The following is a 114,658-nucleotide window of genomic DNA, read 5'->3' as shown; positions in this document are numbered from 1 at the left end:
CAGCCAGTCCGACAGCACGCGGGTGCCGCCCGTGACGGCGGAAAAGTCGCCGCCCGATTCGCGGATGACGGGCGCCGATTCGCCCGTGATGGCGCTTTCGTCGACGGAGGCCACGCCGGCCGTCACTTCGCCGTCGGCGGGAATCACGTCGCCCGCCTCGACCAGCACCGTCATGCCCTTGCGCAGGTCGGTGGCCGGCGTGGGTAGCCAGGAAGTGCCGTATTTCGGCGTCTGCATTTTCTTTGCCATCACCGTTTGCTTGAGGGCGCGCAGCGAGGCCGCCTGCGCCTTGCTGCGGCCTTCGGCCAGCGCTTCGGCGAAATTCGCGAACAGCACGGTAAACCACAGCCACACGGCGACGGCGAGGATGAAGCCGAACGGCGCTTCACCTTGGCCATTCAGGGCCTGGATGGCCAGCAGGGTCGTGATGATGCTGCCTACATAGACGACGAACATCACGGGGCTGCGCCACTGCGTGCGGGGATCGAGTTTTTTGAACGCATCGACGACAGCGGGGCCGATCAGTGCGGAATCGAACAAAGTCAGGCTTGTGCGTGACATGGTAGCCTCTTATTTGATGAAAAGTTGCAGGTGTTCGACGATCGGGCCCAGGGCCAGCGCGGGAACGTAATTCAATACGCCGACCAGCACGACAACGCCGATCAGCAAGCCGATGAACATGGGGCCGTGCGTGGGCATGGTGCCGGCATTGGCCGACAGGCGCTGCTTGGCCGCCAGCGACCCGGCCACCGCCAGCACGGGCACGATCACGCCGAAGCGGCCGAACCACATGGCGATCGCCAGCATCACGTTGTAGAACGGTGTGTTGGCGGACAAGCCGGCAAACGCGCTGCCGTTGTTGTTGGCTGCCGACGTGAAGGCGTAGAGGATTTCCGAGAAGCCGTGCGCGCCCGGATTGGCCACGCCGATCTTGCCCGGTTCGACCATCACGGCGATCGCCGTGCCCGTCAATACGAGGGCTGGCGTAATCAGGATGGCCAGCGAGACCATCTTCATTTCATAGGCCTGGATTTTCTTGCCCAGGTACTCGGGTGTGCGGCCTATCATCAGGCCGGCGATGAAGACGGCCAGGATGGCGAACATCAGCATGCCGTACAGACCCGTGCCCACGCCGCCGAAGATCACTTCGCCGAACTGCATCAGCAGCAGCGGCACCATGCCGCCCAGGGGCATGTAGGAATCGTGCATGGAATTGACGGCGCCGCACGATGCCGCCGTCGTCACCGCCGCGAACAGGGTCGAGGAGCTGATGCCGAAACGCGTTTCCTTGCCTTCCATATTGCCGCCCGATTGCAGGCTGCTGGCCTGCTGGTCCACGCCCAGTGCCTGCAAGGCGGGATTGGCTTGCTGCTCGGCGCTCATCACGCCGGCCGTCATGACGACGAAGATCAGGGTCATGGCGGCCAGTACGGCCCAGCCCTGGCGCAGGTCGCCCACCATGCGGCCAAACGTGAAGCACAGGCCGGCGGGAATGATGAAAATGGCCAGCATCTGCAGGAAGTTCGACAGCACGGTCGGATTTTCATACGGGTGCGAGGAATTGGCATTGAAGAAGCCGCCGCCATTCGTGCCCAGCAGCTTGATCGATTCCTGCGACGCGACGGGACCCATGGCGATCGTCTGCGTGGTCGCCACTTGCGCTTCCATCACGGGCTTGCCGGCCGTATCGAGCACGGGCTGGCCGTCGGCCGTCACCTTCGGCGTTTCATAGGCCACGTGGTCGAGCAGGGTCACTTCCTTGTAGGCGGAAAAATTCTGGATCATGCCTTCGCCCATGAAGACGACGGACAGGGCCAGGGACAGCGGCAACAGGATGTACAGGGTGGAGCGCACCAGGTCGACCCAGAAATTGCCGATCGATTTGCCCGAGCGCGAGGCAAAGCCGCGCACCAGCGCGAAGATCACGGCGATGCCGGTGGCAGCCGAGAAGAAGTTCTGGCACGCCATGCCCAGCATCTGGGTCAGATAGCTCATGGTCTGTTCGCCGCCATAGCCTTGCCAGTTGGTATTGGCGACGAAGCTGACGGTGGTATTGAACGAGGAATCGGGGCTGACGGCGCCCAGGCCCTGTGGATTCAACGGTAAAAAGCCCTGCAGGCGCTGCAGGCCGTAGACGAAGACGGCGCCCACGGTATTGAAAACGATCAGGGCGATGGCATAGCTTTTCCAGCCCATGGCCTTGTCGGCGGGCAGGCCGGACCAGCGGTACAGCAGGTTTTCCAGCTTTTGCAGCCAGCCCAGGCCGCGCACGGGGGCATCGCCGGCCACTTTGGCCATGTACAGGCCCAGCGGATAGCCGGCGGCCAGCAGCACGGCCAGGAAGGCCACCAACAACAGTATCGATTGCGTCGTCATCACAGTTCCTCCGCCTTCAGCAGCGCCACCAGCAGGTACACGAGCAGGCCAGCCGAGACGACGGCGCCCAGCACATAAAACGCGTTCATTTGACGCTCCCTAATTTGTCGCAGGCGACGGCAAAGCCGGCCGCCAGGACGAAAAACACGGCAATCAAGCCGAGATACACGAGATCCATTCCCACCCTCATTCAGGTTTGTTTTGATAGTGAGCAGATTAGCCAAAAGGGTCTAAAAAATTCGTAAAGACTGGGGAGGCAGCTGTAAACAAGATGTAAAAACGGGCGCTTTACCGCATAAAATCCTTCACAATGGGCGCCAAACCACGCGCGCGGCGCACTGTTGTTGCCTTGGAGTAGCGCTATTGCTCGCGGGACAAGATAGAATGCGCGAGCGTCCGCACAAGGACGCCAAGCCTGCCGCACTGCCCTCCCACAGTGACGCTGGACGGAATATACTGTATATTCATACAGTTATCGCCGCCGCTGTCATTGCGCCCCGCAGTGCCCTGGCCTGGCGTTCCAACCACTGTCTTTACTTAGCTTGAACACGTATGGCCACTAAAAAACCAGCATCCGACTACAGCGAATCATCCATCCGTGTCCTGAAAGGACTGGAACCCGTCAAGCAGCGCCCGGGGATGTATACCCGCACTGAAAATCCGCTGCACATCATTCAGGAAGTGATCGACAATGCCTCCGACGAGGCGCTGGGCGGTCATTGCACGCATATCGCCGTCACGCAAAACACGGATGGCAGCATCACCGTCGAAGACAATGGCCGCGGCATTCCTGTCGGCCTGCACCCGGAAGAAGGCGTGCCGACGGTGGAAATCGTGTTTACACGGCTGCACGCGGGCGGCAAGTTCGACAAGGGTTCTGGCGGCGCCTATGCATTCTCGGGCGGCTTGCATGGCGTCGGCGTATCCGTCACCAATGCACTATCGACGCGCCTGGAAATCACCGTCTGGCGCAAGGAAAGCGACGGCAATGGCCTGCACCACATGGTGTTTGCGAATGGCGATGTGATCGAGCCCTTGACTTCCCGCCCTGCCCCGCGCGACGGCAAGAAATCGGGCACACGCGTCACCGCCTGGCCCGATGCGAAATATTTTGATTCGCCGAATATCTCGCAAACGGAGCTGCAACGCCTGCTGCGCTCGAAAGCCGTGCTGCTGCCAGGCGTCACCGTCACCCTCACCAACGCGAAAACCGGCGACACGCAGACGTGGCAGTATGCGGAAGGCTTGCGCGGCTACCTGACCGAAACGCTGGCGCAGGTATCGAATGGCGAAACCCTGATTCCCCTGTTCGAAGGCGCGCAGTACGCTGGCCCGGATTCGGAAGGCTTTGCCGAAGGCGAAGGCGCGGCCTGGGTGGTCGCGTGGACGGAAGAAGGCGCCATCGTGCGCGAATCGTATGTCAACCTGATCCCCACCTCGAATGGCGGCACGCACGAATCGGGTTTGCGCGACGGCCTGTTCGGCGCCGTGAAAAACTTCGTCGAAATGCACTCGCTGCTGCCGAAAGGCGTGAAGCTGCTGCCGGAAGACGTGTTCGCGCGCGCCTCGTTCGTGCTGTCGGCCAAGGTGCTGGACCCGCAATTCCAGGGCCAGATCAAGGAACGCCTGAATTCGCGCGACGCCGTGCGCCTCGTCTCCACGTTCACCAAGCCGCCGCTGGAACTGTGGCTGAACCAGCACGTCGATTACGGCAAGAAGCTGGCCGATCTCGTGATCAAGCAGGCGCAGTCGCGCCAGCGTTCACTGCAAAAAGTGGAAAAGAAAAAATCCTCGGGCGTCGCCGTCCTTCCCGGCAAGCTGACCGACTGCGAATCGTCGGACATTACCCGCAATGAACTGTTCCTCGTCGAGGGTGACTCGGCGGGCGGTTCGGCCAAGATGGGCCGCGACAAGGAATTCCAGGCGATCCTGCCCCTGCGCGGCAAGGTCTTGAATTCGTGGGAAACGGACCGCGACCGCCTGTTCGCCAATAACGAGATCCACGACATCGCCGTGGCCATCGGCGTCGATCCGCACAGCGTGGGCGATACACCCGACCTGTCGGGCCTACGCTACGGCAAAATCTGCATCCTGTCCGATGCAGACGTGGACGGCTCGCACATCCAGGTACTGCTGCTGACCTTATTCTTCAAGCACTTCCCGGTCCTGATCAACAAGGGCCACATCTGCATCGCCCGCCCGCCCTTGTACCGCGTGGATGCACCGGCGCGCGGCAAGAAGCCGATGCAGAAAATCTATGCGCTCGACGACGGCGAACTGGTCGCCATCGAGGACAAGCTGCGCAAGGAAGGCGTGAAACAGGGCGCCTGGTCGATCTCGCGCTTCAAGGGTCTGGGCGAGATGAACGCCGAGCAGCTGTGGGAAACGACGATGAACCCGGACACGCGCCGTTTGCTGCCCGTCACGCTCGGGGAAATCGACCACATGGCCTCGGCCTCGCGCTTCAATATGTTGATGGGCAAGGGCGAAGCGGCCGGACGCCGCGCCTGGATCGAAGAACACGGCAATGAGGCGGAGGCAGATATCTGATGATCATCGGCATCGACCTGGGCACCACCAACAGCCTGGTCGCCATCTGGCGCGACGGCAAGGCTTCCATCATCCCGAATGCGCTCGGTGAACACCTGACGCCATCGTGCGTCAGCATCGATGACGACGGCACCGTGCTGGTGGGCCGCGCCGCGCGCGAGCGCCTGCAGACGCACCCGCAGCTGACGGCCGCCGTCTTCAAACGCTACATGGGCAGTGAAAAAAAGATCACCCTCGGCACGCAGCAATTCCGTCCGGAAGAGCTGTCGTCGATGGTGCTGCGCGCGCTGAAGGAAGATGCCGAAGCCTACCTCGGCCACAAGATCGAGGAAGCCATCATCACCGTGCCCGCGTATTTCAGCGATGCGCAGCGCAAGGCCACGCGCATCGCCGGCCAGCTGGCGGGCTTGCGCGTGGAGCGCCTGCTCAACGAGCCGACGGCCGCCGCGCTGGCCTACGGCATCCGCGACAAGGAACAGGAAAGCAAATTCCTCGTCTTCGACCTGGGCGGTGGCACGTTCGACGTGTCGATCCTGGAATTGTTCGAAGGCGTGATGGAAGTGCGCGCCTCGGCCGGCGACAATTTTTTGGGCGGCGAAGACTTCGTCACCGTGCTGGTCGACGCCTTCCTGGAAGGCAGCGGCTTGCGCGATGCGGCCGGCAGCCGCCTGTTCGACCCACGCCAGCAGCAGTTGCTGCGCGATGAAGCCGAACGCGTCAAGCGCTTGCTGTCGGACCAGCCGTCCGTGCGCATGGCCACGCGCTACCAGGACAAGGAATACAGCTGGGAGATCAGCGAAGACAAACTGGCGCAGCTGTGCGAGCCCCTGCTGGCCCGCTTGCGCCTGCCCGTGGAGCGGGCACTGCGCGACGCCACCATCCGCGCTGCGGAACTCAATGAAGTAGTGCTGGCCGGCGGCGCCACGCGCATGCCGCTGGTGCGCAAACTCGTCTCGCGCATGTTCGGCCGCTTCCCCGCCATCCACCTCGACCCGGATGAAGCCGTGGCGCTGGGCGCCGCCGTGCAGGCGGGCCTCAAGATGCGCGACGCGGCCCTCGACGAAGTGGTCATGACGGACGTGGCGCCGTACTCGCTGGGTATTTCGATTTCGCGCCAGGTTGGCGCGAACCAGTATGAAGGCGGGCATTACCTGCCCATCATCGAGCGCAATTCCGTGGTACCCGTCTCGCGCACGGAAAACATCACCACCATCCACGACAACCAGAAGGAAATCAACGTGGCGATCTTCCAGGGCGAGTCGCGCCTGGTGGCCGACAATGTCTTCCTCGGCAAGATCAGCTTCCCGATCCCCGCGAAAAAGGCGGGCGAGATCGGCATCGACGTGCGCTTCACCTACGACGTCAGCGGCGTGCTGGAAGCGGAAGTGACGGTGCTGGCCACGCAGGAACGCCACAAGATGATTATCAGCGACAACGCGGGCGTGATGACGCCGGAACAGATCGAGCAGCGCTTTGCGGAACTGGCCGACCTGAAGATCCATCCGCGCGAGCAGATGGAAAATCGTACCCTGGTCACCCGCGCCGACCGGCTGTACGAACAGTCGCTGGGCGACGTGCGCCAGTACCTGGCCGCGCACACGGCCAATTTCCAGGCCGCGCTGGAAACGCAGGACCCGAATACCATCCGCAAGGCGCGCCAGGCATTGGATGACGTGCTGCGCCAGGTCGAGAGCGAGAGCTTCCTGTAGATGGACGGCGGCATGGACAACGGACAGCGCAGCCTGTGGGCAATCCTGGGCACGGAGCCGACGGGCGACGAGCGCGCCCTCAAGCGCGCGTACGCGAAGCGCCTGAAGGTGACGCGTCCAGAAGACGATCCGGCCGCCTTCCAGGAGCTGCGCGAAGCGTATGAATACGCGCTGCGCCATGCGCACCTGTTTGCCGCCGAATTTCCGGAACCGCAAGCGGCAGCGGTAGAAACGCCGCCCATGGAAACGGCCGAGCTGTGGGGCGTCATTGACGAACCCGCGCGGGAGGCGCAGGAACCGCAGGAACCGCCTGCGGAACTGTGGGGCATCATTGCCCGGGAACCCGCACCGCCACCGGAACTATGGGGCGTGGTCGCCATCGATCCGGCGCAGGAAGCGGCCAACCTGTGGCAAGGCTGCCTGGCGCTGACGCGGCACGCGGATGCCGGCGACGTGCTGGCCCGCATACTGCAGGACGACGCCATGCTCAACCTCGATGTGCGCGAGGAATTCGACTTGTGCGCGCTGCGCTACTGTGCCAGCGCCGGGTATGACCTGGTGCTGCGCCAGGCCCTGTTCGAGCAGCTGGGCTGGGACCGTGATTTTTCCTACCTGGCGCGCAGCCATGGGGACCTGGTGCGCACTGCCGTGCAGCGCTACCGGGCCGACCGTTCGTTCGCCCATTTCAGCGACAACCGCGACAGCTACCCGGGCCTGGACTGCATCATGTCGCAGCAACCGCCATCGGCCTATGCGCGCCAGCTGTTCGACCAAAAATTCACGCTGCAGTTGCGCGAGCTGCTGCACGCGATACGCTGGCAGCACGGCGAGATGCTGGCCTGGAAGCTCGATACGGACCTGTTCGAACGATGGGAACAGGCCGTCCATGCCAAGCGCTACTTCAAGCAAACGGCGCTGGCCTCGGGCGGCCTCGGTTTCGTGCTGCACTTCATGCTCGCGGGCGTGCTCGATGCTGCCGGCTTCAAGCTCGGCGACACAGCGGCCTATGCCAGCCTGCTGGGCTTTCAGGCCCTCGCCTTTTCCCTGCTGGCCATGCATGCCTTGCGCTGGCCAATGCCGCTGTTCGCGCGCCTGGAATCGCTGCAAGAAGCGCTGCAGGACCGCCTGCCCATTCTGTGGCAGCGGCCCGGCTTGCGGCAACTGGGCTGGATCGCACCCTACCTCGTGCTGGCACTGCTGCTGTTCCTGCCCGAGCGCAGCGAGACCATGCGCCTCGTCACCGCCGCCGGCTTGTGCGCGTCGGCCCTGCTCGCGTATGCGATGAACCGCCAGCTGCTGCATGGCATGCTGCTGCTCCTGTGTCTGGGCCTGTCGCTGTTCGCCGCCATGTTCATGAGCGGCAAAGGCCCGTCGGCGCTGGCCATCGGCGAGGCCATGCCATTGATATTTTGCCTGGCGGCGCTGGCTCTGCGCTGCGCCACCGGCCTGTATGGAGATGGCGGCTTCCCCGAGGCGCTCTTGCCCCGCCTGCGCGCGGCATGGCTGATCGGCTGCGCGGGCTTGCTGTCGCTACTGTATGTGCAGCAGCTGCCGGCCGCCCTCATCGGCGCCGCGCTGTATGCCTGGTCGTGCGCCGGCTTGCTGTTTTCCCCCACCGATTTCAAATGGAAGACGATCTGGCCGGTGGTGCTGGTGCCGTCCCTTGCCAGCGTCGTGCTGGCCGGCCACGCCCCGGCCATCCGCGCCATGCCGATGATGCATCACAGCGTCGAGCTGGCCCTGGCTGTGCTGTATTTCACCCTGCGCTATATGTATCTGACATACGGCAAGTCCTTTTCCAAATCACGGCTGTCATAATCAGCCCCACGAATTCAACCGCAACCACTTAACACCGAAACAAGCGCCATGTCCACACAAACCAATTTATTTGACGATGCCCAGCCTGAGCCGATCGAGCCGGATGAACCGGTATTCGACGGCGAAGCGCTGACCCTGTCCACCTTTGCCGAGCGCGCCTATCTCGATTACGCCATCTCCGTCGTCAAGGGCCGCGCCCTGCCCGACGTGTGCGACGGCCAGAAACCCGTGCAGCGCCGCATCCTGTATGCGATGAACGAGCTGGGACTCAACTCCACGGCGAAGCCCCGCAAATCGGCGGCCGTGGTCGGCGACGTGCTCGGTAAATTGCATCCGCACGGCGACCAGTCCGTGTACGACGCGCTGGTGCGCATGGCGCAGGATTTCTCGCTGCGCTACCCGCTGATCGATGGCCAGGGCAACTTCGGCTCGCGCGACGGCGATGGCGCGGCGGCCATGCGTTACACGGAAGCGCGCCTGACCCCGATCGCCAAGCTGCTGATGGACGAAATCGGCATGGGCACGGTGGACTTCCAGCCCAACTACGACGGTTCGACGGAAGAACCGAAGCTGCTGCCGGCGCGCCTGCCGATGGTGCTGCTCAATGGCGCCTCCGGCATCGCCGTGGGCCTGGCAACGGAAATCCCGTCGCACAACCTGGCGGAAGTGGCGAAAGCGGCTGTCGCCATGATCCGCGATCCGAAGATGACGCACGCGGAGCTGATGGCCATCATTCCCGGCCCCGACTTCCCCGGCGGCGGCCAGATCATCACCCCATCGTCGCAAATCCAGGACATGTATGCGAGCGGTCGTGGCAGCATGAAGGTACGCGCACGCTGGAAGATCGAGGAACTGGCGCGCGGCCAGTGGCAAGCCGTCGTGACGGAACTGCCGCCGGGCACCTCATCGCAAAAAGTGCTGGAAGAAATCGAGGAACTGACGAATCCGAAGATCAAGCTGGGCAAGAAGGCGCTGTCGCCGGACCAGGTGGCCCTGAAGGCGCTGATCCTCAATTCGCTCGACACCATCCGTGACGAATCGGGCCGTGCAGCACCCGTGCGTCTCGTATTCGAACCGAAGTCGAAGAACCAGGACCAGACGGAATTCATGCTGATGCTGCTGGCGCATACATCGCTGGAATCATCGACCTCGATCAACCTGGTGATGATCGGCGGCGATGGCCGTCCGCGCCAAAAAGGGCTAGGCGACATCCTGCGCGAGTGGATCGACTTCCGCTTCGAGACCGTCACGCGCCGCACCGGCTACAAACTGGGCAAGGTCAAGGACCGCATCCATATCCTGGAAGGGCGCGAAGCGATCCTGCTCAATATCGACAAGGTGATCCAGATCATCCGCAATTCGGATGAGCCGAAAGCGGCCCTGATCGAAGCGTTCAAACTGTCCGAACGCCAGGCCGACGACATCCTGGAAATCCGCTTGCGTCAGCTGGCGCGCCTGGAAACGATCAAGATCCAGCAAGAGCTGGCCGAACTGCGCAAGGAAGAAAAGTCCCTGCAAGACCTGCTCGACAACCCGGGCTCGATGAAGCGCGCCGTCATCCGCGAAATCGAAGCGGATGCCAAGCAGTTCGGCGACGCGCGACGCACCCTGATCGAAGAAGCGCAAAAAGCCGTGGCGGAACAGAAGGTGGTCGATGAACCGGTCACCGTCATCATTTCGGAAAAAGGCTGGGTGCGCGCACGTACCGGCATCGGCCACGATGCGGCGCAGTTCACGTTCAAGGCGGGCGACTCCCTGCATGGCGCCTTCGAGTGCCGCACGGTCGACACCCTGCTGGGCTTTGGCAACAACGGCAAGATTTACTCGGTTCCCGTCTCCGCGCTGCCCAACGCGCGCGGCGACGGCGTGCCGATCACGACCTTGTGCGACCTGAGCGGCGGTACGCCCGGCAACGCCGTACGCATCCTGCATTACTTTGCGGGCAATGGCGCCACCAATTTGCTGCTGGCGTCGAGCGCAGGCTACGGCTTCATCGCCAAGGCGGGCGACATGACGAGCCGTCTGAAAGGCGGCAAGGCCTTCATCACCCTGGACGATGGCGACGTGCCTTTGGCGCCGAAAGTCATCCCCGAGGCGGCCAGCGCCCTGGCCTGCCTGACGGAAGGCGCGCGCCTGCTGGTGTTCGGTCTCGATGAAATGAAAACCCTGTCCAAGGGCGGCACCGGCGTCAAGCTGATCGACCTCGATGCGAAAGACAAGCTGCTGGCCGTGCAGCCGATCACCCAGCGCGGCGTGGTGGTCTCGGGCATCGGCCGGGCCTCGAAACCGCAGGATGCGTCGCTGGGCGCCACGGCCCTGGCCGAGCACTTCGGCAAGCGCGCGAAAAAGGGCAAGGCGCTGGCGGCCAAGCTGAAACCGGTGTCGATGGCGGCCATTGGCTGACCGGCATCGCGCCACACGAAAAGACAGGTTCGCCTGTCTTTTTTTTCGCCTGTCGCAGCGGACAAAATAGTTTTACAGATAGTTTTGCAGATACGCGCCGCGTTTTCGTTATCCCTGCAGGCATGCCACCGGCGTGCCGCCCACAGACAGGAGAGCAACGATGACAAACAAGGTTTCAGGCAGGCTGCCATGCAGCGCCTGACCCCGGCCGAGCGGCTGGTGGCGGCCATGGCGGCCGAAGGCTTGCCGTATAAAAGCATCGCCAGGGAACTGGGCAAGTCGCCGGCCACCGTACGCAATCAGCTGCATGCGATTTACCAGAAACTGGGCGTGGGCAACCGCACGGCGCTCGCATACAAACTGCGCGGTCACCCTTGATGCCGCGACAGGCGCAGCACGTCGGGCGTCGCTTCGACGATATCGATCACGTCCTGCGCTCCTGCGCCATCACCGAGCGCATAGCGGCCCATGCCCAGGGGCCGCAGCCGGGTGACGGGGCCGGCACGGGGACGGTCGTCGGGGCCGGGCGCCATGGACGTCAAGGTCGCCTCCCCTTGCGCCGTGGCGCCGGCGGGCGCGCCGAACTCCAGCACCTTGCGCCCCTTGCGGCTGGGCGGAAAGGTGAACGTGGCCGTGGGCCGGTACACCTCGATACCGTCCGCATCCTCCTCGAACGAGTGCGTCCAGCTGCCGCTGGGCAGTGCCGTTGTCATGCCGTGCATGCCGCCTCCCGTTGAACCATTGACGTCAGAAACACGATACCACGCCGCCCAGGTTTTCATAGCCAGTCACGGACGGTGACCAGGCCGTGCCGTTCCACGCCTTGTGGAACAGGGCGCCATTCGTGCCCGTGACAAACACGTCGAGGCGGTTCGGCGCCCAGGCCGTGGTGCGCGGACGCGAGGTGCAGATACCGCCCAGGTTTTCAAAGCCCGTCACGGAGGGCGACCAGGCAGATCCATTCCACGCCTTATGGTACAGGGCGCTGTCCGTGCCAATGACGAACAGGTCGAGCCGGTTCGGTCCCCACGACACGGCTTCCACCTCGCCCACGCAAACGCCGCCCAGACGCTCGAAGCCGTCGATGGACGGCCCCCATTTCGAGCCATCCCACCACTTGTGGTACAGCGCGCCATCGGTGCCCGTGACGAAGACGTCGAGCCGGTTCGGTCCCCACGCCACGGCTTTCGGAGACGAGGTGCAGATGCCGCCCAAACGCTCGTAGCCCGTCAGCGACGGTCCCCAGGCCGTGCCGTTCCACCACTTGTGGTACAGGGCCCGGTCCGTGCCGACGACGAAGACATCGAGGCGGTTCGGTCCCCACGCCACGGCTTCCGGCTGGCCCAGGCAAATACCGCCCATGGCTTCATACCCCGTCAGCGACGGCCCCCAGGCGGCCCCGTTCCACCACTTGTGATACAGGCCGCGGTCCGTGCCGACGACAAACACGTCGAGGCGGTTCGGTCCCCAGGCCACAGCGCGCGGGTCGCCCACGCACAAGCCGCCCATGGCTTCGTAACCGGTCAGGGACGGTCCCCAGGCCGTGCCGTTCCACCATTTGTGGAACAAGCCGCTGTCGGTGCCCGTGACGAATACGTCGAGCCGGTTCGGCGCCCACGACACCACTTGTGGCGCGCTGGTACAGATGCCGCCCTGCCCCTCGTAGCCGGTGACGGATGGCGCCCAGGCCGTGCCATTCCAGGCCTTGTGGTACAGCGCGCGATCCGTGCCCACCACGAAGACGTCGAGGCGGTTCGCGCCCCAGGCCACGACGGGAGAGGAGCTCTGGCGCGGCGTGGCGCCTGCGCCCGTGCCTCCCGTGCCGATGCTGGCGCGCGGGCCATCAAGGCAAGCCTGCATGCGCGCCACCTGGCCGGCCGTGAACATGAACATGGCGGGATCGTCGACGTAATCCATGTAGTTCATGAACATGTCGCCATTCGGCCCGTTATTGCACGACACCTGGGGAAACGAGGGCTGGCCCGTGTTCGGCCCGCCCTGGTTCGGCGTGTCGGCCACGTTGTCCGTGCCCGAGCACCCGGTGCCGTCGTCGCCCCAGATATGGTTCAGATTCAGCCAGTGGCCAATTTCATGCGTGGCCGTGCGCCCCAGGTGAAACGGCGGCGCCGCCGTGCCTGTCGTGCCAAAGGCCGATTGCAGGATCACCACGCCGTCGGTCGCGGCCGGGCCGCCGGGAAACTGCGCATAACCCAGCAAGCCGCCACCGAGCTGGCAGACCCAGATATTCAGGTAGCTGTCGGCCGGCCAGGCATCCATGCCGCCCGTCGCCTGCGACTTGACGGCATCGTCCGCGCCAAAGGACGTCACCGTCGTCTGGCGTCGCTCGACGCCGCTGGTGGCCGCGCCATGCGGATCGGTCGTGGCCAGCGCGAACTCCACGCGCGCATCGGCCGTCAGCGGCAGGAACGGCGCCGGCGTGCTGTTGACGTCCGGGTTGACGCGGCGGAAGTCACGGTTCAGCACATCGATCTGGCTGGCGATCTGCGCATCCGAAATATTCTGCGCAGCCGTATTCCACACCACGTGCACGACCACCGGGATGTGCGTCACGCCGGCACGGCCGGCACTGCTGGCATCGCCCTCGTACAACCCGGCCAGGTTTTCGATATCGGCGCGCACGTTCGCATACGATGGGTCTTCGGTCAGCAGGCGCCGATGCACGTCCATCGTGGCGCAGGTGCGCGTCCGCGGCGTGCCGCCGCCCTGCCCCCCATCACCGCCATTGCCTCCGCTACCATCGCCGCCCATGCCGCCACCACCGATCTGCATGCAACTGGCGCCCGCCATGCCTTGCGGCGTCTGCTGCATGCCGCCACCACCCGGCATGGCGCCGGTATCCGCGACGGCCACGCCCTGGGTGAGCGCCGCCTGGTCGGCATATGACACGCCCAGGCGCAGCCCCGGCATCGCGTCGCCGCCCGCCGCATCGGCGCCAGCCTGCATGTCGCCCTCGACCGGCATGGACTGCGTGGCGGACATGGCTGGCGCGCCTTCCGCCGAACCGGTGGCCGGTGTTTTTTTCGTTTTAGCGGTGCTCATGATGTCTCCTTCGTCTGTTTGCCAGTTCACTATGGCACGGCGAAAAGAGGAGCATTTGCGCCAGATCAAGACTGGCAAGCGTCGCCAGGGAAAAGTGCTGGACGAAAAAAAAGACAGCCGAAGCTGTCTTTTGGGCTTGCAGGCCGTGGCCCGCAAACAGGGAATTACTTGGCGGCGGCGGCCTTGACTTCAGCGTCGGCCTTGGCCTTGGCTTCTTCCGTCTTGGTGGCGGCGATGGCTTTATCGGCGTTCGCTTCCACTTTTTCCTTGGCGACCTTGGCGTCCGCTTTCACGGCGGTTTTGCCCGCTTTCGCATCGGCCTTGGCGGCAGCCTTGTCAGCCTTTGCTTGTACCTTCATCTTGTCTTCCGGATCGGCATCGACCACTTTGTCGTGGGCCTTGGCCTTGGTTTTATTCGCCTTGTGCTGGGCATCGGCTTTCTTTTCGTCAGCCTTCATTTCAGCCTTGGCGACATTGGCGTCAGCCTTGGCATCGACTTTGGCTTCCTTGTTGGCAGCCTTGTTGATGTCATGCTGCGCAGACGCCTGGGCGCTGGCAACGGCTGGGGTAACTGGCGTTTGCGCGATGGCAGCGGTGGCAAACAGGGTAGCGATCAGGGCGGCGAGTAATTTGTTCATGATGAGACCTTTCAATATGGTTTAATTTTATTCTTACTAAAGGCGGGCAAAATGTTCAAAATTTGCCAGGCATCGCGCTGTTTCTTGATGTAGCGCAATGGCATGACTTCATAGTAAAGATAACGGGCAAACCACACAGTGCGTTAGCGCACTCAACGGGAAATATATGCATTTCGGCAAACTTCCCATCGAGCGCTGCCGTAAGCGTCAGGACCTCATGCACCCACGGCCAGCGCCGCATGGCGGGCAGCCACCCACTCCTCGTTGGCCGGCTCCACGCCCACCACGATACGGCTGCTGTCGCTGGAAATACGGCTGGCATTGCGCGCATTCGCCTCCCCGTCGAGCGCGGGGCCGATGAATCCCAGCTCGGCGCAGATGCGCTGGCGCAGCTCAGCGCTGTGCTCGCCGATACCGGCCGTAAACACCAGCATGTCCAGTCCACCCAGCACAGCCGTCAGGGCGCCGATCTCGCGCACGATGCGGCGGATATACAAGGCCAGCGCGGCGCGGATGCGCTCACCCGTGGCGTCCTGCCGGTCCTGCTGCGCCAGCAAGACGGGTGGGTCGGCCGACACGCCCGACACGCCCAGCAAGCCCGACTCGTGGTACAGCACATGCGCCACTTTTTCCAGCGACAGCTTTTCGATTTCCATCAGGTAGATGACGGCGCCCGGATCGAGCGAACCGCAGCGCGTGCCCATCATCAGGCCATCGAGCGCGGAAAAGCCCATGGTGGTGGCCACGCTGTGCAAATTCTCCATGGCGCACAGGCTGGCGCCGCTACCCAGGTGAGCCACGATGACCTTGCCGCGCGCGACCGCGCCAAAACGCTGCTCCAGCACCAGCGACTGGTATTCATACGACAGGCCGTGGAAGCCGTAGCGGCGCAAGCCCCGCTCCCACGCATCGTAAGGCAGGGCCAGCATCTGCTCGACCTGCGGCACCGTGTGGTGGAAGGCCGTGTCGAAGCACGCCACCTGGGCGATGTCGGGCCGCGATTCGAGCAGCACCTCGATCGCTTCCAGCGCGAACGGCTGGTGCAGGGGCGCCAGCGGCACATAACTTTTCAGGTCGGCCAGCACCTTGAAATCGATGCGTACGGGGGCGAAATACTTGCTGCCGCCATGCACCACGCGGTGCGCCACGGCGCGCAGCGGACGCCCGGCCAGCTGCGCCACCACTTGCGCGCGGATGTATTCGAGCGCCGCATGATGGGGTTGCGCCGGATCGAGCTGCAAGGCGATTGCCGGCAGGCCGCCGGCGCGGTAGGTGGCGTTTTCGCGGCCGATGCCTTCGACCTTGCCGCTCCATTGCGCCTGCTGCGGCAGCACGCCGCCCGCCTGCTCAAACAGGGCGAACTTGATGCTCGACGAGCCGCAATTGAGCACCAGGATCAGGGTGCCATCGGCATGTTGGACTGCTGCGTTCATGGCGGCGTGCTCCGGTAATGGTTGGCCAGCATCACGGCGATGGCGCACGAGGCGATGCGGCTGGCGCGCGAGTCCGCGCGGCTGGTGAGAATGACGGGGATTTTCGCGCCCAGCACGATGCCGGCGCTGTCCGCGTCGCCCATGTATTCGAGCTGCTTGGCCAGCATGTTGCCGCTTTCCAGATCGGGCACGAGCAAGATGTCGGCGCGGCCCGCCACTTCCGAGACGATGCCCTTGACGGTGGCGGCGGCGATCGACACGGCATTGTCAAAAGCCAGCGGGCCGTCGAGAATCGCCCCCGTGATCTGGCCGCGGTCGGCCATCTTGCACAGCGCGGCCGCGTCCAGCGTGGCCGGCATGTCGGCGTTCACCGTTTCCACGGCGGCCAGGATGGCCACGCGCGGGCAGGCCACGCCGATCACGTGCGCCAGGTCGATGGCGTTGCGCACGATGTCGGCCTTCATGGCCAGGTTGGGCGCGATATTGATGGCCGCGTCCGTAATGATGAAGGGGCGCGGATACGCGGGTGTCTGCATCAGGAAGCAGTGGCTGATGCGGCGCTTGGTGCGCAGGCCGGCGCTGGCGGCAAGCACGGCCGACATCAGTTCATCCGTGTGCAGGCTGCCCTTCATCAAGGCTTCCACTTCGCCCTTGCCTGCCAGTTCGGCGCCGCGCGCGGCGGCGGCATGGCTATGCTCGACGTCCTCGATGGCGATGCCTTCCAGGCTCAGGCCCGCTTCCAGCGCCACGGCTTCCAGGCGCGCGCGCGGCGCCACCAGCACGGGCGTGATCAGGCCGGCCGCATGCGCGTCGAGCGCGCCCGACAGGCTCAGTTCATCGCAGGGGTGGATCACGGCCACCCTGATCGGACCCAGGGTGCGCGCATGTTCCAGCAGGCGGCGCGTGCCGTCGCCGTTATGCAGGCGTACTTCGGGGAGGGTGGCGCGCTTGCGTTCGATCTGCTCGGCGGGCGCGATCACCTGCGCCTCGCCATCGAGCACCACGGCGCCGTGCTGGTTGACGCAGCGGCAAGCCAGGGTCACGTGGCGGCTGCGCGGCTCGAGCGCCGTCACGGTGACGCTGATGGCCAGCGTATCGCCCACGCGCACTGGCTGCAAAAAGCGCAGGGTCTGGCCCGTGTAGACGGTGCCTGCGCCGGGCAGGCGCGTGCCCAGCACGGCGGAAATGAGGGCCGCGCCCCACATGCCGTGCGCGATCACGCCCTCGTAACGGGTGGCGGCGGCAAATTCCGTATCGAGGTGCTGCGGGTTGTCGTCGCCCGACATCACCGCGAACAGGGCGATGTCGTCCATGCTCAGGGTGCGCGTGATGCTGGCGGTGTCGCCGATGGCGATCTGGTCGAAGGTGCGGTTGCGTACGATATTCAGATCATCGTCTTGGGTAGTAGTCATCGTGGTCTTCTAGGCAGGGGTAATGTGTTTGGCCGGTTTGGCTTTCGGTTCAGTCCTGGATGCGCGCACAACCGATTGCTGCTCCTTGACCGCCCGGTCAAAGACGTCCAGCATCTGCTGCAGGCTCGCGTCCTCGTCCGGCGTCGGCGCCTCGGGCACTTGCAGCACTTGCTGCAGCCATTCGGACAGCGCGCCGATGTCGTCCGGGTCGGCGCGCGACAGCAAGGCCGGCAAGGCGGCGATGGCGGTATCGAAATCATGCAGCATCAAGCGCGCCTGCTGGCGCACGATACCGCGGAACTCCTCCATGCCGACATCCTGCCGGTATTGCGGCTTGATCAGTTTGAGGGCCAGGTTGACCCTGCGCTCGTCGGCGATCATGCGGAAGCGGTAGATGTAGAACAGCGCGCGCACGGCCGCCTCCACCAGGCCGCCCCGCTGCATGTCCTCGTCCATCTTGCGCGTTTCGCAGCGCACGTATTCGCAATGCTCGGGCGAAATGCCGGGATGCGGGCGCGGCGGCGTCGTGTCGCCGATGGCTTGTCCCGTCAGCGCCTGCACCAGGGGTGAACCGTACACCAGGTCGAAGGTGGTTTCCTGCACGCTGTCGCGCCAGTCGCGCCAGCCGTTCAAGCCAGCCGTGATGGCGCCGGAGATGGCTTCCTGCATGGCCAGCAGCGGGTTGTCGGGCGATACGGGCTGGCGCTGGGCGCGCACTTTTTCCGCCTCCTTGGCCACCAGCCTGGCCAGCGGATTGTGGTCCGTCCAGCGCTCGTACGACACGCGCAGCGGATGCGCGAGCTGCAAAAACCGCGCCGTCTGCGGCGTGACCATGGCGCGCACCCACGGCTGCGAAAACGTGCGGTACAGGGCCAGGTTCACCTCGGACACGCGCGCAGCGGCGGCGAACTTGCGGTCGTTTTCCACGCTCGGCTGCACGATGGCGCGCACGTCGTCGATGCCGCGGTGCTCGACCTGCAGCACATAGTCGCCGCTGGCCAGGTCCGCGTTGGGCGTATCGGGCGTCTTGTCGACGATCCTCGCTTCGTAGATGCCGGCCGGCAGCAGGTTGATCAGGTCGATATTGCTGGCGAATTTCTGGTGTTCCTTGTGCCCCACCTTGGCCGACACAAAAATGCCCAGGTGGCCGATGCTGTCATGCACGGCGTAGACGATGGTCTGGTCGTGCAGCAGCACGTCCTTGTCGTCGCGGTACAGGTCCGTGATCCAGCCCAGGGCCTGCGGCGGCGGCGTGATGTTGTCGCCGTTCGAGCAGAACACGACGATGGGTGAGCGGATGTTGCGCAAGTCCAGGCGCACGCCGTCCGAGGTGATCAATTCGGCCGTGGCCAGGCGGTTGCCGATGAACAGATTGTCGACGATGTATTGCATCTCGACGTCGTTGAGGAAGACGTGGCCGCCCCAGTATTTTTCAAATTCCAGGTAACGCGGTGCTTCCGTATCGATGTTCGCATACAGGTTGTACTGCTTGCTCCACAGGGTGTTGGCCGGGTTGAGCTTCTCGAAATTCTGCACCAGACTGGCGCCATCGAAGCGGCCCTTGCCCAGGTCGCCCGCCAGCGCCGTGGCCCAGCTGCCGCCCATCAGGCCACCCGCGTAGCGCATCGGATTGCGGCCATGCCAGCCGGCCCAGTACGACACGGGCGCGCCGGCCACGATGATGGGGCCGAACAATTCCGGGCGCATGGCCGCCGTCATGAGGATTTGCCAGCCCGCCTGGCAATTGCCGATGACGACGGGTTTACCCTCGCTGAGCGGATGCAGGGCGATGACTTTTTCCAGGAAGGCCGCCTCGGCATGCATCACGTCTTCCACCGTCTGTCCCGGCACGGGATCGGGCAGGAAGCCGATGAAGTAGCACGGGTGGCCGGCGCGCAGGGCCACGCCGATTTCGCTCTCGGCCTTGAAGCCGCCGATGCCGGGGCCGTGCCCGGCGCGCGGGTCGACGACGACGAAAGGGCGCTTCGATGGATCGGGTTCGGGCAAATCGGGCGTCAGGATGCGCGCGAGGCCGTAGTTGACGGGGCGCGCCAGTTCCAGGCCCGACATCACCAGCTCGGCGGGGAAGTCCAGCACGTTCGGCACTTCCTCGGCCATGTGCTCCTGGTACTGGTTGCCGCGCCGGCGCATCACGTCCGCGTACAGCACGATGCGCTGCCACGAGTCGCGCGCATAGTCGCCCAGCACGCCCAGCGGCGGCAAGCCGCCGGTGGAGAAAAATGGTGCAGCTTCGATCTTCATGGCTATCCTTTTCATGCAAAAAACGCCGGACCATTCCGGCGCGGGGGCTACGCCATCTGGCTGATGGTCTTGCGAAAGCGCGCCAGCGCAAAGGTAAACAAGGCCGTGCCGATGGCCAGCAAGGCCAGGAACGGCTTCCACACCACGTCAATGCCGGCGCCCCGGTACAGGATCGCCTGGCTCAGTTCGACGAAATGCGTGGTCGGGGCGATCAGCATGATGTTCTGCACAAGCTGGGGCATGCTTTCGCGCGGCGTGCTGCCGCCCGAGAGCATCTGCAGCGGCAGCAGCACGAGGATCAACAGCATGCCGAATTGCGGCATGCTGCGCGCCACGGTGGCGAGGAAAATGCCCATCGACGTGGTGGCAAACAGGTGCAGGGCCGCGCCGCACAGGAACAGCGCGATCGAGCCTTCGATGGGCACGAGCAGCATGCCGCGCACCACCAGGTTCAGCGACAGGGCGGCGGCCAGCAGCACCACGAGACCCATCGACCAGACCTTGCCCAGCATGATCTCGGCCGGCGTCACGGGCATCACCAGCAAGTGCTCGATGGTGCCGTGTTCGCGCTCGCGTATCAGCGCCGCCCCCGTCAAAATGATCGACAGCATCGTCACCTGGTTGATGAGCTCCATCAGCGAGCCAAACCACGCCTGGCTCAGCGACGGATTGAAGCGCGCGCGCATCACCAGCTCCACCGGCGAGACGGTCGCGCCCCGGTAGCGCTTGGCGAATTCCGATATCTCGCCGGCGACGATCTGCTGGATGTAGCCGCTGCCGCTGAAAGCCTGGCTCATGCGCGTGGCGTCCACGTTCAGCTGCAGCTCCGCGTGGCGCCCGCCCAGCACGTCCGCCTGCAGCTTGGGCGGTATCGTCAGCACGAAGGTGTACTGGCCCGCGTCCAGGCCCGCATCGACCTGGCCCTGGTTGATCATGGCCGGCGGCGTGAATTGCGGCGGGAAGAAGGCCGAGGCGATGCGCCCGGACAGGGGCGAGCCATCCTCGTCGACGATGGCGATCGAGGCCATGTGCAGGGTTTCCGGCTTGGCCGTGGCGGCCACGTAGATGGCCAAAGTGAACGTGTAGAGGATCAGGATCAGCATCATGGGATCGCGGATCAGGCTCCAGATTTCCTTCACGCCCAGGCGGTAGATATTTTCAAGATGCCGCATATCAGCTCTCCTGTTTCTTCAGCAGCGCCACCGTCACGCCGAGGATCACGGGAATGGCGATGATCAATGGCCAGAACGAGGCGTGCAAGTCGCCAAATCCCAGCGCCTTGTTGAACACGCCCCGGCTGATATTGAGCATGTGCGTGGCCGGGTACATCAGGCCGATGGCCTTGCCCACGCCTTCCATCGACGAGACGGGATTGAGCAGGCCGGAAAACTGGATGGCCGGGATCATGGTGCCGATCATGGTCACGAACAGGGCCGCGATCTGGCTGCGCGTAAACGTCGAGGCGAACAAGCCGATGCCGGTGGCGCAGACATTGAAGATGAAGGTGGCGCCGATCAAGGTCAGCAAGCTGCCCTTGACCGGCACGCCGAAGGCGGTCACCGCCAGCAGCGCCATGAGGAGGAAGTTGAACATGGCCAGCGCCACATACGGCACCTGCTTGCCAAGCAAGAATTCCAGGCGCGTGACGGGCGTCACGTACAGGTTGATGATGGAACCGAGTTCCTTTTCGCGCACCACGGACAGCGCCGCCAGCATGGCCGGCAGCATCAGCAGCAATAAGGGAATCACGGCCGGCACCATGGCCGGCAGGCTTTTCACGTCCGGGTTGTAGCGGTAGCGGGTCTGGATGGCGACCGGATTGTTCATCTTGATACCGTAACGGTGCAAGGCCTGGTCGGCCAGCCATAGCTGGTGCATGCCCTGCACGTAGCCCTGCACGGTTTCCGCGCGCATCGGCATGGCGCCATCGATCCACGCGCCCACCTGGGCCGGCGCGCCGCGCTGCACGTCGCGCGCGAAGCCGGGCGGGATTTCGATGGCCAGCGACAGTTCGCCGCTGCGCATGCGCTTGTCGATATCGGCATAGTCGCGCAAGGGCGGGCGTTCGATGAAGTAGCGAGAACCGGCCAGGTTGTTCGTGTAATTCTGGCTCAACGTCGTCTGGTCGTGGTCAAGCACCGCATAACTGAGGTCTTCGACGTCCAGGCTGATGCCGAAGCCGATGACGAACAGCAGCAGCACGGAGCCGCCCAGCGCCAGGGTCAGGCGCACGGGATCGCGGCGCAATTCCAGCGTCTCTCGCCACATGTAGCTGAGCATGCGGCCCAGGCTGAAGCGGCTGCGCTGGTGCTTCTGCTGTGGCGCCTGCACTGCCGCCTTTTGGCCCGGCGCCTCGCTTTCCTGCGTCGCCGCTGCCGTGCCGCCGCCCGCCTCTTCCAGGTAGGCGATGAAGGCCGCTTCCAGCGATGGCGCGCCCTTCTTGCGCACCAGTTCGGCCGGCGCATCGCTGACCAGCACTTTACCCGCGTGCATCAGCGAGATGCGGTCGCAGCGCTCGGCCTCGTTCATGAAGTGGGTGGAAATGAAAATGGTGACGTGGTCGCGCCGCGCCAGCTCGATCATCAGGCGCCAGAAATTGTCGCGCGCGATGGGGTCGACGCCGGACGTCGGCTCGTCGAGGATCAGCATTTCCGGCTTGTGTACCATGGCCACGGCCAGCGACAGCCGCTGGCGGATCCCCAGCGGCAGGCTGTCAGGCAAGTCGTCCATCACCGCGCGCAAATCGAAGCGCTGCGCCATCTCGTCGATGCGCGCAGGTATCTCGCCCTCAGGCACGTGGAACAGGCGCGCGTGCAGCACCAGGTTTTGGCGCACCGTCAGCTCGCTGTACAGAGAGAATGCCTGCGACATGTAGCCGACCCTGCGGCGCGTGTCGATATCGCTGGAGTCGACCTCCTTGCCGAACAGCCAGGCCTTGCCTTCCGTGGCCGGCAACAGGCCCGTGAGCATCTTCATGGTGGTCGACTTGCCGCAGCCGTTCGAACCGAGAAAGCCGAATATCTCGCCACGGCCGATGCGGAAATTCACATGGTCGACGGCCGTGAAGTCACCGAAGCGCATGGTCAGGTCCTGCGCCTCGATGGCGACGTCCTGCGCGCTGGCGGCGTCCAGCGGCGTGATGACGACGGGCTGGTGGCCGGCGCGCTTGGCTTCGGGCAGCAGCTTGATGAAGGCCGATTCCAGGGTATCGCTTTGCGTGCGCGCCAGCAGTTCGGCCGGCGTGCCCGTATCGAGCACCTTGCCGTCATCCATGGCCACCAGCCAATCGAAGCGCTGCGCCTCGTCCATGTAGGCCGTGGCCACCATCACGCTCATTTGCGGGCGCTGCACGCGGATGCCGGCGATCAGGTCCCAGAACTGGGCCCGCGCCAGCGGATCGACGCCGGTGGTCGGTTCATCGAGAATGAGCAGGTCGGGATCGTGGATCAGGGCGCAGCACAGGCCCAGCTTCTGCTTCATGCCGCCCGACAGCTTGCCCGCCGGACGCGCCAGGAACGGCTGCAAGCCCGTGCTGCGGGTCAGCTGGTCGATGCGGCGCCGGCGTTCGGCCGCGTCGTGGCCGAACAGGCGCGCGAAGAACTGCAGGTTTTCCTCGACCGACAGGGTCGGATACAGATTCTTGCCCAGGCCTTGCGGCATGTAGGCGATACGCGGACAGACCTCGTCGCGGTGGCGCGCATCGCGCATGTCGCCGCCCAGCGCCATCACTGTGCCCTGCTGCACGGCGCGCGCGCCGGCCACCAGCGACAGCAAACTCGATTTGCCCACGCCATCGGGCCCGATCAAGCCCACCATGCAGCCGGCCGGCACATCGAGATCGATGGCGGCTAGCGCCACCGTCTTGCCGTAATGCTGGCTGACGCCCTTGATGCTGACGACTGGGGAAGTGGAAGCCACAGTCACTGCGGGACCTTGGCCGTCAGTTCAGCGGGCCATGCCTGCTTGGCATCGAGACGCACCCAGGCCACGCCGGGCAAGCCCACTTTCACCAGCGCCAGGTGTTTTTGCAGCAGCTCGCGGCTGATCTGCGCTTTCACGCGGAACATCAGCTTCTGGCGCTCGCTGGCCGTTTCCACCGTTTTCGGCGTGAACTGCGCGCTGGCGGCGACAAACGAGATCGTCGCGGGAATCACATAGTTCGGCGCCGCATCGAGGATGATGCGCACTTCGCCGCCCAGCGCCACCTTGCCGGCCGCCGTTTCGGGCAGGAAGAAGGTCATGTAGACGTCCGACAGGTCGACCAGGTTGAGCACCTTGCCGCCGCCGGCCAGCACTTCGCCCTGCTGCGCCACCAGGTATTGCACGCGGCCGTCGCGCGGCGCCGCCAGCTGGCCATCGGCCAGGTCGGCATCGATGCGCGCCGTCGTCGCCTCGGCCGCCACGACGGCGGAGCGCGAGCCGACCACCTGCGCTTTTGCCGCGTCGATGGCCGCCTGCGCCGCCGTCACTTGCGCCTTGGCCGCATTCAGGGCGGCGGCCACGCTGCGCACGCGGGCGCGGTCGTCGTCGAGTTCCTGCACCGAGGAAGCGCCCTCTTTCGACAAGGTTTCCGAGCGGGCCAGGCGGCGCTTGGCCGCATCGAGTTCGCTTTCACGCTGCGCCACCATGGCCAGCGCGGCCGCCTTGTCGCTTTCGCGCACGGCCACCTGCGCCTGCACGCCGACCACGGCGTCCAGCGCCTGCTGCTGGCGCGCGCGCGCCTCGTCGCGCTGGGCCGTCAGCGAATCGACCTGCATGCTGGCCAGCGGCTGGCCCGCCTTGACGAAGTCGCCCTCGCGCACGAGGATCTCCTTGACCCGGCCCGCCAGCTTGGTGGCGACGTCGACTTCCGTCGCTTCGATGCGGCCATTGCCGCTGACAAAACCTTCGCCAGGGCCCGTGGGGCGCATTTTTTGCCAGGCCACATAGCCCAGCACGAGAACGGCCACGACCAGCGCCGCGGGGATGAGTTTTTTCTTCAATTGAGCATTCATGGTATCGGGGCGATCAAATTAGTGGGTGGAAGCGGCGGCGGAGGCGACGGGTGCGCCGCCGCCCAGCGCGGCATACAGGCTGACCTGGCTCGAGAGCAGCGCGCGGCGCGTCTGCACCAGCTGCTGCTCCACCGTCAGCAGGTCGCGCTGCGCATCGAGCACTTCCAGGTAGGGCGCGGCGCCATTGTCATAGCGCAGCTTGGCCAGGCGCGCCCGTTCGCTCTGCGCGGCCAGCGTCGTCTTGCCGATGTCGACCTGCAACGCCAGCCAGCGCCGGTTCGACAGCGCATCGGCCACTTCGCGGAAGGCGCCCTGCACGCTTTTTTCGTAGTTGGCCACGGCCACGTCACGGCGCACCTCGGCCAGGTCCATATTGGCGCGCAGGCGGCCCGCGTCAAAGATCGGCAGCACCAGGCGCGGCGCGAGATTCCAGGCGCCGCTGCCGGAATCGAACAGGCCGTTCAATTCCGCGCTGGCCGTGCCGTAGGCCGCCGTCAGGGATATCGTCGGGAAGAAGGCGGCGCGCGCGGCGCCGATATTCGCTTGCGCGGCGCGCAGCTGGTGTTCAGCCGCGATCAGGTCGGGACGCTGCGTGAGCAAAGCCGAGGGCAAGCCCGCATGCAGCGGCTGCAGCACGCTGGCGTCGTCGAAGCGGTGCACCTCACCAGCCACCGACGTCAGGTCGACGGGACCGCCCACCAGCTGGGCCAGCGCATGCGCCTGCACGGCGCGCGCCTGTTCCAGCTGGGCCGACAGCGACAAGGCCTGGCTGAGCAGGGTTTCCACCTGCGTCAGGTCCAGCTTGGAAATCGACCCGACTTCAAAGCGGCGCGTGAAGATGCGCAGCGATTCGGCGCGGCTGTCGACCGTGGCACGCGCCAGCGCCACCCGCTCATCAAGTTCGCGCAAGCCCAGGTAGCCATTGGCCACCTGCGCCACCAGGGCCACGCCGACGGCGCGACGCGCCTCGTCGCTGGCCAGCAGGGTTTGCAGGGCGCTGTCCTTCAGGCTGCGCACCCGGCCCCAGAAATCGAGTTCCCAGGCGCTCACGTTCAAGCCCGCCTGGTACTGCGCGCTCGTCATGGCGCGGCCCGTCGGGCTCAGGTCAGCCGGTACACGCGCGCGGCTGCCGGAGGCGCCCAGCGCGATGGTGGGAAATTGTTCGGCGCGCTGGATGCCATACGCGGCGCGCGCCTCTTCCACGCGCAGGGCGGCGATGCGGATGTCGCGGTTGCTGGCCAGCGCCTGCGCAATCAGCGCCTGCAGGCGCGGGTCGGCAAAGTAGGCTTGCCAGGCGACGTCGGGCGCGGGCGCGCCGGCAGGATCGGCCTCCGGATACTGCGTAGCCACGGGCAGCGGCGGTGGCGCATACGGCGGCGCCATCGAGGCGCAGCCGGCCAGGGCCAGCGTGGCGGCCAGCGCAGCCATCATGGCGCGGTTGGGCAAAGTAGAAACAGCCATGGTCATCTTCTTCCAGTCAATTCAGAATGTTGTAGCCGCCATCGACATACAGGGTGCCGCCCGTGATGGCGCGCGCGCCGTCGCCGGCGAGGAAGGCGCACAGCGCGCCCACGTCCTCGATGGTGGCCAGGCGCCGCATGGGCGAGCGTTCGATGGCGTCGGCCATCAGGCGGTCGAAATGGGCGATGCCGGAAGCGGCGCGCGTCTCCAGTGGTCCCGGCGAAATGGCGTTGACGCGGATGCCTTGCGGGCCCAGTTCGGACGCCAGGTAGCGCACCGACGCTTCCAGCGCCGCTTTTACGGGCCCCATCAGGCCATAGTCGGCGATGACTTCCTCCGCACCCAGATAACTCATGGTCATCAAGCTGCCGCCGTCCAGCATCAGCGGTTCGGCCAGCTTCGCCATGCGCATGAAAGAGTGGCAGGAGATATCCATCGCCTGCGCAAAGCCGTCGGCCGAACTGTCCGTCACGCGGCCATGCAAGTCCTGCTTCGGCGCATAGGCGATGGAATGGACGACGAAATCGAGCCGCCCCCACTGCCGTTCGATCTGCGCGAACAGCGCCTCCAATTGACCCGGCATGCCCACGTCGAGCGGCGCCATGATGGCCGCCTGCACTTGCTGCGCCAGCGGCTCCACGTGCGGCCTGGCCTTGTCATTGAGCCAGGTCACGGCCAGTTCGGCGCCTGCCGCGCGCAGGGCGCTGGCGCAGCCCCAGGCGATGCTTTGCGTGTTGGCGATGCCCACCACCAAGCCCCGCTTGCCCTGCAAAGGCAAGTGCCGCAAGTCGGCCGTCATGCCGGGACTGGACGCAGGGCGGGCCACGGCGTGGCCGCATGCACGCAGCGCACCCCGCCGGCGCGCATGGCGGCGGCGCAAGCGGCCAGCGTAACGCCACCGGCGCGCGCATACGGCAAGGCAATGGGAGTGTGGGGATGTAAGGTACTGCACGCGTCAGGCGCGGGGATCTGCATCTTCATGAATCGGGCTTCCGTCACTGAAATTCGAGGCCAGCACCAGTGCATTCTCGAGGAACTGGTACGGGGCGAAATTACTCTACAGCATTTAGACGCGTGATTCGTGATGAGTCCGATCCGCATTCCATGACGCTTTGAGCTAGGTCAACTATAAGTGCGATTGCGGCAATGCAACATTGATGTAAATCAAATTTTACCTCAATATTATCTAAATGAAATATTTTTCAGGCAAGCGTGTGGGCATATTGATTTGATAATATCACTGGGCTGGCAAAAAGAAAGGCGCGCCTGCGAGCGACAATTGGTATTGCCTGGAAAACAAGCGGCGCTGGGCAGTGGCGGAAGACAGGCGCTAGGAGAGAGGAGAAAAGGGGGCCATGCTATTGCATTGCAACATGGCCCACCATGCATTACAGGACAGACTTGGACGGTCTTATTTTCCCGGCGCCGGGGCGGGACGCGAATACAGGTCGATGATGGTGCTGATGCCATCCTGGCACACGGAGCAGAACGTCTCGCTGCGGTCGAACATGATGCACTGCATCTCGGGCCGGTAGTAGCCGGACGACTCGTAGTTCGCGCCTTCGAAGGCGCCCACCGCATGGCGCTGCGGCGCCTTCGAGAACAGCTGCTGCGTGTACGCCAGGTCGGCCTTGAACAAGTCGCTCATTTCGCTTTCAGGACGGTTGGCCGCGCGCAGGGCCGCGCGCTGCTGCTGGTATTCGCGCGCATGGCTGTCGTACGCTTCCTTCGGCCATGGCGTCGGCAGCGGCGTGCCCGCCTTCACGTGGTTCTTCCATTTCAGCCTGGCCGGATCGCGCAGCGCCGTGGCGTTCGGCTCCCACGGTTCCTGGCGTTCGCCATTCGACTGATAGGCCACGGGCGAGGTGTAGTACTCGTCGGCCAGGCCGGCGAAATGGTGACCGAATTCGTGCACGAACAGGTAATTGGCCCAGTCGTTGTTCGCCGCCGCCGTGCTGAACTGGCCGAAGATGCCGCCGCCGCCATAGGTATCATTATTGACGAGGATTTCAATGAACTCATACGGCGCGTACTGCGCCAGGTCGCGCAGCGCGCGGTTGTCCGTCGTCAGCACATAACGCTCGCTGCCGAAAATGTCGTAGCGCGTGCCCAGCGGCGACGCGTGATGCACGCCCGTCGAAGGGCGCGACACGCCCGATTCCTGCGTCGGCGCGGCCATGGCCCACACATTGAAGTCCTTGGCCCGCTCGCGGAATGGCGAGACGGTGAAAAGATGGTCAGCCAGCTTGCGTGCCGTCTCTTCGAACTTGCCCATTTCGGCGGCCGTGTAGCCATCGCCCATGATCAGGAGGTCGACCTTGTCGCTGGAGGGACCGCTGATGCGGATCGGGATCGGCTTGACGGGCGCCGGCGGCTGCTTGCGGATCACGTCCTGCGCGGCCGGATCGACATCGGTGCTCCACACCACGGAAAACAGGCCGCGCTCATCGCGCTTGAGGATGCGCACGCGCACGGGGTGCTCGGGCTGCGGGAAGCGCACGGATTCCTGGAAGGCGCGCGTGGTGGTTTTCGCTTCATCGGTGCTGGCCCACTCGCCGAAGATGGTGGAAAAGCCGCGCGAGTACAGCACCTTGCCCGACTTGATGTCGACCACTTCCAGCAGGTTGTTGCCGCGATTGCTGTCATCGATGGGACGCGCCAGGTTGCCCGGCCATGGCAGGGGCTCGACCAGCACGCGCTCGACCGCATAGTGTTCGCCCAGCGCATTGCCGCTATGCTGGTAATCGAGGCGCATGGTGGCCGGCTGGGCGGCACTGGCAGCGTGCGCGGCAGGGACGATGCCGGCGGCAAGCGCCAGCGCGCAGAGGAAGGATCGAATCGGAGTCTGCTGCATGTCATTCCTAAAACGGTAGAAAAACAGGTGAAGGGAACGGTTTTCCAAACAATCGGCGGGCCTGCCGGCAGGCGCGGGAAAAACCGCTGCGGCACATTGTAGCGACAGGAAGCGAGCGTGCAAAGCGCCCTTTTCAGCCGGTTCGCTTGACCAGGCGAGCCAATCGGCATATATTAGACTGACTAGTCAATTAATTAAAGGTAAGTCCATGCGCACCATCGATCCCGATAAACACGCGGCCCGCCGCGACGCCATTCTCGCCGCCGCGCGCCATTGCTTTGCGCGCAAAGGCTTTCACCAGACCAGCACCGCCGCCATCTGCGCGCAAGCAGGCATGAGTCCCGGTAACCTGTTTCATTACTTCCCCACCAAGCAAGCGATCATCGCCGCCATCGTCGACCAGGAAGGCAGCGAGACAGCCGCCTACTTCGCCGGCGTGCAAGGCAGCGCCGATGCCTACGGCGCCCTGCTCGACTTCATGGACCTGGTGCTGGCGCTGGCGGCCGACGCGGATTTTGCGGGACTGGCGCTGGACATTGCCGCCGAAGCGATGCGCGACACGGATATCGCGGCCAGGGTGGCGCGCAACGACGCCAGCCTGCGCGGCGGCCTGCAAGCCTTGCTGGAAAAGGCCGCCGCAGGAGGCCAGGTCGACGCCGCGCTGGACGCCGCGCAAACGGCCAGCTGGATCGCCGCGCTGATCGACGGCATCTTCAACCGGGTCGCCGTCGATCCCGATTATGCACCGCTGGCGCAACGCGCCAGCCTGCACCTGCTGTTGGCGCGCTTCCTGCGTCCTGCCCTGGCATGAGCGCCGTCATGCAAACCCGGCCCACGCGCATCGCCGACGTCGACGCCCTGCGCGGTTGCGCCCTGTTCGGCATTTTGGTCGTCAATATCTGTGCCTTCGCCACGCCCTGGTTCGGCCTGGGCTTGACCGATCCCGCCTTTCACGGCGGCGTGGACCGCGCCACGCACTTCCTCGTCGCGCTGCTGTTCGAGACCAAGTTCTACCTGCTGTTTTCCTTCCTGTTCGGCTACAGTTTCACCTTGCAGATGCAGGCGGCTGCGCGCGCCGAAGCGCCGTTCGTGCCGCGCATGCTGCGCCGGCAAGCGGGCCTGTGGCTGATCGGCGCCCTGCATGCCGTGTTCCTGTTCCATGGCGACATACTCACGACCTACGCCCTGCTGGGCATCGTGCTGCTGGCGCTGCACCGCTGCGGCGAACGCCAGGCACTGTCCCTGGCGCTGATGCTCGTTGCCGTCTGCGTGGCATTCTGGGCGGGCATGGCCTGGCTGCAAAGCCTGCAGCCGGCGGGCGACACCGCCGACAACGCCGTGGCGATGGCGCAAAAGGCGGCAAGCGCGCTGGCCGCCTACCACGCCACGCCGGCCGCCGTCGTCAATCAGCACCTGCGCGAACTGAGCGAAATCTGGATCGTCCTGCTGCTGGTGCAGGCACCGTGCGCGCTGGCCATGTTCCTGTGCGGCCTGGCCGCCGGCAAGCGCGAGATGCTGCTGCACGCCAGCGATTATCTGCCGCTGCGCCACCGCCTGCTGTGGGCCGGTGCGCTGGCGGGATTACCTGGCGCCGTCTTCTATGCGTGGACCTCCGTATATGGGGATAGCCAGGCATGGCAGGTGGCGGGACTGGCCGTGGGACTGGCAAGTGCGCCGCTGCTGGCGGGCGCCTACCTGGCATTGGCGCTGGCCCTGTTCGAGCGTCTGCGCGACGGCATGCTGTTTTCCCTGCTGGCCGACACGGGCCGCATGGCCCTGTCGAACTACCTGCTGCAGTCAGCCATCTGCGCCGTGCTGTTCCTCGCATATGGCGCCCGGCTGATGGGGAGTGTGTCGCCGCTGGGGGCGCTAGCGCTGGCCGCCATCATCTTTTGCGCGCAGCTGCCATTGAGCCGCTGGTGGTTGCGCGGCCATGCATATGGCCCCGTCGAGTGGCTGTTGCGGGCCATGACGATCGCCGCGTGGCCGCGCTGGCGGCGCCAGCGCGCGGCTTACTTGTAGCGGTACAGGGGCTGGCGCAGCTGGATCGGACGGATATCGAGGCGCAGCTTCAGCACCGAATACGCTTCCGCCTCGGTCGAGCTGTAGCCGACGCTGTTGACTGTTTTACTGAAGCGGAACTCGAAGCCCAGGTCCGGGTACGGATCGCGCGGGTTGCCGAAGGCGATGCCGATCGCCTCCTGCTGGGCATTGTCGATCAGGTTGCCCATCAGGTCGAGCACGGCGTTATTGCCGAGGATATCGTTGGTGAACACGGGTTCGCGCATGTCGGGCTGGTTCGGATCGAGCTTGTTGTCGGCCTTGTCCGGCGAGGGCGTAAACACGCGCGTGACGAGGTTGAATTTGTCGCCCCGGTCCAGGTAGCTGATGGCCGCATTGCTGATATTGAAATTTTTCACGCCACGGTCGCTGATGGCGCCCGACAGATCGATCAGCAAGGCGCCGCTGTAGCCGATGACTTCCACGTCGCGCATGGCGTCGACCACCATGGCGCTGTTTTCATCGATGCCCAGTCCCAGGTGATAGCCCTTTTTCAGCATCACGGGAATCATGCGGGCAAAGCGTCCGCGCACCAGCAGATGCTGGTCCACGAAAACATCGCTGCCGATGAAGCCGAGGCCTGGCGCGATTTCACGGCCGTCCGTCACGCCCATCTTGAGCATGTCGAGCACGGGCTTGGCATCGTAGAACATGGTGGTGCTCATGATGGCCGCGCCCGCGCTGGAACCGGCAATCACGCCGCCATTGCGGTAGACCGACCAGATGGCTTCCAGCGCGGCCGTGCGGCTGCCGTCCGGGCGCAGCAAGGCTTGCGTGATGCGTCCCTGGTCGCCGCCGGCAAAATAAATGCCGCTGGCCGACTTGATCTGCGTGACGATGGCCGGGTCTTCGGCGGCCTTGCGGTAATCGCGATTGGCCAGCTTGACGGCCAGCGGCACGAAAAAGGCATCGGCGCCATATTGATTCAGCTTTTTGATGATGCTTTCGCCCGATTTTTCCGGGTTCATCGCGGCCGAGGCCAGCACGGCGATGCGCGCGCCTGGCCCGCCCGACAACTTGACGATGCGCTGCCAGACTTCGGCATTGTCGGCGCGCAGGCCGCCACCGATGATGACGAGCGTGCCCTGCGGCGCGCTGCCGATGGCGCTGCCGCCCGGCGCCGCCACGGCATGGACGCTGCACAATGCGAGCGCGAACAGCAGCGCGGCGCGGATGGTGTGATACAGGCTTGCGGATGATTTCATGGTGCCTTTCAAATACAAGGAAAGTGGCGCACGCTTGTTGATACAGGAACGCGCCCTTGCTGCCCATACTGCTGCTTGCAACCCAACTGCATCAAACTGCAATACTACTTGCTGCATATGACAGCGTTGTTGCGGTATCTCCGGGTTTCTATGTAAAACTGCTTACTTGAAGCTGTAATTGGCGCTCGCATAAAAGCGCCGGCCGCGCGGGTCCGTGTAGGTCGGGTCATAGCCGGAGAGGAAAAAGTAGGCCTGATTCGAGTACGGCGGGCTGGTATTGAACAGATTCTGTATGCCCGCGCGCAGCTTGAACTGCTTGCTGACGGCGTACGCGCCCGACATATCCCACAGCGTGTAGGCCTTCACCCGGTTTGCTTTGACGACGCTGCCATCGTCGATATTGATGGCCGAATTCTGGTCATCGTAGCCGCTCGAATAGGTGTTCGACAGGCTGGCCGAATACGGACCATTGTCCCAGTCGAGGGTGATCGTATGGCGCCAGCGCTGCACCACGCCGTCCGTGACGAATTTATTGAGGTTGCTGATAAAGACCTCGCCAGGGCTGGTCTGGATTTTCGAATCGAGTACGTACGTGCCGCTCAGGTGCGCGCCAAAACGTCCCCAGGCCGTCTTCACGCCATGCAGGTCGGCCGTGATATCGATGCCCGTCGCTTTTTGCGCGCCGCGGTTTTCCTTGCGCAGCTCTATGTAGTCGATCTCATTGTCCTTGTTGCGGTGTACCAGGTCGCCGTACTTGGCCAGGTTGCCGAGGATGATGTCGTCGCCGATTTCGCTGATCAGGTCCGTGCGCTTGATGTTCCAGTAGTCGGCACTGAAGGTCCAGTGCTGGCTCGGCTCGAGCACCAGACCGGCCGTGAACTGGCGGCTGCGCTCCGGTTTCAGCTTGTCGTTGCTGTAGCGGCGCGTATCCCAGTTATCCGCGCAGACGGAGTAATCATTGTTCTCGCTCGCGCAATACACGGGATCGGGCAGGGTCGCCGTGCTGCTGTAGGCAGTGGGCCGGTGCAGGTCGGACATCGATGGCGCGCGGAAGCCCTTGCCGGCCGAAGCGCGCAGCAGCACCTGCTTGCTGGGCATGTAGGTCAGGCCGATCTTCGGACTGAGGGCGCCGCCCACCTGCTGGTAATGATCGTAACGGCCAGACAACTGCGCCTGCCACTGCTTGGTAAACGGCAGCAGCAATTCGCTGTAGATGGCTTGCACCTTGCGGCTGTCGCTGGTGGCCACGCCGCCTTCAGGCGCCGCGTCGTTGTTGATGTTATCGCTCATCAGCAACGCCGAAGGACGGAATTCGGTGCGCTCGCGGCGCACTTCGCCACCCACGGCCAGCGCCATGTCGCCGCCCCCCAAGGCCATCAGCGCGCGCGATGCCTTGAAGTCCAGCGCATCCATGGTGCCGCGCGCATGCCGTACTTCGTCATTGACCTGGATGCTGTCGAGCAGCGCCTTGCCCTTCGCGCTCGATGGGCCAAACGGGTTGATGTCGCCGGAGGCGATGCCTTCCAACAGCTTGTCGTACAGGACATAGCCATGCGTATCGCGGTCCTTCACGACATTGACGCTGTGATTGAAGCCCACGTCATAATCCCAGCCAGCGAGCGTGCCGCTGGCGCCTACCACGAAGCGCTGGCTCTCGCTGGTCAACTGGCTGGTGCGCATGCCCGCCTCGTTCAGCCGCATGCGCAGCTCCAGTTCGCGCGCAGTCTGATTGCCTTCTTCGTCGACAATGCTATCGAGGCCGGTATTGGCCAGCTGCGGCACCTTGCTGTAATCGAGATAGCCGATCACACGCGCCGACGAGCCCACGTAATAGCTGCGCGAGCGGCTCAGCGCCACTTCCGCGTACAGCTGGTGGGCGTTACTCAGTTTCAGCACGCCGCGCGTGAGCAGGTTCTGTTTGTCCGTCTTCGGATACAGTTCCGTGTCGCCCATGTAGTCATAGGTACAGGCATCGACACCGCCCGTTCCCGCCCGCAGGTACAGGTTGGCCGGCGGCGAACAGTTCGGGATCGACGGATTGATCTGGCGGTTGCTGATCGGCTGGCCATTGAGCAGGAAGCCATTCTCCTGCAAATAGTCGCGCTGCTCCCCCGACAGGCGGATATTCGCCGGGCTGGTAAAACTCGACAGCAAATGCCCCAGGCGCTGCGGAACCTGCAGGTTCGGAATGAACTTGCGCTGCGAGGAACTGAGGCGGTCGGTTTTTTGCAGGTCGACCACGGCAAAGATATTGTAGCCATCCGTGCCCAGGTCGCCCGTGCCGGCCGTGATGCTGGCCGTGCGCTTGCCCGCGCCGCCTTCATCGGTGCGGCTGCCGTAGACGTTCAGCTCCACGCCCTGGTAATCCTTGCGCGTAATGAAATTGATGACGCCGCCGATGGCGTCCGTGCCGTACAGGGCCGAGGCGCCGTCGAGCAGCACTTCCACGCGTTGCAGAGCGGCGGCGGGAATGTTATTCAGGTCCACGCCCGCATCGTCGCCGGGCGAGGCAAAATTGGCCATGCGCCGGCCGTTGAGCAGCACCAGGGTCGACGATGTGCCCACGCCGCGCAGGTTGGCGCTGTTGAAGCCGCGCTGGTCGCCGCCGATATTGATGCTGGCGCCATCGGTCAGGCCGCCCACGTTGGCCGAGACGCGCGCCATCAGCTCGGCCGCCGTCGTCACGCCCGCCTTTTCGATCTCTGCGCGCGTGATGATCTGCACCGGCAGCGCCGTCTCCGATTCGAGCCGTTTGATGGCCGACCCGGTGATCTCCACGCGCTGCATTTTTTTTGGTGCAGGCTCTTCATCCTGCGTCTGCTCCTGCGCCTGCGCGCCGCCGGCCAGCATGCCCAGCGCAGCCGACACGCTCAAGGCCCCCAGCGCCAGGCGCACGCCTTGCGCCAGCGCCGATTCGCGTGGCAGTACGCAACTGCCGTCTTGTTTTTCTGCTTGCATGCAAACTCTCCCAGATGGTGTTAACCCTGATTTTTATAATGACTGCGGCACTGCCTTGCGCTGCTTTGCTGCTGTTTTCCGGGTGCCCGACACGCCATGCTCGCCGCCGTACAGATAGGCGGCGATGACTTCGCTCAGGCGGGCCGCTTTTTCAACGTTCTTCTTGTTCGATACCATCAGCGCCACGGCAAGCGCCTCGATCATGGCCAGCGCCGTGCTGGCGCTGCTGGGCAGGACGGGATGCGTGCTTTGCGCATACAGCGCGTGATCGGCCAGTTCGGCCAGGGGGGAGGCAGGCGAATCGGTGAGCGCCACGATGCAGGCGCCGCGGTCGCGCGCGAAGCTGGCCAGGCCGATGCAGTCGAGCGTGTAACGGGGGAACGAGATCACCACCAGCACGTCGTGCGCCGTCAGGTTGACCAGATGGCCGGCCGCCACTTCCGAGCCGCCGATGCCCACCACTTCCACCACATGCGGGCAAAACGGCTGCAGATGCTGCACCAGCATGCCGGCCAGGTTGGCCGACAGGCCAAACCCCATCACATACACGACCTTGGCGCGCGTCAGGCGGCGCACCACGGCCTGCATGGCGGGCGGCGACAGGGCATCGGACGTGGCGGCAATGTTCGCGGCCGCATATTCCAGGCTTTCCGTGATGGGCGAGGTGGCTCGCGCGCGCCGCTCTATCGTGCGGCGCAGTTTGTCGACCGGCTGCAACAGCGATTGCAGGGTTTCGGCCATGGCGCCGCGCATGGCCGAATAATTCTTCTGGCCGATATCGCGTGCGAAGCGGCTGATGGTGGCCGTCGATACCTGGCAGCTGTCGGCCAGTTCCTCGATGCCCAGCGCCGTCACCCGCATCTGGTTGCGCAGCAGGTAATCGGCGATCTGCCGCTGCGAAGCCGAGCCGCTGGCCAGCACGTGCATCAGCGCCTGCCCCAGCGGAGACTGCGCGAAGGCGGCATCGGGTGCCGACAGCGTGCCAACCCGTGGCGTGTGGGGACTGCTGCGTGCAGGACTGGCGGATGCTCTCATATCACTGGCGGCCTGTATTCTGGGGTACTGCGGATCACTGGCGGAAGGCGAAATCGGGTCGCTGGAACTTACTGTACTCATATCAAAAAGAAAACTCAACAAATATTTGTAAAAGGATTTTCATTGATTTACTTCGTGAAAATATTGCTACATAATCGACCGAAATCCATCAACCGCGCCCCGTTTTGGGGCGAATTCACCATGCAAGTACAACAGCACCCCATCTCCACCGCGCACGCCAGCGTAGCGTGCCAATTGAGCAGCTTCCACTTCGGCGGTCCGGCCGCCGGTAGCCGCAGCGGCAAGAAGGTGTACATCCAGGCGGCGCTGCATGCGGATGAAGTGCCGGGCATGCTGGTGTCGCAATTCCTGCGCCGCGAACTGCTGGCGCTGGAAGCGGCGGGCAAGATCCACGGCGAAATCATCCTGGTGCCGGCCGCCAACCCGATCGGCCTGGCGCAAGCTATCCATGGCGCGCCGTTCGGCCGCTTCGACCTGACCACCGGCATCAACTTCAACCGCGCCTACCGCCACGTGGCCGATGAACTGAAAACCACGCTCGACGGCCTGCTGGGACAGGATGCGCAGGCCAACGTGGCCCTGATACGCGAGCATGCGCGCGCGGCCATCGCCGCCTGGCGGCCGGGCACGGATGCGGAGACCTTGAAGAAAACCTTGCTGGGCATGGCGATCGACGCCGACATCGTGCTCGACCTGCATTGCGATAACGAGGCGGCACTGCACATTTATACGGGCACGCCGCTGGCCGCGCAGATCGCGCCGCTGTCCGCGCTCCTGGGCGCGCGCGCCGTGCTGCTGGAACTGGCGGCCGGCGAAGAGCCGTTCGACGAAGCCTGCAGCCGCTTGTGGTGGGACCTCGACGCGCACTTCGGCGGCCGCTATCCGATTCCCGCCGCCTGCCTGTCGACCACGGTCGAACTGCGCGGCGAAGTGGAAGTGAGCTACGCCCTGGCCGAACGCGACGCCACCGCCCTGCTGCGCTTTCTCGCCATCGAGGGCGTGCTGGAGATAGCCGGCGCCGGCGACGACCTGCCCGCGCCGCAGTGCGAACCGACGCCGCTGGCCGGCGTGGAACCGATCCTCGCGCCGCATCACGGCGTGCTGGTGTATCTGCGCGAAATGGGCGAGGTGCTGGCCGCCGGTGACGCCGTGGCCGACCTGATCGATCCCGTCAGCGGGGAAACGACGACCTTGCGCTGCACCGTCGCCGGTGTCTTTTTTGCGCGCAGCGCCCACCGCCACGTCCTGCGCGGCATGAACGTCGGCAAGGTCGCGGGCAGCATCGCCTTCCGCGGCGGCAGCCTGCTGAGCCAATAAATGACACCCATGAGAAAATTCAAGCTCCCCAATACCTTCGTCCTGCTGTGCGGCATCCTGGCCATGATCGCCCTGGCGACGTGGCTGGTGCCGGGCGGGAAATTCGACACCCAGCTGGTCAACGGCAAGCAACTGATCATTCCCGGCACCTTCCACTATGTCGACAACAAGCCGCAGGGACTCGCCGCCCTGATGATGGCGCCCATCAAGGGCTTTGTCGACGCCAGCCTGATCATCGGCTTCGTGCTGATCGTCGGCGGCGCCTTCGCCGTGCTGCAAAAAACGGAAGCCTTCGATTCGCTGATCAAGGCCATCGCCAAGGCGCACACCAGTTCGCGCTTCGTGCGCGCCGCCATCATCCCCGTGTTCTTCACCATGTTTTCGCTGGGCGGCGCCACCTTCGGCATGAACGAGGAAGCCATCCCCTTCATCCTGATCTTCGTGCCGCTGGCCCTGGCCCTGGGCTATGACACCATCACGGGCGTGTCGATTCCCTTCATCGGCTCGCAGGTGGGCTTTTCCGCCGCCTTTTTGAACCCGTTCAATGTCGGCATCGCGCAGGGCATCGCCGGCGTGCCGATCTTTTCCGGCATCGGCTACCGCCTGATCGTGTGGGCCATCGCCACGGCGGTCAGCATCGTGTTCTTGATGTGGTACGCGGCGCGCATCAAGCGCCATCCGGAAAAAAGCCCCACTTACCTGCTCGACATCGAAAAGCGCAGCGAGCACACACTGGACCTGAGCAGCTTTGCCGGCATGACGCGCACGCACCGCGCCGTGCTGTGGATTTTCATGGCGACCCTGCTGACGATGGTCATCGGCGTCGTCAAGTACGACTGGTTCATCGATGAAATCGCCGCCCTGTTCCTGGTGATGGCCATCATCGTCGGCCTGGTCGGCCGGCTCGACATGGACAGCCTGGTGGCGTCTTTTGTGCAGGGTGCGCGCGACATGGTCAGCGTGGCGCTCGTCATCGCGCTGGCGCGCGGCACCATGATCCTGGCGCGCGACGCGCAGATCATCGACACCATGCTGCATGCATTGACGCCCCTGGTGGCGTCGTCGAGCCCCGTCTTCGCCGCGCAAAAGATGTTCTTCATGCAGTCGGTGATCAACTTCTTCATCCACTCGGGCAGCGGGCAGGCGGCTCTCACCATGCCGATCATGGCGCCGCTGGCCGACCTGGTGGGTGTGACGCGCCAGACCGCCATCCTGGCCTTCCAGTTCGGTGAATTCACCACGCCGATGATCCCCACGTCCGGCATCACCGTCGGCGTGCTGGCGCTGGCGCGCGTGCCCTGGATTACGTGGGCCAAGTGGATGATTCCGCTGCAGCTGATTTACCTGGTGCTGGCGCTGCTGCTGCTGATTCCGCCCTGCCTGATGCACTGGCAGTAAGCACGGCGGCACCATCGCCGTGGCTTTCTTATTTGCGGTACGCCTGTCCGTAGGCGCCATGGATGCCGCCCTTTGCCCAGTCGGCCATCAGGTCGTAAAACCCGGGCGTGATGACGGTGGACTTGCGCGTTCCATCCGGCGCCTGAACGTAGCCGCGCATGCCGTGATCGGCCTGCGGGAAAACGTAGACAGAGATGGCCTGGCCCTGGCCACGTAACGCCGTCAGGCGCTCCACGGTGACAGCCGGCGGTGCCTGGCGGTCGTCCTCCGCCAGGGCCCATAACTGCGGCGCCGTGACTTGACTGACAACCTGCACGGGATCGAGCGACCAGTCGATATCGAGCTTGTCGAACCGCGGTATGCCATGCTTGCGCAACTCCTCGGCCGGCATGCCCAGCAACACCCCCGTGTAGCCTCCCTTGATGAGGCCAAACCACGCTTCCTTGCCAAACTGCTGCTGGAATGCCGACAGGTCGTCCAGTCCATCCTGGTAGCTGGATTTGACGATTCTGGCCGTGATATCCGTCACCGTCCTGGCCTTGGCGATGACGTCGTCGCCATAGCCTTTATCCTGCAATTCCCTGGCGACCTGCGCCGCATCCTGTTCCGTGATATCGACTGCCAGGCCATAGCCAATGCCGAGAAATTGCGCCTTGGCGCGCGCCTGCGCCAGCGGGGCGATCCAGCCACCCTGGCTCACGCCCATCAGGCCGAAGCGGCCGTAGCGCCCTTGCGCCAGCCGTTTTGCTTCACGCGACGCAGCCACCAGGTCATCGGCCAGGCGTGGGAAATTCTGCGTATATTCGCCTTCAGACAGCCCCGTGCCGCGCTTGTCATACACGAAAACGGACACGCCCCGTCCAACCATCTGGTAAGGGTCGCGCGCGCGGTCTATCCAGCCGCTGCTTTCGGAACCATGGGCATACACGACCAGCGGCGTATCCTTGCCGGCGCCCGGCGCTTCCAGCAAACGGCCCGCGAGCATGATGCCATGCGATTCAAAACGCGTATCCGCTTCGGCCAATGCCACTTTCGGCCAGCGTTCCTTGCCGTTGACAAGCACGGCGTCCTTTCCGCACGCGAGCAACGCGCCGGCATCCTGCGTGTTGCCGACGGTCCCGTCGCTGAAGGTATAGGCGTACCCTTTTCCCCCTTGGGTGAGGGCGACGAAGCCCGTCTGGTCCTGGCGAAAAATACCCGTCTCGCAAGGCGCCGGACTGAATGCCTCCGGCATCGGCGCGGCAGTCGCCGTGAGCGATGCGACAAGGAGAGGCCAGAGAAAATAAGAAGTCATGGAGTCAGTATCCGCTAGGGAGCTGTCGCGTTGTTGATCAGGAAAATGGCGATATCAGGCCAAGACTGGGGGCGCGCACAAACCGCGTCAGCTGTTCAACGCCGATAAATATCGGGAAAATACCGCTCCATCAGCGTCTCCGGTCTGAGTGGCGCCGTAAAGCCGTGACGCGCATACAAACCATGCGCCGTGCTGGTGGCCAGCATGAAACGGCGCAAACCCTGCAAGTCGGGATGCGCCATCACGGCCTCCATCAGGCGCTTGCTGTAGCCGCGGCCGCGGCACTCTTCCAGCACATACACGTCGACCAGATAGGCAAACGTGGCGTAGTCGCTGACCACGCGGGCGAACGCCACTTGACGGCCGTCCAGCGTGCCGCCGAAGCATAGCGAATGGTCAATGGCACGCTGTACGGTGGCCTGCGCGATGCCGATGGCCCATGTCGATTGCGTACTGAGAAAATGGTGAATGGCCGGAACGTCAAGTTCCGCCTTGTCGCTACTGATCTTCAAGTGTGGCATCACGCTGTCCGCCTGTCGTGGGAAAAACTGATCATCGGCGATTTGCGCGCTGCTGTCACCTGGGCAGGAAAGAATCGGGCTGCCTCCCCTTCTGACTGCTGATGACGGGGGTACTCTGCCTGCTGCTGCCGTAGCTGCGACTGGCACGCTGCCGCCATGCTTACAGCGCGGCTTTTTCTTCGGCGTTCAGACGCTTGGCGCTGACATACACGGTATGCATGGTGGCTTGATCGGCGCTGGCAACGAGGGCGGCGGAAGCGGCTGGCGCGGCGCGGAACTTCGGCACGGCGGCTGTGGCCAGGCTGGTGGCAGCGGCGATGGCGATGATGGCGACGAAGATGGCTTCCATGTTTTTAGCGATGTTCATGATGGTGTCCTTTGGATGGCTGGTTGTCTGCTGCGATGATGGAACTGTAGGCGCATCGGCCCACCATCTCCACCGGATTGCGACAAACCGCCCAAAAGAAGGGACAGAATACCAAGTGACCCGATGAAAGGCAGGAAGCGGCGCTGGCCGCGCTGCTGCTGGCCTTGCTCGACCCGCAGCCTGTCGTGCGCCAGCTTGCCGTCTGGGCCTTCAGTGAAATGCGTTTTCCCGAAATGGCTCCCGCCGCGGCGGCGCTGCTGGCCGATCACGACGCCTCGGTGCGCGCCGAGGCTGCCGCTGCGCTGGGCATTGAACGAAATGCGCCAGGGCGTGGCTGTCCACTGCCGCCGGCGCGATGCCGATGGTCACTGAGGGCTGTGTGGTGAAAATAAGCTGCCTGGCTGGAAGCGCGCGTTCTGCCTGCGGCTACTATGTGTTGGGTATTGCTGCTGTCACCTGGGCTGGAAAGAACCGGGGGCGCCGCCCGTTCCGATTGCCCATGATGGGATACTGCAAGATGCTGCAAGATGCGGTGCGGCTACTGCTGTTACTGATACTGCCTGCATGGCATTGCCACGCTTACAGGGCGGCTTTTTCTTCGGCGCTCAGGCGCTTGGCGCTGACGTACACGGTATGCATGGTGGCTTGCTCGGCACTGGCGACGATCGGTGCCGGCGCGGCGCGGAACTTCGGCACGGCGGCGGTGGCCAGGCTGGTGGCAGCGGCGATGGCGATGATGGCGACGAAGATGGCTTCCATGTTTTTAGCGATGTTCATGATGATGTCCTTTGAGTGGCTGGTTGTGTGCTGCGATGATTGAACTGTAGGCCGATCCCCCCTGAACTGCCATCGGATTGCGACCAAACGCACGATTCGCGGGACAGAATACAAAAAGCCGGGATGGAACGCACAACCTGCCCGCGCCGTGGCATTTGAGGCTTGCCAGCCCCATTCCTGGCCATTTCAGCGCCCTGCAAGCCCCTAAAAGCCCTACCGCCGGCCAACCTTGTTTATAATCGCCCTACACTAAAGGACTTCTTTCATGACTGATCAATTCTCCAAAAAGGGCGAAGCCTGGTCGGCCCGGTTTTCCGAACCGGTCTCGGACCTCGTCAAGCGCTACACAGCTTCTGTATTTTTTGACAAGCGCCTGGCGCTGTTCGACATCGAAGGTTCGCTGGCCCATGCGGAAATGCTGCATGCGCAAGCCATCATCAGCCCAGCCGACTACGCGGAAATCCAGCGCGGCATGGCGCAAATCTCGCAGGAAATCGCCGCCGGCCAGTTCGAATGGCTGCTGGACCTGGAAGATGTCCACCTGAATATTGAAAAGCGCCTGACCGAACTGGTAGGCGATGCCGGCAAGCGCCTGCACACGGGCCGTTCGCGCAACGACCAGGTGGCAACCGACATCCGCCTGTACGTGCGTTCCGCCATCGACGACATCACCGCCCTGCTGGCGACGTTCCGCAGCGCGCTGACGGACCTGGCCGAGCAGCATGCCGACACCATCATGCCCGGCTTTACGCACATGCAGGTGGCCCAGCCGATCACCTTCGGCCACCACATGCTGGCGTATGTCGAAATGTTCGGCCGCGACGCCGAGCGCATGGCCGACTGCCGCAAGCGCGTCAACCGCCTGCCGCTGGGCGCCGCCGCCCTGGCCGGCACCACCTTCCCCATCGACCGCCTGCGCGTGGCAAAAACGCTGGGCTTTGACGACGTCTGCCACAACTCGCTTGACGCCGTCTCGGACCGCGATTTCGCCATCGAATTTTGCGCCGCCTCCGCCGTGCTGATGATGCACGTGTCGCGCATGGCCGAAGAACTGGTGATCTGGATGAGCCCACGCATCGGCTTCATCGACATCGCCGACCGCTTCTGCACCGGCTCGTCGATCATGCCGCAAAAGAAAAACCCGGACGTGCCTGAACTGGCGCGTGGCAAGACGGGCCGCGTCTACGGCCACCTGACCGGCCTGTTGACCCTGATGAAAGGCCAGCCGCTGGCCTACAACAAGGACAACCAGGAAGACAAGGAACCGCTGTTCGACACCGTCGACACCGTTATCGACACCCTGCGCATCTTCGCCGACATGGCTGGCGGCATTACGGTGAAACCGGAAGCCATGCGCGCAGCAGCCCTGCAGGGCTACGCCACGGCGACCGACCTGGCCGACTACCTGGTCAAGAAGGGCTTGCCGTTCCGCGACGCCCATGAAGCGGTGGCCCTGGCCGTGCGCGCCTGCGTCGACGCCGGCTGCGACCTGGCCGACCTGTCGCTGGAACAGTTGCGCGCGTTTTCCCCGTTGACGGACGAAGACGTGTTTGCCGTGCTGACACTGGAAGGCTCCGTCGCCGCGCGCGACCACGTGGGCGGCACCGCGCCACGCCAAGTCCGCGCCGCAATCGCCCGCGTGCGCACGCAGCTGGAAAAATAAACGGCACCTGCGCCTCCGGACGCCCCGCTGCATCGCTGCAGCGGGGCGTTTTTCATTGGGCGACGATTTTCGACAGCACGGAAAAGGCGGCCCCCGTCTGCGATGCTTCCAGCAGCAAGGTCAGCTCCGTGTAGGTGCAGATAATGTTGATCAGGTTGATGCGTTCCCAGGCCAGGCGCTTGAGGATGGCGTGATACACGCCTGGCGTGTAGCAGGTTTCGGGTGCCAGGTGCAGGGTCACGGCCGTCACGCGCTCGAGGCGCGCAAGTTCCTGCTCGCCGCCAAAAACCTCGTCCACCAGCGCATGCAGACTGCGGCTGCAGATCACCATCACCTCGTTGACGCCACGCGTGACCGTGATGAAGGTGCCCCGCTGGGGCGCGGCCAGCGCCAGCAACTGGCGCTGGCAGTCATAGGTCTGGTCGGAATAGCGGTAGGTAAAAATCATCAATTCACTGCGCGTGGACAGCTCTCCCGCCCGGTGCGCCAGCACGATCTCGCCGCTTTTCTGCTGCGGCATCCGTTCCGCCAGACGGCGCAGGGCCATCACCACGGCAGCCTGCCCCACCGGTTTCCATAGGTCGCTCTGCAATTGCGGCTGCAGCTGGCGCGCCAGTTCCGACAAGTTCAGCAAGCCCCGGCCCAATCCCTCGCTGAGAAAGGCCGATTCCATCACGATCTGTTCCACTTTGGTCGCTATCGAAAGCATAGTTCGTCGGGCCGGGGATTCCGGTGCACGCACCAGGAGCCGGCAACCCTTCCTGAAAAAAGGATGCACTGCGCCAGCGGCCGCGCCGGGCGGCGCGGTCGGACTCGCGGAAAAGAACCCCCTCGCGGGGGAAGAGCCGGTTGGCGGCGGCTAGGAAGGCGGATGCAGCATGAATGCCGCTCCAGAGGGGAAATGGCTGAAACCAACAGCAGAAAACAGAACTGACGTCATGTGAAACTCCCGATTTTTTTTCCCGATGCGCTGTATCTGGACGCGGTCATTGCCGCGTGCGCTTTTTTTGTCTTCGCGTGGTCCGCTGGGGGCTACGCGAAGACCTAGTGTAGATCGCAACATTTAGAAAATGCAACAGTGTTTTTCCAACAGAGCGCGCCATTAGGGGAAGTAGTCCAAAACAAAAGTTGCAGCTTGTGGTAGATCAAACTTTGCGCTCATGCAGCGCCGATAAATGTTCAATTCTTAACAAAAATTCGCCTGGTGACCCATTTCTTGAATTTTTTGACATGGCGATCTCGACAAGTTTAGTGTCCCCCTACCCGGTGTCATGCCACCACAAAACGGCAGGCTATCCGCCTGCCAGGCACGCCGGGGTGGCCATCAGGCATCGCGGCCAGCTCATTCACCATTTCCTTAACCGATACCATGGAGCAGAAATGAATTTACGTTTGACGATAGTTGCCGCATCCATCGCCGCCCTGCCGCTGATGGCCACCACGGCGGACGCCGCCACGCCGCTGCCACAGACCCTGATGGCTGCCCCGGTGACCCTGGCCTCTCCACAAGAGAACGCCGGCCTGGTCAACAAGCTGGCCGCACAGGCACGCAGCCGCGGCTTGAATACCGAGCATGGCTTTGCCGTCGGCGCCCAGCATCCGGGCGTCAGCGGCACGCGCGTGAGCCGCGTACAGCACACCTACAAGGGCTTGCCCGTCTTCGGTTCCGAGACGGTCGTGGTCAGCAACAACGCCGGCGACATCGTCAGCGAATCCGTGTCGGACCGCGCTTCCGGCCTCGGTAGCGGCGGCGTCAATTCCGTCACCCGCAGCGCCACCACCGATATCGACACCACGCCGGCCGTCAGCGCCGCCGCCGCCATCGCCGCCGCCGTGAAAAGCATCGGCGTGCAGGCCGTCGACCACGTGCCGCCGCATGCGCAACTGCTGATCTACCCCGTGATGAAAACGGTGCGCGTGGCCGGCGCCGAGAACAAGTCGGAAGCGGCGCTGAACGCGCTCGACGTGCAGGATGTGGTCGACCACTACGAGCTGGCCTACCTGGTGCAAACGCGCATGATCAGCGGTAACAAGCCGGTCTACTACGACACCATCGTCAGCGCCAAGGATGGCCGCATCCTGCGTCAATGGAAAGCCCTGAAAACCGTGGCCGGCATCGGCAACAGCCAGTACAACGGCCAGGTACCGCTGAACACGACGCTCACGGGCAGCACCTACACCATGAAAGACCCGAGCCGCGGCACGGGCGGCAGCTTCGGCGGCATGGCCATCACGAATGCCAACCACGGCACCAGTTCGGGCAGCGTGTACAGCAGCACCAGCAACACCTGGGGCGACGGCCAGCAATACATCAACGGCGGCAGCACCACCAACGCCAACGGCCAGACGGCGGCCGTGAACGCGATGTGGGGCCTGATGAACACCTACGACACGCACAAGAATGTGCTGGGCTGGTCCAGCCTGGACGGCAACAACACGGCCACCCACATCGCCGCCCACGTCAACACGGCCTACGACAACGCCTATTACGACAGCAGCTGCAAGTGCATGTACATCGGCGACGGCGGCAGCTCGTTCAACAACCTCGGTTCCATCGACGTGATCGGCCACGAAATGGGTCACGGCATCACGGACGCCACCTCGGGCCTGATCTACTCGCAAGAGTCGGGCGGCTTGAATGAATCGAGCTCGGACATCGCCGGTGAAATGGTGGAAGCGTATGCGCGCGCCGGTGGCACAGGCACCAGCATCCCCAACACGGGCAACGATTGGATGACCGGCAAGGAAATCGCCAAGAATGGCCAGCCGCTGCGTTGGCTGTACAAGCCAAGCAAGGATGGCAGCAGCCCGAATGCATGGAGCAGCACCATCAAGAACCTCGACGTCCACTACAGCAGCGGCCCGAACAACCGCATGTTCTACTTCCTGTCGCAAGGTTCGAACTCCACGTCCAGCAGCGACTACTACAGCTCCTACCTGAACAAAAGCCCGCTGGCCATGACCGGTATCGGCAGCGACAAGGCTTACCGCATCTGGTTCAAGGCCGCCACCACCAAGTTCACCTCGTCGACCAACTACGCCGACGCGCGCAACAAGGTGCTGCTGGCAGCCGAGGAGCTGTATGGCGTGGGCAGCGCCGAAGCGACCGCCGTCAAGCGCGCGTACGCGGCCATCAACGTGGGCGCCGACGTCGATGAATCGACCACGGGTGGCGCGGTGACCATCACCAGCCAGCCGGCCAGCATCACCGTCGCACCGGGCGCCACAGCTTCGTTCGTCGTGGGTGCGGGCGGCGGTACGGCACCGTACACCTACAAGTGGTTCCGCAACGGCGCCGTGATCAGCGGCGCCACGTCGCCTGCCTACAGCTTCACGACCGTAGCGGCCGACAGCGGTGCCGTGTTCAAGGCCACGGTGACGGATTCCTCGTCGCCTGCCGTGACGGCCACGTCGAACAACGCCACGCTGACGGTGGGCACGAGCAGCGCCACCGAACGCGTGACGAACGGCGGCTTCGAGTCCGGCGCCACGGGCTGGAGCGGCACCACGGGCGCCATCGGCACCTTCACGGGCCAAACCGCATACGAAGGTACGAAGTACGCCTGGCTGGGCGGCAATGGCGCCACGGCCAGCGAATCGATGATGCAAAGCGTGGCCATTCCGGCTGCCGCCACTTCGGCCAGCTTGACCTTCGCGCTGCATATCGACACAGCTGAAACGGGCAATACCGTGTACGACAAGCTGGTCGTCACCGTGAAGAACAGCGCCGGTACGGTGCTGGGCACCCTGGCCTCGTACTCGAACGTGAACAAGGCGGCCGGCTACCAGATCCGCACGTTTGACCTGATCGCCTACAAGGGCCAGACCGTGCAGATCTCGTTTGCCGCGACCGAGGACGCATCGCTGCAAACCTCGTTCGTGATCGACAAGGTCAGCCTGGTTACCCAGTAAGCGGCTGAACATGCGGGCAAGCCATCGATGCAAGGCTTGCTCGCACAGCACGATTGATTTCCTGGCAATTTCAGTCTACCCTGAGGCAGTGATTGCATCTTGCCTGCTGCCGGTACCCGCGACGAATTGAACTTTTTTTGGATTGTTCCTGACCGATGCCTACTTCGACCTTGTCCGCACGCGCATTCCCCTTTTCACATCACCCCATTTTCACGCCCCAGGCCCTCGTCATGTTCGCCTGACGCGGTCATGCAGTTCCACCTCCAGGTGCAGGGCCCGGCGGGCAGCCAGGCGCTGGCCATCGACGCCGCCAGCGAGGCCGAAGCGATCCGCGCGGCCGTGCGCGGCGGCTGGCGCGTGCTGGCCGTGGACGACAGCAGCAGCGGGGAAGGCAGCGCGCCGGCGCGACCGGGCAAACAGGGCCTGCCCCTGCTGCAATTCAGCCAGGAGCTGCTGGCCCTGCTCGAAGCGGGCCTGAACCTGGGCGAGGCCATGGCGACCCTGCACAACAAGGAAACGCGCCCAGGCGCCAAGGCCACCCTGGCCGCCATCGTCCTCACCCTGCAGCAAGGGCAAAGCTTTTCCGACACCCTGGCCGGTTTCCCCGACATCTTCCCCGACATTTACATCGCCACCGTGCATGCGGCCGAACGCTCGGGCAACCTGCCCGAGGCGCTGGCGCGCTTCGTCGGCTACCAGCTGCAATTCGACGCCATCCGTAAAAAACTCATTTCCGCCGCCATCTACCCGTGCATGCTGCTCGTCGTCGGCGGCCTGGTGACGCTGTTCCTGCTCGGCTACGTGGTACCCAAATTCAGCGTCGTCTACGAAAGTTCGGGGCGCGACATCCCGTGGATGTCGCAAATGCTGCTGGGCTTTGGCCAGACCCTGGCCGCGCATCCGCTGCTGTGCGCCAGCGCGCTGGCCGCCGTGGTGGCCGCCGTAGTCTTTGGCATCGCCAATGCCGGTGCGCGCCAGGCCCTCGTCCTGCGCCTGCTGCGCCTGCCCGTGCTGGCGGACAAGGCAGCGGAATTTCGCCTGGCCCGCTTCTACCGTGCCCTCAGCCTGCTGCTGCATGCGGGCATCCCGCTGCACAAGGCGCTGGCCATGGTCGCGCCCATGCTGCTGCCGGCGCAGCAGGAGCAGCTGGCGCAGGCGCGCCGCGCGGTACAGGAAGGCATGCCGTTTTCCACCGCGCTGGAACACGCCGGCATGGCCACGCCGGTGGCGCAATCGCTGCTGAAAGTGGGCGAGAACACGGGCCGCCTGGGCGACATGCTGGAACGCTCGGCCAAGTTCCATGACGAGGAATTCGCCCGCTGGGTGGACTGGGCGTCGCGCCTGCTCGAACCGCTCTTGATGACCATCATCGGCGTGGTGATTGGCGGCGTGGTAGTGCTGATGTACATGCCGATCTTTGAACTGGCCGGGAGCTTATCGTGAGAGTCATGACATGAACGCACGCGACGAAGAACGGGCCGTGCTCGATGCGGCCATGCTGCGCCGGGCCCACGCCAGCGCACTGGAACAGGGCCGCCCGCAGATGGCCGTGCTGCAGGAAACGGCAGCCCTGCCGCCCGAAGTCTTCTTGCGCCAGCTGGCCGCCCTGTTCCGCTACCCGGCCTGGACGATGGCCGAACTGCAGGCCGCCTTGCCCGCCTTTGCCCTGCTGCCCTACACGGATTGCGCCCAGCGCGACTGCGTGCTGCTGCAGCCGGGCGTTCCCGGCGCGCCGCCCGTGCTCGTCATCGGCAACCCGTTTGCCGAAGACTTGCTGCAATGGGCCGACTTCGCCCTGTCCACGCCCTTCACGGTGGCGCTGGCGCACCCGGACGACCTTGCCGCCTATCTGCTGCAGCAGGAAAGCGTGCAACAGGCGATGCAGGAAATGCAGCACGGTGATGATGTGCCGGGCCTCGACCAGAGCATCGAGGACATTTCATTGATCCGCATCAGCGAGGACAGCAGCCCGGTGGTCAAACTGGTGAACTCCACCATCTACGATGCCCTGAAATTCCAGGCCAGCGACATCCACCTCGAATGCGACGTGGCCAGCCTGGTCATCAAGTACCGCGTCGACGGCGTGCTGGTGCAGGCAGGCCAGGTGCAGGGACTGGCGATGGCCGAACAGATCATCTCGCGCATCAAGGTGATGGCCGACCTCGACATCGCCGAGCGCCGCATCCCGCAGGATGGCCGCTTCAAGGTGCGCGTGAAAGGGGCAGAGATCGACTTTCGCGTTTCCATCATGCCCAATATCTTTGGCGAAGACGCCGTGCTGCGCCTGCTGGACCGGCGCGCGCTGACGGAGGCGGCGCAGGCGCTGCGCCTGGAAAGCCTGGGCCTGAACGAGGACGCCATCGAGCAGATCCGCCGCCTGGCCGCCAAGCCGCACGGCATGCTGCTGGTGACGGGGCCCACGGGTTCCGGCAAGACCACCACCCTGTACGCGGCCATCACGGAAATCAATACGGGGCGCGACAAGATCGTCACCATCGAAGACCCTGTCGAATACCGCTTGCCGCGCGTGCTGCAGATCCCCGTCAACGAAAAAAAGGGACTGACCTTCGCGCGCGGCCTGCGCTCCATCCTGCGCCACGATCCTGACAAGATCATGATCGGCGAAATCCGCGATGACGAAACGGCGCAGATCGCCGTGCAGGCGGCGCTCACGGGCCACCTGGTATTTACCACCGTGCACGCGAACAACGTCTTCGACGTGGTGGGGCGCTTCCTGCACATGGGTGTCGATGCCTACAGCTTTGCGGCGGCCCTGAACGGCATCGTGGCGCAGCGCCTGCTGCGTCTCAATTGCGCCCATTGCGCCATCGACGCCAGCGCCGAGGTGCTGGCCGATGCGCAGCAGCTGCGCGACAGCGGCCTGGCCCTGCACCAGGTACAGGACTGGCAATTCATGGCCGGCAAAGGCTGCGGCCATTGCCGCGGCACCGGTTACAAGGGCCGCAAGGCCGTCGCCGAAGTGCTGATGCTCAGCGACGCGATGCGCGAAATGATCTGCACGCGGGCGCCCCTGAGCCAGATGAAGGAAGAAGCGGCGCGCAACGGCTTTCGCCTGGCGCGCGAAGCGGGCCTGGACCTGGTGCGGCGCGGCGAAACCACTTTAGCGGAGCTCAATCGTGTCACTTATTGAACGTATTACCCGCGCCACCCTGTGCCTGCACCTGGCGCCGCACGGATTGCACGGCGTGCAGCGCCGCGCCGGCCGTCCCGTGGCAGACAGCGCATTCCATTTGCCGATCCTGAACCCCGACGCCAGCTGGGAAGTGGCGCTGGCCGCCCTGCGTGGCTGGCTCGAACAGCACAATGAAAAAAAACTGCCGTTGGCCATCAGCCTGGCCAGCCGCTGGTGCGCCATGCTGATGGTGCCGTGGAGCGGCGCCCTGCTCGACCGAACCAGCGCGCAGCGCTTCCTGCATAGCCAGTTCGCTGCCGTCTACGGCGATGGCGCGCGCGCCTGGCACCTGGCTGCCGACGACGCGCCCTACGGCAAGCCGCGCCTGGCCTGCGGCATCGATGCGGCCTTGCTGCAAGGCGTGCAGGATGCGGCGGCCGCGCATGGCCGGCGCTGCCTGTCCATCGAACCCATCGTCGGACCGGCCTGGCGCAGCATCGCCGGCGGCAAGCCTGCCGCCTTCGCCCTGGTGGAAGCGGGACGGCTGCTGCTGGCGACGACGGGCGGCGGGCGCATCACGGCCCTGCACAGCCAATCCTGCGGCGCTGCCTGGGGCGACGAACTGGATCGGGCATGGCGGCGCTGGAACTTGCGCGCGCCGCAACTGGACGCCATCGAACACGTGGCGCTGCTCGACCTGAGCGGCGTGCCGCAGGACGAGTTGCCGGCGCGCTTTCAGCCCCTCCCCGTGGCCGGCGCCGCCCACCTGATGCGGGAGGCCGCATGGGCCTGAGCCGCCTGGAATTGCTGGCGCCCGGCACGGTGCAGACCTTCAAGGGCTGGCGCCTGGCCCTGTGCCTGGCGGGCGGCTTGATGCTGCTGCCGGCCGCCGTGTACTGGCTGGTGCAGGCACAGGAAACGCGGCGCCTGGAAGCGCAACTGGCGCAGCTGCAACCCGCGCGTCCCGTGCGCACGCCCCTCTCGGCAAGCCAGCAACGCGAACGCGACCTCGAACTGAAACAGGTGGCCGCCGCCGTGCGCCAGCTCAACCTGCCCGTCACGCGCCTGGTCAGGACGGTGCAGGCGCCGCGCGACGTGCGCGTGGCCTTGCTGGGACTGGACTTGAACGCGCAGCAGGGACAGGATGGCGCCAGCGTCCTGAAAATCGCCGCCGAGGCGGAAACACCGCAGGACATGCTCAACTACCTGGCCTTCCTGAACCAGCAGCCCATGTTCAGCTCCGTGTATCTGCTCAAACACGAGATGAATGCGAACGCCCCCGAACACCCTTACCGTTTTCAGCTGGAGGCGCAATGGCGGCAATAAAACCCGTATTCAAAGCCGGCACGCCCGTGGCCCGCGCGCGCCTGCAGCTGCGCATGCCCCCGCGCCTGGCGTGGGAGGCTTCGCGTCTGTGGCGCACCCTGGGCTGGCCTTGCGCCCTCGGCGCCGCCGGCCTGGCGCTGACCGCTTTCGCCGTGCAGCAGGGCGATGCGCTGGCCCGACACCAGCAGCAATTGCGCGCCCAGCTGGCCATAATGGCGAAACAGGCGGCGCTGCCGCCGGCACCCATCACGCTCGATGCGGATGCCGACAGCCTGGCCGCCTTTCACGCCTACCTGCCCGCGCATGACAGCATTCCCGACCAATTGAAGGCCTTGCTGGAAGTGGCGCAAAAAAGCGGCGTCACCCTGGCCAAGGCCGACTACAAGCCGCAGGAAGACGGCAACACGGCCTTCCTGCGCTACCAGATCACCCTGCCCGTCAAGGCCGAATACGCGCAGCTGCAAACCTTTATCGTCGATGCCCTGCAGGCGCTGCCCACCCTGACCTTGGACTCCGTGCTTTTCAAGCGCGAGCAGATCGAGGCGGGCGAGATCGACGCGCGCATCCAGTTCATCCTGCTGGTAAAAAAGGCGGAGGTGCGCAGATGAAAAAAGCCGTATTGGGAGGCGCCGCCGTGGCGACCTTGCTTGCCGCCCTCTTCGCGCCCGAGGATGAAGGCAGCATCGTGGGACCGGCCACGGCCACCACGCGCCAGGTGGAGCGGGTGGCGCCAGCCCCCCTCGCTGCAGCCACCGTTCCACCAACCAATCGCGCACTGGCCATCGAACCGCGCCGGGCGCTGGAAGACGAGGAAGCGGCCACCCTGTTCGCCAAGCAAAGCTGGCAGCCAGAGACCCCGAAAAAGATCATGCTCGACCAGCAGGCGGCCCAGGCCGCGCTGCCCGTTGCCCGCGTGGATGCGAACACGCCGCCACCGCTGCCCTTTCAATTCCTGGGCCGCTTTGTCGACGAAGGCAAGGCGGCCTACTTCCTGCAGGCGGGCGAACGCAACGTGGTGGCGCGTCCCGGCGATACGCTCGAAGAGCGCTACCGCTTCGACGGCGTGGTGCAGGGTTCTCTGCAATTTACCTATCTGCCGCTCAACCTGAAACAGACACTCGCCGTAGGGGATCTCAATTGAAACAACGCATACCACGTACTGGCATCACCCTGCTGCCGATGCTGTTCCTGCTGGCCGCCTGCGCCGGCAACCAGGCGTATAACGATGGCCAGGCCATGCTCGGTGCGGGCCGCACGGAACAGGGCCTGGCCCTGCTGGAACAGGCGGCGCAGGCCGAGCCGACCAACGCCAAGTACCGTATCGCCGTCACAAATGGCAGGATGCGCGCGCTGAACAAGCTGAATGGCGCTGCGGAAGCGCTGCGCCAGCAAGGCAAGCTGCCCGAAGCGCAAGCGCTGTACCAGCAGGCCTTGGCGCTGGATGCCAGCAACGACGTGGCACAGCGGGGCCTGGCCGGCGTGGCACAGGATGAACGGCACCGCAAGCTGGTGCAGGAAGCGCAGACCAGCTACCAGCGCGGCGGCGAGGCGAATATCGCGCAAGCGCAGGAAGCGTTGCGCCAGGTGCTGCAGGAGCGCCCCGCACAGCGCGAGGCGCTGGCCCTGAAAAACCGCATCGGCGAGGCGCAATCCAAAAGCCTGCCGGCCGGCGGCAAACTGGCGGCCGCCTACCGCAAACCCGTGACCCTCGAATTTCGCGACGCGCCGCTGCGTTCCGTGTTCGACTTCATCAGCAAAGTCTCGGGCCTGAACTTCGTCTTCGACAAGGAAGTCGACCCGGCCCTGCGCGCCACCATTTCCGTGCGCGACACCAGCATCGAAGAGGCGATTGCCATGCTGCTGGGCGCCAACCAGCTGGAACAAAGCGTCACCAGCGACAAGTCGATCACGATTTACCCGAACACGCCGCAAAAGGTGAAGGATTACCAGCAACTGGTGGTGCGCACCTTCTTTCTCGCCAATGCGGACGTCAAGACCGTGGCGTTTTCCATCAAGACCCTGCTCAAGGCCAAGGATGTCGTCACGGATGAACGCCTGGGCATCATCATGCTGCGCGATACGCCGGAAATGGTGCGCATGGCCGAGCGCATCATCAATGTGCAAGACCTGGCCGATCCGGAAGTGATGCTGGAAGTCGAGGTGCTGGAAGTCAAGCGCACGCGCCTGATGGAACTGGGCGTGCGCTGGCCGGACCAGGCCAGCCTGACACTGGCCGGTGCTGCAGGTATTACGGGAGGCCTGGGCGGCCTGAAGGTGGCGGACCTGCACCGCATCAATGGCGACAATATCAATCTGGGCATCGGCGGCGTCACCCTGAACGCCAACAAGACGGACAGCGACAGCAATATCCTGGCCAACCCGCGCATCCGCGTACGCAACAAGGAAAAAGCCAAGATCCTGATCGGCGACCGCGTGCCCGTCATTACCGTGACGACGAATAACGGCGTCAGTTCCGACAGTGTCAACTACATCGATGTGGGCTTGAAACTCGACGTGGAACCGAACGTCTACCTGGACGACGAAGTGGCCATCAAGATCAACCTGGAAGTGTCGAACGTCGTCAAGGAAGTCATCAGCAAGACGGGCACGCAGGCTTACCAGATCGGCACGCGCAGCGCCTCCACGGTCCTGCGCCTGAAGGATGGCGAGACGCAGGTGCTGGCGGGCCTGATCAGCGATGAAGACCGGGGCACGGCCAACAAGGTGCCTGGCGTGGGCGAACTGCCCGTGCTGAACCGCCTGTTCGGCAGCCAGAAGGACGACGCCATGCGCAGCGAGATCGTGCTGTCGATCACACCGCGCCTGCTGCGCAGCATACGCCGTCCGGACCTGACGACAGCCGAATTCAACTCCGGCACCGAGGCCTCCGTGGGCGGCCGCGCCAGCGTGGGCGGCTCCCCAGAGGCTATCGCCGCGCCGGAGCAAGCCCCGGCGCGCACCGGCTCGCCCATGACGGGCGGCGACGAGGCTCCCGCCGCCGGCGACAAGGCCACTGTCAAGGGTGGCCAGTGAAAGAGCGGGGCTTTACCTTCATCGAACTGATGACCACCCTGGCCATCATGGCGACCCTGGCCACGGTAGCCGTGCCGATGGCGCAGGTGGCGCAGCAACGGGCGAAGGAACAGCAATTGCGCAGCGCCCTGATCGAGATGCGCGAGGCGATCGATACCTACAAGCGCGCCTCGGACAATGGCCGCATCAAACTGTCGCTGGGCGCTTCCGGCTATCCGAAAAAACTTGAGGAACTGGTCGAGGGCGTGCCCGACCAGCGCAGCCCGTCCAAGCAGAACATCTATTTCCTTCGCCGCCTGCCGCGCGACCCGTTCCAGCCCAGGGAAGAAGGCAGCGCGGCCGATAGCTGGAGCAAGCGCGCCTATGCCTCGCCGCCCGACAATCCCAGCGAAGGCGAAGACGTGTTCGACGTCGCCTCGCGCTCGACCAAGGTGGGCCTGAACGGCATGCCGCTCAATCAATGGTGAACCCGATGCCAGTCTCTTCTCCTCGCCGCGGTTTTACGCTGGTCGAACTGCTGGTGGTGCTGGCCATCATCTCGCTGCTGCTGACGATCGCCATTCCCCGCTATTTCGGCTCCGTAGAAAAATCGAAGGAAGTCGCGCTGAAGGAAAACCTGCAGGTGCTCAGGAGTGGCCTGGATAAATACTATGCCGACAAGGGCGAATATCCGGCCGCGCTGGCCGACCTGGTGACCCACCATTACTTCCGCAGCGTGCCGCTCGATCCCGTCACGGAGTCCGCCGCCACCTGGCAGCTGATTCCTTCGCCGAATGGCGAGATCGGCGGCGTGGCCGACGTGCGCAGCGGCGCCAAGGGCAAGACGCGCGAGGGCATCCCCTTTGAGCAGCTCTGATTTTCGACGCCGCGCACGGGGCTTCGCGTATATCTGGACCCTGATGCTGGTGGCCTTCATGGGCGTCGGCCTGGTGCTGGCCAGCGAATTGCATGCCACGGCCGCGCGGCGCGACAAGGAACGCGAGCTGCTGTTCATCGGCCATGAATTCCGCAATGCGCTGGGCCGCTACTACGACAGCACGCCGGGCGACGGGCGGCCCCGCTATCCATTGACCCTGCAGGAATTGCTGCGCGACCCGCGCTTTGCCAACGCCCGGCGGCATTTGCGCCGCCTGTATGCGGATCCCGTCACGGGCAAGGCGGAATGGGGCGTGCTGCGGCAGGAGGGACGCATCGTCGGCATCCATTCGCTGTCGCCGCAGCTGCCCATCAAGCAGGACAATTTTCTCGACGAAGACGCCAGCCTGCGCCGCAAGCAGCGCTACGCAGACTGGCACTTCACCTATCCGCACGACCTGGTGCTCGCGCCGCCCGATGCCGCCGGCGGCGCGCCCGGACTCAAGCCGAAAGGCGCGAACTGATATCATGCCCGCATTCCATATTCCGCATTGAGCAAAGGAGCAGGCATGAGCATAGGTGGCACTTCCATCGAACAGGCATTGGCATCGCTGTCGGACATGACGGGCGGCATGGTCGCCATCGGCAAGGACGAACATGCGCAACGCATCGCCAAGGCGCAAGCGTTCATGCGCAAACAGGGCATCGCTGCGGTCTACCTGAACGCGGGCGCCAATCTCACCTATTTCACGGGCACCAAATGGTATGCCAGCGAACGCATGGTGGGCGCCATCCTGCCAGCCAGCGGCGACATCGAATACATCGCCCCCGCCTTCGAGGAAAGCACCTTGACGGGCTTCATGCTCATTGAAGGCAAGGTCAATTGCTGGGAAGAGCATGAAAGCCCGTACCAGCTGTTCGTTGACGTATTGGCGCGCATGGGGATCGCCCAGGATGCGGCTACGGCCCCGCGCGTGGGCATCTGCGAAAGCGCCGCCTTCTTCATCTACGACGGCGTCAAACCGCTGGCGCCCGGCTATGCGCTGGAAAACGCCCGCGCCGTCACGGCGTACTGCCGCAGCCGCAAGTCAGCGGCGGAAATCGCCCTGATGCAGCGCGTGATGGACATGACCCTGGCCGTACACGTGGCCACGGCCAGCATGCTGGTCGAAGGCATCACGACGGTGGAAGTGGAAGAATTCATCCAGCGTGCGCACCGCAAGGTGGGGGCACCCCGCTCGTATTTCTGCATCGTGCTGTTCGGCGAAGCGACCGCGTATCCGCATGGCGTCAATTACGTGCAAACCCTGAAGGCGGGCGACACGGTGCTGATCGACACGGGCTGCCAGGTGATGAACTACATCTCCGACATCACGCGCACCTATGTGTTTGGCGACATCAGCGAACGCCAGCGCAGCGTATGGAACAGCGAAAAGGCGGCGCAAGCCGCCGCATTCGCGGCCGCCCGGCTGGGCGTGCCCTGCGGCGACGTGGACCGCGCCGCGCGCGTTTCGCTGGAGGCAGACGGCTTCGGCCCCGGCTACAAGCTGCCCGGCCTGCCGCACCGCACGGGACACGGCATCGGTCTCGATATCCACGAGTGGCCTTACCTGGTGGGCAATGACACGACGCCGCTCGACGTGGGCATGTGCTTCTCGAACGAGCCGATGATCTGCATCCCCGGCGAATTCGGTATCCGCCACGAAGACCATTTTTACATGACGGAAAACGGCGCACGCTGGTTCACCGAACCAGCGCACAGCATCGACGACCCGTTCGGCTTGCGCGCTTAAGCCTTCGTCAACGCCAGCCGCCGTGCCGCCGGCACGGTGGCAATCGGCACCAAACCACCCTGCGCCAGCTTGAACACGGCCAGCGCCGTGCCCAGCTGCACGGCCTGTTCCTGCAGCGATTCTGCCGCAGCAGATGCTTCTTCCACCAGTGCGGAATTTTGCTGCGTCATCTGGTCCATGCTGCCGATGGCCACGCCGATGTCCCCGATGCCGGCGCTTTGCGCCTGGCTCGCGGCGCTGATCTCGGCCATGATGTCGGCCACCTTTTTCACGGAGTCGACGATCTGGCCCATGGTCAGGCCCGCCTCGTCAACCAGCTTCGAGCCGACATTCACCTTGGCCACCGAATCGCCGATCAATTGCTTGATTTCACGCGCCGCTGCCGCGCTGCGCTGCGCCAGGTTGCGCACTTCGGACGCCACCACGGCAAAGCCGCGTCCCTGTTCACCCGCGCGCGCCGCTTCCACGGCCGCATTCAAGGCCAGGATATTGGTCTGGAAAGCGATGCCGTCGATCACGCCGATGATGTCGACGATGCGTTTGGACGAGTCGTTGATCTCGCCCATGGTGGTGACCACCTGGCTGACCACTTGCCCACCCTTCACGGCCACCGACGATGCCGACACAACCAGTTCGTGCGCCTGGCCCGCGTTGGCGGCGTTGTCGCGCACGGTGGAAGTCAAGCTGTCCATGCTGCGCGCCGTCTGATCCAGGCTGCCCGCCTGCGATTCCGTGCGTGCGGCCAGGTCCGCATTGCCCTGCGCGATTTCGGCGCTGGCCACCTGGATGGTTTCGGCCGACGCCTTGATACCGGACACCATGCCGGCCAGCCGGCCGCGCATCTCTTTCAATGCCGCCAGCAGGCTGGCCTGGTCGCCTGCCTCGGTGGCGATCTCCATCGAGAGGTCGCCATCGGCCACGGCGCGCGCGATCTGGCGCGCGTATTCGGGCTCGCCGCCCAGCTGCTGCCAGATGGCGCGCACGACGAAATGCGACACGGCCACCAGGCAGACGATGACGGCCAGCGCCACGACGATGCTGGTATTGAGCGCATTGCGCACATTGGCCGCGCTGCGTTCGATGCCCTGCTTGAATTGCAATTGCGCCTGTTCGTTGGTCCTGGCCAGGTCCGTGTTGAGCACCGCCAGCGCGCCCTGCATGCGCGCCACGGTCGCTTGCGGGTCGCCCTCTTCCATTTCCAGCATGATGCGCGCCGCGCTCAGCGCCGGCGCATAGTAAGCATCGAATTCCCTGGCCAGCCGCTGGCCCTGCTCGCGCTGGCCGGGGATCGCCGCAAAGGCGGTCAACTTTTCGCGCAGCTTGACTGCCTGGCCGCCGACTTGTCCGATGCGCTCCTTGTCGCCTTCGCTGACGGCGTCGCGCAGGGCATCGCCGACAGCGGCCACGTCCAGGGTCAGCGACTTGGCCAAGTCGAGCACGGGATAGTCGGCACTTTCGGTGGCGTGGATGGAATTGAGCGTGGCCGTGGACAGATAGGCGCTGACGGCCAGCCCCAGCCCGAAAATCACGGCCGAGACGACAGGCAGCGCCCATATCTTGCGTTTGATGCTCATTGCTGTCTCCTGATTTTGATGAATTATCGGGCCGCCGCATGGCGCGCGGCCCGGGCCGGCTTTATGGCGCCGTCAGCACCACTTTGACGCTGGCGTCGACGGCACTCTTTTCGATATAGCCGATGGCTTTCGGATCGGCGGCCACGGCCTTCTTCACGTCGGCGCTATTGGCCACTTCCTTCGGCAAGGTCGCCTTGCCCGTGAAGACCAGCTTGGACCACAAGGCCTTCGCCTGCGACGGTTCCTTGTCCGTCACCTTCTTGTAGAACTCGGCGCGCACGGGCGCGCTTTCCGGCTGGTCGATCGGCGTCATGGCCGTCGATTTACCGAGGAAAAACTGCGCCACCTGTTCATTCGTCATGGCGCCCGCGGCACTCTTCGGATTGACCACCACGACCACTTCGGCCATGGCGGGAACGGCGGTCGACAGCGCCAGCAAGGCAGCCACATTCAAGATCAATGGTTTCATGCGGCGCTCCTTAGAAAACGAAATCGATGGCAGCGGCAGCCACCGTGACGGGGCCATGGAAGCCTGGCTTGGCTTGCACGAACAGGCCAGGACCATTCTTCGGCTTGATGCGGTCGATCTGCACTTTCAGCGCGGCCGAACGGTGGAAATCCCAGCGCACGCCGATGCTGTCCGTCGATTGCTCGAGCTGGTTGCGCGTATAAGCCAGGGTATCGACGCCGGTCGACAGGGCGCGCAGGGTCGGCGTGCAGGCGGCAGGATAGCCGGCAGGGCAGGATGCGGGCACGGAGTTGTTCACGCGGCCATCGGCCTTCAGGCTGGCGTGGCTGTAGTACGGCAAAAAGGCGCCGATGCGGTAGCCGCCCATCACGTACCACGAGGTGCTGTCGCTGACATAGCTGTCCGTCTTGCGCTTCGCATATTCCGACTGCAGCAGCACATTGTTCCAGTCCAGGCCCAGGCCCACGGACGTGAACGACGCCTTCTTGTCCTTGACTTCCAGCGCATCGGCCAGAGCGCCCAGCTGGGCGATCCTGTAGCCGCTGCCGGCCGCGCGCAAGCTGCCCATCAAGGTATTCAGGCTGGGCGAATCGTTGATCGTCAGCTTGGTCTCGGCACGGCCGAAGCGCACGGTGACGGGGCCATGCTCGGCCACCACGTTGAGGGCGACGATGGACTTGCCTTCCACCTGCACGGTCGACGCGGGCCCCGTGGCCAGGGTGGCCTTGGTCCGGCCCAGCGCCAGCTGCGTGGTGATGCTGGTATCGCCCGCGCTGAACTGGTAGGTGCCGTCGATGCCATCGATGCTGTTCAGGGGTACCTGCGAATACATTTCGCCGGGCGGGCGCAGCATGGTGTTGGCATAGCCCACGTTACGGTAATCGGAAATCATGAAGACGGGCAGGCCCATGCGGCCGACGCGCACGCTGAAGCTGTCCGACACCTTGGCCTTGGCAAAGGCCCAGGCCAGTTCGGCGCCGAAATCGTCCTCGCCATCCTTGCGCGCCAGGCCCTGCACGGTGGCCGACAGCCAGGGATTGACGGTGACATTGGCTTGCAGTCCCAGGTTGGAATCGACGCCCGTCCGGGCTGTCTTGCTGGCGCCAGCCGCCTGGTTCGGGCGCGCGAACTGCGCGTTATCGGTATCGGCCATGGTCAGGGCGGCCGTGCCGTAACCGCTGATCTTGACCGCGGGACCAGTGGCCTCTTCGGCATAGGCATGGCTGATGGCCAGGGGCATGGCCAGCAGGAAAATCAGGACGTGTTTATTCATAGTAATTAAATACCCGTAGCGGTGAACGTTAATCGTGGAATGGGACTCGCGGTCGATGGCTCACCGGCCGTAAAAGGCCGGGTCCGTTTTTTCTCGCCGCCATCGCGTCGAGGAGCGTGCTTGGCGGCGTGACCAGTGAGTAAAACCATGCTACAGAGAAAAGGTTTTACGTTGGAAGGTTTTCTTGAGGCAATGAGCGAATTCGCCCCTTTTTACGAAAAAAGCACGCGTTCTAGAGGGGTTTATCTAAATAGCACGCCGTGCAAAACCACACTTAGCCTATATTTTTCATACACTTATGGATAATTCAAGACGAAAAGAAGCGGAATAAAAAAAGCGCCACCCGCGCGAAGATCGCGGGTGGCGCCGTTCAAACCAGTCCTGCCGGAAACGCTTACTCGCGCTTCGACACCAGGGTCAGAATGTCGTAGCTGGCCACCAGTTCCTCGTTCTGGTTCGTCACCTGCACGTCCCACGCGACCACGCCCTGGCCCACGCCAAAGACATCCTTGCGGTTGCGGTCGACCTTGCGCTTGCACGTCAGGCGCGCACGGATGGTGTCGCCGATGGCGACGGGGGCGACGAAGCGCAGGTTATCCAGGCCATAGTTGGCCAGCACGGGGCCGACGCCAGGCGAGACGAACAGGCCGGCAGCGGCCGACAGCACGAAGTAGCCATGGGCGATGCGCTTGCCGAACTGCGATTCCTTGGCCGCGATTTCATCGAAGTGCATGTAGAAGAAGTCGCCTGAGATGCCGCCAAAGGCGACGATGTCCGCTTCGCTGACGGTACGGCGGTGCGTCAGCAGCGAGTCGCCCGTCTTCAAGTCTTCGAAGTGCTTGCGGAACGGGTGGATCGGGCTTTCGTTGATGTCCGCGCCGCGCACGTATTCGCCGGTGATGGCCGCCAGCATGGTGGGCGAACCTTGCACGGCCGCCCGTTGCAGGTAGTGGCGCACGGCGCGCACGCCGCCCAGCTCTTCGCCGCCGCCCGCGCGGCCAGGGCCGCCGTGCTTCAGTTGCGGCAGGGGCGAGCCATGGCCCGTCGAATCGACGGACGCCACGCGCTCGAGCACGTGCACGCGGCCATGCGTGGCCGCCACTTGCGGCACCACGCGCGCGGCAATCTTCGGATCACGCGTCACCAGGGTGCTCACCAGGCTGCCCTTGCCGCGCGCGGCCAGGGCCAGCGCCTCGTCGATATCGTTATAGCCCATCATGGTGCTGACGGGGCCGAACGCTTCCACGTCATGCACGGCGTCGTTGCCGAAGGCGTCGCGGCACAGCAGCAAGGTCGGCGAGAAGAAGCTGCCATCCTGCGCGCCATCGCCGAGCGGATTGAAACCGTCGGCCGCGCCAAATACCACCTCGTTGCCCTGCGACAGGGTGGCGACACGTTCGGCCACGTCGTTCTGCTGCTCTTTCGAGGCCAGAGCGCCCATGCGCACGCCTTCGATGGACGGATCGCCCACCACCACCTTGGCCAGGCGTTCGCGCAAGCGCGTGCCGACGGCGTCCATCAGGTGTTCGGGTACGATGATGCGGCGAATCGCCGTGCATTTCTGGCCCGACTTGCCCGTCATTTCGCGCACGACTTCCTTGACGAACAGGTCGAATTCCACGTCGTCTGGCGTGACGTCCGGCGCCAGGATGGCGCAATTGAGCGAATCGGCTTCGCCGTTGAACGGCACGGACTGGGCGATCAGGTTGGAATTGGTGCGCAGCTTGGCGGCAGTCGCGGCCGATCCTGTGAATGTCACGAAATCCTGGCCATTCAGGCGGTCCAGCAAGTCGCCCGTGGAGCCGATCACCAGCTGCAAGCTGCCGGCTGGCAGCAAGCCCGATTCATGCATCATGCGCACGACGGCCTGCGTCAGATAGCTCGTCGCCGTGGCCGGCTTGGCGATGCAGGGCATGGCCGCCAGGAAGCTGGGCGCGAATTTTTCCAGCAAGCCCCAGATGGGGAAGTTGAAAGCGTTGATATGCACGGCCAGGCCGCCGCGCGGCACCAGGATGTGCGTGCCGGCGAAACCGCCCTTCTTGCCCAGCGCGATGGCCGGGCCTTCGTGCAGCACGTTCGACGATGGCAGCTCGTTGCTGCCCATGCTGGCGTAGGCGAACAGGGTGCCCGTGCCGCCTTCGATGTCGACCCAGCTGTCGGCGCGCGTGGCGCCCGACAAATGCGAAATCGCATACAGCTCTTCCTTGCGCTCGACCAGGTACAGGGCCAGCGCCTTCAGGCGCGCGGCGCGCTGCTGGAAATCGAGCGCCATCAGACCCGGCACGCCCGTCTTGCGCGCATACGTGACGGCTTCGTCGAAGTCGATCTTTTCCGCATGCGTGTGATAGATGACGCGGTTGTTCAAGGCGCTGTGCAGGGGCACGGCGGCACTTTCGCCCAGCCAGCGGCCGGCGATCAGGCTTTGCAGGGTGGATATTTGAGCCATGTGGTTTACTCCTATGTTGGTTTTTACTGCGCCGCAGCGTTCTTGTGCAAATGCAGCGGCAAGGCCGATTCGAAATTCAGGCGCTGGCGGTTCGCCTCGACTTCCGTCAGGGCTTCCACTTCGCGCATCGTCTGCATGGAGCGCACGGCCAGTTCGTGGTACTGGCCCGTGCCCGAGCTTTTCCATTTGATTTCATCGTCGGTCAGCGCGCGGATGATCTTGGCCGGCGTGCCCACCACCATGCTGCGCGGCGCGACGATCATGCCCGCCTTGACGAAACTCATGGCCGCGACGATGGATTCCTCGCCGATCACGGCGTTATCCATCACCACGGCGTTCATGCCGACGAGCGCATTGCGGCCGATGCGGCAGCCATGCAGCACGGCGCCATGGCCGATATGGCCGTCGACTTCGACCACCGTGTCGCAGCCGGGGAAGCCATGCATGACGCAGGTATCCTGCAGGTTCGCGCCCTCTTCCAGGATCAATCGGCCGAAGTCGCCGCGGATCGAGGCCAGCGGACCGATATAGCAGCGCGGGCCGACGATCACGTCGCCAATCAGCACGGCCGACGGGTGCACATAGGCGCTGGGGTGGACGACGGGGGTAACGCCGTTGATTTCGTAGACTTTGACCATACTGACTCCTTACATGCCCAGATAGGCGCTTTGTACCTGCTCGTTATGCAGCAATTCTGGACCGGGGCCGGACAGCGTGATGGCGCCCGTCTCGATCACATAGCCCACGTCGGCAATCGACAGGGCGGCATGCGCGTTCTGTTCAACGAGGAAGATGGTGATGCCCTGGTCGCGCAGTTCGGCCACGATGCGGAAGATCTCCGCGATCAGCAGGGGCGCCAGGCCCATGCTCGGCTCATCGAGCAGCAGCAGTTGCGGACGGCCCATCAGCGCGCGCGCCATGGCCAGCATCTGCTGCTGTCCGCCAGATAAGGTCCCGGACAGCAGCAGGCGCTTTTCCTTCAGGATCGGGAACAGGCCATACATGCGTTCCATGTCGCCCGCCACGTCCTGTGCGGGACGTGTAAACGCGCCCAGGCGCAGATTGTCTTCCACCGTCATGGGGCCGAACACCTGGCGCCCTTCCGGCACCTGGCAGATGCCGCTGCGCACGCGCTTGTCGGCGCTCATGCGGCTGACGTCCTGGCCGGCGAAGGCGATGCTGCCGGCGCTGATCGGCTGCACGCCGGAGATGGCGCGCAGCAGGGTCGTCTTGCCGGCGCCATTCGCACCCACCAGCGCCACCAGCTGGCCCTGGCGCACCTGCAGGTCGATGCCATGCAAGGCCTGGATACGGCCATAGTGGCTGGTCAGGCCGGCGATATCGAGCACCAGCGGAGTCTGAGGTTTTTCCATCTTCATCATGCCGCCACTCCCAGATAGGCCGCCACCACGTCGGGATTGGCGCGCACTTCGGCGGCAGTCCCTTCGGCCAGCTTCTTGCCATAGTCGAGCACCAAAATATGGTCCGACAGATTCATCACCAGTTTCATGTCATGCTCGACCAGCACCACCGTCACGCCCGATTGCGCCACCTTGCGGATCAGGGCTTCGATCTCGCCCGTCTCCGTGTGGTTCAAGCCCGCGGCCGGCTCATCGAGCAGCAGCACTTTCGGCTTGGCCGCCAGCGCGCGGGCGATTTCAAGGCGTTTCAAGGCGCCATACGACATCTGTCCCGCCTCGTCATCGATATGCCGGCCCACGCCGACAAACTCCATCAAGCCCGCCGCCTCGTCGCGGCAAGCCGCATCCGCGCGACGCACGGACGGTAAACGCAGCATGGACGCGAACAGGTTCTGGTTCAGGCGCAGGTGCGCGCCCACCATCACATTGTCGATTGCCGTCATGTTCATGCACACTTGCAGGTTCTGGAAGGTGCGGCTCATGCCGCGCCGCGCCAGCGCGTCCGGCGACATGGCGGCCACGTTCTCGCCATTGAGCAGTATCTCGCCTTTGGTCGGCGTGTAGACGCCGGTGATCAGGTTGAACAGGGTCGTCTTGCCGGCGCCGTTCGGTCCGATCACGGAATGGATATTGCCCTCCTTGACGGTAAAACTGACATCCTGCACCGCATGCACGCCGCCAAAGCTCTTGCTCAGGTTATTAATCGTCAGCATCTCAGACCTCCTGTGCAGATTTAGGCGGTGCTTTCGGCGTAGCAGAACGCTTGCGCGAACGGCTGGCCAGGCTCGGTACCAGGCCTTTCGGCATGAAGATCATGGTCGCCATCAGGATCACGCCAAACACCACCGTTTCCCAGCCTTCAAAACTGGACAGCAGTTGCGGCAGGATCGTCAGCAGCGCCGCGCCGATGATGGAGCCGAAGATCGATGCCATGCCGCCCACCACCACCATCGTCACCAGCTCGATCGAGTGGAAGAAGCCGGCCAGGTTCGGGGTAATAAAACCGATGTAATGGGCGCTGATGCTGCCCGCGATGCTGGCAATGACGGCCGACAGCACGAACACGCGCACCTTGAAACGGGTCGTATCGACGCCGACCACGCGGGCCGCCACTTCCGAACCGTGAATCGCTTGCAGCGCGCGGCCGACAGGCGAATCGATCAAGTTCAGGGCCAGCCACGTCACCAGCAACAGCAGCACGGCGCACACCAGATACCACGATTTTTCACCGGCGATTTCCAGGCCGGCGACACTGAAGGCCGAGACGCCGATACCGTCCGGGCCACCCGTCCACTGCGTCTCGTTGTTGATGACGATGGAAATGATGATGCCCAGTCCCAGGGTCGCCATGGCCAGGGTATGGCCCTTGAGTTTCAGCACGGGACGGGCCAGCAGCAGGGCCAGCAGACCGGTGGCGACAGCGCCGGCGGCCAAGGCAGCCAGCGGCGGCCAGTTGTAGTGCGTGGTCAGCACGGCCGACGCATACGCGCCCAGGCCATAGAAACCCGCGTGACCGAGGCTGATCTGGCCCGTGTAGCCCATCAACAGGTTCAGGCCGATGACGACGATGGCGTTCAGGGCAATGCGGATCGCCACGTCATAATAGAACGCATTGGTGAGGAACAGGGGCAGGATGGCCAGCACCAGGGCGAGCACCAGCAAGCCACCGTGGCGTGAGCGGGTCAAGAAATTCTTCATACACGCTCCGAATTTTTAGCGCCAAACAAGCCTTGCGGCAGGAAGAACAGGATCAATAAAATCAGCACGAAGGGGACAGCATCTTTATAAGCCGACGAGATATATCCGGCCGTCATGGCTTCGGCGATGCCCAGGATCAGGCCACCGGCAATCGCGCCCGCGCCACCGCCCAGGCCGCCGAGGACGGCGGCGACAAAGCCTTTCAGGCCCAGCATGATGCCCGCGTCATACGAGGTATACGTGATCGGCGCAACAAGGATGCCGCCCGCAGCGCCCAGCAGGGCCGACAGGCCGAACGAGAACAGCAGCACCTTGCGCGTGTTGATGCCCACCAGTTGCGCGGCCAGCTTGTTGTGCGAAGTGGCCAGCATGGCCTTGCCCATCAGGGTGCGCCCGAAGAACCAGCCCAAAACCAGCACGATGACGACGGTCACGCCCAGCACCCACAGGCTTTGCGGCAGCAGGCTGGCGCCCAAAAATTCGATCGGCGCGTCGCCGGAAAAGGCCGGCAGCGAGTGCGTATCCTTGCCCAGCCAGATTTGCACGAGGCCGCGCAGCACCAGCGAGGCGCCGATGGTGATGATCAACAGCGTGATGACCTGCGCGTTCTGCGCCGGCTCGATCACGGTTTTTTCCATCAGCAGGCCAACGATACCGGTGGCGATGACGGCCAGAATGATGGCCAGCGGCAGCGGCACGCCAGCGGCGGACATCACGGCGGCCAGCATCCCGCCCAGCATGATGAACTCGCCCTGGGCGAAGTTGATCACGCCGCTGGTGTTGTAGATGATGGTAAAGCCCAGCGCCGCCAGCGCATAGGCGGAACCGACCGTCATCCCGGAATACAGAAATTGTAGAAATTGTGCGGCTTCCATGGTGTCTCCATTATGTTCGGCTATGCGCGGGCCGCCTTCGAGGGCGGCCCGCGCAGGTACTTCTGGCTTACATCACTTCGACAATTGCCATTCGCCGTTCTTCACTTCCACCATGCGGAACGCCGACAGGTCCAGGCCCATGTGGTCTTTGGCCGACATGTTGAACACCCCCGTCGTCCCCACAAAACCCTTGGTCGATTCCAGCGCCGCCCGCACTTTGTCGCGATCCGTTCCGCCGGCGCGCTTGATGGCGTCCACCGACAGGTTCAGCGCGTCGAGCGCATAGCCGCCGAAAGTCGACGGATCGATCTTGTAGCGCTCCTTATACGTCTTGTCGTAGCCGACCACGATGGCTTTCTGCGCATCGGCATCCGGCAGCATGGCGCCGATCAGCAAGGCCGGCGTCGGCAGGCGCACGCCTTCTGCGGCCTTGCCCGACAGCTTCAGGTATTCGTCCGACGCCACGCCGTGCGACTGGTACAGCGGCAACGCAGCCATGCCCAACTGGCCGTAGTTCTTGGTCACGACCGCCGGGCCCTGGCCCAGGCCGAAGACGAAGACGGCTTGCACGCCGGCGGTGTTCTTGATGCGCGTGAGCTGTGCCGTGATGTCCGTGTCTTTCGGGCCATAGGTTTCATCGGCCACCAGCGTGATGCCGTATTTGGAGGCGACGATTTGCGATTCCTTGCGGCCCGAGGCGCCAAAGCCGCTCGTTTCCGACAGCAGGCCCACCTTGCTGATGCCGCGCTTCTTCATATCCTCGAACACCTTCTCGGCCGCCATGCGGTCCGTGTGCGGCGTCTTGAAAACCCATTTCTTGACCGGGTCGATGATGACCACGGCGCCAGCCAGCGAGATGAACGGCATGCTGGCGCGCTCCACCAGCGGCGCCATCGCCATCGTCGCACCGGTGGTGGTGCCGCCGATCAGCACGTCGACCTTGTCCGACTCGATCAGGCGCTTGGTAAAGCCGTTGGCCTTGGCGGCATCGCTGCCATCGTCGTAATGCACCAGTTCCAGCTTGCGCCCCAGGACGCCGCCGGTCGCATTGATCTTCTCGATGTACAACTGCAGGGTTTTCAATTCAGGGTCGCCCAGGAAGGCGGCCGGTCCCGTGACGGACAGCACAGAACCGATCTTGATGTTATCGGCCGCATACGCGCCTGCGGCGGACATGGCCAGCACGCCGGCGATCAGGGTTTTCTTGAAGATATTGGCAATCATTGTGGTCTCCACCAGGTTGGCACTACGGTCAATGTATGGTTGGCGCTTTTTTACAAGCCTGCGCCTTTTTTACTTTTTATACGCGTTCAATCACTACAGCAATACCCTGCCCCACGCCGATGCACATGGTGCACAGCGCATAGCGCCCGCCAGTGCGTTCCAGCTGGTTCAATGCGGCCATCACCAGGCGCGCGCCCGATGCGCCCAGCGGGTGGCCGATGGCGATCGCGCCGCCATTCGGATTGACGTGGGCCGCATCGTCCGCCAGGCCCAGGTCGCGCGTGACAGCCAGCGCCTGCGCGGCAAACGCTTCATTGAGTTCGATGACGTCCATCTGCTCGATGGTCAATCCCGTTTGCGCCAGCACCTTGCGCGACGCCGGCGAAGGGCCAAAACCCATGATGCGCGGCGCCAGGCCGGCCGTGGCCATGCCCAGCACTTTTGCGCGCGGCGTCAGTTTGTATTTGTCCACGGCAGCCGCGGACGCCAGCAGGATGGCGCAGGCACCGTCGTTCAAGCCCGAGGCATTGCCGGCCGTGACGCTGCCGTCCACTTCCACGACGCCCTTGAGCTTTGCCAGCATCTCGATCGAAGTGTCCGGGCGCGGATGTTCATCCATCGTTACCATCTTCGGCTCGCCTTTTTTCTGCGGCACGGCGACGGGCACGATTTCACGATCAAACACGCCAGCCGCGTTAGCGGCCGCCCAGCGCTGCTGGCTGCGCAGTGCCAACGCATCCTGGTCGGCGCGGCTGATGCCAAATTCCACGGCCACGTTTTCCGCCGTTTCCGGCATCGTGTCGATGCCGTACTGCGCCTTCATCTTGCCGTTCACAAAACGCCAGCCCAGGGTGGTGTCTTCGATTTTCGCCGCGCGCGAAAACGCGCTGTCGGCCTTGCCCATCACGAACGGCGCGCGCGTCATGCTTTCCACGCCACCGGCGATGATCAGTTCCGCCTCGCCCGCCTTGATGGAGCGGGCGGCCATGCCGACTGCATCCAGGCTGGAGCCGCACAGGCGGTTGATGGTATTGGCCGGCACGGCCGCCGGCAAGCCGGCCAGCAGCGCGGCCATGCGGCCCACGTTGCGGTTGTCCTCGCCCGCCTGATTGGCGCAGCCGTAGAACACGTCGTCGATGGCAGCCCAGTCGACGGATGGATTGCGGGCGATCAACGCGGCAATCGGCAGCGCGCCCAGGTCGTCCGCGCGCACGCTGGACAGCGCACCGCCATAACGGCCGAAGGGTGTGCGTACGGCGTCACAGATAAAGGCTTCGTTCATGTTTGCTTCCTTGTTCGGGCTATCAGGAGAAAATCTTCGGGCGCTGGTCGACCACGCGGCGGGCCTTGCCCGTCAGGGTGCGTTCGATGCCGGCGGCGGCCACCAGGCGCACGCGCGTGCTCACGCCCACGTGCGTCTTGATGCGGTGTTCCAGCTCGCGCGCCAGTGCATCCGTTTCGCTGGCCGAGATGGTGGCGGTCAGGTCGATGCGCAGCTCGGCCACCACTTCCAGCTTGTCGAGGTGGCCGTCGCGCGTCACCACCAGCTGGTATTGCGGCGCCAGCTTCGGCATTTTGAGAATCAGCTCTTCGATCTGCGTGGGGAAGACGTTCACGCCGCGAATGATCAGCATGTCGTCCGAGCGGCCCGTGATCTTGCCGATGCGGCGCATCGAGCGCGAAGTCGGCGGCAGCAAGCGGGTCAGGTCGCGCGTGCGGTAGCGGATGATGGGCAGCGCTTCTTTCGACAGCGAGGTAAACACCAGCTCACCCTCTTCGCCGTCCGGCAGCACTTCGCCCGTTTCCGGGTCGATGATCTCGGGGTAGAAATGGTCTTCCCAGATGACGGGACCATCCTTGCTTTCGATGCATTCGGACGCCACGCCAGGGCCCATCACTTCGGACAGGCCATAGATATCGACGGCGTCGATGCCGGCGCGCGCCTCGATTTCCGAACGCATGGCGTCCGTCCACGGCTCGGCGCCGAAGATGCCCACCTTCAGCGACGATTCAGCCGGGTCCAGGCCCTGGCGCGTGAATTCCTCGATGATGTTGAGCATGTACGATGGCGTGACCATGATGATAGACGGCTTGAAATCCTGGATCAGTTGCACCTGCTTTTCCGTCTGCCCGCCGGACATCGGAATGACCGTGCAACCGAGGCGCTCGGCGCCGTAATGCGCGCCCAGGCCACCCGTGAACAGGCCGTAGCCGTAGGAGATGTGCACCATGTCGCCCGCGCGGCCGCCGCCGGCGCGGATCGAGCGCGCCACCACGTTGGCCCAGGTATCGATGTCGTTCTGCGTGTAGCCGACCACCGTGGCCTTGCCCGTCGTGCCGCTGGACGCATGGATGCGCACCACTTGCTCGCGCGGTACGGCGAACAGGCCGAACGGGTAATTGTCGCGCAAGACTTTTTTATCGGTGAACGGGAATTTGGCCAGATCGGACAGCGATTTCAGGTCGTCGGGATGCACGCCCGCTTCGTCAAAAGCGGCGCGGTAATGGGGCACGTTGTCATACGCGTGCTTGAGCGTCCACTTCATGCGTTCGAGCTGCAGCGCCTGCAGTTCATCCTTGCTGGCGCGCTCGATCGGTTCGAGGTCATTCGGTGCTGGGGTTCTCTGGACCATCTCTGTCTCCTGATTCGGTTCTATAACTGTGTAATTCGTTCCGGCAGTTCAAGCCTGCTCTTGTCACTTCAATTGCTGATGACTTCACCCGCCACGCGAATCGACTTGCCACGGAGGAGCGCGATGGCGCGCCCGTCCTGGTTGCTGACCTTGACGTCATACACGCCGCTCTTGCCGGCCAGCGCCTGTTCGACGGCATGCGCCGTCAGCACGTCGCCTTCGCGGCCAGGCGCCAGGTAATCGATGGTGCAGCCGGCGCCCACGGTGTTCAGGTTGTAGCTGTTGCAGGCAAACGCGAAGGCGCTGTCGGCCAGGGCGAAGATGAAGCCGCCATGGCAGGTCTGGTGGCCGTTGAGCATGTCGGCACGCACCGTCATCGTCATGCGCGCATGGCCGGGGCCCACGTCGGCCAGGGCGATGCCCATGGCGGCGGTGGCGTTATCGCGCGACAGCATAGATGCGGCGGCCGCTTCGGCCAGGGCTTGCGCGCTCATGTTATGGTCTTCATTCGGCATGAAAGCGATCTCCATTGGCAAGTTTGCGGCGCAGCAGCGGCGAGACCCTGTAGCGGTCTTCGCCATAGCCCAGCGCCAGGTGCTGCAGTACGGTCACAATGTGCTGGACGCCGACGGCATCGGCCCAGGCCAGCGGTCCGCGTGGATAGTTGACGCCCTTCTGCATGGCGATATCGACGGCAGCCACCGTGCACACGCCCTGGTTGACGGCGTCTGCCGCTTCATTGGCCAGCATGGCGACGGTGCGCATGACGGCCAGGCCCGGCACGTCATCCAGGCGCGTGACGATGAAACCGGCCGCCTGGAACAGGCCGACGACGGCCGCGTAGGCGGTATCGCTGCACTGGTCCGCACGGGCCACGGCGATGCGCTTGGCACCGGCGTAATCGAGCGCCAGGTCGAACAGCACCGTATCCGGATGCTGGTTGTCGTGCGCGCGCTGGGTGGCGCTGCGGCCATCTGTCAGATAGATCGCGGCGCCATGGCAATGCAGGGCAGGCGCTTCATCGTGTGTCTGGCCTTCCTGCGTCACGCGGCGGCTGACGGTGATGCCCGCGTGCTCCAGGCGCTGCACCAGGCTGTGGATGATGCCGCTGTGGCCACGGCCATCGCCGCCGATGGCTGCCGACAGGGCGACGAATTCCGGCTTCGGCTGTGCGCTTTCCGCCTGCGCCACGGGGGCAACGGCACCTTCGCCATACGGGTAAAAGCCACGGCCCGATTTGCGGCCCAGGAAACCGGCGTTGACCATTTCCTGCTGCAGCACGGACGGCGTGAAGCGCGGGTCGTTGAAATAGGCGCCGAACACGGATTGGGTGACAGAGAAATTCACGTCATGACCGATCAGGTCCATCAATTCGAATGGGCCCATGCGGAATCCGCCCGCCTCGCGCAGCACGGCATCGATGGTGGCGGCATCGCCCGCCTGTTCGTTCAGCAAGCGCCAGCCTTCCGCGTAAAACGGACGGGCGACGCGGTTGACGATGAAGCCCGGCGTCGATTTCGCATGCACGGGGTTCTTGCCCCAGGCAATCGAGGTGTCGTAGACGGTGGCGGCAACCTGCTCGCTGGTGGCCAGGCCACTGATCACTTCCACCAGCGCCATCAGGGGCACGGGATTAAAGAAATGCATGCCGACCAGGCGTTCAGGGCGGCGCAGCTTGGCGGCAATCGCCGTGACGGAAATCGAAGAAGTGTTCGTCGCCAGGATGCAGTCGTCGGCCACCAGTGATTCCAGTTCGGCGAACAGGCCGCGCTTGACATCGAGATTTTCCACGATGGCTTCCACCACCAGGGCAGCATCGCTCACATCGGCCAGGCTGCCGGCCGCCTGCAGGCGCGCCGTGGCGGCAGTGGCTTCGTCAAGCGTCATGCGGCCCTTGTCGGCCAGCTTCGCATACATCTTGCCGATGTCAAGCAAGGCCTTGCTCACCGCTTCCGCCCGCGTGTCATACAGTTTGACTCTGTAGCCGGCGGCCGCGGCCACCTGCGCGATGCCGGCGCCCATGGCGCCGCTACCGATGACGGCGACGATACTGTTATTTGCCAATGCGGTCATATCAATGTCCCTTGAATTGCGGTGCGCGCTTTTCCATGAAGGCGGCCACGCCTTCGCGGTAATCGTCGCTGTTACCGAGATCGCTCATCATGCGCGCTTCCAGCGCAAGCTGCTGCGGAAGGGTATTGGCGCCGCTGGCGGCCAGCGCCTGCTTGGTGTAGGCCAGGCCCTTGGTCGGCGCCGTGGAAAAATGCACGGCCAGCTTGCGCGTTTCCTGCGCCAGTTCCGCATCCTCAACGCATTTCCAGATCAGGCCCCAGTCTTCCGCCTTTTCCGCCGTCAGTTTTTCGCCGAGCATGGCCAGGCCCATGGCGCGCGCCGAACCGATCAGGCGCGGCAGGAAGAAGGTGCCGCCCGTGTCCGGGATCAGGCCCAGTTTGCAGAACACTTCGACAAAACTGGCCGACTTGCCGGCGATGACGATGTCGCAGGCCAGCGCCAGGTTGGCGCCCGCGCCGGCGGCCACGCCGTTGACGGCGCAGATCACGGGCATCGGCAAGGCTTTCAAGGCCAGCACCAGCGGCGCATAGTTCTTTTCCACGGATTCGCCCAGGTCCACACCCTTCGAACCCGGTTCGACGGCGCGGTCGGACAGATCCTGGCCCGCGCAAAAGCCGCGGCCCGCCCCCGTCAGCACGAACACGCGCACGGCGCTGTCGGCGTTGACCTTGGCAATCGCGTCGCGCACTTCCTCGTGCATGGCTTGTGTAAAGCTATTGAGCTTGTCGGGGCGGTTCAGGGTCAGGATGGCGATGCCCTGCTCGATGGTAAAGAGGATGTTTTGGTAGCTCATGGCGTCTCGCTTTTTAATGGGTACGGCAGGGCACCAGCCCTGCACCGGCTTTATTCAGCCTGATCGAAGTCGACCACGACCTTGTCGGTGAGTGGAAAACTCTGGCAACTGAGGACGAAGCCGCGCGCCACCTCATAGTCTTCCAGCGCGTAGTTGACGTCCATTTCAACCTTGCCGTCGAGGATCTTGCAGCGGCAGGTAGAGCACACGCCGCCCTTGCACGAGTAGCGCATATCGATGCCTTGGCGCAGGCCCGCGTCGAGGATGGATTCCTTGTCCTTGTCCATCGTGAAAGTGGTGTGATTGCCATCCATGATGACAGTCACTTCCGTTTCCTGCACCACGCCAGCATCGAGCTGGGCGCGCGGCTTGTGGGCGTTTTTCGGGATGCTGGCGGCGAACAGTTCGATCTTGATATTTTGCTTGGGCATGCCGGCTGCCTGCAGGGCGGCGGAGACGCCCAGCATCATGTCTTCCGGCCCGCAGATAAAGGCGTTGTCGTAGTCTTCCACACGGATCCAGTGCTGCAGGAACTGCTCGCATTTTTCCTGCGTGATGCGGCCGTTGAACAGTTCGATGTCCTGCTGCTCGCGGCTCATCACATAGACGAGGTTCAAACGCTCCAGGTACACATCCTTCAGGTCCGTCAATTCTTCCTTGAAGATGACGGACGACGAGGCGCGGTTACCGTAGAACAGGGTGAAGCGGCTCAGTGGTTCCGTCAGCAATGTCGTCTTGATGATGGAGAGGATGGGTGTGATGCCGCTGCCGGCCGCGAACGCCAGGTAGTGCTTGCGGTTGACGCAGTCGAGCGGCACGTTGAAGTGGCCCATGGGTGGCATCACCTCGATGGTGGCGCCGGCCTTCAAGGTGTCGTTCGCCCAGGTCGAAAAGGCGCCACCCGGCGTGCGCTTGATGGCCACACGCAGGGTGCCGTCCTGCACCGCGGAACAGATGGAATACGAGCGGCGCACGTCTTCTGCATTGATATGGGCGCGCAGGGTCAGGTGCTGGCCCTGCTGGAAGCGGAACTGCTGCTGCAGCTCGGCTGGCACGTCGAACGTGACGGCGATGGTGTCGCGCGTTTCGTTGCGCACGTTCGCTACGCACAGCGGATAAAATTTACTCATGCTTCATCTCCAGTTTCTTCGGAACGTGTGCCTGATTTTTTTAGTGGCACTTGAAGTAGTCAAACGGTTCACGGCAAGCCAGGCATTTGTACAGGGCCTTGCACGGCGTGGAGCCGAACTGGCTGGTCAGCTGCGTATGCGTCGAGCCGCAGTTCGGGCAGATCACGTCCAGCTTTGGCATCGCCTGGCGCTTGACACCGCCTTTCAAACCGCTGATGTCGATCACCTGCTGCTGCGGCGGGGCGATGCCATAGCCTTTCAGCTTGGCCTTGCCCGCTTCGCTCATCCAGTCCGTGGTCCAGGCGGGCGCCAGCTGGTTCACCAGCGTCACCTTGGCCACGCCATGGCTGCGCAAGGCATCCGTGACGGCATCGGCGATCACCTGCATGGCCGGGCAGCCCGAATACGTGGGCGTGATCGTCACGATGCAGGCATCACTATCCGTGACTTCGACGGCGCGCACGATGCCCAGGTCCACCACCGAAATGACGGGGATTTCCGGGTCCGGCACGTCACCGAGCCAGGTCCAGACCTGGGCGGCGTCCAGCGCCGCGGCGCCAGCGACCATGTTCATTACCACTCCGCCCCGGGATAGGCGCGCTGCAGAAACTGCATCTCGGCCAGGATAAAACCCAGGTGCTCCGTGTGCGCGCCCTGCTTGCCGCCCTTTTGCATCCAGGCGTCGGGCGCCGGCATGACAAGCGTCGCCTCGGCGAAGATCTCGGCCACGTGCTCGAGGAAAGCCCGGCGCAGCACGTCCGATGGCGGCGCGATGCCGACGGCGACCATGGCCTGGTCGACGGCGTCGTACTTGAACATCTCGCCCGTGTACATCCACAGCTTGTCGGCGGCAGCCTGCGTCTTGGCGTGGCTGTCCGCCGTGCCGTCGCCGAGGCGCACGATCAGGTCGCCGCTGCGGCGCAGGTGATAGGTCACTTCCTTGATCGACTTTTGCGCCACCTCGACGATGCGCGCATCCGTCGATTTCGTCAGTTCCAGCAGCTGGAAATAGTGCCAGCTGTCGAAGAAGAACTGGCGCATCATCGTGTCGGCGTAATTGCCGTTCGGCTGTTCGAGCAGCAGGCAGTTCTTGAAATCGTGGGCGTCGCGCAAAAAGGCGATGTCGTCCTCGTCGCGGCCCGCGTTTTCCAGTTCGGCCGCATAGCTGAACCACAAACGCGTCTGGCCCAGCAAATCCAGCGCCACGTTGGTCAGCGCCATGTCTTCTTCCAGCGCAGGGCCCTTGCCGCACAGCTGCGACAGCTGCTGGCTGAGGATCAGGGCATTGTCGCCCAGGCGCAAAAGGTAGTTGACCTTGTCATCCATTGCAAGCGCTCCCATCACAGGTTCTTGACTTCTTCCGGCATCGGGAAGAAGGTGGGATGGCGGTACACCTTGCTGTTCGACGGTTCGAACAGGGCGCCCTTGTCGCCGGGGCTGCTGGCGACGATATCGGCCGCGCGCACCACCCAGATGCTCACGCCTTCATTGCGGCGCGTGTAGACGTCGCGCGCATGGTTGACCGCCATGGTGGCGTCGGAAGCGTGCAGGCTGCCCACATGCTTGTGCGCCAGGCCGTGCTGGCTGCGGATGAAAACTTCCCACAATGGCCATTCTTTGCTCATGTTGCTATCCCCTATCTGTCTTATGTATTTACGCTGCCGCTTTGTTAGCAGCTTGCTTGTCTGCATACGCGACCAAGGCATCGCGGAACCATTCACCGTCTTCATACGCTTTCACGCGCGTTTGCAGGCGTTCGCGGTTGCACGGGCCATTGCCCTTCAAGACGTTGTTGAACTCGGACCAGTCGATCTCGCCGAATTCATAGTGGCCCGTTTCCGCATTGAACTTCAGGTCGGGATCGGGCACGGTCAGGCCCAGGTATTCAATCTGCGGCACGGTCTGGTCGACCATGCGCTGGCGCAATTCGTCGTTCGAGAACAGCTTGATGCGCCATTGCGCCGACTGGGCGCTGTTGACGGAAGCGGCGTCGGACGGGCCGAACATCATCAGCGAAGGCCACCACCAGCGGTTCAAGGCATCCTGCGCCATGGCTTTTTGCGCGGGCGTGCCCTTGCAGAGCGACATCATGATGTCGTAGCCCTGGCGCGCATGGAACGATTCTTCCTTGCAGACGCGGATCATGGCGCGCGCATACGGACCGTAGGAACAACGGCACAGGGGAATCTGGTTGATGATGGCGGAACCGTCGACCAGCCAGCCGATGGCGCCCATGTCCGCCCACGACAGGGTCGGATAATTAAAGATGCTGGAATACTTGGCTTTGCCCGAGTGCAAGGCGGCCAGCAAGTCATCGCGCGATACGCCCAGGGTTTCTGCGGCGCTATACAGGTACAGGCCATGGCCCGCTTCATCCTGGATCTTGGCCAGCAGGATGGACTTGCGTTTCAGGGTAGGCGCGCGCGTGACCCAGTTACCTTCTGGCAATTGGCCGACGATTTCCGAGTGCGCGTGCTGCGAAATCTGGCGGATCAGGGTCTTGCGGTAGGCGTCCGGCATCCAGTCCTTGGCCTCGATCTTGATGCCTTCGTCGATGCGTGCCTGGAAAGCGCGCTCTTCCTGGCCCATGTCGTCGAGGGAACGGACGTTCTTGAGGCCGGTTTCAACCATTTGTGCGTACATGATCTGTCTCCCATGTCTTTGATTTTGCGCAGCAACGCGGTGCGATGAACAGATAATACGATACAAAAAACGATTTGCATACACTTGATATGAATCATTTTAAAAATTCGTATCTTGTGCAGCTTTTTTGTGCGTATGATATTGCTGATGAGAAAACACTACAGAGCGCCACCAGCGCTTCCGGCAAATTATTGCCGCGCTACCCGCGCAGCCAAGTAAACTGCTGCTTTTATTGATTCGACCGCAACACGGCCAGACCGGAACCACATGAAGAACACCCGCTGCACGGCATGGATAGCCGATTTCCTGGAAAGCGACCCACCGCGCTCGAAGTCCCTGGTGATGACCATCTTTGGCGACGCCATCGTGCCGCGCGGCGGCGCCATCTGGCTGGGCAGCCTGATCGAACTGCTGGCGCCATTCGGCGTCAATGACCGTTTGTTGCGCACCAGCGTGTTCCGCCTGGCGCAGGAAGGCTGGCTCAGCTCGCAGCGCGACGGCCGCCGCAGCGCCTATACGATACGCCCGGAGGCGCTGGCCCGCTTCGAACGTGCCTATCGCCGCATCTATGCGCCGCTGGTCGTGCACTGGGATGGCAGCTGGACCCTGGTGATCGGGCCGGCCGGTAGCATCGGCGCCGCCGAGCGGGGCGCGCTGCGCAAGGAATTATTATGGGCCGGCTATGGCTTGATTTCTCCCGGCATCTTTGGCCATCCGGCCAGCAATACGGAGGCGCTGGAAGATATCCTCGTGCGCAACGAGGTGCAGGGCAAGTTGTATGTCTGCCACACAACAGAGTTGCCGGGCGTCAGCACGCGCCCGCTGCGCGACATGGTGGGCGACTGCTGGGACTTGTCGGAAGTGATGGCCGGTTACGAAAAATTCATCGCCAGCTTCCAGCCCCTGCTGACCCTGCTGCAAGAGGCGCCCGTGTTCGATGCCGAGCAAGCCTTCGTCATCCGCTCGCTGCTGACGCACGCCTACCGACGCGTGCAATTGCATGACCCCCAACTGCCCGTCGAACTGCTGCCCGAACCGTGGCCCGGCACACAAGCCTACGCATTGGCGCGCGACCTGTACCGCATCACGTATGCGGCCGCCGAGGAACATATCCTGGCCACCCTGCGGCGCGAGGATGAGCAGGCGCCGAATGTCGAGCCGTGGTTCTACGAACGATTTGGCGGTCTGAACACCTGACAAAACGTCCATGGCGGCGTTGCAGGGCCTGGGCGTACGTTCGTACTGCCTGCGACCCTGCGCCTTGCCCTGAACATTTTTCAGGCGTTCAGGAATAAGTTACTGTCTGCTCACTGTTTCACCACTACTTGCTTCGCTCCCGCCAGCAAATCCTGCCCCAGCTTTTCCAGCGCATTGGCCTGCACCAGCATGGTGTCGAGGATGGCGACGTTGAAAGTGAATTCGGCTGGCGTCGTATAGCCGGGGAAACGTATGATGCGCAGCAATTCCTGCAAGGTCGTGCCCTTGCCCAGGTGCGCCAGCGCATCGCTGAGGGCGCTGACTTTCTTTTCCAGTTCGCGTATGTGTTTGCCGTTGTCGTCCATGATGCTCTCCTCATGTTGGAGCTATCACGTTAGCAAAGCATGTCCCGCGTCGTTTGCGCCAGCACAAAGACGCCGCTAAAACGGGTATCATCGCGCCATTGCACACGATGCAAAACCCATACGTTTTTATCAGGAACACACATGACCATTAAAATCAGCCAGCAATTCGACGCCGGCGCGATCGAGGTGCTGCGCGCCGACGATGCACTATCCATCGAGCTGAACATCCGCAAGGATTCCCACGCCGACATCACGCAGTGGTTTTACTTCCGCCTGCAAGGCGCGCAAGGCGAGGCGTGCACGATCCGCTTCATGAATGCAGGCAAGTCAGCCTACCCGGACGGCTGGAAAGATTACCAGGCTGTCGCCAGCTATGACCGCGAAACCTGGTTCCGCGTGCCTACCAGCTTTGACGGCACCGTGATGACCATCGAACATACGCCGGAAGAAGAAAGCGTGTACTACGCCTACTTCGAACCGTATCCATGGGACCGTCATCTGGCCCTGATCGACAGCGCGCAAGCGTCGCCGCTGGTACGCTTGATCGACCTGGGCAGCACCGTCGAAGGCCGCGACATGAACCTGCTGGTGGTCGGCGACGCCGATGCCGAGAAAAAAGTCTGGGTCATCGCGCGCCAGCATCCCGGTGAAACGATGGCGGAATGGTTTGTCGAAGGCATGCTCGAAGCCTTGCTGGACCAGGCCAATCCGTTTGCCCGCCAGTGCCTGCAAGACGCCGTCTTCTACGTCGTGCCGAACATGAACCCGGACGGTTCCGTGCATGGCAACCTGCGCACCAATGCGGCCGGCGCCAACCTGAACCGCGAATGGATGACGCCAACCATGGAGCGCAGCCCGGAAGTGTTCCTGGTGAAACAAAAGATGCATGAAATCGGTTGCGACCTGTTCCTCGACGTGCATGGCGACGAAGGTCTGCCATATGTGTTCGTCGCAGGCAGCGATGCGCTGGAAAATTTCACGCCGGCACAAAAAGCCGAGCAAGACCGCTTCATCGCCGACTTCAAGGTGGCCAGCCCCGATTTCCAGGATGAGCACGGCTACGAAGACGGCCCGTTCACGCCGGAAGTGCTGACCATGGGTTCGCCCCACATCACGCACGCCTTCGGCTGCCTGTCGTTGACCCTGGAATTGCCGTTCAAGGACAATGCCAACGATCCCGACCCGCAAACGGGCTGGAGCGGCGCCCGCAGCGCCGCCCTGGGTGCTGCCGTATTGCAACCGATCCTGGCCACCTTGCGCGCTTAAGCCTTACCGCAGTCACGCGGCCCGACCTCGCAGGCGGGCCGCGCTTTTCTCTCAGCCCTTGGCTACCTTGCGCAAGGCTTCCACCAACCGGTCCAGATGCGACTCGGGCGTAAAGATGCCTGGCGTGACGCGCACGCACGCGCCACTGGCAAGGCCGTCGCGCGGCACGGCAAAGATGCCGTGTTCCTGTACCAGCTTTTTCGACAGCGCATAGCTGTCGGCCACGCTCGTCTTGCCCTTCAGGCGGAACGAAGCGATGGCGCTCGTCAGGCGCGGATCGCCTGACGCCAGCACCTCGATGCCTTCGATGGCGCGCGCCGCTTCCACCCAGCGGTTGCGCAGCAGCCGCAGCCGCGCCTGCTTGTTGGCCACGCCGATCTGCGCATGCAAGTCCAGCGCCGTCGGCAAGCTCAGATAAGCGGCGAAATTGACCGTGCCCGTGTGCACGCGCGTGCGGATATCATCGCCCGCCTTTTCTCCCCGCAGTTCCCCCATGTACGGGTCGATATCGGCCACCCTGCCCCGCTTGATATACGCAGCACCCACGCCGACAGGCGCACCTATCCATTTATGCAGGTTGATGCCGGCAAAATCCGCCTGCAGGTCAGGAATCGTCATGTCCAGCTGGCCGAAGCCGTGCGCCGTATCGACGATCACGTCGATGCCCCGTGCGCGTGCCAGGCGGCTGATCTCGGCCACGGGCAAGACCATGCCGTTGCGGTGATTGACGTGCGTGAGCAGCATCAGTTTCAGCGCCGGATGCCGTTCCATGGCAGCAACATAGGCGGCGATGACGCCGTCATGCGTAAACGGTTCCGGCATGGCAATCGACACGACCTGGGCGCCGCGCCGCTGCTGCAGCCAGCGCGTGACGGTGATCATATTGTCGTAATCGATATCCGCGTACAGCACCGTGTCGCCCGGCCGCAAGCGGTTGTAGCCGGCGATCAGGACTTGCAGCGCTTCCGTCGCACCGCGCGTCAGCACGATTTCATCGATGGCCACGCCCAGCGCCCTGGCCGCCGCCGCGCGCGCCGCCTCGAAGTCGGCGGGAAAGCGCATGCGCGCATACCAGGCGTTGTCGCGGTTGACCATGGCCAGCTGCTGCTCGTAATGGCGCAGCACGGGCCTGGCCATCGAACCCCAGAAAGCATTGTCGAGTTGCACGATGGCATCGGTCGTGTCGTACTGCGCGGCCACGGCCTGCCAGTAAGCCTGGTTGCTGGCCAGGACTTCCGGCGCGGTGCCGGCCGGCACCGATGGCAAGGACGGAGGCAGGGCGGCAGATGCTGCCGCAGCCGATCCTGCGCCCGCCGCCATGGGCAGCGCTGCCGCCAGCGAACCCGCGCGCAACAGGGCGCGGCGTTGTGGATTCATCGTCATCTCCCTTAAAATTTCACTTTGTACTCGACGTACAGGTTACGCCCGTCCGTGTCGTACGGCGCATTGCGCGAATAGATCAGACCGCGGCTGGCCTGGAAGGTTGCTTCGTCAGGATACTTGTCCAGCACGTTGTCGATACCCACGCGCACGGACTGCTTGTCGCTGATCTTGTAGCTGGCCGCCAGGTCGAGGAATTGCATGGCGCCAAAATGCTGGAAGATATCGCCCGTGGCATTGCCGGAATTGTCCGTCCACGCGCCGTAATTGCGCACGCGGGCCAGGGTATTCCAGTTGCCCAGGTCATAGTTGCCGCTGATGGTGGCTTTCTGGCGCGGCAAGCGCTCCTCGAAGACCTGGCGCTGGGCCGCATTCGTCACCAGGCTGGACTTGCCGTCGTCGACTTTCGTCGTGTTGTAGTTGTAGGCCAGGGTCAGGTTCAGCTTGCCGTCGCCGATACGGCTCAGGTGGCTGCCGACGATATCGATGCCGCGCGTGGTGGTGTCGAAGTCGTTCGTGAAATAGCTGACCGAGGTATAGCGCAGCGGATTGGCCACGCCGGCCGGCACGGCAAACGCGGCGGACGTGCTGAAGCGGTCGCTGACCTTGATGTCATACACGTCGACGGAACCGGAGAAGCCCGCCGATGTCTTCCACGTAAAGCCCAGCGACAGGTTCTTCGATTTTTCCGGCTTCAATGCCTTGGCGCCCAGCAGGATGGCCAGCGGATCGTTGTTGGCCAGGCGGCCGCTGGTAAACAGCAGCAGGGTCTTGGTGTCGAGGCCTTGATTCGTGCTGTTGGTGTTCGACTGGCCCGGCGTCGGCGCACGGAAACCCGTCGAGTAGGAACCGCGCAAGGCCATGTCTTCGCTCAAGGCATAGCGGGCCGACAACTTGCCGTTGACGGTGCTGCCGAATTCCGAGAAATGTTCATAGCGGGCCGCGCCCCCCAGGCTCAGGGCCTTCGTGACGGGCACTTCCACGTCCAGGTAGGCCGCATAGCTGTCCTGGCCCCAGCTGCCCGCCTGGCGGTCGCTGAAGCCTGGCGCGCCATTCGCATTCGCGTCGAGGCCGATGGCCGCGCCCGGCCCCACCGTCCAGGACGCCACGTCGCCCGCCTTCACGCCATAGGTTTCATTGCGCACCTCCGCGCCGAAGGCGATGTTGACCGGTTGCGGCAGGGACGCCACGGGCAATTCATAGTTGAAGTTGGCGTTGAGAATCTTTTCCACCTGCGACAACTGGCCCAGGTAAAACGATGTCGGGCTGCCCGGCCCCATCGAGGCGTTGATGGAATTGGTCAGGTTGTAATCGATGCGGTTGCGCCCCCAGGAAGCGCTCACGTCCCAGCCGAAGCGGTCGTTGAAATGGCCGCGGACGCCGGCCACCACCTGTACATCATTCTGCTCGTTCGAATAGCTGGGGCTGAAGCCGAGCGGATAGATGCTGCGCAAGTCCCAGCCAGGGAACAGGCTGCTGGTTTTATACGCGCCCGTGCTCGTGTCCGGGTTGCGCCAGTTGAAATCCGAGGTGCCGTCACTGCGGCTGAACAGGCCGAAACCGTACAGTTCCGTCGTGTCGGACAGGGCCATGCTGGCATTGAAGCCGATGCGCTTGCTGTCGAGTTCAGGCTGGCCCCAGCGCTGCACGGGATTCGGCACCTTCAGTTCCGGATGCGCATTCTGGAAAGCAATCGCGTCGGCCCGCTGGCGCGTGCGCGACGTGGGGTCGGACTTGGCCAGCGCGCCGAAAATCGTCGCCTTGCCCGTCTCGCCAAAGGCAAAGCCCGTCTTCAGGTTCACTTCGTTGCCCTTGCCGTCGCCTTCCGAATATTGCGAATGGTGCACGGAGACCTCCGTGCCGAGCGTATCGTCGAGAATGATGTTGATCACGCCGGCAATCGCATCGGAACCGTACTGGGCGGAAGCGCCGTCGCGCAGCACCTCGATGCGCTTGATGGCGGAGACGGGAATCTGCGCCAGGTCCGGCGCCTGCGCGCCGCGCGCGCCCAGCAAGGCGCTGCGGTGGAAACGCTTGCCATTGACCAGCACCAGGGTCTGGTCCGGCGACAGGCCGCGCAGGGTGGCGGGACGCACGAACACTTGCCCGTCAGCCATCGGCAGACGCTGCACCACATATGAAGGCACGAGTTGCGCCAGCACATCGTTCAAGTCCGACGATTCAACGGCGCCGATATCTTCGCGGTTGAACACATCAACGGGCGCCATGGTGTCGAACTGCGTGCGGTTGCTGCCGCGCGTGCCCGTGACGATGACGGCTTGCGGGGCTTCACTGGCGTCGCTGGCGGAAGCTGGCGCGGCGGGCGCGGCGCCATGGGCTTGGGCCGGATGGGCGAACAGGGCGTTCATGGCACACAACAGGGCCACCGCGCGGGCGATGCGGGTACGGGAGTAGGTCATGGAGAGGGTCACTATGCAGGTTGAATCAACAACAACGCGTCACGGCAAGACTCGCATCTTGCATGAAATATCACGAAGTTCGGCTTACTTACATTAAAAGCATCTAAATAGCGCAGATAACGTCAGATGGCGACATCATACGAAGGCAATATTTCATCCGTATGACGATGGAAGCCCCGTTCAAAAAACCACACGCCCATGAAAAAAGGCGCCAGCGGCGCCTTTGCAGAAAGCAGTCACAGCACTCAACCGCCCGCCACCACCATGCTCTCGATGAGGATGGAACCCGTCTCTTTGGTGCCGCGGCGCAAGGCGTCCGCGCCCACGGCCACGATATTGCGCAGCATGTCCTTCATGTTGCCGGCGATGGTGATTTCTTCCACCGGATACTGGATCACGCCGTTTTCCACCCAGAAACCGGAGGCGCCGCGCGAATAGTCGCCCGTCACGTAATTGGTTCCCTGTCCCATCAGTTCCGTCACCAGCAAGCCCGTGCCCAGCTTTTTCAGCATGGCGCTAAAATCGTCGCTGACGGCCGTCAGCTTCGAGGTCAGGTACAGATTGTGCGAACCGCCCGCGTTGCCCGTCGTCTGCATACCCAGCTTGCGGGCCGTGTAAGTCGACAGGAAATAGCCATGCACCACGCCATCCTTGACGACGTCGCGGCTGACCGTCTTGACGCCCTCTTCGTCGAACGGCGCGGAACCGACGCCGCCGATCACGTGCGGGTCTTCAAATATCTGCACGTGCGAGGGCAACACTTGCGTGCCCAGGGAATCGTTCAGAAACGTGGACTTGCGGTACAGGGCGCCGCCCGAGGTCGCTTGCACATAGGTACCCAGCAAACCGGCCGCCAGCGGCGCCTCGAACAGCACGGGGCAAGTACGCGTGCCCAGTTTGCGCGCGTTCAGGCGCGACAGGGCGCGCTCGGCGGCGTATCGGCCGATGGCTTCCGGGCTCGACATCTTGGCGGCGTCGCGCACGGACGAATACCAGTCGTCGCGCTGCATCTTGGCACCCTTGCCGGCGATGGGCGCCACGGACAGGGTATGGCGCGAAAACGGGTAGCCGCCGATGAAGCCGCGCGAATTGGCGGATACAAAGTGCGATTGCTGCACGTGCACGCTGGCGCCCTCGCTGTTGGTGATGCGCGGGTCAACGGCAAACGCGGCCGCTTCGGCCCGCTGGGCCAGTGCGACGGCTTCCTCGGTGGAAATGCGCCAGGGATAGAACAATTGCAAGTCGCGGGGCGCCATTTCCAGCATGTCGGCGTCGGCCAGGCCGGCGCAATCGTCCTCGGCCGTGAAGCGGGCGATGTTGTAGGCGGCGTCCACCGTGGCGCGTAAGGCGGCCGGAGAGAAATCGGAGGTGCTGGCATTGCCGCGCTTCTTGCCGACAAACACGGTCACGCCCATGCCCTTGTCCTTGTTTTGCTCGATCGTCTCGATCTTGCCTTTTCGTACAGAAACGGACAGGCCACCGCCTTCGCTGACTTCGACGGCTGCGTCGGTGCCGCCCGCTTCCCGCGCAAAAGACAACACATCACGGGCCAGTTGCTGCAATTGCTCTTGACTATGGGTAAATACGGAGTCGTTCATGCGCTGTTTTCTTCGGAAAGCCGCTAAAAAGGTTATCATAGCAGTCGTTTACAGTTTACAGGTGCGGCCTACGCGGCCAATCCCGCCTTATCATGCCAAATCCAAACCGGGGAGCTTGCGGCTTCCAATCGACCGAATTCGAACAGGAATATGAACGTCCATCGAAGTCGGAACTCAAGCGCCAGATGACCGTCCTGCAAAAGCTGGGCGAAGAACTCGTCAATGAGGCCCGTGACCGCGTCAAGCGCGTCCCGATGCCGGAAGACGTGCGCGACGCCATTCTCGAATGCCAGCAAATCAAGGATCACGAAGGCCGCCGCCGCCAGCTGCAATACGTGGGCAAGAAGATGCGCACCCTGGATGAGGAAGAAGTTGCCGCCATCCAACGCACCATCGATAGCTGGAAAGGCTTGTCGAAAGCCGACACGGCCAATATGCACGCGATGGAACGCCGCCGCGACAAACTCTTGACGGATGACAAGGCGTTGACCGTCTTGCTGTCGGAAAACCCGGAACTGGACGTGCAGCACCTGCGCACCTTGATCCGCAATGCCCGCAAGGAGCAAGCCGAGAACAAGCCGCCCAAAGCCTACCGCGAAATCTTCCAGATCTTGAAAGAGATCGCCAAGAAGAAGAACGGCGGCAAGAAAGATGCCGACGAAGATGGCGTCGAGCCAGAAGAAGACGAGTAAACAGCTGGGGTCTGCCCCCAAAATTTACGAAAAACCGGGATCTGCCCGGTTTTTTTACGACATAGACAGGTGCCCCATGACCACGATAGAAGACGAATTGATTATCGGCCTCGTGTCGATCTCGGACCGCGCCAGCGGCGGCGTGTATGAAGACCTGGGCATCCCGGCCCTGGAAAGCTGGCTGTCCGCCGCCATCCGCACGCCATTCCGCCTGGAAAAACGTTTGATCCCGGACGAGCGCTCGCAGATTGAAAACACCCTGATCGACATGGTCGACCTGAGCCACTGCCATTTGATACTGACGACGGGCGGCACGGGACCGGCGCGGCGCGATGTGACGCCAGACGCCACGCTCAGCGTCGGAACCAAGGAAATGCCCGGTTTCGGCGAACAGATGCGCCAGATCAGCCTGCAATTCGTGCCGACGGCGATTTTGTCGCGCCAGGTGGCCGTGATCCGCGAGACGCCGGAGCGCGCCGCCCTGATCATGAACTTGCCGGGCCAGCCAAAAGCCATCAAGGAAACCCTGGAAGGCTTGAAGGATGTTGATGGAAATCAATTGGTGAACGGCATCTTTGCCGCCGTGCCGTATTGCATCGACCTCATCGGAGGCCCTTACATGGAAACCGACCCGGCCATCTGCAAGGCCTTCCGTCCCAAATCGGCGCTGCGTCCGGCGCAACCTTTACCTGAGGAAAATACATGAGCACTTTGCTGGAAACCATAGAACTCGACAGCGCACCGAACCCCACCGTCTCCATCATCTGGATGCATGGCTTGGGCGCCGACGGCAACGACTTCGTTCCCCTGGTGAAAGAACTCGATCTGCGCGGCTGCCCCGCCATCCGCTTCATCTTCCCCAGCGCCGGCACCATGCCCGTCACCATCAACAACGGCTATGTGATGCGCGCCTGGTACGACATCCTCGTGAGCGACCTCGTGCGCCGCGAAGACGAGGGCGGCTTGCGCGCCTCGCAGGCTCAGGTCGAAGCGCTGATCGCGCGCGAAAAGGCGCGCGGCATTCCCGCCAGCCGCATCATCCTGGCCGGTTTCTCGCAAGGTTGCGCCATGACCTTGCAGACGGGCTTGCGCCACGCGGAGCCGCTGGCCGGCCTGATGTGCCTGTCCGGCTACCTGCCCCTGGCCGACAAGACGGCGGCGGAACGCACGCCGGCAAGCCTGCAGACGCCGATCTTCATGGCGCATGGCACGGCCGACCCCGTGGTGCAGATCGGCCGCGCACAGCAGTCGCGCGACTTGCTCACCGGCATGGGCTACAAAGTGGAGTGGCACGAGTACATGATGCAGCACTCGCTATGCCAGGAAGAGATCGACGCCATCGGCGCGTGGCTGAAAAAAGTATTGGCATAAAGTAAAACAGGCGCAGTGTGCGCCGCGCCTGTTGTCTTGCGGAACGCCGGGAACGATCAGTTTACCGGCGTTTTTTCATTCCAGATTTTCAGCATGTCGGGCGACGCTTCCGAGCGGATGCCATTGTCCGTCAGCACCGATTCCGTCGCTGCCAGCATGTCCTTGCGGGGCACGACGACCATTTCCGCATCGCGCTGCTGGAAGCGGAACGTCAGCAATTCATCTGTCTGGTCGCGCAGCAAGGCCACCAGGTGCGCCAGGCTGCGCACGCGCACGCCATTGACGGAATCGACGACCGAGAAGAAACGGGTGCTGTAGCCATTCATCAGCTTGTGCGGGAAGAACGGCGCGGCGATCACCACCAGCTCTTCGCGTTCGCTGTCGGGCGCATCGCCGCGCCGCGTGGCCAGCGGATTGCCGGCAAACGCCATGCCGCCCAAGATTGCTGGATTGCCATTCGGCGCCGCCATGAATTCCGTGGTGGCGCGTGAAAACACCATGGGGCCGAAGATGAAATAGGATGGGTAATTGCCCTGCAGGCCGGCGATCAGCATCGGATGCGCGGCCGAGACGGGCACCTTGATTTTCAGGGGCGCGCCCTGGCGCACCACCGTCAGCGGCAATTCGCCATCTTTAGCCAGCTGCTGCACCCGGTACTGGAAGCGCACGCGGCTGTTGGCGTTCAGCTTGACCATGCCCTGGTTGTCGATGGGAAATTCGCCGATATGCGTGATGACATCCCACTCCTTGAGCGGATAGGCCGCATCCTTGCTGGCCGGCGACATCACGACGGCGCCCTCGACGCCCTTGGCCAGCTTCAGATAGGTGCGCAGCGCGGGGTTTTCCAGCGTTTGCGTCACGTCGCGCATGGCCGGCTTGCCCTTGGGCGCGCCACTGTCTTGGTCGCGCAAGAACAGCTCGATTTCCTCGTTGGGGATGATGTAGCCTATGTTTTGCGCATTGAGCATGCCGGCAAAGGCCAGGCCGATCATCTTGTCGCCGGCAATCACGGGGCCGCCGCTATTGCCCGGGTTGATGGCCGCATCGATCTGGATGCGCAGGCCGGAGACAGGAAAGTTGTAGCGCACGAATTCGATGCGCGAAACGATGCCCTTGGTGATCGACAATGACGTGCCGCCCGTCGGATAGCCATATGCCAGCACGGCATCGCGCACGTCCGGCAAGACATTGGCGCGCGGCACGGCTTTGTGGCTGGAAAAAAAACTGTCGTCGTCGATTTTCAGCAAGGCCAGGTCCATGCCGCGCGAGATGGCCAGCACGGTCGCAGGGATCTTGTCGCCGGCGCCATTGGCCTGGATCTGCACCTGACTGGCATAGCCGACCACGTGCGCATTGGTGAGGATGCGGCGGCCTTCGATGACGACGCCGGAACCCGTCACCTCTTGCGGCGCCGCCTTGCTCCACGGCTTGTACGGGTCCGGCCCACGCAGGGTGGAAAACACCTTGACGACGGAGTTTTCCAGGGCGGAAGCACTGGCGCTGGCGGCCGTCTCGGCGGCCAGCGCACGCACCGTCATCAAGGGACCAAGGGCCAGTACCAGCAAGATACGGCCCATCAGGGTGAAGCACGGACGAGTTTTCATTGAGCTTGTTGGCAATGGAAGGGAAGTAAAATTATATATTGAATAATTGCAACTTCATTACACTTTGTCCATCTTTGCCGAATAAGCCCTCGAATCAGGCGGGCATGGGCGGCACACCCAAGGCCGGCACGGCCGTCTGCGCGCCATTCATCACCATGGCCAGGAAGGTGTAATAGCCATTGATGCCCATCAAGTCGACCACGCCGTGTTCGCCGAACAGCGCCAGCGCCCGTGCATACGTGGCGTCGCTGACCCTCTTGTTCTGCTGCAACTCGATGCAAAAGTCGTGCACGGCTTGCTCATCTTCCTTCAGGGCAGGCGGCAAGCGCCGTTCAGCAATGGCGTCCACGGCCGCTTGCGCGATGCCGTTCTGCACGGCCAGCGGCGCGTGGATGGCCCACTCGACTTGCTGGTCCCACTGGCGCGCCGTTACCAGGATCGCCAGCTCCGACAGCCGCGTGCCGATGGCGCTGCGGTAGCGCAAATATTCTCCCATGCGCTGCGCCGTTTCCATCAGCTCGGGGCTGCGGATCAGCGGCACGAAGGGGCCGTACAGCGCCCCGCGCGGACCGTCGATGATGGCTTGCGCAGCTGCGCGCTGCTGGGCGTTGAGCTGGTTCAGCGGCAGCGGCGGCAAACGGTCGATATCGCTACCGGCCATCAGGCAGTCCAGGCGACCACGTCCTGCTGCTGTTCGCCCAGGCCGGGGATGCCCAGGCGCATGCTGTCGCCTTTTTTGAGGAAACGCTGCGGCTTGCGGCCCTGGCCTACGCCCGGCGGCGTGCCCGTGGCGATGACGTCGCCCGGTTCCAGTGTCATGAATTGCGACAGGTAGCTGACGATCTGCGCCACCGTGAAGATCATGGTTTGCGTATTGCCGGTCTGCATGCGCTTGCCATTGACTTCTAGGTACAGGTCCAGATCCTGCTCATCAATGATTTCATCGCGCGTCACCAGCCACGGGCCGATGGGGCCGAAGGTGTCGCAGCCCTTGCCTTTATCCCATTGACCGCCCCGCTCCAGCTGGAACGAGCGCTCGGAGATATCGTTGACGACGCAGTAACCGGCTACGTATTTCAGGGCGTCCTCTTCGCTCACGTATTGCGCACGCGTGCCGATGATCACGCCCAGCTCCACTTCCCAATCCGTCTTTTTCGAGCCTTTTGGCAACACGACATTGTCGTCCGGGCCATTCAGGCAAGTAATGGCCTTCATGAACACGATCGGTTCGGCCGGGATCGGCATGCCGGACTCGGCCGCGTGATCCGCGTAATTGAGGCCGATGCCGATGAACTTGCCGACTTTCGCCAGCGGCACGCCGAAGCGTGGATTGCCGCGCACCAAAGGCAAGGTCTTTTCGTCGAGCTTGGCCAGCTTGCGCAGGGCCTTGTCGGACAGTTGCGCACCGTCAATATCCTGGACCACGCCGGACAGGTCGCGCAGTTTGCCTTCTTCATCGATCAGGCCCGGTTTTTCCTTGCCTGGACGTCCATAACGAACGAGTTTCATAGTCTTCCTTGGAGTTGATCATTGCCGCTGTGCAGGCTGCCATTTTACCGGATGGCCCGGCACGCCTGTAGCGGTGAATGAAAAACATCGCAAGTCCCGGCAATTGCAAGGCCGCCAGCACGCCAAACGCCGCCTGATACGCCTGCGGCGGATACTGCTGCTGGCTGTTCAGGGGCCAGCAGCCGAGGATCAGGCCAAAACCCGCCTGCACCAGGAAGGCGCCCGTGAAAATGAGCAGATTGAGGCAGGTGGCCGCCCTGCCCGTCAAGCTGGCCGGCATGCTTTGCGCGACGATCGCATACTCGAGCCCCGTCACCGTGCCCAGCAAGGTAAACAGCACGGACAGCAACGGCAGGCTGATCGCCACGTTGCACGCCATCGCCACTTGCACGGCGACAAACAGGACGATGCCGGCGCCCGCCACTTGCATGGGTTCAATCGCACGTCGCCCCGCCCACTCCGTCAGCATGCCCATGCCGATGGCGCCGAAGATGACGGCCGCCATGCCCAGGTACAACAAATACGCCACGTTGTCATCGGACATGCCGCCTACATCGGCCAGCCAGCGCCCTATCCATAAACCCTGCACGCCAAAGAACACCGTGTGCGGCAGCAGGATCAGCGCGATGGTGCGGCGAAAGGCCGGGTCACGATAGACACTCCACACGCTGACCTTGCTCATGGTTACGGTGGGCGCGGGCATGGCCGGCGACAGCAGGCGGATCAGCAAGCCGATGAACAGCGCCGCCAGCGCCAGCCCCAGGAACACGCCGCGCCAGTCCGTGTAGTGCAGGGCCAGCTTGACGGGCATGGTGGCCGTCGCCGCACCCAGGCCGCCCACGGCGATCAGGTAGCCATGCACGGAAGGCAGGCGAGCTGGCGCGATGGCGCACGAGACCGCTTTCACGGCAGCCATGAAACAGCCGCCCAGGCCCGCTCCCATCAAGGCGCGCGCCCACATCAGCTCGGCAAAGCTGTGGCCCCGGCTGAACAGCCACACGCCCAGCGCCGCCAGCACCAGCAGCCACAGTTGCACCGTGCGGGGGCCGTAGCGGTCGAGCGCCATGCCGACCGGCAGTTGCACCAGTGCAAAGGCGAGAAAAAAGGCGCTGGTCAGCAGGCCCAGTTGGGCTGGCGTCAGGGCGATGGCGCCCAGCAACTCGGCCGTCAGCACGGCATTGACGCCGCGCAGCAGGCACGACAGATAATGCCCGAGCGCAAACGGCAGGAACACGAGGCAAAACACGGCCACGCCTGAGCGGGCAGGCGCACCGGGGCCGTACATGCTCAGGCGGCCTGTGCCAGGCGGATGATTTTATGCGGCACCTGCGGCACAGGTTCATCCGTCTCGAAGAAGAATTTATCGTGGCCGAACGCGGGCTTCAAATCATCCATCCACGTCGCTTCCGCATCGAACTTGGCATAAAACGGCCGGCGCACCCAGTCCGGATTGCGCGCCTGCAAAAATTGTAGGGCAAACAGTTTTTCACCGTGGATGGTGACGATACCGTCGATCACGATCTTGCCGGGAAAGGCGCTCATGGAAGGCCCGCGCACCGTGCGCGACAGGCCGGACACCATCTGGTAGGCGGCCTGGAAAATCTCGTGCGCTTTTACCAAGGGCAATTCGAAATAGCCGCGCGGCCCCGTGTCGCGCTCGACAAACATGTAATACGGAACCGCTCCCAGGCGCGTGCCCGTCTGCCACAGCTCGGCCCAGCTTGCCGGGTCTTCATTGATGTGGCGGATCAGCGGCCCCTGCATGCGCAGGGTGGCGCCCGTGGAAACGATGCGTTTCACGGCTTGCTGGGCGATGTCCTGGCGCAGCTCGACGGCATGGCTGTAATGGCCCATCACGGCCAGGTTCTTGCCCGCCTTGACGATGCGCTCGAACAGGCGCATCAGGTCATCCGCATCGCGGTCGGAGACAAAACGCTGCGGCCAATACGCCACCGCCTTGGTGCCGATACGAATGTTCTGGATGTGCTCCAGGCCCGGCGCCAGCAGCGGTTCCAGGTAGGCGGCCAGTTGCCGCGTGTTCATGATCATCGGGTCGCCGCCCGTGATCAGCACGTCCGTCACTTCCGGATGCAGTTTCAGGTAGGCGGCCAGCTCATGCGACTCGCGCGCATCGAACTTCATGTCGTCCATGCCGACGAACTGGGGCCAGCGGAAGCAGAAGGTGCAATACGCGTGGCACGTCTGTCCCGCGCTGGGAAAAAACAGCACCGTTTGCGCATATTTATGCTGCAAGCCGCGCACGGGCACGTCGTTGACCTTTGGCACGTTATGCGTCATCTGGCCGGCCGGATGGGGATTCATGCCCAGGCGCAAGCCATGCACATAGGCATCGATGGCGGCCTTGTCCCGCTGCACCAGCACAAGGTCGCGCAAGTGCGCGTACTGCTCGGGCGGCAGCATGTCGCGGTGGGGAAAGACGAGGCGGTAGATGGGGTCGTCAGGAATATTGTTCCAGTCGATCAGCTGATCGAGCACATAGGCATTGGTGCGGAACGGCAAGACGTGCGACACCACTTGCACGGCTTCGCGCTGCTCTTCCGGCAGCCATTCCCACTGCCGCGCCTGTTGTATGGTTTGCCGCGTATACGGCTTGAACTTGGGTGGAAACGGCTCGGTAATGAGTGCGGACACGGTAGGCTCCTTGCCTGGAAATAACGATAACTTGCATGAAACCAGCCCCATATCGGCCAATTCCAGCCTCTTCCTCCCATGCCACGTCACCTCGGCATGCTGTGAAAGTCATCATAGTTCTTGCTGTTTGGAACCAAATTGCTACATATCAACAAGCCGTCGATACGTTGCATGCTGCCTACAAGCAACACCTTAGTTTGTTCCATCGCAATTTGAGGAAAGCGTCGGCGACGTAAATTACGGCTTGGCAACACATCCCTCGATATCACAAGGAGCTTTCATGAAACGCTTATTCACGGGTAGCCTGCTGTGCCTGGCATTTGCCGGTGGCAACGTCAGCGCCGCCGTCGAACCAACGGAAAAAGACGCCATCGCCATGGCCGAACGGGGCGCCGCCTTCATGAAGGCGCATGGCAAGGAAGAAATGATGAAGAAAATCACGGCGAAAGACCCGGACTTCGTGCAGGGCTCGCTATACGTGGACATGCGCGACATCAAGACGGGTATCGTGCTGGCCCACCCCATCAATCCTTCCATCGTAGGTAAGGATTTGACGGATGTGCCCGACGCGAATGGCAAGAAATATCGCCGTGAAATCATTGAGCTGGCGCAAAAGCAGGGCAAGGGCTGGGTCGATTACCAGTACAAGAATCCCACCAGCGGCAAGATCGAGCCGAAGACCACGTACATCCTGCGCGTCAACGATGTAGTGCTGGAAGCGGGGATCTACAAAAAATAAGGCAGGGGCGGCGCACGCACGCCGCGCGCCGCCTGCGCCTGGAACAGCCATAGCCGGGAGTCAAGCATGCTCAATCACTTACGCATCGGACCAAAATTATTGCTGGCGCCCACCCTGGTCTTGCTGCTGCTGATACTCAGCTCGACCGGCGCCTGGTATGGCATGGTGCGGCAAAATGCCTCGCTGGAAAACATGGTGCGGGTGCGCATCACGCATTTGAAGGCGGCCGCCGACGTACTCGGCGAGGCCAGGCAGGTGCATGGCAATATGTACCAGTTGCTGTCGTGGACGAATGGCAGCTTCGCCAAGGCCCGCCTCGATGCATTAGAGCAACAGATCAAGGCGCGCCACGCGGCCATCGGCACCCAGCTGGTCGCGCTGCGTTCCACGGCTACGGGCACCGAACGCACCCTCGTCGATGCAGCCATCGCGGCGCTGGCCGGCTATCGCAAGGCCGTGCTGGAAACCATGGAAATGGCGCAGATGGACCAGTCGATCGCCACCAATTCCATGCTCAAGGCGGAAACCCAATTCGGCCAGTTCAATACGCAGCTGGCGCAACTGTCGGCCCTGGAAACCGCCCTCAGCAGCCAGGCCCATGCGACGGCCAGTGCCGAGTTTCGCACCCTGGGCTGGAGCATGCTGCTGACGGTCCTGCTCTCGATCCTCGTCTCCATCGTGGTGACCATGCTGGTGCGCCGCGCCATGCTGGTGGAAATCCGCGGTATCGCCGACGCCGTGCAAGACCTGGCGGCGGGCAAGCTGACGGCCGGCGCGCCCAAGCAGGGCAATGACGAAATCGCCGCCACCTCGCGCGTGCTGGACCAGACCATTGCCCACCTGAACCAGACCTTGCGCACCATCATGGGCGCCGTGCAATCGATCGACACGGCCTCGCACGAAATTGCCACCGGCAACCTGGATTTATCGGCGCGCACGGAAATGCAGGCCAGTTCACTGGAAGAAACGTCAAGCGCCATGGAAGCGCTGACGCAAGCCGTCAATGACAACGCCGACAATGCCCAGCTGGCCTGCGAGCTGGCGGGGCAAGCCTCCACCCTGGCCGTGCAAGGGGGCGCGTCGATGCAGCAGGCGGTGACGACGATGGCGACAATACGCGCCAATTCGCGCCAGATCGTGGATATTATCGGCGTGATCGACGGCATTTCCTTCCAGACCAATATCCTCGCGCTGAACGCGGCGGTGGAAGCGGCGCGCGCGGGCGAGCAAGGCCGCGGCTTTGCCGTGGTGGCGTCCGAAGTACGCACCCTGGCGCAGCGCTCGGCACAGGCGGCCAAAGAGATCAAGACCCTGATCGCCACCTCCGTCACCACCATCGATGGCGGCAGCGTGGCCGTGCAGCAAGCGGGCGACAGCATGGGTGCCATCGTGGCCTCGGTGCAGCAAGTCAATGAAATCATCCAGCGCGTGAAACAGGCCAGCGCGGAGCAGGCGTCGGGCATCACGGAAGTGAATCAGGCCGTCACGCAAATGGATGATGTCACCCAGCAAAATGCGGCCCTGGTTGAGCAGGCGGCGGCAGCCGCGGCCAGTTTGCAGGACCAGGCCGTCAAATTGTCGGCGGCCGTGGCCGTTTTCACCCTGGACGAGCGCCCGGCCGCGCCGAGCGGCCCTACCGAAGAAGAAGCGTTCCGGCAACCGGCCAGTGCGCAACAGGAGCGGCGCGCACTGCATAGCCCGTTGCGCGGCAAGTCCGCCTTGCCCGGCGCAAACACGACGCCGCAGCGCCGCCGTAGCTAGGCGGCTGGCCCGCGCATCGGTTTACTGAGGTAGCGCGAGCCGGCCAGCACGAAACGCCAAGGCGTGTCCATCGCTTTGGAAATGCCGATGCGCGGGCCAGTGCGCACCGTCACTTCTTCCTCGCGGGGCAACAGCATGAACGGCGGTGCGTCGAGCGCCAGCCGGTTCTGCAGATGGCTCACACCGAGCGCCTGGCACACCTTGCCCGGCCCAGAGCACAGCAGCCGCGCATCCTCGACACCGCGCCGCTCGCGCATGATGTCGAGTCCCTCCACGGGTTCGATGGCGCGGATCAGCACGCCTGCGCCATGCCCTGCTTCCCGGCACACAAAGTTCAGGCACCAGTGGATGCCGTACGAGCGGTAGACATAGGCGTGCCCGGGCGGGCCGAACATGGCCGCATTGCGCGGCGTCATGCCCCCATACGTGTGCGAGGCCGGGTCCAGCCGGTCATACGCTTCCGTTTCCACGATGCGCCCGCCCACACCGTCGACCAGCACCGTCACGCCGATAAGCTGGTGCGCCACGCTGCTGGAATCGTCCGCAAAATCGATACCCGCAAGGATTTTTTTCATCCGGCAATTGTACTGCCGCGCATCCCGCCGCACGCCTTGCCCCGCCTTGAAAACAAATACAACTTGATATTTCCATCATGAATGTCGGAATGGACGGCGTCGTAAAATGACGAAAATCACGGCCGGACCAGGCCAAAACGGGGATTTTTTCCAGAATATATTGCAGATATGAACTATTGCCATGCATAAACAGCGATAATCGTCGGGCGCTGCGCCAGACGCTCATGAGGCGAGCAGCGGCAGCGCGCGACAAAATAAGCACCGGGCAAAAAAAATGATGATGAAAGCGTGATGATGAGAGCGGCAGCGCAAAAGCAGGTAGTGCAGGAAGATCCGGTTGACGCCTTGATGCGTTCCATCCGCATCCCGCCGCGTCCCAGCCTGCTGGTCGACTTGCAGCGCGAACTGGCGGAACAAGACCCGTCGCCGCGCCGCATCGCGCGCATCATCGCCGACGATGTCGGCATGTCGGGCGCCCTGCTGAAATTGGCGAATTCACCGTTCTATGGCGCCGCGCGCAAGGCCAAGTCCGTCGAGCAAGGTATCAACTTTCTCGGCATCAACCAGTGCAGCGCCATGATGACTGGCTTGCTGGCCCGCCAGGCGCTGGAAGCGGAAGGCGTGGAACTGACCAACTTCTGGGATGTGTCGGCCAAGCGCGCACGCGCGCTGGTATTTACTTCGCGCAAGCTGCGCATCGCCCCGCCCGACATCGCCCATACCTTCGGCCTGTTCTGCGATATCGGCGTGCCCTTGCTGATGAACCGCTTTCCCGACTACGTCAACACCTACGCGGCGGCGGCCAACGATGCGCACAATTGTTTTACGACCCTGGAAGACGCGCGCCACCAGACCAACCACGCGGCCATCGGCTGCTTGCTGGCGCGCAACTGGGGCCTGTCCTCCGACGTGTCCTGGGCGATCCTGCACCACCATGACTACACGGTGCTGGCGGACCCGTCCACGGACGACGCCATCCGCTCGCTCGTCGCCCTGTCGCTGCTGGCCGAAAAGGGCATTCAGCGCTACCATGGCAACAGTACCTCGCTGGAGTGGGACAAGGGCGGCGAACTTGCCTGCCAGCATCTTGGCCTGTCGCAGGAAGAAGCCGCCGACCTGCTCGACGAATTGCACGAGATGTTCGATACCGACCATTGAGGTATCAGGCGGCCGCGTCCGCCTGTATGATCTGTCCCGGCGCCTGGCCTGAGCCTCGGCGCCTGTTTCCGTTTACCTGACCCGTCTTTCTTAACCTGTTGATCGCCATGCCCAAAAATAAGCGTCCTGTCCCCCGTAAATCCGCCAACACGCCTGAAGACAAGGATGAATCCGTCACGCGCATGCTGTGCACGATGGCCCTGAACCTGGCGGAGCAGGAAGACAGCGAATCGCAGGGCACGGTGCTGGCCGAGCAAGCCGTGGAATTTGGCCGCCTGATCCGCAAGGCCCTGAATCAAAAGAAGGATGAAATCCTGTACGACGCCATCGAGCGTTCCAAATACGAAGACGTTGGCGCCTACCAGTATTTGCGCAGCCATATCGAGGAAGCGGCCTCGATTTCCGTGATCCGCCGCGAGAATGCCCCGGCGATGGAAATCAACGCCTTCGTCGTGCCCCTGCTGGTGCAAAGCACGGGCGGCCTGAAGGAAGCGGACAGCTTCCAGGACCAGGATGCTTTCGAAGCACTGGTGAAAAGTTTCCAGCAGGCAGAACTGGAAAGCGCCAAGGCCAAGGTGGTCCTGATGAGCCATGCCTACGACCTCGATGAAATCGACCGCATCACGTATAGCCATTTGCATGAAATGGTGCGCGATGCCTACTCGTCCATGACGGACAAGAAAATCGTTGCCACGCCGGGCCTGGAAAGCAGCATCGTCGGCTGGAGCGAAACGGCCTTCGGCCCGAAGGACACGGCGGTCGAACTGCGCTTCCTGCTGGGCTTTGCCTTGAAACGCGTGGACGACCCGTTCTATGTGGAACCGAAGGACGAAGCGGCGCTCGACGCCTGGTTCGACGCGCGCATGGCCCGCTACCAGCAATGGACGACGGAAGTGGGCGATCTGGTGAAACGCTGCCTGGCGCCAGCCGGCAACGCCCTGGAAGTGAGTTTCCTCTATCAGGATCTGTTCCACGGCGGCAAGGAACAAGGCATGAGCGAGTATGCGATGCTGCAGATGATGTCCGGCATCAACCATGCCTTGGAGGAAAACAAAGTGGACGCCGGCGATGTATCAGTCGTCGTCGGCCCGGCCGATGAACACGGCGAAATGCTGTTGCGCGTCAACGTCAGCACGGCGGGCGGCGAGCTGCTGCACAGCGCCGACAAGCCGCTGGACCTGGCCGCCGACCTGCAGGACGAAGTCGACGACATCTGCGATGCGCTGGCCACCATCGGCGTGACGCAACTGTCCGTGGCGCTGAAATTCGACGCCAAGGGACAGCCGCTGGAAGCGCAGCCGTACGCCCCAGCGTAAGCAACTGACTCACCTTATTACAACGGCTGCAATGTTTTCCATTGCAGCAACTTGGCGCCATACGCGAGCGTGTAGGCGGGGCTGCTCGACGGCAAGCTGACGATGCGGTAGCGCTGCGCATGTTCACCCAGCACCTTGATGCCCAGCTTCGCGGCCGTGCCGCCATTGAAGGCGATCGTTTGCAGTTGCGGCAGGCTGGCGGCCAGTGCCACCAGGTCGTTGTCGTCGCGTTCGCGGATATTGCTGTCCAGGCTGCCCGTGCGCTGCGCCTGCGCCACCACGTCCCACAGGCCCACGCCGTGCGCCAGCAAAGTGCTCAAGCGGGTCGCATAAGGCAGGCTGGTCAACTCCACGCCCAGCACTTCGCCCAGCAACATCCAGAACTTGTTTTGCGGGTGCGCATAGTACTGGCTGTGCGCCAGCGATTTTTCGCCGGGCAGGCTGCCCAGTATCAGCAGGCGCGTGCCGGCGTCGACGACGGGATCGAAACAGCGCTTGCGCGGGTCGGCGGCATGCTCTGGCAGGAAGGCTGGGCTATTCAAATGAGCGGTCCGAAAGGGAAAATGAAGGATCATTTTACCCGCCCACGCGACGGTGTAGAATTCCCGGACAACTATCCCTACACCAGAGACCGCCCATGCGCACCATCGACACCCTGCTGGCCCAGTATGGCGAAAGCCACCGCAACCATGTCAATGAATGGGTGCACATCGTGTGCGTGCCGCTGATTGTTTTCAGCTTGCTGGGGCTGCTGTGGAGCGTGCATCCCAGCGTGGCGCTGCTCGGCAGTATTCTGGCCTTATACTATTATTACAAGCTGTCGCACCCGTTTGCGGCGGGCATGCTGGTCATGCTGGCCGCCATGCTGGGCCTGCTGTTGCTCATGCCGCCGCTGACCATCCTGCCCGTGTCGCTGGCGCTGTTCGTGCTGGCCTGGATAGGCCAGTTCATCGGCCACCAGATCGAAGGCAAGAAACCGTCGTTCCTCGACGATGTGCGCTTTTTACTGGTGGGGCCGCTGTTCGTGCTGGGATTTTTGTACCGGCGCCTGCGGCTGGCGTATTGAGCGGCAGGTGGCCCCGTGGTCACACAGGACCGGTAACAGATTTTTACTATTCACAACTAGTTATCTGAGGCAAGTGTCCTTATGATAAGTCATCAACTGCCGGTCGACGCAATCGGCAACCAACTTTTGTCCAAGGGAGTCCTACATGAAAGCACCAATTATTGCATTGGCATTGCTCGCCACCCTGGCCGGCTGCGCCGTACAACCGAACTCGGCAAATGTCTACAATGCGCGCCAGGCGCAGAATGAACAATCGGTTCGCATGGGTACGGTTGAATCCGTGCGCCAGGTAACCATCGACAAGGGTGAAACGGGCACCGGCGTACTGGCAGGCGCGGCGCTGGGCGGCGTGGCCGGCTCGACTGTCGGCGGTGGCAAGGGCGCCATCGCGGCCAGCATCCTCGGCGCCGTCGCCGGCGGCATGGCCGGCAAGAGCATCGAAGCGAATGCCTCGAACAAGCCCGGCCTGGAAATCACCGTGCGCCTGGACAATGGCGACATGCGCGCCATCGTGCAAGACGCGGACGAGCTGTTCCGTCCGGGCGAGCGCGTGCGCCTGCTGTCCGATGGCCGCAAGACCCGCGTCACGCACTGATCCGTTTGCCGGCGCATGCGCTCAGCCGAAGGCGCCGGCAGCGAGCAAGGCAGAAGGGTGCAGCCAGATGGCAATCGCAGCCGTCACAAGGACATACACAAGCACGCTCCATACTTTGATCTGCAGTGAGGCTGGCATGGCCGTCCCCTTCCAAGATGCGATTTAGAAAATATTTACTTGATAATAAAGTAAATATTTTCATAAATTCAACATTTTCCAGAAGCACTGCGCTGGCTCAATGCCTGCCTGCGCATTTGCCAAACTCGACCGGGACGCGCGATGCCCGTATACTTGCGCGATGTCATCTCCTCTCCTGTTCATCATTGCCTGCCTGATCTGGGGCTCCACCTTCTGGGCCATCACCTTGCAGCTGGGCGATGTCGCCCCCGCCGTTTCCGTGGTCTACCGCTTCGGCCTCGCGTCCGCCACCCTGTTTGCCTGGTGCGCCGTGCGCGGCGACCGCTTGCGCCTGCCATGGCGCGCGCAAAAATGGATGCTGCTGCAGGGCCTGGCCTCGTTTGCCCTCAGCTATGTATGCACCTACAGCTCGGAGCAATACCTGGTGTCGGCCCTCGTCAGCGTGCTGTTCGCGCTGATGGTGTTCTGGACGCCGTTGCTTAACCGCATCGCTTTCGGCACACCGATCACCTGGAGCACGTGTTGCGCGGCGTTCGTCGCCATCTGCGGCATCGTGCTGCTGTTTTACCAGTCCATCGGCGCGGCGCTGCACGATATTCTCGGTGGCGGCAATGGCCATTTTCTGCTCGGCTTCATGCTGGCCCTGGTAGCCACCGTGTCCAGCACGGTGGGCAATGCCCTCGTCATGAAAGTGCGCGAACACTCCGGCAACGTGATGCTGACCATGGCCTGGACCATGCTGTGGGGCACCTTGATGGTGGCCGTCTGGGCCATCGCCACGGGACAGTCCTGGCAATTGCCCACGCGCCCCAGTTACTGGATGGGATTGGTGTACCTGGCCATCTTCGGCTCGGTGATCGCCTTCAGCGCCTATTTCACCTTAATCGCCCGCATCGGCACGCAAAAGACCGTGTACATCGGTGTCGTCACGCCCGTCATTTCCGTGCTGCTGTCGGTGCAGTTCGAACACTACCGGCCCGCCGCCATCGAATGGGTGGGCATGGTGCTGTGCCTGTCCAGCGTGGCCTGGGCCCTGACGTCGGGGGCGCGCAAGACGAATCCCATCGCTTCCCTTTCCACCACTCCATCCACAAAGGCAACATGAGCACCTCTTCCTCCCTCGCCATCCGTCCCGCCACCGCATCCGACGTGGCCGCCATCTTTGGCATGATCCACGAACTGGCCGTGTTTGAAAAACTCGAACACATGATGATCGCCAGGGAATCCATGCTGCACGACAGCCTGTTCGGCGCCCATCCCGCATGCGAAGCGCTGGTGGGCGAGGAAAATGGCGAAGTGGTGACGTTCGCCCTGTTCTTCCATAATTTTTCCACCTTCCTGTGCCGCAAGGGCTTGTACCTGGAAGACCTGTACGTGAAACAGTCGGTGCGCGGCAAGGGTTATGGCAAGCAGATGCTCGTGGCGCTGGCGCAACTGGCCGTCGAACGCGATTGCGGCCGCTTCGAATGGTCGGTGCTGGACTGGAATGAAAACGCGATCAACTTCTACAAGGGCATGGGCGCGGACGTGATGCCGGACTGGCGCATCTGCCGGGTCGCTGGCGATGCCTTGACGCAATTGTCGGCGGGTACGCCAAAGCTTGCCTGATTGGAGGGGAACTGTAAGCGTAAGTTCCAAAAAAAATCCCCGCGGGCTAGCGGCACCGCGGGGTGAACCCATTGTCAAGTGGGAGGGGGAGAATGCAATCAACGGTTATCAATATAAACGCTGCCGCTTGCCACGGCGCCGACCTTTACATTTGCTTACCGGGCCTTACATTTGACTTAAATCCGCTAACCAAGTGTCACCGAGTGTCGCTCGAAAGACACTGATTATTTCCGTGGTTCAATCAATGTGCCGTGCAAACCGATATGTTGTTGCGCAACCCCACTGCCACCCTGCGCATTTTTATAGATTTGGTACACTGTCAGGCAGGCGGTGCAGCCAGCAACCACGGCAAAAATGACCATGCGACGCTCCTTGAATATGCTTGAAGGAATCAGGGCCTGCGACGGCTGATGATGACCAGGCGAGCAGGGAAGATTCAGTGTGGCATCTTCGCTCTGGCGGGCATTGTGCAATGTCAAACACGCCAATTTGACGGGGTCATGGCATTTGATATGGCGCAAAGTGGCGGCATTCCGCTCACACAAAATGAACGCATCATTACGCACCTGGGAGCCACATCATGAATGTTTCTGCCAAACCGCTCGTCATGAAAATCTACCGCGCCTACCTGCGCTCCCGCCTGGAGCGTTACACGCGCGACTTGCAAGCCATCGCCGAACAGCGCGAGAACGACTTCCAGGCTGAACGCATCCTGCACCAGGCCGTCGTCTCGGTGCGCTCCAAACTGCACTCGCTGTAACCGTGATGCCGTCAGTGCTGCCGGCCGGCCACGGCCCAGCGCTCCACCAGCTCGAACAGACCTTGCGTCAGCAGGGCCAGCACGGCTGCGGGGATCGCGCCGGCCAGCAGCATGTCGTTGTCATTCAGCGCCAGGCCGATGGTGATGCGTTCGCCGTAACCGCCTGCGCCGATGAAGGCGGCGATGGTGGCCGTGCCCACGCTCATCACGGCCGCCGTTTTCACGCCTGCCAGCATGACGGGCAAGGCCAGCGGCAAGTCCACATGCAGCAGGCGGTCGCGCTTGTTCAAACCCAGCGCCAGCGCCGCCATGCGCAAGCCTTGCGGTACCTGCAAGATGCCCGTGCACGTGTTGCGCACGATGGGCAGCAAGGCATACACGAATAGGGCCACCAAGGCTGGCACCGTGCCGATCATGCCCAGCACGGGGATCAATATCGCCAGCAGGGCCAGCGACGGCACCGTCTGCAGCACGCCGACGAAGGCCAGCACCGTTTGCCGCAGCGGCGCCGAAAATGCCGCCAGCACGCCCAGCGGAATGCCGATCACGCACGCCAATGCCACCGACAGCAGCACCAGCGTCAGATGCTGGCGCGTCAGTGTCCACAAATCGTCGCCGATGATTTTATCGAGCAGCTTGCTGCGCGCGCCGGCCGGTTTGTTCGCCCGCGTGCCGGACGCCAGCCACTGGCGCGCCACGTCAGAAAAAGTCTTGCCATCGATTTCCACGGCCGCATTCATGGCGATCATGTCGCTCTCGCTGATACGCCCCTGCAAGCCTTGCAGCGCCAGCCAGGCGGCGGGAAAACGCTGCGGCACGTCGAGCCGGTACAGGAGCATGGCGTCGTAGCGGGGAAAATACTGCTGCGTGTCGGCCAGCACGCGCAAGCCGTACTGGCGTATTTTCGCGTCCGTCGAATAGATGTCGATCACGTCCACCTGCCGCTGCGCCAGCGCTTCATAGGCGATGCCGTGATCGAGCCCGCGCGGGCGCTGCGGCAAGCCATAGCGCGCGGCCAGGCCCGGCCAGCCATCGACCCTGCCGATGAACTCATGCGACAGGCCGAATGTCAGGGCCGGGTGTTGCGCCAGCTGCGCCAGACTGGCAATCGATTTTTCGTCGCTGCGCATGGCCAGCGCATACGTATTGTTAAAGCCCAGCGGCACGGCCACGCCCAGGCCCAGCGCCGCCAGTTCGCGCCGCATCTGTTCCAGGTCAATGGCTTTGTCGTGCTTGAGGATTTCGCTGCCGATGGTACCCATGTATTCGGCATACACGTCGATGCTGCCCGCCTGCAGCGCGGCCAGCACGATGGCCGTGTTGCCCAGGCCCTGGCGGTGCTGCGCCTTGACGTGCGGCGCGGCGCTCTGCTGGAGGATTTCGCCGAGAATATACGATTCCGTGAAACGCTTCGAGCCCACCTTCAGGGTGCCCCCATCCATGGCAAGGGAGGACATGGGCGCGGCGGCGAAGACCAGCAACAACAACAGGTAAACAACACGCACGCGGCGCTCCAGGACGGATGATCAATCCGGCAAGCTTACCACCGGCGCGCGCCAGACACCGCCATGCACCACGCCCGCGCACGGGTTCAGGCCCAGCGCATACGCCAGGTCGGCCGGGCGCGCGATGCGCCACAGGGCAAAATCGGCGCGCTTGCCCACCACCAGGCTGCCCGTTTCATGCTGCAAGCCCAGCGCGCGCGCCGCATGGCAGGTAGCACCGGCCAGCGCTTCCTGCGGCGTCAAGCGCCACAAGGTGCACGCCATGTTCATCGCCAGCAGCAGGGACGTCATCGGCGACGTACCCGGATTGCAATCGGTGGACACTGCCATCGGCACGCCGGCCGCGCGCAAGGCCGCGACAGGCGGCGGCTGCGTCTCGCGCAAAAAGTAATACGCGCCCGGCAGCAGCACGGCCACCGTGCCGTGTTGCGCCATGGCGGCGACACCCTCTTCCGACAGGAATTCCAGATGGTCGGCTGACAGGCCGCCGTAGCGCGCCACCAGCGCCGCGCCACCCAGGTCCGACAGCTGCTCCGCATGCAATTTGACGGGCAGGTTCAAGGCGCGCGCCGCCGCAAACACCCTTTCGGTCTGCGCCGGCGTAAAACCGATGCGCTCACAAAACGCGTCGACGGCGTCGACCAGGCCGTCACTGGCCAGCTGGGGCAGCATCTGCGCGCACAGCAGGTCGATATACGCGTCGGCCTGGCCCGCATATTCGGGCGGCAGCGCGTGCGCGCCAAGAAAGGTGGTGCGCACGGACACGGGCAGCTCTTGCCCGATGCGGCGCGCCACGCGCAGCATCTTCGCTTCGCTGTCCGCGTCGAGACCATAGCCGGACTTGATCTCCAGGGTGGTCACGCCCTCGGCCAGCAGCGCCAGCACGCGGGGCAGGCTTTGCCGCAGCAATTCATCGTCGCTGGCCGCGCGCGTGGCGCGCACGGTGGACATGATGCCGCCGCCGGCGCGGCTGATGTCTTCATAGCTGGCGCCATTCAGGCGCGCCTCGAATTCGTCGCTGCGGTTGCCCGCGTGGACGATATGCGTGTGGCAGTCGATCATGCCAGGCGTGAGCCAGCAACCCTGGCCGTCCTGCAGCACCGCGCCGCTGGCCGGCAGATCGTCGCCAGGGCCGAACCAGGCGATGCGGCCATCCTTGACGGCGATGGCCGCGTCGAGCAATTCGCCATAACCGTGTTCCATGGTGGCCAGGTGGACGTTGTGGATGACCAGATCCCAGTCTTGCATGGTGTTTCCTTCCTAGATGAACAGGTCGACGCACAATACGGTCGAACGCTGCAAGGCGTCGAGCCGCCATTCCTGCGCATCGTCAGCGTCCAGCAACAGCGCGTCATGGCGGGCCAGCGCGAACTGCTGGTCGCCGCCGCGGGCCAGCACGTGGCCTTCGCCGGCGACAAACAGCAAGGTCGCCGCGCTGCGCCGCACCAGCCGGCACGGGGCCGTGATTTTTTCCAGCTGGTGGCGGCAGCGGTCGCGCCGCGTCATCACATTGAAATCCGTCGTTGTCCCCTTGACTTGCGCCTCCACGACCGCCTCGCCGGGAAACCACAACATCGGTTGCACCGCGCTCAACGTCACCTTACGCGCGCCATCGAGCGTCAGCTGCACGCTGTCGCCATCGACCAGCATCAGGCTGCGGTCGATGCCGGGAAAGCTGGAAAACGGCCCGCTGGCCGTGATCGTCGCCAGGCTGATACGCCAGTCGAATTCCGTCAGGCCGGCACCGGGCGGAGAAATGGCGATTTCCATCGTGCTGCCGCCGCCGTTTTTCCACGGCGCGGCGCGCAGGCATTCCTGCGGGATGAAGGTCGCCATCAGAGTGCCCTCAATTGCGCCAGGGTGCGCTTGTAGGCGGTGGCGATGGCGTCCTGCGCCACGTGGCGCCCATCGCGCACCTGCCACTGGCCGCCGCACAGCACGTCGCGCACCAGGTTGTCGTTGCCGCAGAAAAGTACGCTGCCCAGCACATCGGCGATGGCCACGCCACACAGGTTCACATGCGCGTCGTCGAGCACCAGCAAGTCGGCGCGGCAGCCCGGCGCCAGGACACCGAGCTTGCGCCCGGCCGCCTGCGCGCCGCCCTGCAGGGCCGCCTGCCACAGGTAATCTCCCACGCGGCGTTCATCTGCCGTGGCGGCCACATTGCGTTGCTGCCGTTGCAGGCGCTGGCCATATTCGAGCCAGCGCAATTCTTCCACCGGCGACTGCGACACGTGGCTGTCGCTGCCAACGCCAAAATGCCCGCCGGCGGCGATGAATTCGGCCAGCGGGAACAAGCCGTCGCCCAGGTTTGCTTCCGTCGTCGGACACAGGCCCGCCACGGCGCCGCTGGCCGCCATCAGCGCCACTTCATCGGGCTGCACATGCGTCGCATGCACGAGGCACCAGCGCGCATCGACGCCGACCTGGTCGTACAAGTACTGCACCGGGCGCCGGCCGCAGTAGTCCAGGCACTGGCGCACTTCGCCCTGCTGCTCGGCGATGTGGATGTGGATGGGGCGGCCCGCGGGCAGCGCTTGCGCCACTTCGCGGATCTGCGCCACGCCGGCCGCACGCAGCGAGTGCGGCGCAAAGCCCACCTCCACCTGCCCGCCGCGCTGCGGCGCCAGCGCCTCGACGATGCGCAGCACATCATCCGCATCGGTGCGGAAGCGCGCCTGCTCGAGTTTGAGGGGCTGTGCGCCGAAACCCGCATGGCTGTACAGCACAGGCAGCATGGTCAGGCCGATGCCGCTGCTACGGGCCGCGGCCAGCACCCGTTCCGCCGTTTCGGCGGGACGCGCATACAGCGCACCGGCCGCATCGCGCTGCAGGTAGTGGAATTCGCACACGGCCGTATAGCCATGGCGCAGGCATTCCGCAAACAGCTGCGCGGCGATTGCCTCCATCTGCTCCGGCGTGATATGGCGCGCGAAACGGTACATCAGATCGCGCCAGGTCCAGAAGCTGTCCGGCCCATCACCGGCGACTTCCGTCATGCCGCCCAGCGCCCGCTGGAACGCGTGCGAATGCAGGTTGACCATGCCGGGCAAGACATATTCGGCCACTTCCACGCCGTTCGGCGGTGCAGCATTGTCGGTCACCGCCATCAAATCGCCAGCCGCGTCCCACTCCAGCAGCACGTCGCGGCGCCAGCCTTGCGGCAGCAGCGCGTGGAGCGCGAACAGCCAGCCGCTCAACGCGCCACCCATGCCACGGCCGCTTCCATCATCTGGCGCAGCAGCGGCTGCACCTTTGCCGCCAGGTCGGGCCGGTAGCCAAATGGCGCCGCTTCATCCATGCCAGGTTCATTCATGTACAGGCACTGGCACATCTCCAGCTGGATCGCATGCACGCGGCCGGCCGGCTGGCCGTAATGGCGCGTGATATGCCCGCCCTTGAAGCGGCCATTCAAGGCCACGGTAAAGGCATCCTGCGCGCGCGCGATATCGATCACCGCGGACGTCAGGCCCGCATCGCAACTGACGCCATCGGCCGTGCCGAAATTCAGGTCGGGCAGCTTGCCGTCAAAGAAGCGCGGCACGCGCGAGGCGATGGAATGGGCATCCCACAGCACCACGGCGCCATGCACGCGCAGCATGCGGTCCAGTTCCGCGCGCAGCTGCGCATGATACGGCGCCCAGTAGCGCTGCAAGCGCTGTTGCACGTCCTGCGCATCGGGTTCGCGGCCGGCCAGGTACAGCGGCTCGCGGTGAAAGGTATCGTTGGGCAGCAAGCCCGTCGTATCCTGGCCCGGATACAGATTCGTGTCTTCCTGCGGGCGGTTCAAGTCGATGGTGTAGCGCGACCAGCGCGCCGACAGCACGGACGCATCCATCTCCTGCAAGAAGCCATACAGCTCGCGCAAATGCCAGTCCGTGTCGGCCTTGATCAAGGCCTGCGGCGTCATGCGCGCGGCGATATCGTCGGGTATGTCGGTGCCCACGTGGGGCATCGACACCAGCAGCGGGATGCTGCCTTCGTTGAAGCGGAAATCCATGCCTGTCTCCTTGCTCCCGCTCAAGCGTACAGCGGGGCGAACAAATTCTTGCACGTGCTGCTCAACTCACCGTGCAACACCATCTGCTTGGCCGCTTCGATATCCGGCGCGAAGAAGCGGTCGGCGTCGAAGAACGGCACCTTCTGGCGCAACTGCTGGTGTACATGTTCGAGGTGCGGCGAGGTTTTCAGCGGACGGTGGAAATCGATGCCCTGCGCGGCGGCCAGCAGTTCGATGCCGACGATGACGGCCGTGTTGTGCGCCATATCGTCCAGGCGGCGCCCGGCAAACGTGGCCATGCTCACATGGTCTTCCTGGTTGGCCGATGTCGGCAGGCTGTCGACGCTGGCCGGATGCGCGAGCGACTTGTTTTCCGACGCCAGCGCGGCCGCCGTCACGTGGGCGATCATGAAGCCGGAATTGACGCCCGGATCGCGCACGAGGAAGGGCGGCAGGCCGGACAGGGTCGCATCGATCAGCAGCGCGATGCGGCGCTCGGCCAGCGCGCCGATTTCGGCGATCGCCAGCGCCAGCGTGTCGGCCGCAAAGGCCACCGGCTCGGCGTGGAAGTTCCCTCCCGAGACGATTTCCGCCTGGCCGTTGGGACCGTCCTGGAAGATCAGCGGATTGTCCGTGACGGCGTTGGCTTCGATCAGCAGGGTGCGGCCTACATTGCCGATCAAATCGAGGCAGGCGCCCATGACTTGCGGCTGGCAGCGCAGGCTGTACGGGTCTTGCACGCGCTCGTCGCCTTCCAGGTGCGAGGCGCGGATCGCGCTGTGCGCCACCAGCTGGCGGTACATCTGCGCGGCCAGAATCTGTCCCGGCTGCCCGCGCACGGCATGCACGCGCGCGTCGAACGGCGAGTCGCTGCCCTTGGCCGCGTCGAGCGACAGCGCGCCCGTGACCATGGCCGCTTCCAGCAGGCGCTCGGCCATGAACAAGCCATGCAGCGCCAGCGCGTTCGACACTTGCGTGCCGTTGATCAGCGCCAGGCCCTCTTTCGCTGCCAGCACCACGGGGGCGATGCCCGCCTGCGCCAGCGCTTCGGGCGCCGGCATCAGTTCGCCGTTGACGCGCACGTCGCCCACGCCCAGCATGGCCAGGGTCATGTGCGACAGGGGCGCCAGATCGCCCGAAGCGCCGACGGAACCCTTGGCGGGAATGGCCGGCATGATGCCCGCGTTGTACAGGGCGATCAGGGTGTCGACGATCAGCGGGCGCACGCCGGAATAGCCGCGCGCCAGGCTGCCGATCTTCATCAGCATGATCAGGCGCACGACGGCGTCGGACAGCAGCTCGCCCGTGCCGACGGAGTGCGACAGGATCAGGTTGCGCTGCAATTGCTCGAGTTTTTCATCTGGGATGCGCGTCTTGGCGAGCAGGCCGAAACCCGTGTTGATGCCATACGCCGCATCGCCCTTGGCGACAATGGCTTGCACGGCGGCGGCCGACGCCTCGATGACGGGATAGGCTTCGGCGGCGAGGATCAGTTTGGCCGGTGCGGCCCAGACGGCGCGCAGGTCGCCCAGTGTCATCGCGCCCGGTTTCAGGGTCCAACTTTTGGAGTGCTGTGTCATAGTCATTCGCGTCTAAGTCTCAAGGAAGCATGGGAAGAATCAGGCCGTTGCGCTTGGCGCAGGCGGCCGCTGTTTCGTAGCCGGCATCGGCATGACGCATCACGCCCGAGCCGCTGTCGTTGACCAGCACTCTAGCCAGGCGTTTCGCCGCGCTTTCCGTACCGTCGGCCACGATGACCATGCCCGCATGCTGAGAATACCCCATTCCCACGCCGCCGCCATGGTGCAGCGAGACCCAGGTGGCGCCGCCGGCCGTGTTCAGCATGGCGTTCAGCAGCGGCCAGTCGGAAACGGCGTCCGTGCCGTCCTTCATGCTTTCCGTCTCGCGGTTCGGGCTGGCGACGGAGCCCGTATCGAGGTGGTCGCGGCCGATGACGATGGGGGCCTTCAGTTCGCCCGTGCGCACCATCTCGTTGAAAGCCAGGCCGGCGATGTGGCGCTCGCCCAGTCCCAGCCAGCAGATGCGCGCCGGCAGGCCCTGGAAGGCGATGCGCTCGCGCGCCATGTCCAGCCAGTGGTGCACCTGCGTGTGGTGCGGGAACAGCTCCTTGATCTTCGCATCCGTTTTATAGATGTCTTCCGGATCGCCCGACAGGGCCACCCAGCGGAACGGGCCGCGCCCTTCGCAAAACTGCGGGCGGATATACGCGGGCACGAAACCGGGGAAATCGAAGGCATTCTGCACACCCTGGTCGAACGCCGCCTGGCGGATGTTGTTGCCGTAATCGACGGTGTGCACGCCCATGGCGTGGAAATCGAGCATGGCCTGCACGTGGGCGGCGCAGGAGTCAGAGGCCGCCACCGTCAAGCGCGCATGGCGCTGCGGGTCTTGCTGCGCCGCCTTCCAGTCCGACACGCTCCAGCCACGCGGCAGGTAGCCGTTGACCAGGTCATGCGCGGACGTCTGGTCCGTCACCAGGTCGGGCACCAGGCCGCCCGCTTTCGCGCGGCGCACCAGTTCCGGCAGCACTTCGGCCGCGTTGCCCAGCAAGCCAATGGAAATGGCTTCCTTGCGTTCGGTGTGGTATTTGACCAGTTCCAGGGCTTCGTCCAGGCTGGCCGCCTGCTTGTCCAGGTAGCGCGTGCGCAGTCGGAAGTCGATACTGCTTTGCTGACATTCGATATTGAGCGAGACGGCGCCCGCCATGGTGGCGGCCAGCGGCTGCGCGCCGCCCATGCCGCCCAGGCCCGCCGTCAATATCCAGCGCCCGCCCCAGTCGCCGCCGAAATGCTGGCGGCCCGCTTCGGCGAAGGTTTCATACGTGCCCTGCACGATACCCTGCGTGCCGATATAGATCCAGCTGCCGGCCGTCATCTGGCCGTACATGAACAGGCCCTGGCGATCGAGTTCGTTGAAGTGTTCCCAGTTGGCCCATTTCGGCACCAGGTTGGAGTTCGCGATCAGTACGCGCGGCGCGTCCGCGTGGGTCTGGAACACGCCCACCGGCTTGCCGGACTGGATCAGCAAGGTCTGGTCGTCTTCCAGTTCGCGCAGCGAGGCGAGGATCTGGTCGAAACAGGCCCAGTTGCGGGCCGCGCGGCCGATGCCGCCGTAGACGACCAGGTGCTGCGGATTTTCCGCCACTTCCGGGTCCAGGTTATTTTGCAACATGCGGTAGGCCGCCTCGGCCTGCCAACTCTTGCAAGCCATGACCGTACCGCGCGGGGCGCGGATGGTACGGCTGGCATCAAAGCGTGGATCGGTGTCCATTGTGCTGTTCATGCTGTCTCCTCGTAGGGTGCGAGCGGGCATACTTGGCCCACTACGTGGCCCGCTCTGGTGCTCCCAGCATAGGTTGTCTATACAACCAAGTCAACAGATTTTTGCAAGCGAAAACAGTCTACTTTTTCTCGAACACGCGCTTGCCCGCCACCCACGTTTGCAGCACCTGCGTCTTGCCGATGGCCTTGGGTTCGACCTTGAACAGGTCCTGGTCGACGACGATGAAGTCCGCCCACTTTCCCGCTTCCAGGGTGCCGATGACCTTTTCCTGGTGCGCCGCCCACGCCGCGTCGAGGGTGAAACAGCGCAGCGCCTCCGTCACCGTCATCGCTTGCTGCGGATACCAGCCGCCGGCCGGGAACCCCTCGCTGTTTTGCCGCGTGACGGCCGCGTGGATGCCTTCGAACGGGTTCGGCGACTCGATGGGAAAGTCCGATCCGCAGGCGATGCGCGAGCCTTGCTTGAGGAAGGTGCGCCACGCATACGCGCCCTTGATGCGCTCGTGGCCCACGCGCTGCTCCGCCATGTTCTGGTCCGAGGTAGCGTGTGTCGGCTGCATCGACGGCACGATGCCAAGGCTCTTGAAACGGGGGATGTCGCTCAGTTTCACCACCTGCGCATGCTCCATGCGGTGGCGCAGGCCCACGCTGCGGTATTGCGCGGTCAAGGCGGCATAGCCGTCGAGAATCTGGTGGTTGCCCGCGTCGCCGATGGCGTGCACATTCACCTGGTAGCCGGCGCGCATGGCTTTTTCCATCTTCGCGCGCATGGCGTCATCTTTGAAGAACAGCAGGCCGCTGGTGGACGGATCGTCACTGTACGGCGCCAGCAGGGCCGCGCCGCGGCTGCCCAGGGCGCCGTCGGACAGCAGTTTCACGGCGCGCAGGGCGTACAGGTCGCGCGCATAACTATTTAAGGGGCCGTTTTTCGACAGCGCGTCAAAGTCGTCCGTCGTGTCGGCAATCATGCCGTACACGCGCACCGTCAGCTTGCCATGGTCCGCGTAGTCGCGGAACAGCCGGTCCTGCATCTGGCCGATGCCCGCATCGTGCACGCTGGTCAGGCCCACCTGCGACAGCTGCGCCAGCGCGCCATCGAGGGCGGCGCGGTTTTCCACGTCGCCGGGCTTGGGCAGCACGGCGTCCATCAAGTCCATGGCATTGTCGACCAGCACGCCGGTGGCATTGCCGTCCGCATCGCGTTCGATCTTGCCGCCCGCCGGATCTGGCGTATCGCGCGTGATGCCGGCCAGCGCCAGCGCGCGGCTGTTGGCCCAGCCCGCGTGGCCGTCGACCCGGCGCAGCCACACAGGCCGCGCGCTTTCCGCCGCATCGAGTTCCAAAGCCGTGGGAAAACGCCCCAGCTTCCAGATTTCCTGGTTCCAGCCATTGCCGACGACCCAGCTGCGATCCGGATGCGCGCGCGCGAAGTCGCCCACGGTCTGCACGGCGGCCGGCAGCGAGGACGAACCGTACAACATCACGCCGCTGGCGATCGTCCCCAGGCCGAACACGTGGCCGTGCGCGTCGATCAGGCCAGGCAGCACGGTTTTTCCCTGTACGTCGACGTGGGTCGCGCCCTTGGCCGCCTTGCGTTTCACTTGCGCGGCGCTGCCGACGGCGAGCAGTTTGCCAGCGTCGTCAAAGGCCAGCGCCTTGAAGCGCACCACCTTGCCGGCTGCGTTGAGCGTGTAGCCGTTGGCGTTATCGATGACGGTATCGGCATGGGCGTAGACGTGGGTCAGGGCGCCCAGGCAGGCGAGAACGAGCAGGGTGCGGCGCGGGGTCGGCATTTCCATCTCCAGGTCTTGAATAAAAAGACGAGTGTATAGAAATTAGCAAAATGGTCAATCAGGCAGCGTGAGGCTCCCTTACCATCAGCCAGTAATCGCAGCCCGTGACAGCTTCCGCGTACCGCCCCGCCACCACGAAGCCCAGGCGGGCATAGAACGGCAGGCTGCGTTCGTTATACGTCTCCAGGAAGCACGCGGCGCCGGCCGCATCGACGGCCGCCAGGCCAGGCGCAAGTACGGACGCGCCCAGTCCCCGGCCCTGTGCTGCGGGATCAATGCCGGCGATCGACAGATACCAGGCGTCCTGCAGACCATACGGCGCCAGCGCGTGTTCCATGTTCCAGACGATGGCCGTGAAATGCGCGAAGCCCTGCTCTCCCAGCAGCACGCGCAACGC

102 protein-coding genes (2 of these 102 only partly in view) are annotated in these 114,658 nt (G+C 63.7%); 37 read left to right on the top strand and 65 right to left on the bottom strand.

The features are described from left to right. The 3 genes in view from kdpB to kdpF are tightly spaced (at most 9 nt apart) and all read right to left on the bottom strand, a layout consistent with a single transcriptional unit that may run on beyond the window. Positions 1-561, bottom strand: partial view of a potassium-transporting ATPase subunit KdpB gene (gene kdpB, locus SJI03_RS02120; protein ID WP_322426100.1) — the 5' portion only. It extends 1,518 nt beyond the left edge of the window; 561 of the gene's 2,079 nt are visible here — the first part of the coding sequence; it begins with the start codon at positions 559-561; its stop codon lies off the left edge, out of view. 9 nt (positions 562-570) lie between these two features. After that, complete coding sequence (gene kdpA / locus SJI03_RS02115) at positions 571-2,376, bottom strand: potassium-transporting ATPase subunit KdpA (RefSeq protein ID WP_099376492.1); 1,806 nt, start codon at positions 2,374-2,376, stop codon at positions 571-573. After that, on the bottom strand, positions 2,376-2,465 hold the full coding sequence (gene kdpF, locus SJI03_RS02110) for a K(+)-transporting ATPase subunit F (RefSeq protein ID WP_034746483.1): 90 nt from the start codon (positions 2,463-2,465) through the stop codon (positions 2,376-2,378). The genes kdpA and kdpF overlap by 1 nt, the downstream gene beginning before the upstream one ends. 463 nt (positions 2,466-2,928) lie before the next feature. On the opposite strand from kdpF, the gene SJI03_RS02105 reads away from it, so the two are divergent. The 5 genes from SJI03_RS02105 to SJI03_RS02085 all read left to right on the top strand — a co-directional run bounded on the left by SJI03_RS02105 (position 2,929) and on the right by SJI03_RS02085 (position 11,234). Continuing rightward, positions 2,929-4,926 carry a DNA topoisomerase IV subunit B gene (locus SJI03_RS02105; protein WP_099376491.1) on the top strand — a complete coding sequence of 666 codons (1,998 nt, stop codon included), beginning with the start codon at positions 2,929-2,931 and terminating at the stop codon, positions 4,924-4,926. Then, positions 4,926-6,635: a molecular chaperone HscC gene (locus tag SJI03_RS02100; RefSeq protein WP_322426099.1), complete on the top strand. Its 1,710-nt coding sequence runs from the start codon at positions 4,926-4,928 to the stop codon at positions 6,633-6,635. Before SJI03_RS02105 ends, SJI03_RS02100 begins: the two co-directional genes overlap by 1 nt. 12 nt (positions 6,636-6,647) lie before the next feature. Then, positions 6,648-8,453 carry a J domain-containing protein gene (locus SJI03_RS02095; protein WP_158301079.1) on the top strand — a complete coding sequence of 602 codons (1,806 nt, stop codon included), beginning with the start codon at positions 6,648-6,650 and terminating at the stop codon, positions 8,451-8,453. 48 nt (positions 8,454-8,501) lie between these two features. Further along, positions 8,502-10,856 (top strand): DNA topoisomerase IV subunit A, encoded by a 2,355-nt coding sequence (gene parC, locus SJI03_RS02090; RefSeq protein WP_099376488.1) that lies wholly within the window; start codon positions 8,502-8,504, stop codon positions 10,854-10,856. A gap of 189 nt (positions 10,857-11,045) precedes the next feature. Next, a complete protein-coding gene (locus tag SJI03_RS02085; protein WP_099376487.1) occupies positions 11,046-11,234 on the top strand; it encodes a helix-turn-helix domain-containing protein in 189 nt (62 codons plus the stop codon). Here SJI03_RS02085 and SJI03_RS02080 read toward each other — a convergent pair. From SJI03_RS02080 to SJI03_RS02020, 13 genes are all read right to left on the bottom strand, one after another. Then, positions 11,225-11,578: a hypothetical protein gene (locus SJI03_RS02080; RefSeq protein WP_158301078.1), complete on the bottom strand. Its 354-nt coding sequence runs from the start codon at positions 11,576-11,578 to the stop codon at positions 11,225-11,227. The two genes, SJI03_RS02085 and SJI03_RS02080, sit on opposite strands and share 10 nt — an antisense overlap. A gap of 25 nt (positions 11,579-11,603) precedes the next feature. Next, a complete protein-coding gene (locus tag SJI03_RS02075) occupies positions 11,604-13,916 on the bottom strand; it encodes a M43 family zinc metalloprotease (protein WP_322426098.1) in 2,313 nt (770 codons plus the stop codon). 164 nt (positions 13,917-14,080) lie between these two features. After that, positions 14,081-14,554: a hypothetical protein gene (locus tag SJI03_RS02070; RefSeq protein ID WP_322426097.1), complete on the bottom strand. Its 474-nt coding sequence runs from the start codon at positions 14,552-14,554 to the stop codon at positions 14,081-14,083. 215 nt (positions 14,555-14,769) lie between these two features. After that, the gene (locus tag SJI03_RS02065) at positions 14,770-15,987 is read right to left on the bottom strand and encodes an acetate/propionate family kinase (RefSeq protein ID WP_322426096.1); all 1,218 of its coding nucleotides are present in this window, start codon (positions 15,985-15,987) and stop codon (positions 14,770-14,772) included. Continuing rightward, complete coding sequence (locus SJI03_RS02060; protein WP_322426095.1) at positions 15,984-17,399, bottom strand: bifunctional enoyl-CoA hydratase/phosphate acetyltransferase; 1,416 nt, start codon at positions 17,397-17,399, stop codon at positions 15,984-15,986. Before SJI03_RS02060 ends, SJI03_RS02065 begins: the two co-directional genes overlap by 4 nt. A gap of 9 nt (positions 17,400-17,408) precedes the next feature. After that, positions 17,409-19,661 (bottom strand): DUF3141 domain-containing protein, encoded by a 2,253-nt coding sequence (locus SJI03_RS02055; RefSeq protein ID WP_416208694.1) that lies wholly within the window; start codon positions 19,659-19,661, stop codon positions 17,409-17,411. 47 nt (positions 19,662-19,708) lie between these two features. Then, complete coding sequence (locus SJI03_RS02050) at positions 19,709-20,833, bottom strand: ABC transporter permease (protein ID WP_322426094.1); 1,125 nt, start codon at positions 20,831-20,833, stop codon at positions 19,709-19,711. Position 20,834: 1 nt separating this feature from the next. Next, the gene (gene rbbA / locus SJI03_RS02045; RefSeq protein WP_322426093.1) at positions 20,835-23,579 is read right to left on the bottom strand and encodes a ribosome-associated ATPase/putative transporter RbbA; all 2,745 of its coding nucleotides are present in this window, start codon (positions 23,577-23,579) and stop codon (positions 20,835-20,837) included. 2 nt (positions 23,580-23,581) lie between these two features. Continuing rightward, entirely contained in the window at positions 23,582-24,655 is a 1,074-nt protein-coding gene (locus SJI03_RS02040) for an HlyD family secretion protein (RefSeq protein WP_099376479.1), read from the bottom strand. Positions 24,656-24,673: 18 nt separating this feature from the next. Further along, a complete protein-coding gene (locus tag SJI03_RS02035; protein WP_416208693.1) occupies positions 24,674-26,122 on the bottom strand; it encodes an efflux transporter outer membrane subunit in 1,449 nt (482 codons plus the stop codon). Between the two features lie 10 nt (positions 26,123-26,132). After that, complete coding sequence (gene fabI, locus SJI03_RS02030; protein WP_199534228.1) at positions 26,133-26,915, bottom strand: enoyl-ACP reductase FabI; 783 nt, start codon at positions 26,913-26,915, stop codon at positions 26,133-26,135. Continuing rightward, positions 26,912-27,097, bottom strand: a complete 186-nt coding sequence (locus SJI03_RS02025) for a hypothetical protein (protein ID WP_322426091.1) — start codon at positions 27,095-27,097, stop codon at positions 26,912-26,914. Before SJI03_RS02025 ends, fabI begins: the two co-directional genes overlap by 4 nt. Positions 27,098-27,527: 430 nt before the next feature. After that, positions 27,528-28,970 carry an IgA Peptidase M64 gene (locus SJI03_RS02020; RefSeq protein ID WP_322426090.1) on the bottom strand — a complete coding sequence of 481 codons (1,443 nt, stop codon included), beginning with the start codon at positions 28,968-28,970 and terminating at the stop codon, positions 27,528-27,530. Between the two features lie 208 nt (positions 28,971-29,178). Between SJI03_RS02020 and SJI03_RS02015 the strand changes: the two genes are divergently transcribed. Further along, positions 29,179-29,781 carry a TetR/AcrR family transcriptional regulator gene (locus tag SJI03_RS02015; RefSeq protein ID WP_322426089.1) on the top strand — a complete coding sequence of 201 codons (603 nt, stop codon included), beginning with the start codon at positions 29,179-29,181 and terminating at the stop codon, positions 29,779-29,781. An 8-nt stretch (positions 29,782-29,789) separates the two neighbouring features. Continuing rightward, positions 29,790-30,992 carry a DUF418 domain-containing protein gene (locus tag SJI03_RS02010; protein WP_322426088.1) on the top strand — a complete coding sequence of 401 codons (1,203 nt, stop codon included), beginning with the start codon at positions 29,790-29,792 and terminating at the stop codon, positions 30,990-30,992. Here SJI03_RS02010 and SJI03_RS02005 read toward each other — a convergent pair. From SJI03_RS02005 to SJI03_RS01995, 3 genes are all read right to left on the bottom strand, one after another. After that, positions 30,983-32,236, bottom strand: coding sequence for a cyanophycinase (locus tag SJI03_RS02005; protein WP_099376473.1), 1,254 nt, complete (start codon positions 32,234-32,236; stop codon positions 30,983-30,985). The genes SJI03_RS02010 and SJI03_RS02005 overlap by 10 nt on opposite strands. Positions 32,237-32,398: 162 nt before the next feature. Further along, positions 32,399-35,194: a TonB-dependent receptor gene (locus tag SJI03_RS02000; RefSeq protein WP_322426087.1), complete on the bottom strand. Its 2,796-nt coding sequence runs from the start codon at positions 35,192-35,194 to the stop codon at positions 32,399-32,401. A gap of 33 nt (positions 35,195-35,227) precedes the next feature. Further along, entirely contained in the window at positions 35,228-36,229 is a 1,002-nt protein-coding gene (locus tag SJI03_RS01995; protein ID WP_099376471.1) for a MurR/RpiR family transcriptional regulator, read from the bottom strand. 201 nt (positions 36,230-36,430) lie between these two features. Between SJI03_RS01995 and SJI03_RS01990 the strand changes: the two genes are divergently transcribed. Both SJI03_RS01990 and SJI03_RS01985 read left to right on the top strand, forming a co-directional pair. Beyond that, positions 36,431-37,567 carry a succinylglutamate desuccinylase/aspartoacylase family protein gene (locus SJI03_RS01990; protein ID WP_322426086.1) on the top strand — a complete coding sequence of 379 codons (1,137 nt, stop codon included), beginning with the start codon at positions 36,431-36,433 and terminating at the stop codon, positions 37,565-37,567. Between the two features lie 9 nt (positions 37,568-37,576). After that, complete coding sequence (locus SJI03_RS01985) at positions 37,577-38,965, top strand: YfcC family protein (RefSeq protein WP_322426085.1); 1,389 nt, start codon at positions 37,577-37,579, stop codon at positions 38,963-38,965. A 28-nt stretch (positions 38,966-38,993) separates the two neighbouring features. Here the strand turns inward: SJI03_RS01985 and SJI03_RS01980 are convergent, their stop codons facing one another. The 3 genes from SJI03_RS01980 to SJI03_RS01970 all read right to left on the bottom strand — a co-directional run bounded on the left by SJI03_RS01980 (position 38,994) and on the right by SJI03_RS01970 (position 41,147). Continuing rightward, on the bottom strand, positions 38,994-40,199 hold the full coding sequence (locus SJI03_RS01980; protein ID WP_158301077.1) for an alpha/beta hydrolase family protein: 1,206 nt from the start codon (positions 40,197-40,199) through the stop codon (positions 38,994-38,996). Positions 40,200-40,354: 155 nt separating this feature from the next. Beyond that, a complete protein-coding gene (locus tag SJI03_RS01975) occupies positions 40,355-40,780 on the bottom strand; it encodes a GNAT family N-acetyltransferase (protein WP_035822256.1) in 426 nt (141 codons plus the stop codon). Between the two features lie 160 nt (positions 40,781-40,940). After that, positions 40,941-41,147, bottom strand: coding sequence for a hypothetical protein (locus SJI03_RS01970; protein ID WP_278317059.1), 207 nt, complete (start codon positions 41,145-41,147; stop codon positions 40,941-40,943). Between the two features lie 143 nt (positions 41,148-41,290). Here SJI03_RS01970 and SJI03_RS28920 point away from each other — a divergent pair, with 143 nt between their 5' ends. Next, on the top strand, positions 41,291-41,533 hold the full coding sequence (locus SJI03_RS28920) for a HEAT repeat domain-containing protein (RefSeq protein ID WP_416208722.1): 243 nt from the start codon (positions 41,291-41,293) through the stop codon (positions 41,531-41,533). 193 nt (positions 41,534-41,726) lie between these two features. On the opposite strand, the gene SJI03_RS01965 is transcribed toward SJI03_RS28920, so the two are convergent. Further along, entirely contained in the window at positions 41,727-41,924 is a 198-nt protein-coding gene (locus SJI03_RS01965) for a hypothetical protein (RefSeq protein WP_322426084.1), read from the bottom strand. Between the two features lie 265 nt (positions 41,925-42,189). Between SJI03_RS01965 and argH the strand changes: the two genes are divergently transcribed. Then, complete coding sequence (gene argH, locus SJI03_RS01960; RefSeq protein WP_099376466.1) at positions 42,190-43,587, top strand: argininosuccinate lyase; 1,398 nt, start codon at positions 42,190-42,192, stop codon at positions 43,585-43,587. 52 nt (positions 43,588-43,639) lie between these two features. Here argH and SJI03_RS01955 read toward each other — a convergent pair whose 3' ends face one another. Further along, positions 43,640-44,260: a hypothetical protein gene (locus SJI03_RS01955; RefSeq protein WP_322426425.1), complete on the bottom strand. Its 621-nt coding sequence runs from the start codon at positions 44,258-44,260 to the stop codon at positions 43,640-43,642. A gap of 707 nt (positions 44,261-44,967) precedes the next feature. On the opposite strand from SJI03_RS01955, the gene SJI03_RS01950 reads away from it, so the two are divergent. The 12 genes from SJI03_RS01950 (at position 44,968) to SJI03_RS01895 (ending at position 57,639) form a co-directional block, all read left to right on the top strand. After that, positions 44,968-47,499, top strand: a complete 2,532-nt coding sequence (locus SJI03_RS01950) for a M4 family metallopeptidase (protein WP_322426083.1) — start codon at positions 44,968-44,970, stop codon at positions 47,497-47,499. 249 nt (positions 47,500-47,748) lie between these two features. After that, entirely contained in the window at positions 47,749-48,942 is a 1,194-nt protein-coding gene (locus SJI03_RS01945) for a type II secretion system F family protein (protein ID WP_099376464.1), read from the top strand. A 10-nt stretch (positions 48,943-48,952) separates the two neighbouring features. Beyond that, positions 48,953-50,650: a GspE/PulE family protein gene (locus SJI03_RS01940; RefSeq protein ID WP_322426082.1), complete on the top strand. Its 1,698-nt coding sequence runs from the start codon at positions 48,953-48,955 to the stop codon at positions 50,648-50,650. Beyond that, the gene (locus SJI03_RS01935) at positions 50,637-51,425 is read left to right on the top strand and encodes a hypothetical protein (RefSeq protein WP_322426081.1); all 789 of its coding nucleotides are present in this window, start codon (positions 50,637-50,639) and stop codon (positions 51,423-51,425) included. Before SJI03_RS01940 ends, SJI03_RS01935 begins: the two co-directional genes overlap by 14 nt. Beyond that, positions 51,416-51,958: a hypothetical protein gene (locus tag SJI03_RS01930; protein ID WP_099401660.1), complete on the top strand. Its 543-nt coding sequence runs from the start codon at positions 51,416-51,418 to the stop codon at positions 51,956-51,958. Before SJI03_RS01935 ends, SJI03_RS01930 begins: the two co-directional genes overlap by 10 nt. Then, on the top strand, positions 51,946-52,566 hold the full coding sequence (pilO, locus tag SJI03_RS01925; protein WP_322426080.1) for a type 4a pilus biogenesis protein PilO: 621 nt from the start codon (positions 51,946-51,948) through the stop codon (positions 52,564-52,566). The genes SJI03_RS01930 and pilO overlap by 13 nt, the downstream gene beginning before the upstream one ends. Continuing rightward, a complete protein-coding gene (locus tag SJI03_RS01920; RefSeq protein WP_322426079.1) occupies positions 52,563-53,099 on the top strand; it encodes a hypothetical protein in 537 nt (178 codons plus the stop codon). The genes pilO and SJI03_RS01920 overlap by 4 nt, the downstream gene beginning before the upstream one ends. Continuing rightward, positions 53,096-54,991 (top strand): secretin and TonB N-terminal domain-containing protein, encoded by a 1,896-nt coding sequence (locus tag SJI03_RS01915; protein ID WP_322426078.1) that lies wholly within the window; start codon positions 53,096-53,098, stop codon positions 54,989-54,991. The genes SJI03_RS01920 and SJI03_RS01915 overlap by 4 nt, the downstream gene beginning before the upstream one ends. After that, positions 54,988-55,458: a type II secretion system protein gene (locus SJI03_RS01910; RefSeq protein ID WP_322426077.1), complete on the top strand. Its 471-nt coding sequence runs from the start codon at positions 54,988-54,990 to the stop codon at positions 55,456-55,458. The genes SJI03_RS01915 and SJI03_RS01910 overlap by 4 nt, the downstream gene beginning before the upstream one ends. A gap of 5 nt (positions 55,459-55,463) precedes the next feature. Next, complete coding sequence (locus SJI03_RS01905) at positions 55,464-55,847, top strand: type IV pilin protein (RefSeq protein ID WP_099376693.1); 384 nt, start codon at positions 55,464-55,466, stop codon at positions 55,845-55,847. Continuing rightward, a complete protein-coding gene (locus tag SJI03_RS01900; protein ID WP_235211743.1) occupies positions 55,834-56,370 on the top strand; it encodes a type II secretion system protein in 537 nt (178 codons plus the stop codon). The genes SJI03_RS01905 and SJI03_RS01900 overlap by 14 nt, the downstream gene beginning before the upstream one ends. Positions 56,371-56,415: 45 nt before the next feature. Further along, positions 56,416-57,639 carry a Xaa-Pro peptidase family protein gene (locus SJI03_RS01895; protein WP_322426076.1) on the top strand — a complete coding sequence of 408 codons (1,224 nt, stop codon included), beginning with the start codon at positions 56,416-56,418 and terminating at the stop codon, positions 57,637-57,639. On the opposite strand, the gene SJI03_RS01890 is transcribed toward SJI03_RS01895, so the two are convergent. The 20 genes from SJI03_RS01890 to paaA form a co-directional block, all read right to left on the bottom strand. Then, on the bottom strand, positions 57,636-59,213 hold the full coding sequence (locus SJI03_RS01890; protein ID WP_322426075.1) for a methyl-accepting chemotaxis protein: 1,578 nt from the start codon (positions 59,211-59,213) through the stop codon (positions 57,636-57,638). The two genes, SJI03_RS01895 and SJI03_RS01890, sit on opposite strands and share 4 nt — an antisense overlap. A 61-nt stretch (positions 59,214-59,274) precedes the next feature. After that, positions 59,275-59,682: a hypothetical protein gene (locus tag SJI03_RS01885; RefSeq protein WP_070224256.1), complete on the bottom strand. Its 408-nt coding sequence runs from the start codon at positions 59,680-59,682 to the stop codon at positions 59,275-59,277. Positions 59,683-59,692: 10 nt separating this feature from the next. Continuing rightward, positions 59,693-60,955: a hypothetical protein gene (locus SJI03_RS01880; RefSeq protein ID WP_322426074.1), complete on the bottom strand. Its 1,263-nt coding sequence runs from the start codon at positions 60,953-60,955 to the stop codon at positions 59,693-59,695. Positions 60,956-61,349: 394 nt separating this feature from the next. Further along, entirely contained in the window at positions 61,350-63,401 is a 2,052-nt protein-coding gene (gene paaZ, locus SJI03_RS01875; RefSeq protein ID WP_322426073.1) for a phenylacetic acid degradation bifunctional protein PaaZ, read from the bottom strand. Between the two features lie 23 nt (positions 63,402-63,424). Next, complete coding sequence (gene paaY / locus SJI03_RS01870; RefSeq protein WP_035822296.1) at positions 63,425-64,039, bottom strand: phenylacetic acid degradation protein PaaY; 615 nt, start codon at positions 64,037-64,039, stop codon at positions 63,425-63,427. 9 nt (positions 64,040-64,048) lie between these two features. Next, entirely contained in the window at positions 64,049-64,780 is a 732-nt protein-coding gene (locus SJI03_RS01865) for an ABC transporter ATP-binding protein (protein WP_322426424.1), read from the bottom strand. Further along, on the bottom strand, positions 64,780-65,535 hold the full coding sequence (locus tag SJI03_RS01860) for an ABC transporter ATP-binding protein (protein WP_070311613.1): 756 nt from the start codon (positions 65,533-65,535) through the stop codon (positions 64,780-64,782). The genes SJI03_RS01865 and SJI03_RS01860 overlap by 1 nt, the downstream gene beginning before the upstream one ends. Before the next feature lies 1 nt (position 65,536). Then, a complete protein-coding gene (locus SJI03_RS01855) occupies positions 65,537-66,520 on the bottom strand; it encodes a branched-chain amino acid ABC transporter permease (protein WP_322426072.1) in 984 nt (327 codons plus the stop codon). After that, positions 66,517-67,395, bottom strand: coding sequence for a branched-chain amino acid ABC transporter permease (locus tag SJI03_RS01850; protein ID WP_322426071.1), 879 nt, complete (start codon positions 67,393-67,395; stop codon positions 66,517-66,519). The genes SJI03_RS01855 and SJI03_RS01850 overlap by 4 nt, the downstream gene beginning before the upstream one ends. Positions 67,396-67,467: 72 nt before the next feature. Further along, entirely contained in the window at positions 67,468-68,619 is a 1,152-nt protein-coding gene (locus SJI03_RS01845; RefSeq protein WP_322426070.1) for an ABC transporter substrate-binding protein, read from the bottom strand. A 76-nt stretch (positions 68,620-68,695) separates the two neighbouring features. Continuing rightward, positions 68,696-69,901: a 3-oxoadipyl-CoA thiolase gene (gene pcaF, locus SJI03_RS01840; protein ID WP_322426069.1), complete on the bottom strand. Its 1,206-nt coding sequence runs from the start codon at positions 69,899-69,901 to the stop codon at positions 68,696-68,698. Positions 69,902-69,923: 22 nt separating this feature from the next. Next, the gene (gene paaK, locus SJI03_RS01835; protein WP_070254579.1) at positions 69,924-71,252 is read right to left on the bottom strand and encodes a phenylacetate--CoA ligase PaaK; all 1,329 of its coding nucleotides are present in this window, start codon (positions 71,250-71,252) and stop codon (positions 69,924-69,926) included. Positions 71,253-71,320: 68 nt separating this feature from the next. Further along, a complete protein-coding gene (gene paaI / locus SJI03_RS01830) occupies positions 71,321-71,767 on the bottom strand; it encodes a hydroxyphenylacetyl-CoA thioesterase PaaI (protein WP_322426068.1) in 447 nt (148 codons plus the stop codon). Further along, positions 71,757-73,325: a 3-hydroxyacyl-CoA dehydrogenase PaaH gene (gene paaH, locus SJI03_RS01825; protein ID WP_322426067.1), complete on the bottom strand. Its 1,569-nt coding sequence runs from the start codon at positions 73,323-73,325 to the stop codon at positions 71,757-71,759. Before paaH ends, paaI begins: the two co-directional genes overlap by 11 nt. Before the next feature lies 1 nt (position 73,326). Beyond that, complete coding sequence (paaG, locus tag SJI03_RS01820; protein ID WP_322426066.1) at positions 73,327-74,118, bottom strand: 2-(1,2-epoxy-1,2-dihydrophenyl)acetyl-CoA isomerase PaaG; 792 nt, start codon at positions 74,116-74,118, stop codon at positions 73,327-73,329. A gap of 50 nt (positions 74,119-74,168) precedes the next feature. Continuing rightward, positions 74,169-75,248 carry a 1,2-phenylacetyl-CoA epoxidase subunit PaaE gene (gene paaE, locus SJI03_RS01815; RefSeq protein ID WP_099376448.1) on the bottom strand — a complete coding sequence of 360 codons (1,080 nt, stop codon included), beginning with the start codon at positions 75,246-75,248 and terminating at the stop codon, positions 74,169-74,171. Between the two features lie 40 nt (positions 75,249-75,288). Continuing rightward, complete coding sequence (gene paaD / locus SJI03_RS01810) at positions 75,289-75,816, bottom strand: 1,2-phenylacetyl-CoA epoxidase subunit PaaD (RefSeq protein ID WP_416208721.1); 528 nt, start codon at positions 75,814-75,816, stop codon at positions 75,289-75,291. Positions 75,817-75,821: 5 nt separating this feature from the next. Beyond that, a complete protein-coding gene (paaC, locus tag SJI03_RS01805; RefSeq protein WP_322426065.1) occupies positions 75,822-76,589 on the bottom strand; it encodes a 1,2-phenylacetyl-CoA epoxidase subunit PaaC in 768 nt (255 codons plus the stop codon). Then, positions 76,589-76,873 carry a 1,2-phenylacetyl-CoA epoxidase subunit PaaB gene (paaB, locus tag SJI03_RS01800; protein ID WP_034746356.1) on the bottom strand — a complete coding sequence of 95 codons (285 nt, stop codon included), beginning with the start codon at positions 76,871-76,873 and terminating at the stop codon, positions 76,589-76,591. The genes paaC and paaB overlap by 1 nt, the downstream gene beginning before the upstream one ends. A gap of 28 nt (positions 76,874-76,901) precedes the next feature. Then, entirely contained in the window at positions 76,902-77,891 is a 990-nt protein-coding gene (gene paaA, locus SJI03_RS01795) for a 1,2-phenylacetyl-CoA epoxidase subunit PaaA (protein ID WP_034780404.1), read from the bottom strand. Positions 77,892-78,158: 267 nt separating this feature from the next. Here paaA and paaX point away from each other — a divergent pair, with 267 nt between their 5' ends. Next, complete coding sequence (gene paaX / locus SJI03_RS01790) at positions 78,159-79,088, top strand: phenylacetic acid degradation operon negative regulatory protein PaaX (RefSeq protein WP_099376445.1); 930 nt, start codon at positions 78,159-78,161, stop codon at positions 79,086-79,088. Between the two features lie 110 nt (positions 79,089-79,198). On the opposite strand, the gene SJI03_RS01785 is transcribed toward paaX, so the two are convergent. Next, entirely contained in the window at positions 79,199-79,453 is a 255-nt protein-coding gene (locus SJI03_RS01785) for a hypothetical protein (protein ID WP_099376444.1), read from the bottom strand. Positions 79,454-79,594: 141 nt separating this feature from the next. On the opposite strand from SJI03_RS01785, the gene SJI03_RS01780 reads away from it, so the two are divergent. After that, complete coding sequence (locus SJI03_RS01780) at positions 79,595-80,719, top strand: M14-type cytosolic carboxypeptidase (protein WP_322426064.1); 1,125 nt, start codon at positions 79,595-79,597, stop codon at positions 80,717-80,719. A gap of 51 nt (positions 80,720-80,770) precedes the next feature. Here SJI03_RS01780 and SJI03_RS01775 read toward each other — a convergent pair whose 3' ends face one another. The 3 genes from SJI03_RS01775 to pmbA form a co-directional block, all read right to left on the bottom strand. Then, entirely contained in the window at positions 80,771-82,096 is a 1,326-nt protein-coding gene (locus SJI03_RS01775; protein WP_322426063.1) for an aminotransferase class V-fold PLP-dependent enzyme, read from the bottom strand. An 11-nt stretch (positions 82,097-82,107) separates the two neighbouring features. Further along, entirely contained in the window at positions 82,108-84,519 is a 2,412-nt protein-coding gene (locus SJI03_RS01770; protein WP_322426062.1) for a TonB-dependent receptor, read from the bottom strand. Between the two features lie 245 nt (positions 84,520-84,764). After that, on the bottom strand, positions 84,765-86,117 hold the full coding sequence (pmbA, locus tag SJI03_RS01765) for a metalloprotease PmbA (protein ID WP_322426061.1): 1,353 nt from the start codon (positions 86,115-86,117) through the stop codon (positions 84,765-84,767). Between the two features lie 92 nt (positions 86,118-86,209). On the opposite strand from pmbA, the gene yjgA reads away from it, so the two are divergent. The 3 genes from yjgA (at position 86,210) to SJI03_RS01750 (ending at position 88,180) form a co-directional block, all read left to right on the top strand. Further along, the gene (gene yjgA, locus SJI03_RS01760; RefSeq protein WP_099376441.1) at positions 86,210-86,809 is read left to right on the top strand and encodes a ribosome biogenesis factor YjgA; all 600 of its coding nucleotides are present in this window, start codon (positions 86,210-86,212) and stop codon (positions 86,807-86,809) included. A gap of 76 nt (positions 86,810-86,885) precedes the next feature. Further along, entirely contained in the window at positions 86,886-87,515 is a 630-nt protein-coding gene (gene mog / locus SJI03_RS01755) for a molybdopterin adenylyltransferase (protein ID WP_099376440.1), read from the top strand. Continuing rightward, entirely contained in the window at positions 87,512-88,180 is a 669-nt protein-coding gene (locus SJI03_RS01750) for an alpha/beta hydrolase (RefSeq protein WP_322426060.1), read from the top strand. Before mog ends, SJI03_RS01750 begins: the two co-directional genes overlap by 4 nt. A 56-nt stretch (positions 88,181-88,236) precedes the next feature. On the opposite strand, the gene SJI03_RS01745 is transcribed toward SJI03_RS01750, so the two are convergent. The 5 genes from SJI03_RS01745 to SJI03_RS01725 form a co-directional block, all read right to left on the bottom strand. Further along, positions 88,237-89,784, bottom strand: coding sequence for a S1C family serine protease (locus SJI03_RS01745; protein WP_322426059.1), 1,548 nt, complete (start codon positions 89,782-89,784; stop codon positions 88,237-88,239). A gap of 94 nt (positions 89,785-89,878) precedes the next feature. Then, positions 89,879-90,445: a carboxymuconolactone decarboxylase family protein gene (locus SJI03_RS01740; RefSeq protein ID WP_322426058.1), complete on the bottom strand. Its 567-nt coding sequence runs from the start codon at positions 90,443-90,445 to the stop codon at positions 89,879-89,881. Continuing rightward, positions 90,445-91,293 carry a fumarylacetoacetate hydrolase family protein gene (locus SJI03_RS01735; protein WP_322426057.1) on the bottom strand — a complete coding sequence of 283 codons (849 nt, stop codon included), beginning with the start codon at positions 91,291-91,293 and terminating at the stop codon, positions 90,445-90,447. Before SJI03_RS01735 ends, SJI03_RS01740 begins: the two co-directional genes overlap by 1 nt. Further along, a complete protein-coding gene (locus tag SJI03_RS01730) occupies positions 91,238-92,578 on the bottom strand; it encodes an MFS transporter (RefSeq protein WP_322426056.1) in 1,341 nt (446 codons plus the stop codon). Before SJI03_RS01730 ends, SJI03_RS01735 begins: the two co-directional genes overlap by 56 nt. Before the next feature lie 2 nt (positions 92,579-92,580). Next, positions 92,581-93,945, bottom strand: a complete 1,365-nt coding sequence (locus SJI03_RS01725; protein WP_322426055.1) for a lysine 2,3-aminomutase — start codon at positions 93,943-93,945, stop codon at positions 92,581-92,583. A 280-nt stretch (positions 93,946-94,225) separates the two neighbouring features. Here SJI03_RS01725 and SJI03_RS01720 point away from each other — a divergent pair, with 280 nt between their 5' ends. Both SJI03_RS01720 and SJI03_RS01715 read left to right on the top strand, forming a co-directional pair. Next, the gene (locus SJI03_RS01720; RefSeq protein WP_099376434.1) at positions 94,226-94,684 is read left to right on the top strand and encodes a cache domain-containing protein; all 459 of its coding nucleotides are present in this window, start codon (positions 94,226-94,228) and stop codon (positions 94,682-94,684) included. A 66-nt stretch (positions 94,685-94,750) separates the two neighbouring features. Further along, positions 94,751-96,445: a methyl-accepting chemotaxis protein gene (locus SJI03_RS01715; RefSeq protein ID WP_322426054.1), complete on the top strand. Its 1,695-nt coding sequence runs from the start codon at positions 94,751-94,753 to the stop codon at positions 96,443-96,445. Here SJI03_RS01715 and SJI03_RS01710 read toward each other — a convergent pair. Next, positions 96,442-97,020, bottom strand: coding sequence for a DNA-3-methyladenine glycosylase (locus tag SJI03_RS01710; RefSeq protein ID WP_322426053.1), 579 nt, complete (start codon positions 97,018-97,020; stop codon positions 96,442-96,444). The genes SJI03_RS01715 and SJI03_RS01710 overlap by 4 nt on opposite strands. Before the next feature lie 291 nt (positions 97,021-97,311). Here SJI03_RS01710 and SJI03_RS01705 point away from each other — a divergent pair, with 291 nt between their 5' ends. Together SJI03_RS01705 and SJI03_RS01700 are read left to right on the top strand one after the other, a co-directional pair. After that, a complete protein-coding gene (locus tag SJI03_RS01705) occupies positions 97,312-98,178 on the top strand; it encodes an HDOD domain-containing protein (RefSeq protein WP_070254599.1) in 867 nt (288 codons plus the stop codon). A gap of 107 nt (positions 98,179-98,285) precedes the next feature. Beyond that, entirely contained in the window at positions 98,286-99,494 is a 1,209-nt protein-coding gene (locus tag SJI03_RS01700) for a hypothetical protein (protein WP_322426052.1), read from the top strand. Between the two features lie 17 nt (positions 99,495-99,511). Here SJI03_RS01700 and SJI03_RS01695 read toward each other — a convergent pair whose 3' ends face one another. Then, a complete protein-coding gene (locus SJI03_RS01695; RefSeq protein WP_322426051.1) occupies positions 99,512-100,036 on the bottom strand; it encodes a DNA-deoxyinosine glycosylase in 525 nt (174 codons plus the stop codon). 95 nt (positions 100,037-100,131) lie between these two features. Between SJI03_RS01695 and SJI03_RS01690 the strand changes: the two genes are divergently transcribed. From SJI03_RS01690 to SJI03_RS01675, 4 genes are all read left to right on the top strand, one after another. After that, complete coding sequence (locus SJI03_RS01690) at positions 100,132-100,560, top strand: DUF962 domain-containing protein (RefSeq protein ID WP_322426050.1); 429 nt, start codon at positions 100,132-100,134, stop codon at positions 100,558-100,560. 145 nt (positions 100,561-100,705) lie between these two features. Then, positions 100,706-101,155, top strand: coding sequence for a glycine zipper 2TM domain-containing protein (locus SJI03_RS01685; protein ID WP_099376429.1), 450 nt, complete (start codon positions 100,706-100,708; stop codon positions 101,153-101,155). A 298-nt stretch (positions 101,156-101,453) separates the two neighbouring features. Beyond that, positions 101,454-102,398: a DMT family transporter gene (locus SJI03_RS01680; RefSeq protein WP_322426048.1), complete on the top strand. Its 945-nt coding sequence runs from the start codon at positions 101,454-101,456 to the stop codon at positions 102,396-102,398. After that, complete coding sequence (locus SJI03_RS01675; protein WP_099376427.1) at positions 102,395-102,901, top strand: GNAT family N-acetyltransferase; 507 nt, start codon at positions 102,395-102,397, stop codon at positions 102,899-102,901. The genes SJI03_RS01680 and SJI03_RS01675 overlap by 4 nt, the downstream gene beginning before the upstream one ends. Positions 102,902-103,125: 224 nt before the next feature. On the opposite strand, the gene SJI03_RS01670 is transcribed toward SJI03_RS01675, so the two are convergent. After that, entirely contained in the window at positions 103,126-103,467 is a 342-nt protein-coding gene (locus tag SJI03_RS01670; RefSeq protein ID WP_322426047.1) for a hypothetical protein, read from the bottom strand. A 14-nt stretch (positions 103,468-103,481) separates the two neighbouring features. On the opposite strand from SJI03_RS01670, the gene SJI03_RS01665 reads away from it, so the two are divergent. Then, a complete protein-coding gene (locus tag SJI03_RS01665) occupies positions 103,482-103,661 on the top strand; it encodes a hypothetical protein (protein WP_034746290.1) in 180 nt (59 codons plus the stop codon). A gap of 11 nt (positions 103,662-103,672) precedes the next feature. Here the strand turns inward: SJI03_RS01665 and SJI03_RS01660 are convergent, their stop codons facing one another. From SJI03_RS01660 to SJI03_RS01620, 9 genes are all read right to left on the bottom strand, one after another. After that, the gene (locus SJI03_RS01660) at positions 103,673-105,118 is read right to left on the bottom strand and encodes a glycine betaine ABC transporter substrate-binding protein (RefSeq protein ID WP_322426423.1); all 1,446 of its coding nucleotides are present in this window, start codon (positions 105,116-105,118) and stop codon (positions 103,673-103,675) included. Between the two features lie 69 nt (positions 105,119-105,187). Then, positions 105,188-106,414: an imidazolonepropionase gene (gene hutI / locus SJI03_RS01655; protein WP_322426046.1), complete on the bottom strand. Its 1,227-nt coding sequence runs from the start codon at positions 106,412-106,414 to the stop codon at positions 105,188-105,190. A gap of 12 nt (positions 106,415-106,426) precedes the next feature. Beyond that, positions 106,427-107,002 carry a HutD family protein gene (locus tag SJI03_RS01650; RefSeq protein ID WP_322426045.1) on the bottom strand — a complete coding sequence of 192 codons (576 nt, stop codon included), beginning with the start codon at positions 107,000-107,002 and terminating at the stop codon, positions 106,427-106,429. Beyond that, entirely contained in the window at positions 107,002-108,378 is a 1,377-nt protein-coding gene (locus SJI03_RS01645; RefSeq protein WP_322426044.1) for a formimidoylglutamate deiminase, read from the bottom strand. The genes SJI03_RS01650 and SJI03_RS01645 overlap by 1 nt, the downstream gene beginning before the upstream one ends. Next, positions 108,363-109,166, bottom strand: a complete 804-nt coding sequence (gene hutG, locus SJI03_RS01640; protein WP_322426043.1) for an N-formylglutamate deformylase — start codon at positions 109,164-109,166, stop codon at positions 108,363-108,365. Before hutG ends, SJI03_RS01645 begins: the two co-directional genes overlap by 16 nt. A gap of 20 nt (positions 109,167-109,186) precedes the next feature. Further along, entirely contained in the window at positions 109,187-110,746 is a 1,560-nt protein-coding gene (gene hutH, locus SJI03_RS01635) for a histidine ammonia-lyase (RefSeq protein ID WP_322426042.1), read from the bottom strand. Positions 110,747-110,765: 19 nt separating this feature from the next. Beyond that, the gene (gene hutU, locus SJI03_RS01630; RefSeq protein WP_322426041.1) at positions 110,766-112,469 is read right to left on the bottom strand and encodes a urocanate hydratase; all 1,704 of its coding nucleotides are present in this window, start codon (positions 112,467-112,469) and stop codon (positions 110,766-110,768) included. 118 nt (positions 112,470-112,587) lie between these two features. Next, positions 112,588-114,261, bottom strand: a complete 1,674-nt coding sequence (locus SJI03_RS01625; RefSeq protein WP_322426040.1) for an amidohydrolase — start codon at positions 114,259-114,261, stop codon at positions 112,588-112,590. Positions 114,262-114,319: 58 nt separating this feature from the next. Continuing rightward, a protein-coding gene (locus SJI03_RS01620; protein ID WP_322426039.1) for a GNAT family N-acetyltransferase crosses the window boundary here: on the bottom strand, positions 114,320-114,658 show its 3' portion. Its footprint extends 276 nt past the window's final position; the window shows 339 of its 615 coding nt (coding positions 277-615); its start codon lies beyond the right edge, outside the window; it ends in the stop codon at positions 114,320-114,322.

The sequence above is a fragment of the Janthinobacterium sp. GMG1 genome (genome assembly GCF_034427795.1).
Taxonomy (GTDB): Bacteria; Pseudomonadota; Gammaproteobacteria; order Burkholderiales; family Burkholderiaceae_D; genus Janthinobacterium.
The sequence above is the reverse complement of the archived record's forward strand: the minus strand, read 5'-3'. Positions and strand labels throughout refer to the sequence as shown.

Bases quoted from the DNA above. Each gene is read 5' to 3' on its own strand.
- paaH (WP_322426067.1), bottom strand. From the start codon at position 73,325: ATGACCGCATTGGCAAATAACAGTATCGTCGCCGTCATCGGTAGCGGC.
- SJI03_RS01710 (WP_322426053.1), bottom strand. From the start codon at position 97,020: ATGAAAAAAATCCTTGCGGGTATCGATTTTGCGGACGATTCCAGCAGC.
- SJI03_RS02070 (WP_322426097.1), bottom strand. From the start codon at position 14,554: ATGAACAAATTACTCGCCGCCCTGATCGCTACCCTGTTTGCCACCGCT.
- SJI03_RS01700 (WP_322426052.1), top strand. From the start codon at position 98,286: ATGCCCAAAAATAAGCGTCCTGTCCCCCGTAAATCCGCCAACACGCCT.
- SJI03_RS01730 (WP_322426056.1), bottom strand. From the start codon at position 92,578: ATGTACGGCCCCGGTGCGCCTGCCCGCTCAGGCGTGGCCGTGTTTTGC.
- SJI03_RS02065 (WP_322426096.1), bottom strand. From the start codon at position 15,987: ATGAACGCAGCAGTCCAACATGCCGATGGCACCCTGATCCTGGTGCTC.
- SJI03_RS01665 (WP_034746290.1), top strand. From the start codon at position 103,482: ATGAATGTTTCTGCCAAACCGCTCGTCATGAAAATCTACCGCGCCTAC.
- paaK (WP_070254579.1), bottom strand. From the start codon at position 71,252: ATGGTCCAGAGAACCCCAGCACCGAATGACCTCGAACCGATCGAGCGC.
- SJI03_RS01895 (WP_322426076.1), top strand. From the start codon at position 56,416: ATGAGCATAGGTGGCACTTCCATCGAACAGGCATTGGCATCGCTGTCG.
- SJI03_RS02035 (WP_416208693.1), bottom strand. From the start codon at position 26,122: ATGACCATGGCTGTTTCTACTTTGCCCAACCGCGCCATGATGGCTGCG.
- SJI03_RS01950 (WP_322426083.1), top strand. From the start codon at position 44,968: ATGAATTTACGTTTGACGATAGTTGCCGCATCCATCGCCGCCCTGCCG.
- SJI03_RS02105 (WP_099376491.1), top strand. From the start codon at position 2,929: ATGGCCACTAAAAAACCAGCATCCGACTACAGCGAATCATCCATCCGT.
- SJI03_RS02050 (WP_322426094.1), bottom strand. From the start codon at position 20,833: ATGCGGCATCTTGAAAATATCTACCGCCTGGGCGTGAAGGAAATCTGG.
- SJI03_RS01905 (WP_099376693.1), top strand. From the start codon at position 55,464: ATGCCAGTCTCTTCTCCTCGCCGCGGTTTTACGCTGGTCGAACTGCTG.
- SJI03_RS01920 (WP_322426079.1), top strand. From the start codon at position 52,563: ATGAAAAAAGCCGTATTGGGAGGCGCCGCCGTGGCGACCTTGCTTGCC.
- SJI03_RS02000 (WP_322426087.1), bottom strand. From the start codon at position 35,194: ATGCAAGCAGAAAAACAAGACGGCAGTTGCGTACTGCCACGCGAATCG.
- hutH (WP_322426042.1), bottom strand. From the start codon at position 110,746: ATGACACAGCACTCCAAAAGTTGGACCCTGAAACCGGGCGCGATGACA.
- SJI03_RS01990 (WP_322426086.1), top strand. From the start codon at position 36,431: ATGCAAGTACAACAGCACCCCATCTCCACCGCGCACGCCAGCGTAGCG.
- SJI03_RS01965 (WP_322426084.1), bottom strand. From the start codon at position 41,924: ATGAACATCGCTAAAAACATGGAAGCCATCTTCGTCGCCATCATCGCC.
- SJI03_RS01845 (WP_322426070.1), bottom strand. From the start codon at position 68,619: ATGATTGCCAATATCTTCAAGAAAACCCTGATCGCCGGCGTGCTGGCC.
- SJI03_RS02100 (WP_322426099.1), top strand. From the start codon at position 4,926: ATGATCATCGGCATCGACCTGGGCACCACCAACAGCCTGGTCGCCATC.
- SJI03_RS02010 (WP_322426088.1), top strand. From the start codon at position 29,790: ATGCAAACCCGGCCCACGCGCATCGCCGACGTCGACGCCCTGCGCGGT.
- SJI03_RS01980 (WP_158301077.1), bottom strand. From the start codon at position 40,199: ATGCCGGAGGCATTCAGTCCGGCGCCTTGCGAGACGGGTATTTTTCGC.
- paaA (WP_034780404.1), bottom strand. From the start codon at position 77,891: ATGTACGCACAAATGGTTGAAACCGGCCTCAAGAACGTCCGTTCCCTC.
- SJI03_RS01650 (WP_322426045.1), bottom strand. From the start codon at position 107,002: ATGGCGACCTTCATCCCGCAGGAATGCCTGCGCGCCGCGCCGTGGAAA.
- SJI03_RS01970 (WP_278317059.1), bottom strand. From the start codon at position 41,147: ATGAACATCGCTAAAAACATGGAAGCCATCTTCGTCGCCATCATCGCC.
- SJI03_RS02075 (WP_322426098.1), bottom strand. From the start codon at position 13,916: ATGAGCACCGCTAAAACGAAAAAAACACCGGCCACCGGTTCGGCGGAA.
- SJI03_RS02055 (WP_416208694.1), bottom strand. From the start codon at position 19,661: ATGAAGATCGAAGCTGCACCATTTTTCTCCACCGGCGGCTTGCCGCCG.
- SJI03_RS01975 (WP_035822256.1), bottom strand. From the start codon at position 40,780: ATGCCACACTTGAAGATCAGTAGCGACAAGGCGGAACTTGACGTTCCG.
- SJI03_RS02015 (WP_322426089.1), top strand. From the start codon at position 29,179: ATGCGCACCATCGATCCCGATAAACACGCGGCCCGCCGCGACGCCATT.
- pcaF (WP_322426069.1), bottom strand. From the start codon at position 69,901: ATGAACGAAGCCTTTATCTGTGACGCCGTACGCACACCCTTCGGCCGT.
- SJI03_RS01940 (WP_322426082.1), top strand. From the start codon at position 48,953: ATGAACGCACGCGACGAAGAACGGGCCGTGCTCGATGCGGCCATGCTG.
- paaX (WP_099376445.1), top strand. From the start codon at position 78,159: ATGAAGAACACCCGCTGCACGGCATGGATAGCCGATTTCCTGGAAAGC.
- SJI03_RS02040 (WP_099376479.1), bottom strand. From the start codon at position 24,655: ATGAATGCTCAATTGAAGAAAAAACTCATCCCCGCGGCGCTGGTCGTG.
- SJI03_RS02095 (WP_158301079.1), top strand. From the start codon at position 6,648: ATGGACAACGGACAGCGCAGCCTGTGGGCAATCCTGGGCACGGAGCCG.
- SJI03_RS01855 (WP_322426072.1), bottom strand. From the start codon at position 66,520: ATGAAGAATTTCTTGACCCGCTCACGCCACGGTGGCTTGCTGGTGCTC.
- SJI03_RS01685 (WP_099376429.1), top strand. From the start codon at position 100,706: ATGAAAGCACCAATTATTGCATTGGCATTGCTCGCCACCCTGGCCGGC.
- SJI03_RS01885 (WP_070224256.1), bottom strand. From the start codon at position 59,682: ATGAAACCATTGATCTTGAATGTGGCTGCCTTGCTGGCGCTGTCGACC.
- paaI (WP_322426068.1), bottom strand. From the start codon at position 71,767: ATGCCGAATGAAGACCATAACATGAGCGCGCAAGCCCTGGCCGAAGCG.
- SJI03_RS01780 (WP_322426064.1), top strand. From the start codon at position 79,595: ATGACCATTAAAATCAGCCAGCAATTCGACGCCGGCGCGATCGAGGTG.
- argH (WP_099376466.1), top strand. From the start codon at position 42,190: ATGACTGATCAATTCTCCAAAAAGGGCGAAGCCTGGTCGGCCCGGTTT.
- SJI03_RS01860 (WP_070311613.1), bottom strand. From the start codon at position 65,535: ATGCTGACGATTAATAACCTGAGCAAGAGCTTTGGCGGCGTGCATGCG.
- parC (WP_099376488.1), top strand. From the start codon at position 8,502: ATGTCCACACAAACCAATTTATTTGACGATGCCCAGCCTGAGCCGATC.
- SJI03_RS01680 (WP_322426048.1), top strand. From the start codon at position 101,454: ATGTCATCTCCTCTCCTGTTCATCATTGCCTGCCTGATCTGGGGCTCC.
- SJI03_RS01985 (WP_322426085.1), top strand. From the start codon at position 37,577: ATGAGAAAATTCAAGCTCCCCAATACCTTCGTCCTGCTGTGCGGCATC.
- SJI03_RS01740 (WP_322426058.1), bottom strand. From the start codon at position 90,445: ATGGCCGGTAGCGATATCGACCGTTTGCCGCCGCTGCCGCTGAACCAG.
- SJI03_RS01945 (WP_099376464.1), top strand. From the start codon at position 47,749: ATGCAGTTCCACCTCCAGGTGCAGGGCCCGGCGGGCAGCCAGGCGCTG.
- SJI03_RS01955 (WP_322426425.1), bottom strand. From the start codon at position 44,260: ATGGAATCGGCCTTTCTCAGCGAGGGATTGGGCCGGGGCTTGCTGAAC.
- fabI (WP_199534228.1), bottom strand. From the start codon at position 26,915: ATGACGGCCGACTTGCGGCACTTGCCTTTGCAGGGCAAGCGGGGCTTG.
- SJI03_RS01690 (WP_322426050.1), top strand. From the start codon at position 100,132: ATGCGCACCATCGACACCCTGCTGGCCCAGTATGGCGAAAGCCACCGC.
- SJI03_RS01735 (WP_322426057.1), bottom strand. From the start codon at position 91,293: ATGAAACTCGTTCGTTATGGACGTCCAGGCAAGGAAAAACCGGGCCTG.
- SJI03_RS01750 (WP_322426060.1), top strand. From the start codon at position 87,512: ATGAGCACTTTGCTGGAAACCATAGAACTCGACAGCGCACCGAACCCC.
- SJI03_RS01775 (WP_322426063.1), bottom strand. From the start codon at position 82,096: ATGAATCCACAACGCCGCGCCCTGTTGCGCGCGGGTTCGCTGGCGGCA.
- paaB (WP_034746356.1), bottom strand. From the start codon at position 76,873: ATGAGCAAAGAATGGCCATTGTGGGAAGTTTTCATCCGCAGCCAGCAC.
- SJI03_RS01675 (WP_099376427.1), top strand. From the start codon at position 102,395: ATGAGCACCTCTTCCTCCCTCGCCATCCGTCCCGCCACCGCATCCGAC.
- paaC (WP_322426065.1), bottom strand. From the start codon at position 76,589: ATGGGAGCGCTTGCAATGGATGACAAGGTCAACTACCTTTTGCGCCTG.
- SJI03_RS01715 (WP_322426054.1), top strand. From the start codon at position 94,751: ATGCTCAATCACTTACGCATCGGACCAAAATTATTGCTGGCGCCCACC.
- SJI03_RS01930 (WP_099401660.1), top strand. From the start codon at position 51,416: ATGGGCCTGAGCCGCCTGGAATTGCTGGCGCCCGGCACGGTGCAGACC.
- hutU (WP_322426041.1), bottom strand. From the start codon at position 112,469: ATGAACAGCACAATGGACACCGATCCACGCTTTGATGCCAGCCGTACC.
- paaD (WP_416208721.1), bottom strand. From the start codon at position 75,816: ATGGTCGCTGGCGCCGCGGCGCTGGACGCCGCCCAGGTCTGGACCTGG.
- SJI03_RS02005 (WP_099376473.1), bottom strand. From the start codon at position 32,236: ATGAAATCATCCGCAAGCCTGTATCACACCATCCGCGCCGCGCTGCTG.
- SJI03_RS02025 (WP_322426091.1), bottom strand. From the start codon at position 27,097: ATGAAGATGCAGATCCCCGCGCCTGACGCGTGCAGTACCTTACATCCC.
- SJI03_RS02080 (WP_158301078.1), bottom strand. From the start codon at position 11,578: ATGCACGGCATGACAACGGCACTGCCCAGCGGCAGCTGGACGCACTCG.
- paaE (WP_099376448.1), bottom strand. From the start codon at position 75,248: ATGAGTAAATTTTATCCGCTGTGCGTAGCGAACGTGCGCAACGAAACG.
- SJI03_RS01745 (WP_322426059.1), bottom strand. From the start codon at position 89,784: ATGAAAACTCGTCCGTGCTTCACCCTGATGGGCCGTATCTTGCTGGTA.
- SJI03_RS01660 (WP_322426423.1), bottom strand. From the start codon at position 105,118: ATGTCCTCCCTTGCCATGGATGGGGGCACCCTGAAGGTGGGCTCGAAG.
- SJI03_RS01625 (WP_322426040.1), bottom strand. From the start codon at position 114,261: ATGCCGACCCCGCGCCGCACCCTGCTCGTTCTCGCCTGCCTGGGCGCC.
- SJI03_RS01880 (WP_322426074.1), bottom strand. From the start codon at position 60,955: ATGAATAAACACGTCCTGATTTTCCTGCTGGCCATGCCCCTGGCCATC.
- SJI03_RS01865 (WP_322426424.1), bottom strand. From the start codon at position 64,780: ATGAAGATGGAAAAACCTCAGACTCCGCTGGTGCTCGATATCGCCGGC.
- paaZ (WP_322426073.1), bottom strand. From the start codon at position 63,401: ATGGCTCAAATATCCACCCTGCAAAGCCTGATCGCCGGCCGCTGGCTG.
- hutI (WP_322426046.1), bottom strand. From the start codon at position 106,414: ATGCAAGACTGGGATCTGGTCATCCACAACGTCCACCTGGCCACCATG.
- SJI03_RS01850 (WP_322426071.1), bottom strand. From the start codon at position 67,395: ATGGAAGCCGCACAATTTCTACAATTTCTGTATTCCGGGATGACGGTC.
- pilO (WP_322426080.1), top strand. From the start codon at position 51,946: ATGGCGGCAATAAAACCCGTATTCAAAGCCGGCACGCCCGTGGCCCGC.
- SJI03_RS01995 (WP_099376471.1), bottom strand. From the start codon at position 36,229: ATGAGAGCATCCGCCAGTCCTGCACGCAGCAGTCCCCACACGCCACGG.
- paaG (WP_322426066.1), bottom strand. From the start codon at position 74,118: ATGAGCTACCAAAACATCCTCTTTACCATCGAGCAGGGCATCGCCATC.
- SJI03_RS01705 (WP_070254599.1), top strand. From the start codon at position 97,312: ATGATGAGAGCGGCAGCGCAAAAGCAGGTAGTGCAGGAAGATCCGGTT.
- SJI03_RS01720 (WP_099376434.1), top strand. From the start codon at position 94,226: ATGAAACGCTTATTCACGGGTAGCCTGCTGTGCCTGGCATTTGCCGGT.
- SJI03_RS02020 (WP_322426090.1), bottom strand. From the start codon at position 28,970: ATGCAGCAGACTCCGATTCGATCCTTCCTCTGCGCGCTGGCGCTTGCC.
- yjgA (WP_099376441.1), top strand. From the start codon at position 86,210: ATGCCAAATCCAAACCGGGGAGCTTGCGGCTTCCAATCGACCGAATTC.
- SJI03_RS01785 (WP_099376444.1), bottom strand. From the start codon at position 79,453: ATGGACGACAACGGCAAACACATACGCGAACTGGAAAAGAAAGTCAGC.
- SJI03_RS02085 (WP_099376487.1), top strand. From the start codon at position 11,046: ATGCAGCGCCTGACCCCGGCCGAGCGGCTGGTGGCGGCCATGGCGGCC.
- SJI03_RS02060 (WP_322426095.1), bottom strand. From the start codon at position 17,399: ATGACTACTACCCAAGACGATGATCTGAATATCGTACGCAACCGCACC.
- kdpF (WP_034746483.1), bottom strand. From the start codon at position 2,465: ATGAACGCGTTTTATGTGCTGGGCGCCGTCGTCTCGGCTGGCCTGCTC.
- pmbA (WP_322426061.1), bottom strand. From the start codon at position 86,117: ATGAACGACTCCGTATTTACCCATAGTCAAGAGCAATTGCAGCAACTG.
- mog (WP_099376440.1), top strand. From the start codon at position 86,886: ATGACCACGATAGAAGACGAATTGATTATCGGCCTCGTGTCGATCTCG.
- hutG (WP_322426043.1), bottom strand. From the start codon at position 109,166: ATGGATTTCCGCTTCAACGAAGGCAGCATCCCGCTGCTGGTGTCGATG.
- paaY (WP_035822296.1), bottom strand. From the start codon at position 64,039: ATGGTCAAAGTCTACGAAATCAACGGCGTTACCCCCGTCGTCCACCCC.
- SJI03_RS01645 (WP_322426044.1), bottom strand. From the start codon at position 108,378: ATGGGTGGCGCGTTGAGCGGCTGGCTGTTCGCGCTCCACGCGCTGCTG.
- SJI03_RS01770 (WP_322426062.1), bottom strand. From the start codon at position 84,519: ATGACCTACTCCCGTACCCGCATCGCCCGCGCGGTGGCCCTGTTGTGT.
- SJI03_RS01890 (WP_322426075.1), bottom strand. From the start codon at position 59,213: ATGAGCATCAAACGCAAGATATGGGCGCTGCCTGTCGTCTCGGCCGTG.
- kdpA (WP_099376492.1), bottom strand. From the start codon at position 2,376: ATGACGACGCAATCGATACTGTTGTTGGTGGCCTTCCTGGCCGTGCTG.